104 protein-coding genes and 1 pseudogene (2 of these 105 cut by a window edge) are annotated in these 111,307 nt (G+C 64.3%); 52 read left to right on the top strand and 53 right to left on the bottom strand.

Annotation, left to right across the window (positions count from 1 at the left end; all coding sequences use genetic code 11):
• From recB to JKP78_RS14975, 5 genes are all read left to right on the top strand, one after another.
• Positions 1–3,526, top strand: the 3' portion of a protein-coding gene (recB, locus tag JKP78_RS14995; protein ID WP_200626893.1) for an exodeoxyribonuclease V subunit beta. 152 nt of this gene lie to the left of the window's left edge; only the last 3,526 of its 3,678 coding nucleotides appear in the window; the start codon falls outside the window, past its left edge; the stop codon is at positions 3,524–3,526.
• The gene (gene recD, locus JKP78_RS14990) at positions 3,523–5,598 is read left to right on the top strand and encodes an exodeoxyribonuclease V subunit alpha (RefSeq protein ID WP_200626892.1); all 2,076 of its coding nucleotides are present in this window, start codon (positions 3,523–3,525) and stop codon (positions 5,596–5,598) included. Before recB ends, recD begins: the two co-directional genes overlap by 4 nt.
• A gap of 195 nt (positions 5,599–5,793) precedes the next feature.
• Entirely contained in the window at positions 5,794–6,360 is a 567-nt protein-coding gene (locus JKP78_RS14985) for a YfiR family protein (protein WP_186685504.1), read from the top strand.
• Positions 6,357–7,622: a diguanylate cyclase domain-containing protein gene (locus JKP78_RS14980; RefSeq protein ID WP_200626891.1), complete on the top strand. Its 1,266-nt coding sequence runs from the start codon at positions 6,357–6,359 to the stop codon at positions 7,620–7,622. The genes JKP78_RS14985 and JKP78_RS14980 overlap by 4 nt, the downstream gene beginning before the upstream one ends.
• Positions 7,619–8,110, top strand: a complete 492-nt coding sequence (locus JKP78_RS14975; RefSeq protein WP_186685499.1) for an OmpA family protein — start codon at positions 7,619–7,621, stop codon at positions 8,108–8,110. Before JKP78_RS14980 ends, JKP78_RS14975 begins: the two co-directional genes overlap by 4 nt.
• Before the next feature lie 120 nt (positions 8,111–8,230).
• Here the strand turns inward: JKP78_RS14975 and JKP78_RS14970 are convergent, their stop codons facing one another.
• Entirely contained in the window at positions 8,231–9,181 is a 951-nt protein-coding gene (locus JKP78_RS14970) for a LysR family transcriptional regulator (RefSeq protein WP_200626890.1), read from the bottom strand.
• Positions 9,182–9,313: 132 nt separating this feature from the next.
• Here JKP78_RS14970 and JKP78_RS14965 point away from each other — a divergent pair, with 132 nt between their 5' ends.
• Both JKP78_RS14965 and mmsB read left to right on the top strand, forming a co-directional pair.
• On the top strand, positions 9,314–10,840 hold the full coding sequence (locus tag JKP78_RS14965; RefSeq protein ID WP_200626889.1) for a CoA-acylating methylmalonate-semialdehyde dehydrogenase: 1,527 nt from the start codon (positions 9,314–9,316) through the stop codon (positions 10,838–10,840).
• A gap of 10 nt (positions 10,841–10,850) precedes the next feature.
• Complete coding sequence (gene mmsB / locus JKP78_RS14960) at positions 10,851–11,738, top strand: 3-hydroxyisobutyrate dehydrogenase (protein ID WP_186685497.1); 888 nt, start codon at positions 10,851–10,853, stop codon at positions 11,736–11,738.
• Between the two features lie 144 nt (positions 11,739–11,882).
• Here mmsB and JKP78_RS14955 read toward each other — a convergent pair whose 3' ends face one another.
• Complete coding sequence (locus JKP78_RS14955) at positions 11,883–12,227, bottom strand: cupin domain-containing protein (RefSeq protein ID WP_003258412.1); 345 nt, start codon at positions 12,225–12,227, stop codon at positions 11,883–11,885.
• A gap of 96 nt (positions 12,228–12,323) precedes the next feature.
• The gene (gene dmeF, locus JKP78_RS14950; protein WP_186685496.1) at positions 12,324–13,271 is read right to left on the bottom strand and encodes a CDF family Co(II)/Ni(II) efflux transporter DmeF; all 948 of its coding nucleotides are present in this window, start codon (positions 13,269–13,271) and stop codon (positions 12,324–12,326) included.
• A gap of 70 nt (positions 13,272–13,341) precedes the next feature.
• On the opposite strand from dmeF, the gene JKP78_RS14945 reads away from it, so the two are divergent.
• Positions 13,342–13,617: a metal/formaldehyde-sensitive transcriptional repressor gene (locus tag JKP78_RS14945; RefSeq protein ID WP_170032665.1), complete on the top strand. Its 276-nt coding sequence runs from the start codon at positions 13,342–13,344 to the stop codon at positions 13,615–13,617.
• Between the two features lie 167 nt (positions 13,618–13,784).
• Here the strand turns inward: JKP78_RS14945 and JKP78_RS14940 are convergent, their stop codons facing one another.
• From JKP78_RS14940 to JKP78_RS14910, 7 genes are all read right to left on the bottom strand, one after another.
• Positions 13,785–14,717, bottom strand: a complete 933-nt coding sequence (locus JKP78_RS14940) for a phosphatidate cytidylyltransferase (RefSeq protein ID WP_170032663.1) — start codon at positions 14,715–14,717, stop codon at positions 13,785–13,787.
• A 1-nt stretch (position 14,718) separates the two neighbouring features.
• Complete coding sequence (locus tag JKP78_RS14935; RefSeq protein ID WP_170032661.1) at positions 14,719–15,342, bottom strand: lysophospholipid acyltransferase family protein; 624 nt, start codon at positions 15,340–15,342, stop codon at positions 14,719–14,721.
• A gap of 10 nt (positions 15,343–15,352) precedes the next feature.
• Positions 15,353–15,784 carry a hypothetical protein gene (locus JKP78_RS14930; protein ID WP_186685490.1) on the bottom strand — a complete coding sequence of 144 codons (432 nt, stop codon included), beginning with the start codon at positions 15,782–15,784 and terminating at the stop codon, positions 15,353–15,355.
• Complete coding sequence (locus JKP78_RS14925) at positions 15,781–17,229, bottom strand: phosphatase PAP2/dual specificity phosphatase family protein (RefSeq protein ID WP_200626888.1); 1,449 nt, start codon at positions 17,227–17,229, stop codon at positions 15,781–15,783. Before JKP78_RS14925 ends, JKP78_RS14930 begins: the two co-directional genes overlap by 4 nt.
• The gene (locus JKP78_RS14920) at positions 17,230–18,984 is read right to left on the bottom strand and encodes a bifunctional alpha/beta hydrolase/class I SAM-dependent methyltransferase (protein WP_200626887.1); all 1,755 of its coding nucleotides are present in this window, start codon (positions 18,982–18,984) and stop codon (positions 17,230–17,232) included.
• A gap of 30 nt (positions 18,985–19,014) precedes the next feature.
• On the bottom strand, positions 19,015–19,620 hold the full coding sequence (locus JKP78_RS14915; protein ID WP_186685521.1) for a CDP-alcohol phosphatidyltransferase family protein: 606 nt from the start codon (positions 19,618–19,620) through the stop codon (positions 19,015–19,017).
• Positions 19,621–19,962: 342 nt separating this feature from the next.
• Positions 19,963–20,844, bottom strand: a complete 882-nt coding sequence (locus JKP78_RS14910; protein WP_200626886.1) for a LysR family transcriptional regulator — start codon at positions 20,842–20,844, stop codon at positions 19,963–19,965.
• A 77-nt stretch (positions 20,845–20,921) separates the two neighbouring features.
• Between JKP78_RS14910 and JKP78_RS14905 the strand changes: the two genes are divergently transcribed.
• Positions 20,922–21,686 (top strand): sulfite exporter TauE/SafE family protein, encoded by a 765-nt coding sequence (locus tag JKP78_RS14905; RefSeq protein ID WP_200626885.1) that lies wholly within the window; start codon positions 20,922–20,924, stop codon positions 21,684–21,686.
• Here JKP78_RS14905 and JKP78_RS14900 read toward each other — a convergent pair.
• Positions 21,676–21,990, bottom strand: a complete 315-nt coding sequence (locus JKP78_RS14900) for a putative quinol monooxygenase (protein ID WP_170032652.1) — start codon at positions 21,988–21,990, stop codon at positions 21,676–21,678. The genes JKP78_RS14905 and JKP78_RS14900 overlap by 11 nt on opposite strands.
• A gap of 154 nt (positions 21,991–22,144) precedes the next feature.
• On the opposite strand from JKP78_RS14900, the gene JKP78_RS14895 reads away from it, so the two are divergent.
• The 3 genes from JKP78_RS14895 to ggt all read left to right on the top strand — a co-directional run bounded on the left by JKP78_RS14895 (position 22,145) and on the right by ggt (position 25,599).
• Complete coding sequence (locus JKP78_RS14895) at positions 22,145–22,735, top strand: NAD(P)H-dependent oxidoreductase (protein WP_200626884.1); 591 nt, start codon at positions 22,145–22,147, stop codon at positions 22,733–22,735.
• Between the two features lie 182 nt (positions 22,736–22,917).
• Positions 22,918–23,814, top strand: coding sequence for a LysR family transcriptional regulator (locus JKP78_RS14890; RefSeq protein ID WP_186685478.1), 897 nt, complete (start codon positions 22,918–22,920; stop codon positions 23,812–23,814).
• Between the two features lie 117 nt (positions 23,815–23,931).
• Positions 23,932–25,599 (top strand): gamma-glutamyltransferase, encoded by a 1,668-nt coding sequence (gene ggt / locus JKP78_RS14885; protein ID WP_200626883.1) that lies wholly within the window; start codon positions 23,932–23,934, stop codon positions 25,597–25,599.
• A 120-nt stretch (positions 25,600–25,719) separates the two neighbouring features.
• Here the strand turns inward: ggt and JKP78_RS25470 are convergent, their stop codons facing one another.
• From JKP78_RS25470 to ypfJ, 3 genes and pseudogenes are all read right to left on the bottom strand, one after another.
• On the bottom strand, positions 25,720–26,583 hold the full coding sequence (locus JKP78_RS25470; protein WP_420831062.1) for a methyl-accepting chemotaxis protein: 864 nt from the start codon (positions 26,581–26,583) through the stop codon (positions 25,720–25,722).
• Positions 26,575–27,504, bottom strand: a pseudogene (locus tag JKP78_RS25465) (methyl-accepting chemotaxis protein); the annotation flags it as partial. The pseudogene JKP78_RS25465 and the gene JKP78_RS25470, both read right to left, overlap by 9 nt.
• A 426-nt stretch (positions 27,505–27,930) precedes the next feature.
• Positions 27,931–28,821 (bottom strand): KPN_02809 family neutral zinc metallopeptidase, encoded by an 891-nt coding sequence (ypfJ, locus tag JKP78_RS14875; protein WP_186685472.1) that lies wholly within the window; start codon positions 28,819–28,821, stop codon positions 27,931–27,933.
• A gap of 201 nt (positions 28,822–29,022) precedes the next feature.
• Here ypfJ and pcaH point away from each other — a divergent pair, with 201 nt between their 5' ends.
• Positions 29,023–29,742 carry a protocatechuate 3,4-dioxygenase subunit beta gene (gene pcaH, locus JKP78_RS14870; protein ID WP_186685470.1) on the top strand — a complete coding sequence of 240 codons (720 nt, stop codon included), beginning with the start codon at positions 29,023–29,025 and terminating at the stop codon, positions 29,740–29,742.
• Positions 29,743–29,752: 10 nt separating this feature from the next.
• Entirely contained in the window at positions 29,753–30,358 is a 606-nt protein-coding gene (gene pcaG / locus JKP78_RS14865; RefSeq protein ID WP_170032638.1) for a protocatechuate 3,4-dioxygenase subunit alpha, read from the top strand.
• Between the two features lie 41 nt (positions 30,359–30,399).
• Here pcaG and trmA read toward each other — a convergent pair whose 3' ends face one another.
• The 3 genes from trmA to JKP78_RS14850 all read right to left on the bottom strand — a co-directional run bounded on the left by trmA (position 30,400) and on the right by JKP78_RS14850 (position 34,197).
• Positions 30,400–31,485 carry a tRNA (uridine(54)-C5)-methyltransferase TrmA gene (trmA, locus tag JKP78_RS14860; protein ID WP_200626882.1) on the bottom strand — a complete coding sequence of 362 codons (1,086 nt, stop codon included), beginning with the start codon at positions 31,483–31,485 and terminating at the stop codon, positions 30,400–30,402.
• The gene (locus JKP78_RS14855; RefSeq protein ID WP_200626881.1) at positions 31,482–32,777 is read right to left on the bottom strand and encodes an NCS2 family permease; all 1,296 of its coding nucleotides are present in this window, start codon (positions 32,775–32,777) and stop codon (positions 31,482–31,484) included. Before JKP78_RS14855 ends, trmA begins: the two co-directional genes overlap by 4 nt.
• A 199-nt stretch (positions 32,778–32,976) precedes the next feature.
• Positions 32,977–34,197: an MFS transporter gene (locus tag JKP78_RS14850; protein WP_186685465.1), complete on the bottom strand. Its 1,221-nt coding sequence runs from the start codon at positions 34,195–34,197 to the stop codon at positions 32,977–32,979.
• A gap of 356 nt (positions 34,198–34,553) precedes the next feature.
• On the opposite strand from JKP78_RS14850, the gene JKP78_RS14845 reads away from it, so the two are divergent.
• The 3 genes from JKP78_RS14845 to JKP78_RS14835 are packed head-to-tail and all read left to right on the top strand — an operon-like array spanning position 34,554 to position 37,166.
• Entirely contained in the window at positions 34,554–35,990 is a 1,437-nt protein-coding gene (locus tag JKP78_RS14845; RefSeq protein ID WP_186685463.1) for a cytochrome ubiquinol oxidase subunit I, read from the top strand.
• A gap of 3 nt (positions 35,991–35,993) precedes the next feature.
• Positions 35,994–37,001 (top strand): cytochrome d ubiquinol oxidase subunit II, encoded by a 1,008-nt coding sequence (gene cydB / locus JKP78_RS14840; protein WP_170032629.1) that lies wholly within the window; start codon positions 35,994–35,996, stop codon positions 36,999–37,001.
• 9 nt (positions 37,002–37,010) lie between these two features.
• On the top strand, positions 37,011–37,166 hold the full coding sequence (locus tag JKP78_RS14835; RefSeq protein WP_186685460.1) for a DUF2474 domain-containing protein: 156 nt from the start codon (positions 37,011–37,013) through the stop codon (positions 37,164–37,166).
• Between the two features lie 121 nt (positions 37,167–37,287).
• Here JKP78_RS14835 and JKP78_RS14830 read toward each other — a convergent pair whose 3' ends face one another.
• Positions 37,288–38,412 carry a methyltransferase gene (locus JKP78_RS14830; RefSeq protein ID WP_200626880.1) on the bottom strand — a complete coding sequence of 375 codons (1,125 nt, stop codon included), beginning with the start codon at positions 38,410–38,412 and terminating at the stop codon, positions 37,288–37,290.
• A gap of 95 nt (positions 38,413–38,507) precedes the next feature.
• Entirely contained in the window at positions 38,508–39,215 is a 708-nt protein-coding gene (locus JKP78_RS14825; protein ID WP_186685458.1) for an autoinducer binding domain-containing protein, read from the bottom strand.
• A gap of 216 nt (positions 39,216–39,431) precedes the next feature.
• Here JKP78_RS14825 and JKP78_RS14820 point away from each other — a divergent pair, with 216 nt between their 5' ends.
• Positions 39,432–40,208 (top strand): ferredoxin--NADP reductase, encoded by a 777-nt coding sequence (locus JKP78_RS14820; RefSeq protein ID WP_186675253.1) that lies wholly within the window; start codon positions 39,432–39,434, stop codon positions 40,206–40,208.
• A 34-nt stretch (positions 40,209–40,242) separates the two neighbouring features.
• Here the strand turns inward: JKP78_RS14820 and mscL are convergent, their stop codons facing one another.
• Entirely contained in the window at positions 40,243–40,662 is a 420-nt protein-coding gene (gene mscL / locus JKP78_RS14815) for a large-conductance mechanosensitive channel protein MscL (RefSeq protein WP_186675251.1), read from the bottom strand.
• Between the two features lie 176 nt (positions 40,663–40,838).
• On the opposite strand from mscL, the gene radA reads away from it, so the two are divergent.
• A complete protein-coding gene (gene radA / locus JKP78_RS14810) occupies positions 40,839–42,209 on the top strand; it encodes a DNA repair protein RadA (RefSeq protein ID WP_186675249.1) in 1,371 nt (456 codons plus the stop codon).
• A gap of 94 nt (positions 42,210–42,303) precedes the next feature.
• Here radA and JKP78_RS14805 read toward each other — a convergent pair whose 3' ends face one another.
• Together JKP78_RS14805 and JKP78_RS14800 are read right to left on the bottom strand one after the other, a co-directional pair.
• Positions 42,304–43,821: a nucleobase:cation symporter-2 family protein gene (locus JKP78_RS14805; protein WP_186685457.1), complete on the bottom strand. Its 1,518-nt coding sequence runs from the start codon at positions 43,819–43,821 to the stop codon at positions 42,304–42,306.
• Between the two features lie 263 nt (positions 43,822–44,084).
• A complete protein-coding gene (locus JKP78_RS14800) occupies positions 44,085–44,447 on the bottom strand; it encodes a PilZ domain-containing protein (protein WP_170032616.1) in 363 nt (120 codons plus the stop codon).
• Positions 44,448–44,612: 165 nt separating this feature from the next.
• Between JKP78_RS14800 and JKP78_RS14795 the strand changes: the two genes are divergently transcribed.
• The 3 genes from JKP78_RS14795 to yjiA all read left to right on the top strand — a co-directional run bounded on the left by JKP78_RS14795 (position 44,613) and on the right by yjiA (position 48,053).
• Positions 44,613–46,679, top strand: a complete 2,067-nt coding sequence (locus JKP78_RS14795) for a carbon starvation CstA family protein (protein ID WP_186685456.1) — start codon at positions 44,613–44,615, stop codon at positions 46,677–46,679.
• Positions 46,680–46,692: 13 nt separating this feature from the next.
• A complete protein-coding gene (locus JKP78_RS14790) occupies positions 46,693–46,890 on the top strand; it encodes a YbdD/YjiX family protein (RefSeq protein ID WP_029614786.1) in 198 nt (65 codons plus the stop codon).
• A 185-nt stretch (positions 46,891–47,075) separates the two neighbouring features.
• Positions 47,076–48,053, top strand: a complete 978-nt coding sequence (gene yjiA / locus JKP78_RS14785) for a GTPase (protein WP_200626879.1) — start codon at positions 47,076–47,078, stop codon at positions 48,051–48,053.
• Here yjiA and JKP78_RS14780 read toward each other — a convergent pair.
• Complete coding sequence (locus JKP78_RS14780; RefSeq protein WP_200626878.1) at positions 48,013–49,500, bottom strand: methylenetetrahydrofolate reductase C-terminal domain-containing protein; 1,488 nt, start codon at positions 49,498–49,500, stop codon at positions 48,013–48,015. The genes yjiA and JKP78_RS14780 overlap by 41 nt on opposite strands.
• 301 nt (positions 49,501–49,801) lie before the next feature.
• Between JKP78_RS14780 and metE the strand changes: the two genes are divergently transcribed.
• Positions 49,802–52,093, top strand: a complete 2,292-nt coding sequence (metE, locus tag JKP78_RS14775) for a 5-methyltetrahydropteroyltriglutamate--homocysteine S-methyltransferase (protein ID WP_186685453.1) — start codon at positions 49,802–49,804, stop codon at positions 52,091–52,093.
• Between the two features lie 309 nt (positions 52,094–52,402).
• Here the strand turns inward: metE and JKP78_RS14770 are convergent, their stop codons facing one another.
• Positions 52,403–53,581: an acetyl-CoA C-acetyltransferase gene (locus JKP78_RS14770; protein WP_200626877.1), complete on the bottom strand. Its 1,179-nt coding sequence runs from the start codon at positions 53,579–53,581 to the stop codon at positions 52,403–52,405.
• Between the two features lie 329 nt (positions 53,582–53,910).
• Between JKP78_RS14770 and fabV the strand changes: the two genes are divergently transcribed.
• A complete protein-coding gene (gene fabV, locus JKP78_RS14765) occupies positions 53,911–55,122 on the top strand; it encodes an enoyl-ACP reductase FabV (RefSeq protein WP_200626876.1) in 1,212 nt (403 codons plus the stop codon).
• 159 nt (positions 55,123–55,281) lie between these two features.
• Positions 55,282–56,190 carry an alpha/beta hydrolase family protein gene (locus JKP78_RS14760; RefSeq protein WP_200626875.1) on the top strand — a complete coding sequence of 303 codons (909 nt, stop codon included), beginning with the start codon at positions 55,282–55,284 and terminating at the stop codon, positions 56,188–56,190.
• Between the two features lie 128 nt (positions 56,191–56,318).
• Here the strand turns inward: JKP78_RS14760 and JKP78_RS14755 are convergent, their stop codons facing one another.
• The 4 genes from JKP78_RS14755 to JKP78_RS14740 form a co-directional block, all read right to left on the bottom strand.
• On the bottom strand, positions 56,319–56,660 hold the full coding sequence (locus tag JKP78_RS14755) for a HopJ type III effector protein (RefSeq protein ID WP_186685450.1): 342 nt from the start codon (positions 56,658–56,660) through the stop codon (positions 56,319–56,321).
• Positions 56,653–56,949: a DUF1244 domain-containing protein gene (locus tag JKP78_RS14750; protein ID WP_170032598.1), complete on the bottom strand. Its 297-nt coding sequence runs from the start codon at positions 56,947–56,949 to the stop codon at positions 56,653–56,655. The genes JKP78_RS14755 and JKP78_RS14750 overlap by 8 nt, the downstream gene beginning before the upstream one ends.
• Positions 56,950–56,958: 9 nt before the next feature.
• Entirely contained in the window at positions 56,959–57,651 is a 693-nt protein-coding gene (gene folM / locus JKP78_RS14745; RefSeq protein ID WP_170032596.1) for a dihydromonapterin reductase, read from the bottom strand.
• Between the two features lie 76 nt (positions 57,652–57,727).
• Positions 57,728–58,288 (bottom strand): antibiotic biosynthesis monooxygenase, encoded by a 561-nt coding sequence (locus JKP78_RS14740; protein ID WP_200626874.1) that lies wholly within the window; start codon positions 58,286–58,288, stop codon positions 57,728–57,730.
• 217 nt (positions 58,289–58,505) lie between these two features.
• Here JKP78_RS14740 and JKP78_RS14735 point away from each other — a divergent pair, with 217 nt between their 5' ends.
• Positions 58,506–59,441, top strand: coding sequence for a MerR family transcriptional regulator (locus JKP78_RS14735; protein ID WP_186685448.1), 936 nt, complete (start codon positions 58,506–58,508; stop codon positions 59,439–59,441).
• Here the strand turns inward: JKP78_RS14735 and JKP78_RS14730 are convergent.
• Both JKP78_RS14730 and JKP78_RS14725 read right to left on the bottom strand, forming a co-directional pair.
• Positions 59,426–60,043, bottom strand: coding sequence for a hypothetical protein (locus JKP78_RS14730; protein WP_170032590.1), 618 nt, complete (start codon positions 60,041–60,043; stop codon positions 59,426–59,428). The two genes, JKP78_RS14735 and JKP78_RS14730, sit on opposite strands and share 16 nt — an antisense overlap.
• A 59-nt stretch (positions 60,044–60,102) precedes the next feature.
• On the bottom strand, positions 60,103–60,531 hold the full coding sequence (locus tag JKP78_RS14725) for a PAS domain S-box protein (protein WP_186685447.1): 429 nt from the start codon (positions 60,529–60,531) through the stop codon (positions 60,103–60,105).
• 115 nt (positions 60,532–60,646) lie between these two features.
• Between JKP78_RS14725 and JKP78_RS14720 the strand changes: the two genes are divergently transcribed.
• On the top strand, positions 60,647–61,102 hold the full coding sequence (locus JKP78_RS14720) for a flavodoxin (protein ID WP_200626873.1): 456 nt from the start codon (positions 60,647–60,649) through the stop codon (positions 61,100–61,102).
• Positions 61,103–61,162: 60 nt separating this feature from the next.
• Here JKP78_RS14720 and JKP78_RS14715 read toward each other — a convergent pair whose 3' ends face one another.
• The gene (locus tag JKP78_RS14715) at positions 61,163–62,059 is read right to left on the bottom strand and encodes a LysR family transcriptional regulator (RefSeq protein ID WP_200626872.1); all 897 of its coding nucleotides are present in this window, start codon (positions 62,057–62,059) and stop codon (positions 61,163–61,165) included.
• A gap of 97 nt (positions 62,060–62,156) precedes the next feature.
• Here JKP78_RS14715 and JKP78_RS14710 point away from each other — a divergent pair, with 97 nt between their 5' ends.
• The 4 genes from JKP78_RS14710 to JKP78_RS14695 all read left to right on the top strand — a co-directional run bounded on the left by JKP78_RS14710 (position 62,157) and on the right by JKP78_RS14695 (position 65,336).
• Positions 62,157–62,543 carry a CidA/LrgA family protein gene (locus JKP78_RS14710; protein WP_186685445.1) on the top strand — a complete coding sequence of 129 codons (387 nt, stop codon included), beginning with the start codon at positions 62,157–62,159 and terminating at the stop codon, positions 62,541–62,543.
• Positions 62,533–63,219 (top strand): LrgB family protein, encoded by a 687-nt coding sequence (locus tag JKP78_RS14705; RefSeq protein ID WP_186685443.1) that lies wholly within the window; start codon positions 62,533–62,535, stop codon positions 63,217–63,219. The genes JKP78_RS14710 and JKP78_RS14705 overlap by 11 nt, the downstream gene beginning before the upstream one ends.
• Positions 63,220–63,395: 176 nt before the next feature.
• Positions 63,396–64,301, top strand: coding sequence for an alpha/beta fold hydrolase (locus tag JKP78_RS14700; protein WP_200626871.1), 906 nt, complete (start codon positions 63,396–63,398; stop codon positions 64,299–64,301).
• A gap of 120 nt (positions 64,302–64,421) precedes the next feature.
• Positions 64,422–65,336 (top strand): SDR family oxidoreductase, encoded by a 915-nt coding sequence (locus JKP78_RS14695; RefSeq protein WP_200626870.1) that lies wholly within the window; start codon positions 64,422–64,424, stop codon positions 65,334–65,336.
• Positions 65,337–65,577: 241 nt separating this feature from the next.
• Here the strand turns inward: JKP78_RS14695 and JKP78_RS14690 are convergent, their stop codons facing one another.
• Complete coding sequence (locus JKP78_RS14690; protein WP_200626869.1) at positions 65,578–66,375, bottom strand: IclR family transcriptional regulator; 798 nt, start codon at positions 66,373–66,375, stop codon at positions 65,578–65,580.
• A gap of 174 nt (positions 66,376–66,549) precedes the next feature.
• Here JKP78_RS14690 and hmgA point away from each other — a divergent pair, with 174 nt between their 5' ends.
• Genes hmgA through maiA form a run of 3 tightly spaced genes read left to right on the top strand, consistent with a single transcriptional unit; the run spans position 66,550 to position 69,791 of the window.
• Positions 66,550–67,851, top strand: coding sequence for a homogentisate 1,2-dioxygenase (gene hmgA, locus JKP78_RS14685; protein WP_186685435.1), 1,302 nt, complete (start codon positions 66,550–66,552; stop codon positions 67,849–67,851).
• 3 nt (positions 67,852–67,854) lie between these two features.
• Positions 67,855–69,147 carry a fumarylacetoacetase gene (fahA, locus tag JKP78_RS14680; RefSeq protein ID WP_186685433.1) on the top strand — a complete coding sequence of 431 codons (1,293 nt, stop codon included), beginning with the start codon at positions 67,855–67,857 and terminating at the stop codon, positions 69,145–69,147.
• 11 nt (positions 69,148–69,158) lie between these two features.
• Positions 69,159–69,791 (top strand): maleylacetoacetate isomerase, encoded by a 633-nt coding sequence (maiA, locus tag JKP78_RS14675; RefSeq protein WP_186685431.1) that lies wholly within the window; start codon positions 69,159–69,161, stop codon positions 69,789–69,791.
• On the opposite strand, the gene JKP78_RS14670 is transcribed toward maiA, so the two are convergent.
• Entirely contained in the window at positions 69,785–70,591 is an 807-nt protein-coding gene (locus JKP78_RS14670; RefSeq protein ID WP_186685429.1) for a SirB1 family protein, read from the bottom strand. The two genes, maiA and JKP78_RS14670, sit on opposite strands and share 7 nt — an antisense overlap.
• 124 nt (positions 70,592–70,715) lie before the next feature.
• Here JKP78_RS14670 and JKP78_RS14665 point away from each other — a divergent pair, with 124 nt between their 5' ends.
• Entirely contained in the window at positions 70,716–71,735 is a 1,020-nt protein-coding gene (locus JKP78_RS14665) for a Leu/Phe/Val dehydrogenase (protein ID WP_186685427.1), read from the top strand.
• A 27-nt stretch (positions 71,736–71,762) separates the two neighbouring features.
• On the opposite strand, the gene JKP78_RS14660 is transcribed toward JKP78_RS14665, so the two are convergent.
• Positions 71,763–72,029: a YebG family protein gene (locus JKP78_RS14660; protein ID WP_186685425.1), complete on the bottom strand. Its 267-nt coding sequence runs from the start codon at positions 72,027–72,029 to the stop codon at positions 71,763–71,765.
• A 223-nt stretch (positions 72,030–72,252) separates the two neighbouring features.
• On the opposite strand from JKP78_RS14660, the gene JKP78_RS14655 reads away from it, so the two are divergent.
• A complete protein-coding gene (locus tag JKP78_RS14655; RefSeq protein ID WP_170032560.1) occupies positions 72,253–72,723 on the top strand; it encodes a phosphate-starvation-inducible protein PsiE in 471 nt (156 codons plus the stop codon).
• 3 nt (positions 72,724–72,726) lie between these two features.
• On the opposite strand, the gene JKP78_RS14650 is transcribed toward JKP78_RS14655, so the two are convergent.
• Complete coding sequence (locus JKP78_RS14650; RefSeq protein ID WP_186685423.1) at positions 72,727–73,017, bottom strand: DUF3509 domain-containing protein; 291 nt, start codon at positions 73,015–73,017, stop codon at positions 72,727–72,729.
• A gap of 123 nt (positions 73,018–73,140) precedes the next feature.
• Entirely contained in the window at positions 73,141–73,488 is a 348-nt protein-coding gene (locus JKP78_RS14645) for an HPF/RaiA family ribosome-associated protein (RefSeq protein WP_170032556.1), read from the bottom strand.
• Positions 73,489–73,723: 235 nt separating this feature from the next.
• On the opposite strand from JKP78_RS14645, the gene JKP78_RS14640 reads away from it, so the two are divergent.
• The 6 genes from JKP78_RS14640 (at position 73,724) to JKP78_RS14615 (ending at position 79,990) form a co-directional block, all read left to right on the top strand.
• Entirely contained in the window at positions 73,724–74,029 is a 306-nt protein-coding gene (locus tag JKP78_RS14640) for a DUF3649 domain-containing protein (RefSeq protein WP_186685421.1), read from the top strand.
• A complete protein-coding gene (locus JKP78_RS14635; RefSeq protein WP_186685419.1) occupies positions 74,026–75,603 on the top strand; it encodes a PepSY-associated TM helix domain-containing protein in 1,578 nt (525 codons plus the stop codon). The genes JKP78_RS14640 and JKP78_RS14635 overlap by 4 nt, the downstream gene beginning before the upstream one ends.
• Positions 75,603–75,929 carry a DUF3325 domain-containing protein gene (locus tag JKP78_RS14630; RefSeq protein WP_200626868.1) on the top strand — a complete coding sequence of 109 codons (327 nt, stop codon included), beginning with the start codon at positions 75,603–75,605 and terminating at the stop codon, positions 75,927–75,929. Before JKP78_RS14635 ends, JKP78_RS14630 begins: the two co-directional genes overlap by 1 nt.
• Before the next feature lie 22 nt (positions 75,930–75,951).
• Complete coding sequence (locus JKP78_RS14625; protein ID WP_420831061.1) at positions 75,952–76,500, top strand: RNA polymerase sigma factor; 549 nt, start codon at positions 75,952–75,954, stop codon at positions 76,498–76,500.
• Entirely contained in the window at positions 76,497–77,480 is a 984-nt protein-coding gene (locus JKP78_RS14620; RefSeq protein WP_186685413.1) for a FecR family protein, read from the top strand. Before JKP78_RS14625 ends, JKP78_RS14620 begins: the two co-directional genes overlap by 4 nt.
• A 119-nt stretch (positions 77,481–77,599) precedes the next feature.
• Entirely contained in the window at positions 77,600–79,990 is a 2,391-nt protein-coding gene (locus JKP78_RS14615) for a TonB-dependent siderophore receptor (protein WP_200626867.1), read from the top strand.
• Between the two features lie 89 nt (positions 79,991–80,079).
• Here JKP78_RS14615 and JKP78_RS14610 read toward each other — a convergent pair whose 3' ends face one another.
• Positions 80,080–80,955 (bottom strand): helix-turn-helix transcriptional regulator, encoded by an 876-nt coding sequence (locus JKP78_RS14610; protein WP_200626866.1) that lies wholly within the window; start codon positions 80,953–80,955, stop codon positions 80,080–80,082.
• 202 nt (positions 80,956–81,157) lie between these two features.
• Between JKP78_RS14610 and JKP78_RS14605 the strand changes: the two genes are divergently transcribed.
• Positions 81,158–82,060 (top strand): DMT family transporter, encoded by a 903-nt coding sequence (locus JKP78_RS14605; RefSeq protein ID WP_200626865.1) that lies wholly within the window; start codon positions 81,158–81,160, stop codon positions 82,058–82,060.
• A gap of 131 nt (positions 82,061–82,191) precedes the next feature.
• Here the strand turns inward: JKP78_RS14605 and JKP78_RS14600 are convergent, their stop codons facing one another.
• Complete coding sequence (locus tag JKP78_RS14600; RefSeq protein ID WP_200626864.1) at positions 82,192–83,166, bottom strand: 2-hydroxyacid dehydrogenase; 975 nt, start codon at positions 83,164–83,166, stop codon at positions 82,192–82,194.
• A gap of 175 nt (positions 83,167–83,341) precedes the next feature.
• Complete coding sequence (locus JKP78_RS14595; RefSeq protein ID WP_170032535.1) at positions 83,342–84,289, bottom strand: LysR family transcriptional regulator; 948 nt, start codon at positions 84,287–84,289, stop codon at positions 83,342–83,344.
• Between the two features lie 191 nt (positions 84,290–84,480).
• On the opposite strand from JKP78_RS14595, the gene JKP78_RS14590 reads away from it, so the two are divergent.
• Genes JKP78_RS14590 through JKP78_RS14575 form a run of 4 tightly spaced genes read left to right on the top strand, consistent with a single transcriptional unit; the run spans position 84,481 to position 89,260 of the window.
• Positions 84,481–86,010 carry an efflux transporter outer membrane subunit gene (locus JKP78_RS14590; protein ID WP_200626863.1) on the top strand — a complete coding sequence of 510 codons (1,530 nt, stop codon included), beginning with the start codon at positions 84,481–84,483 and terminating at the stop codon, positions 86,008–86,010.
• Entirely contained in the window at positions 86,007–88,184 is a 2,178-nt protein-coding gene (locus tag JKP78_RS14585; protein ID WP_200626862.1) for an FUSC family protein, read from the top strand. Before JKP78_RS14590 ends, JKP78_RS14585 begins: the two co-directional genes overlap by 4 nt.
• 4 nt (positions 88,185–88,188) lie before the next feature.
• Positions 88,189–88,389: a DUF1656 domain-containing protein gene (locus JKP78_RS14580; RefSeq protein WP_008097766.1), complete on the top strand. Its 201-nt coding sequence runs from the start codon at positions 88,189–88,191 to the stop codon at positions 88,387–88,389.
• Between the two features lie 10 nt (positions 88,390–88,399).
• Complete coding sequence (locus JKP78_RS14575; protein WP_200626861.1) at positions 88,400–89,260, top strand: efflux RND transporter periplasmic adaptor subunit; 861 nt, start codon at positions 88,400–88,402, stop codon at positions 89,258–89,260.
• A 71-nt stretch (positions 89,261–89,331) separates the two neighbouring features.
• Here JKP78_RS14575 and JKP78_RS14570 read toward each other — a convergent pair whose 3' ends face one another.
• Positions 89,332–89,784: a universal stress protein gene (locus JKP78_RS14570; RefSeq protein ID WP_200626860.1), complete on the bottom strand. Its 453-nt coding sequence runs from the start codon at positions 89,782–89,784 to the stop codon at positions 89,332–89,334.
• Positions 89,785–89,943: 159 nt separating this feature from the next.
• Here JKP78_RS14570 and JKP78_RS14565 point away from each other — a divergent pair, with 159 nt between their 5' ends.
• The 5 genes from JKP78_RS14565 (at position 89,944) to JKP78_RS14545 (ending at position 96,018) form a co-directional block, all read left to right on the top strand.
• Positions 89,944–90,852, top strand: coding sequence for a LysR family transcriptional regulator (locus JKP78_RS14565; protein WP_200626859.1), 909 nt, complete (start codon positions 89,944–89,946; stop codon positions 90,850–90,852).
• Between the two features lie 155 nt (positions 90,853–91,007).
• Entirely contained in the window at positions 91,008–92,546 is a 1,539-nt protein-coding gene (locus tag JKP78_RS14560) for an MFS transporter (RefSeq protein WP_200626858.1), read from the top strand.
• Between the two features lie 28 nt (positions 92,547–92,574).
• The gene (locus JKP78_RS14555; RefSeq protein ID WP_170032521.1) at positions 92,575–93,636 is read left to right on the top strand and encodes an HlyD family secretion protein; all 1,062 of its coding nucleotides are present in this window, start codon (positions 92,575–92,577) and stop codon (positions 93,634–93,636) included.
• Complete coding sequence (locus tag JKP78_RS14550) at positions 93,633–95,084, top strand: efflux transporter outer membrane subunit (RefSeq protein ID WP_200626857.1); 1,452 nt, start codon at positions 93,633–93,635, stop codon at positions 95,082–95,084. The genes JKP78_RS14555 and JKP78_RS14550 overlap by 4 nt, the downstream gene beginning before the upstream one ends.
• Before the next feature lie 139 nt (positions 95,085–95,223).
• The gene (locus tag JKP78_RS14545) at positions 95,224–96,018 is read left to right on the top strand and encodes an SDR family NAD(P)-dependent oxidoreductase (RefSeq protein WP_186685389.1); all 795 of its coding nucleotides are present in this window, start codon (positions 95,224–95,226) and stop codon (positions 96,016–96,018) included.
• Positions 96,019–96,147: 129 nt separating this feature from the next.
• On the opposite strand, the gene JKP78_RS14540 is transcribed toward JKP78_RS14545, so the two are convergent.
• The 13 genes from JKP78_RS14540 to JKP78_RS14480 all read right to left on the bottom strand — a co-directional run.
• Positions 96,148–96,960, bottom strand: a complete 813-nt coding sequence (locus JKP78_RS14540) for an SDR family oxidoreductase (protein ID WP_200626856.1) — start codon at positions 96,958–96,960, stop codon at positions 96,148–96,150.
• Between the two features lie 151 nt (positions 96,961–97,111).
• On the bottom strand, positions 97,112–97,576 hold the full coding sequence (locus JKP78_RS14535; RefSeq protein ID WP_170032513.1) for a multidrug transporter: 465 nt from the start codon (positions 97,574–97,576) through the stop codon (positions 97,112–97,114).
• Between the two features lie 148 nt (positions 97,577–97,724).
• A complete protein-coding gene (locus tag JKP78_RS14530; protein ID WP_170034287.1) occupies positions 97,725–99,179 on the bottom strand; it encodes a mannose-1-phosphate guanylyltransferase/mannose-6-phosphate isomerase in 1,455 nt (484 codons plus the stop codon).
• Positions 99,180–99,214: 35 nt separating this feature from the next.
• Positions 99,215–99,862, bottom strand: a complete 648-nt coding sequence (locus JKP78_RS14525) for an alginate O-acetyltransferase AlgF (RefSeq protein WP_170032511.1) — start codon at positions 99,860–99,862, stop codon at positions 99,215–99,217.
• A gap of 17 nt (positions 99,863–99,879) precedes the next feature.
• A complete protein-coding gene (locus tag JKP78_RS14520) occupies positions 99,880–101,037 on the bottom strand; it encodes an alginate O-acetyltransferase (protein ID WP_170032509.1) in 1,158 nt (385 codons plus the stop codon).
• Between the two features lie 10 nt (positions 101,038–101,047).
• A complete protein-coding gene (locus JKP78_RS14515) occupies positions 101,048–102,505 on the bottom strand; it encodes an MBOAT family O-acyltransferase (RefSeq protein WP_186685385.1) in 1,458 nt (485 codons plus the stop codon).
• A gap of 182 nt (positions 102,506–102,687) precedes the next feature.
• The gene (locus tag JKP78_RS14510) at positions 102,688–103,791 is read right to left on the bottom strand and encodes a mannuronate-specific alginate lyase (RefSeq protein WP_170032505.1); all 1,104 of its coding nucleotides are present in this window, start codon (positions 103,789–103,791) and stop codon (positions 102,688–102,690) included.
• Between the two features lie 7 nt (positions 103,792–103,798).
• Positions 103,799–105,241 carry an alginate O-acetyltransferase gene (locus tag JKP78_RS14505; protein WP_170032503.1) on the bottom strand — a complete coding sequence of 481 codons (1,443 nt, stop codon included), beginning with the start codon at positions 105,239–105,241 and terminating at the stop codon, positions 103,799–103,801.
• A gap of 13 nt (positions 105,242–105,254) precedes the next feature.
• A complete protein-coding gene (algG, locus tag JKP78_RS14500; RefSeq protein ID WP_186685383.1) occupies positions 105,255–106,814 on the bottom strand; it encodes a mannuronan 5-epimerase AlgG in 1,560 nt (519 codons plus the stop codon).
• Positions 106,815–106,836: 22 nt separating this feature from the next.
• Positions 106,837–108,315: an alginate export family protein gene (locus JKP78_RS14495; protein ID WP_186675184.1), complete on the bottom strand. Its 1,479-nt coding sequence runs from the start codon at positions 108,313–108,315 to the stop codon at positions 106,837–106,839.
• Positions 108,312–109,739 carry an alginate biosynthesis TPR repeat lipoprotein AlgK gene (algK, locus tag JKP78_RS14490; protein WP_200626855.1) on the bottom strand — a complete coding sequence of 476 codons (1,428 nt, stop codon included), beginning with the start codon at positions 109,737–109,739 and terminating at the stop codon, positions 108,312–108,314. The genes JKP78_RS14495 and algK overlap by 4 nt, the downstream gene beginning before the upstream one ends.
• Before the next feature lie 12 nt (positions 109,740–109,751).
• Positions 109,752–110,918: an alginate biosynthesis protein Alg44 gene (locus JKP78_RS14485; RefSeq protein ID WP_170032496.1), complete on the bottom strand. Its 1,167-nt coding sequence runs from the start codon at positions 110,916–110,918 to the stop codon at positions 109,752–109,754.
• A gap of 36 nt (positions 110,919–110,954) precedes the next feature.
• Positions 110,955–111,307: the 3' portion of a glycosyltransferase family 2 protein gene (locus tag JKP78_RS14480; RefSeq protein WP_170032494.1), read on the bottom strand. It continues 1,129 nt past the right edge of the window; only the last 353 of its 1,482 coding nucleotides appear in the window; its start codon lies beyond the right edge, outside the window; the stop codon is at positions 110,955–110,957.

The following is a 111,307-nucleotide window of genomic DNA, read 5'->3' as shown; positions in this document are numbered from 1 at the left end:
GCTGCTGCCACCGCAAATCCTGGTGGTGACCTTCACTGACGCCGCGACCAAAGAGCTGCGCGAGCGCATCCGCGCCCGCCTGGCGGAAGCCGCGCGGTTCTTCCGCGGTGAACTGCAAGCCGCTGATCCGCTGTTGCATCAACTGCGTGGTGACTACCCGGAAGAGGCCTGGCCGCGCTGTGCCGGGCGCCTGGAAATCGCCGTGCAATGGATGGACGAGGCCGCCGTGTCGACCATCCACGGCTGGTGCCAACGCATGCTGCGCGAGCACGCCTTCGACAGCGGCAGCCTGTTCACCCAGACCCTGGAAACCGACCACAGCGACTTGTTGGCGCAAGTGGTGCGCGATTACTGGCGGCGCTTCTGCTATGGCATGCAGGGCGATGCGCTGGCCTGGGTGCGCAACCACTGGGGCAGCCCCGACGCCTTGCTGCCGCGCATCCGCCCGCTGTTCGGCCGGGTGCGCGCCCAGCAGGAAGGGCTGGAACCGGCGGCGCTGATCCAGGCGTCGCTGCAACAGCGTGGCGAGCAATTGGCCCGGCTCAAGGCGCCATGGGCGCAATGGGCGGAGGAGCTGCGGCAGATCTGCCATGCTGCGGTGGCCGCCAAGCAGGTCGATGGCCGCAAGATGCGCGCACAGTATTTTGATTCCTGGTGCGACAAGCTGTGCGCCTGGGCTGCTGACGAGCAGCTGGTCGAGCTGGAGCTGGGCAGCGGCTTCAGCCGCCTGACGCCGGCGGGCATGCTTGACGCGTGGAAGTCCGGTGAGCCACCCGTCCACCCGGCCCTCGATGCCATGCAGGCCCTGCAGCAGCAGTTGCAAGCCCTGGACAGCCCGGAGGCGCCCTTGCTCGAGCACGCCGCCAGCTGGGTATCGGCACGTTTCGAAGTGGAAAAACGGCGGCGTGCGGAAATGGGCTTCGACGATATGCTCCTACGCCTGCAACATGCCCTGGCCAGCGAGGCCGGCGAACGCCTGGCCGGGCTGATCCGCGAACAGTTCCCGGTCGCCCTGATCGACGAATTCCAGGACACCGACCCGGTGCAGTACGGCATCTTCGAGCGTATCTACCGGATCAGCGAGAACCGCGCGCAGACCGGGCTGTTCATGATCGGCGACCCCAAGCAGGCGATCTACGCCTTCCGTGGCGCCGACATCTACACCTACCTTGCTGCGCGCCGCGCCACCAGCGGCCGCCTGCACAGCCTGGATACCAACTACCGCTCCAGCAAGGCCATGGTCGCAGCGGTGAACCAGCTGTTCCTGCAGGCCGAGGCGCGTGAAGCCGGGCGCGGGGCGTTCCTGTTCCGCGAGGCCGATGACAACCCGCTGCCGTTCATCGAGGTTCGTGCCAAAGGCCGGGACGAGCAATTGCTGATCGACGGTGAACCCTGTGCCGCCCTGCAATGCTGGCAGCTGGAAAGCGAGGAGCCCGTTTCCGGCAGCGTCTACCGCCAGCAACTGGCCGCCAGTTGCGCCAGCCATATCGTTGCCTTGCTCAATGGTGGCCAGCAGGGCAGTGCAGGTTTCCGCACTGCCGAGGGCGAACTGCGCCCGTGCCTGCCCTCTGACATCGCCATCCTGGTGCGTGATGGGCACGAGGCGCAAATGGTTCGTGCCGAGCTGGCCGCGCGCGAAGTGCGCAGCGTCTACCTGTCCGACAAGGACTCGGTATTCGCCGCCCAGGAAGCGCACGACCTGCTGGCCTGGCTGAAGGCCTGTGCCGAACCCGACTCGGAGCGCCTGCTCAAGGCCGCCCTGGCCAGCCTGACCCTCAATCTGTCACTGGCGGCGCTGGACCGGCTGAACCAGGACGAGCGCGTCTGGGAAGACTGGGTCATGCGTTTTCGCCGTTACCGCGATATCTGGCAGCGCCAGGGCGTGCTGCCAATGCTGCGGCATCTGCTGCATGACTTCCAGCTGCCGCGCACGCTGATCCGCCGCAGTGATGGCGAGCGGGTGCTGACCAACCTGCTGCATCTGGCCGAGCTGTTGCAGCAGGCCGCTGGCGAACTGGACGGCGAACAAGCGCTGATTCGGCATCTGGCCGAGCACCTGGCCAGTTCCGGGCAGGCCGGCGAGGAGCAGATCCTGCGCCTGGAGAGCGACGAGCAACTGGTCAAGGTGGTGACCATTCACAAGTCCAAGGGCCTGGAATACCCGTTGGTCTACCTGCCGTTCATCTGTACCAGCAAACCGGTCGATGGCAGCCGTCTGCCGCTGGCCTGGCATGACAGCCTGGGTAACGCTCATCTCACCCTCACGCCCGACCCGGAACAGATCGCGCGCGCCGATGACGAGCGCCTGGCCGAGGACCTGCGCCTGCTCTACGTGGCCCTGACCCGGGCCCAGCATGCCTGCTGGCTGGGCGTTGCCGACCTCAAGCGCGGTAACCAGAGAAGCTCGCAGTTGCACCGTTCGGCGTTCGGCTACCTGCTTGGTGGCGGCCTCGCCTTGCCGAGCTCGGAGCAACTGGGGAGCTGGTTGCAGGCCCTGGCGGCAACCAGCCCGCACATCAGCTGCCCAGGCCTGCCGCAGGCGGATCAGCAGCTGTACCGCATGCCACATGCCGCGCGAGAGCTGCTGCCGGCCCGCAAGCCGCGCCGCGCGGCGGCCGAGCACTGGTGGATCGCCTCGTACAGCGCCCTGCGCATTGGCGAGCAAGCGCTCGGCGCCGACAGCTCGCAGGCACAGCAATTGTTCGACGACGAAAGGGCCGATGCGCAGATGTTGCGCGAGGTACCGGCCGACAGTGGCGATATCCACCGCTTCCCGCGTGGGCCCAACCCTGGCACGTTCCTCCACGGCTTGCTTGAGTGGGCGGGCCGTGAGGGCTTCAGCCAGGTGAGTGGCAACCCGCAGCTGATCCAGGAAACCGTCGGCCAGCGCTGCAACCGGCGTGACTGGACCGGCTGGATCACCACCCTAAGCCAATGGCTGCAACGCCTGCTGGGCGAGGCGTTGCCGTTGGCAGGCAAGGGCTTGAGCGTGACCCTTGGGCAGTTGCGCCACTATCAGGTCGAAATGGAGTTCTGGTTCGCCAGCCGTCAGGTCGATGCCGAACAGCTCGACCGCCTGGTGGCTCGCCATACCCACCCCGGCCGGGCGCGCCCCGCGGCGCAACCGACCTTGCTCAACGGCATGTTCAAAGGCTTCATCGACCTGGCATTCGAGCTGGACGGGCGCTACTACGTGGCCGATTACAAGTCCAACTGGCTGGGCCCGGACATCCAGGCCTACGATGGCCTGGCCATGGAAAAAGCCATTCTCGAACACCGTTACGACCTGCAGTACGTGTTGTATGTGCTGGCCCTGCATCGCCAGCTGCGCGCTCGCCTGCCCGATTATGACTACGACCGCCATGTCGGCGGCGCCCTGTTCATCTTCCTGCGCGGTGCCAGCAGCAGCGGCCACGGCGTGTATCACGCCAAGCCGCCGCGTGAGCTGATCGAAAGCCTCGATGCGCTGTTCCGCGGCGAGCACCCGCCCATGCAGCAGGACCTGTTTGCCGGAGCCATGATATGAGCCGCAGCCTCGTCGACCTGTTGCCAACCCCGCTGCAGGCTGAGCATTTGCTGGCCCTGAAGCCACGAGACGACAGCGCTGACCTGCTGCAACTGCTCGACCGTTGGGTGGAGCGCGGCTGGTTGCGGGCCCTGGACCGCGCGTTCGTGTCGTTCCTGGAAGAACGCGCCCCCGGCAGCGATCCCTTGCTGTTGCTGGCTGCCGCCCTGGCCAGCCACCAGCTGGGCCATGGCCATGTCTGCCTCGACCTGCAGCAAACCCTGGCAGAGCCTGACTTTGCGCTGTCGTTACCGCCCGAAGGCGATGCCTTGACCGGCCCCTTGCTGCTGCCCTCGCAATTGTTGGCCAACCTCGACCTGCACGCCTGGCGCCAACGGATTGCCGCCAGCGCGCTGGTGGCTGCCGGCGATACCCCAGGGCAGCAAGCGCGACCGCTGGTGCTCAGCGGCGAGCGCCTGTACCTGCGCCGCTACTGGAATTACGAGCGGCGCATCGACCATATCCTGCGCCAGCGCCTGACTCAGGCTGAAGCAGCACCGGCCGACCTGCCCGGCCGCCTGGCGCAACTGTTCGATGGGGGCGCGCCGGCAGGCCAGGTCGACTGGCAGAAACTCGCCTGCGCCCTGGCCACCCGCGCCGGCTTCAGCATCATCACCGGCGGCCCCGGTACCGGCAAGACGACCACCGTGGTACGCCTGTTGGCCTTGCTGCAGGCGCCAGCGGTGGAGCAGGGCAGGCCACTGCGCATTCGCCTGGCCGCGCCGACCGGCAAGGCGGCCGCGCGCCTGACCGAATCCATCGGCCAGCAAGTCGAGCGCCTGCAGGTCAGCGCCGAGGTGCGCGGGCAAATCCCTACCGAGGTCAGCACCGTGCACCGCCTGCTCGGCAGCCGACCAGGCTCGCGACACTTCCGTCACCATGCCGGCAACCCGTTGCCGTTGGACGTGCTGGTGGTCGACGAAGCCTCGATGATCGACCTGGAAATGATGGCCAACCTGCTCGATGCCCTGCCGCCACGGGCGCGCCTGGTGCTGCTGGGTGACAAGGACCAACTGGCCTCGGTCGAGGCCGGCGCGGTACTCGGCGACCTGTGCCGTGACGCCGAAGACGGCTGTTACTCGCCGGCGACCCAGGCATGGCTGGAGCAGGTCGGTGGCGAGTCGCTGGCCGGCAGCGGCCTCAAGAGCGGTGACGAGCAGCGCCATCCGCTGGCCCAGCAGGTGGTGATGTTGCGCTTCTCGCGGCGTTTCGGCGAGGGCAGCGGCATTGGCCAGCTGGCGCGGCTGGTAAACCGCCAGGAGGCGTACGCGGCGCGTAACCTGCTGGCCATGCCGCCACCCGACGTGCACAGCCTGGCCCTGAAACAAGAGCACGACCGCGTCTTCGATCGCCTGCTGCTCGACGGCCTCGACCGTGGCAGCGATGGCCCGCAAGGTTACCGCAGCTACCTGCGCACCCTCGGGCGCTACCGTCCGGCGCTGGATACCGCCTTCGATGACCCAGCATGGGAGCAATGGGCAGGCCGAGTGCTGCACAGCTTCGAGGACTTCCAGCTACTGTGCGCGGTACGCCGCGGGGCCTGGGGTGTCGAAGGCCTCAACGAGCGGGTGGCGCGGGTGCTGCACAATGCCGGGTTGATCGACAGCCAGCAGCCCTGGTACGAAGGGCGCCCGGTGCTGGTGACGCGCAACGATTACGGCCTGGGCCTGATGAACGGTGACATCGGTATTGCGCTGCGCCTGCCCGACGAGCGCGGCGAGCCCCTGCTGCGCGTGGCCTTCCCGCGTAACGACGGCAGTGGCGGGGTGCGCTTCGTCCTGCCCAGCCGGTTGAACGAGGTGGAAACGGTATTCGCCATGACCGTGCACAAGTCGCAGGGCTCGGAGTTCGGTCATACCGCCCTGGTGCTGCCGGATGCGCTGAACCCGGTGCTGACCAAGGAACTGGTATACACCGGTATCACCCGTGCCAAGCACTGCTTCAGCCTGGTCGAACCCCGCCAGGGCATTTTCGAACAAGCGGTGGCGCGCAAGGTACGGCGTATTTCCGGGTTGATGCTGGAACAGGTCTGAAACCTTACGCGTTCCCCTGTAGGAGCGGCCTCGTGTCGCGAAAGGGCCGCAAAGCGGCCCCCGCTTTCGGCAGCGCCACAGCTATCGCGGGGGCGGCTTTGCCGCCCTTTCGCGACACAAGGCCGCTCCTACACAGGATGCGGCCATATGCTATCGTTGCGCCGTATTCCGATAGGATCTTGAGAGATTTCCCGCATGAAGCTGGCCGCAAGGCGAGTGACAAGCTGTGTGCTTTCGCTATTGCTGGCCGCCCTGTTCCTTGCAGCAGGTCCTGCCCAGGCGGACACCGCCACAACCGTCGCCCAGGCGCAGCAACGCGCCAAAGCCGTCACCCAGGTCGTACTGGGTATCTTCAGCTATGCCCGCTGGCCCGTGGAGCCGTCACCCTTGCGGCTATGCCTGGTCGGCCCGACCGAGTACGCCGATGACCTGATCAAAGGCCACGTCCAGGAGTCCGGTCAGCCGCTGCAGGTACGGCGCCTGCTGGCGACGGACAGCCAGGTTGCCCAGGCCTGCGATGCCATCTATATCGGCAAGCTCGACCAGGGCCAGCGTGACCGGCTGTTCGAGCGCGTCAGTGGCCACCCGGTACTGAGCATCAGCGAAGCGGACGATCCGTGCACGGTCGGCAGCCTGTTCTGCCTGCGGGTCAGCGACCGACAAGTCGCCTTCGAGGTCAACCTCGACTCGGTGGCACGCTCCGGCGTGCGCATTCACCCCAGCGTGCTGCAGTTGTCGCAGCGCCGGGCGGTGCAGCCATGAAGCCGGCGCACAAGCGCGGCGCCCGCCCGACCCTGCGCTCGGTGCTCGGCCGTGGCCACCTGAGCGTCGCTTTGCTCGCCGTCGGCCTGGCTGGTGTTTCGCTGACCCTGCTGGGCGTGCTTGCCCTGCGTGTTTACGCCAACCATAACCTGCACCTGATCGCCCGTTCGATCAGCTACACCGTGGAAGCGGCCGTGGTGTTCGATGACAGCGCTGCGGCCAACGAAGCGCTGGCGCTGATCGCCAGCGCCGAGGAAGTGGCCGAAGCCAGGGTATTCGACAACGAAGGCCAGCAACTGGCGCATTGGCAGCGCAGTGACAGTGGCCTGCTTGCGCGGTTGGAAGGGCAGGTTGCCAGCGCCTTGCTGGATGAACCGGTCAACCTGCCGATCACCCACCAGCAGCGGCAGGTAGGGCGCATCGAACTGGTCGGCCAGGGGCGTAGCCTGTTGCTGTTCCTGCTCAGTGGGTTGGCCGGCATCCTGTTCTGTACGCTGCTCAGCGCCTTGGCTGCGCAACACCTGTCGCGGCGTTTGCTCGGTGATATCGTCCGCCCGCTGCGCGGCCTGGCCAGTGTCGCCCATGCCGCCCGCCGGGAGCGCAGCTTCGATCGGCGTGTACCGGAGGCAGCGATTGCCGAGCTCAATGAACTGGGCAATGACTTCAACGCCCTGCTCGACGAACTGGAGGTGTGGCACAGCCACCTGCAGAACGAAAACCAGACGCTGGCCCACCAGGCCAGCCATGACAGCTTGACCGGCCTGCCCAACCGCGCCTTTTTCGAGGGGCGCCTGACCCGCAGCCTGCGCAATGCCGAGCGGCAGCAGGAGCACCTGGCGCTGCTGTTTCTCGACAGTGATCACTTCAAGCAGATCAACGATACCCTCGGCCATGCCGTGGGCGATGAAGTGCTGATCAGCGTGGCCGACCGTGTGCGCGCCCAGCTGCGTGAGCACGACCTGGTGGCACGCCTGGGCGGCGACGAGTTCGCCGTGCTGCTGACGCCTTTGCATTCGCGCCAGGATGCCGAGCGCGTTGCCGAGAAGATCGTTGCCAGCATGAAACTGCCGGTGCAACTGGACAGTGGCCGCAGTATCGCCACCTCGTTGAGTGTCGGTATCGCCTATTACCCAGATGACGGCAGCGATCCCGCCAGCCTTCTGAATGCCGCTGACGCGGCGATGTACCAGGCCAAGCGCAATCGCCGCGGGCACTGGCAGGTTAGCACAGATGGAAACCAACAACAGGAGTTGAACCCGTGAAGCAGGCTTTGCGTTTCCCCCTATGGGCCTTGTTGCTGGCGCTGCTGGCCTTGGCTGGCTGCCAGAGCGCGCCGCCCAAAGGCCTGAGCGCCGAACAGGTCGCCGTGCTCAAGCGCGAAGGCTTCACCCCGACCGATGAAGGGTGGGCCTATGACTTGTCGGGCAAGGTGCTGTTCGGCAGCGACCTGGACAGCCTCAACAGCCAGAGCCAGGCGATTGTCGAACGTATCGGCAAGGCATTGCTCGGCGTTGGCATCCAGGGCGTGCGGGTGGACGGGCATGCCGACGCGTCGGGCAAGGCGGCATACAACCAGCAGTTGTCCGAGCGGCGTGCGCAAAGCGTGGCCCAAGCGTTGGTCGCGGTAGGCATGCCGGCGCAGAATATCCACAGTCGCGGCCTGGGCAGCAGCCAGCCGGTGGCGGACAACCGCACCAGCGCCGGGCGTACCGAGAACCGGCGGGTGTCTATCGTCGTGGCTTCCTACTGATTCCCGCCCTACGGTTACAGACCTACTTGCGAGAGCGGGCTACAGGGTGCCTGGCACCGGCTCCGCCGGTGTTTGCGGGCAAGCCCGCTCCCACACTATCGATGATGCGCCCAAGCATGCTCACTCCTGAGCAAAGCGCATCTCGCGCGTCTCGCCCATCAACAACGGCGCATTCGCCTCGGTCACCCCGCGGATGTAATCCCACAGCAGGGTAATCCGCTTCAACTTGCGCAAATCCTCCCGGCAGTACATCCAGAATTGCCGTGTCACCTCGATTTCTTCCGGCAGTACCGTCACCAGTCGTGGATCCTGCGCGGCCAGGAAGCAGGGCAATATCGCCAGCCCTCGCCCTTGCAGCGCCGCCGTGTACTGGGCAATCACGCTGGTACTGCGCAAATGCGCGCTGGCGCTGGGGATCAGGTTGGCCAGGTACAGCAGCTCCGAACTGAACGCCAGGTCGTCCACGTAGCTGATGAACGGGTGCATGGCCAGGTCCGCGATCTGGCGGATGGGGGCGTGGTTATCGAGGTATTCCCGGGTGGCGTACAGGCGCAAGCGGTAGTCGCACAGCTTGCAGCACACGTACGGCCCATGCTCCGGTCGCTCCAGGGCGATGACGATGTCCGCCTCGCGCTTGGACAGGCTGATGAAGTGCGGCAGCGGCAGTATGTCCACCGAGATTGCCGGGTAGGCATCGACGAAGTGGCTCAGCTGCGGGGTGACGAAGAAACTGCCGAAACCTTCGGTGCAGCCCATGCGCACATGCCCGGACAACGCCACGCCCGACCCGGATACCTGTTCGCAGGCCATGTGCAGCGTGCTCTCGATCGACTCGGCATAGCCCAGCAGGCGCTGGCCTTCGGCGGTGAGGACAAAGCCGTTGGTCCGCGACTTCTCGAACAGCAGGGTGCCGAGTGCCCCCTCCAGCGAGCTGATGCGCCGCGACACCGTGGTGTAGTCGACGCTCAGGCGCTTGGCGGCGCTACTGGCCTTGCGGGTACGGGCCACTTCGAGGAAGAACTTCAGGTCGTCCCAGTTGAGCGCGCTCAGGGATGTGAGGTCTTTTTGCATGATGATCCGGTTTTTTTGTGCGTTCTTGTTGGATGTTTGCACATCTATACTCGAAACAAGCCTCAGGACGCCACCTCGCGTTTGCTCGGCGCTGGCGATCTCGTCCCGACAATAATTCCAAGGAGAATGCAGATGAACGCACCGCAATCCCCTAACCAGACCAAAATCGACCGGGTCAAGCTGCTGATCGACGGCCAGTGGGTCGAGTCCAAGACCTCTGAATGGCGCGATATCGTCAACCCGGCCACCCAGGAAGTGTTGGCGCGCGTACCGTTCGCCACCGCCGAGGAAGTGGACGCCGCCGTGGCTGCTGCCCAGCGTGCCTTCAAGACCTGGCGCGATACCCCGATTGGCGCACGCATGCGCATCATGCTCAAGCTGCAGGCGCTGATCCGCGAACACACCAAGCGTATCGCCCAGGTGCTCAGTGCCGAACAAGGCAAGACCCTGGCCGATGCCGAAGGCGATATCTTCCGCGGCCTGGAAGTGGTCGAGCATGCCGCCTCGATCGGTACCCTGCAGATGGGCGAGTTCGCCGAAAACGTCGCCGCTGGCGTCGATACCTATACCTTGCGCCAGCCCATCGGTGTATGCGCCGGTATCACCCCGTTCAACTTCCCGGCCATGATCCCGCTGTGGATGTTCCCGATGGCCATCGTCTGCGGCAACACCTTTGTGCTCAAGCCGTCCGAGCAGGACCCGCTGTCGACCATGCTGCTGGTCGAGCTGGCGCTGGAAGCCGGCGTATCGGCTGGCGTGCTCAACGTGGTGCACGGTGGCAAGCAAGTGGTGGATGCCATCTGCACCCACCCGGACATCAAGGCGATTTCCTTCGTCGGCTCCACCGAAGTGGGCACCCACGTGTACAACCTGGGCAGCCAGCACGGCAAGCGTGTGCAGTCGATGATGGGCGCCAAGAACCACGCGGTGGTGCTGCCCGATGCCAACCGCACCCAAACCATCAACGCCCTGGTCGGTGCCGCCTTCGGCGCGGCGGGCCAGCGCTGCATGGCCACCTCGGTGGCGGTCCTGGTAGGCAAGGCGCGCGAATGGCTGCCGGACATCAAGGAAGCGGCCAGCAAGCTCAAGGTCAATGCCGGTTGCGAGCCAGGCACCGATGTCGGCCCGGTGGTTTCCAAACGTGCCAAGGAGCGTGTGCTGGGCCTGATCGAAAGCGGCATCAAGGAAGGCGCCAAGCTGGAACTCGATGGCCGTGACGTCAAGGTGCCGGGATATGAGCAAGGCAACTTCGTCGGCCCGACCCTGTTCTCGGGCGTGAAGACCGACATGCAGATCTACACCCAGGAAATCTTCGGCCCGGTACTGGTGACCCTGGAAGTCGACACCCTTGACGAGGCCATCGCCCTGGTCAACGCCAACCCATTCGGCAACGGCACTGGCCTGTTCACCCAGAGCGGCGCGGCAGCGCGCAAGTTCCAGAGCGAAATCGACATCGGCCAGGTAGGTATCAACATTCCGATCCCGGTACCGGTGCCGTTCTTCAGCTTCACCGGCTCCCGTGGCTCCAAGCTCGGCGACCTCGGCCCGTACGGCAAGCAAGTGGTGCAGTTCTACACTCAGACCAAGACCGTCACCGCCCGCTGGTTCGATGACGACAGCGTCAACGACGGTGTGAACACCACCATCAGCCTGCGTTAAGGAGAGCGTCATGCGTATCGCATTCATCGGCCTCGGCAACATGGGCGCACCCATGGCCCGCAACCTGATCAAGGCTGGCCACCAACTGAACCTGTTCGACCTGAACAAGGCCGTGCTGGCCGAGCTCGCCGAACTGGGCGGGCAGATCAGCCCTTCGCCCAAGGACGCGGCGGCCAATAGCGAGCTGGTGATCACCATGCTACCGGCCGCTGCCCATGTACGCAGCGTGTACCTGAACGAAGACGGCGTGCTGGCCGGTATTCGTCCTGGCACGCCAACCGTGGACTGCAGCACCATCGACCCGCAAACCGCGCGCGATGTCTCCAAGGCGGCCGCAGCCAAGGGCGTGGACATGGGTGATGCGCCGGTTTCCGGCGGCACCGGTGGTGCGGCGGCAGGTACCCTGACCTTCATGGTTGGTGCCAGCGCCGAGCTGTTCGCCACCCTCAAGCCGGTACTGGAACAGATGGGCCGCAACATCGTGCATTGCGGTGAAGTCGGCACCGGGCAGATCGCCAAGATCTGCAACAACCTGCTGCTGGGTATCTCGATGGTCGGTGTATCTGAGGCCATGGCCCTGGGCAATGCACTGGGCATCGATACCAAGGTGCTGGCCGGCATCATCAACAGTTCGACCGGGCGTTGCTGGAGTTCGGACACTTACAACCCATGGCCCGGCATCATCGAAACCGCACCGGCGTCGCGGGGCTATACCGGTGGCTTTGGCGCCGAGCTGATGCTCAAGGACCTGGGGCTGGCCACCGAAGCGGCGCGCCAGGCGCACCAACCAGTGATCCTCGGGGCCGTGGCCCAGCAGTTGTACCAGGCCATGAGCCTGCGCGGCGAAGGCGGCAAGGATTTCTCGGCCATCGTCGAGAGTTACCGCAAGAAAGATTGACCAGCGAGGTGGACTTCATCGCGGGCCAGGTGGCCTTCCCTCTGTAACTGCGCACCAGAGGGAAGGGCGCCTGATCCGCGATTTTTTTTGCCTGTCCCGGCCCAATCGCCGGCTTGCGGCGGTTGGGCCGGGACAGTTTACCAATCAGGCGAAGACGAAATACTTGCGCACGGTTTCGACCACTTCCCAGGTGCCTTTCATCCCCGGTTCGATCACGAACACGTCACCTGCCTTGAGGTGCTTCGGCTCTTCGCCTTCCGGGGTGATGATGCAGTAGCCGTCGAGGAAGTGGCAGAACTCCCACTTCTCGTAGTTGACCTCGAACTTGCCCGGGGTGCAGATCCAGGTACCCATGATCTTGCTGCCGTCGGCCGACAGGTAGGCGTTGAGGTTGACGGTGTGCGGATCGCCGCCGATGCGCTTCCACTTGGTGGCGTCCACGACCGGTGTCGGGCAGGTTTCGCGCAGGACGGTGATGAAATCGGACATGGCACAACTCCTGGTGACTGGCTGAATGACTCGTCACCATAGGGCCATCGGCCGAGCCGCAGTTGCCTGGGCTCGACGTCCAGCTGTCTGGTCGCGCTATGCCAGGCGGTTGACCTCGACGGTGACATGCGCCAGTTCCTCGTGCACGCCCAAGGCCTGGCGCACGCTGTCGGCGCTGAGTTCGCAAGCTGCGGCGAGGCCGAGGATGCAGGCGTACTGGTCCTTGCCGACCCGCCACACGTGCAGGTCGGTAATGCTGGCCGGCACCGGCAGCTGTGCCACCACTTCGCGTATTTCCGCCACCACCGGTGCGTCCATCTCCGCGTCCAGCAGTACCCGGCTGGTGTCGCGCAGCAACCCCCGGGCCCACAGCGCCACCAGCAACGCCCCCACCAGGCCCATGACCGGGTCGAGCCAGCCGGCGCCCCAGAACTTGCCGGCCAGCAGGGCGACGATGGCCAGCACCGAGGTGGCGGCATCGGCGACCACATGCAGGTAGGCCGAGCGCAGGTTCAGGTCGTGGTGATGATGACCGTGGTCGTGCTGATGATCGTGGCCATGGTGATGATCATGATGATGGTGGTGATCGTGATCGTCCCGCAGCAGCCAGGCGCAGATCAGGTTGACCGCCAGGCCCACGGCCGCGATGAAGATCGCCTGGTCATAGTGGATCGGCCCCGGTGCCAGCAGGCGCTCGACCGACTGGAAGGCCATCAGCCCCGCCACCCCGAGCAGCAGCAGGGCACTGGAGTAGCCGCCGAGAATCTCGATTTTCCAGGTGCCGAAGGCAAAGCGCCGATCGCCGGCATAGCGCCGGGCAGCGGCGTAGGCCAGCAGTGACAAGCCCAGGGCCAGCGCGTGGGAACTCATGTGCCAACCGTCGGCCAGCAGCGCCATGGAGTTGAAGAACCAGCCGCCGGCAATTTCCGCCACCATCATCACGGCGGTCAGCCACACCGCCAGGCGGGTCTTGCGCTCGGCACCGAGGTTACTGGTATGGAACTGGTGGCTGTGCTGCCAACGGTCTGAGGTTTGTGTCGCCATGGTTTATCATGCTTCCGGAATGTCGAGAAATATACTATACCCCAGTATACCTAGCATGGTGTGAAACCCTATGGCACATACCCTGAAGAGCAAGAAGCAACTGCTGACCCGGGTGCGCAAGATCAAAGGCCAGGCCGCCGCCCTGGAGACGGCGCTGGAGCAGGACAAGGACTGCCTGGCGATCCTGCAGCAGATCGCCGCCGTGCGCGGTGCGGTGAACGGGCTGATGGCCGAAGTGATGGAAGGGCATATCCGCGAACACCTGGTGGCGGACGGGCTGAGCACCGAGGCGCGGCAGGACGAGGCCGACAAGGTGGCGGCGTTGCTGCGTTCGTACCTGAAGTGACTACGCCGGCGTGGCACGACCCTTTGTAGGAGCGGCCTTGTGTCGCGATGGGGCGCGTAGCGGCCCCCGGTTTCAGCTTCGCCGCGAATATTACCGGGGCCGCTTTGCAGCCCTTTCGCGACACAAGGCCGCTCCTACAAGAATGCGTATACCCCTGGGGGGTATGGTCATGCCCACCAATAGCGCACAAAGTGGAAGAACACCGGCGCGGCAAAGCACACCGAGTCCATGCGGTCGAGCATGCCGCCGTGGCCTTCGATCATGTGCCCCCAGTCCTTCACCCCGCGATCACGCTTGATCGCCGACATCACCAGCCCGCCGAAGAAGCCCATGGCGTTCACTGCCAGCGCCATCAGCGCGGCCTGCCAGAAAGTGAACGGCGTGATCCAGCACAGCAGGGCGCCGGTCAGGGTGGCCAGCGCCACGCCACCGGCCAGGCCCTCGACAGTTTTCGACGGCGACAGGTTGGGCGCCACCTTGTGCTTGCCGAACAGCTTGCCGCACACGTACTGCAGCACGTCGCTGATTTGCACCACCAGGATCAGCCAGGCGATCAGCAGCAGGTTGCGGCCTTCGTAGCCGGGGATGTCGAGGGTCATCAGTGCCGGCACCGACGACACGCAGTAGACCGCGATCATCAGCCCCCACTGCACCTTCGAGGCACGCTCGAGAAAGCGTGTGGTGTCGCCACCGAAGCTGGCCAGGATCGGCAACAACAGGAACAGGTACACCGGGATGAAGATACTGAACAGCCCGTACCAGTCCATGGCGATCAGCACGTACTGCACCGGCAGCGCCACGTAGAACGCCGCCACCAGCGCCGGGTAGTCGCTGCGCCGGGTCGGGGTGAGGGTCATGAACTCACGCAGGGCATAGAACGACACGCCATAGAACAGCACGATCACCCCGTACTTGCCGAACAGGAAGGCGATGCCGATCACCAGCACCATGACCCACCAGGCATTGATGCGGGCGTTGAGGTTGTCGATCACCGCGTGTGGTGCCGGGCCGGCGCGCCATTTCAGCAGGCGGCCGATCACACTGGCGAGCAGCAGCAGGGCGCCGATGCCGGCGAACAGCGAAAGGGTGTTGTGGTCCATGTCAGGCATCCTTGGGGGCCAGGTTCAGCAGGGCCTTGCTGGCCCGTTCGAGGAACGCCTGTTTGCTTTCATCAGCCTCCAGGTGCAGCGGTTCGCCAAAGCTCAGCGTGCACAGCAACGGCAGAGGCAAGGCGCGGCCCTTGGGCATCACCCGGTTGAGGTTGGCGATCCATACCGGTACCAGCTCGACGTCGGGATTCGCCGCAGCCAGATGGTACAGCCCACTCCTGAACGGCATCAGCGGCTCATCGCCAAGGTTGCGCGTGCCCTCCGGGAAGAAGATCAGCGAGTCGCCCTGGGCCACGGCTTCGAGAATCGGCTGCAGTGGGCTGCCCTGGCCTTCACTGCGTTGCCGGTTGATCAGCACGCCATTGAACACCTTGCGAATGAGGAAGTCGCGGATACCTGGCCTGGCCCAGTAGTCGGCGCCGGCCACCGGGCGGGTGTGCTTGCGTAGCGGTGCTGGCAATGAGGCCCACAGCAACACGAAATCGCCATGGCTGCTGTGGTTGGCGAAATACAGGCGCTGCACCGGCAGCGGTGTGCAGCCCAGCCACAGGGCGCGGGCGCCAGTGATCAGGCGGGCGGCGGAGGTAATGAGGTAGGCGGTCAGGCTGGCGAGCATGGGGTTGTCGTTATCCCTTCAAAGGCAGTGTCAGCAGGGTAGTCAAGGCCAGTGCCAACTGCAGGCCCAGGCATACGGCCTGGCGGCGCAGCAGGGCCAGTGCAGCCTGGCTGCGGGCAGGCCAGGCGCGCGAGTCGGCGGCGTGCGGTTTGAGTTTCAGTTCGAACAAGGCGCGGTCCAGGGCCTGGGTGTCTGCCGGCAGGTCGGAGCTCTTGACAAGGTGGGCAAACAGGTCGGCATCTACCGCCACGCGGATGGCCCAGTACTTGTGAAGTACGCCCAGTACCAACAGCACGCTGCACAGCAGGCTGGCCAGTGGTGGCAACGGCGCATTCAGCAATGGCGCCAAGCCGTAGGCGAGCGCCAGCAAGGTGAGGCCGTCGGACAGCCGCTCCAGCTGTTTGCCACGGCCCAGCAGGCTGGCCACCAGCAGCAGGATCATGATTGTGCTCCCAGTTGTTGCAGGGCCTGGTGGTGTGCGCGACGCAAGACTATCCCTGGGCGAGCTTTGCCGATCAGCGCTTCGGCCTGCCGAGCGTCGCTGCAGCGGCCGCTGACCACCAGCCAGGCGGCTACGGCGCTGGCGCTGCGCGAGTAGCCCAGGGCACAACAGACCAGCACCGGGCCTTGGGCGCGCAGGCGTTCGATGGCGACGGCGGCCTGGTGCAGCAATGGGCTTTGCGGGGCGATCAGGTCCAGGGTAGGAAAACAGACGTAGTCAACGGCGGACGCGACCTTTGTAGGAGCGGCCTTGTGTCGCGAAAGGGCCGCGAAGCGGCCCCAGGTTTTCAGCTTCGCAGCAGATATTGCCGGGGCCGCTTCGCAGCCCTTTCGCGACACAAGGCCGCTCCTGCAAGAGGCCGCGCTGTCCTGAACATGACACGGTAGCTCCGCGCATAAATCGACCACCGCAGCGAACTGCGCGCCACGCCCGGGAATCCGCCCCAGATAAACCCCATCACACACTTCATCCGCCTGCGGATGTCGCCAGGTCCACAGGCGCGAATTGGCCCAGGCCCCCAGCAGATAAGGCGCCAGCAGCCAGCGGGCAGCATTCGACAAGCGCCCATCGGCACCTTTCTGAAACCCGCCAGCACCGAACAGGCCGTAATTCAACGCCACCAGCGCCAACGACACGGCCGGCCAGGCCAGCCACAGCCAGGCGCCCCCCAAATTCATGGCAAACACGGCGCACAACAGCGCACCCGCGGCATAGCTCAAGGCCAACCGCCAGCGCTTGGCATCCTGCGCAAGGTGGGCCTGCTGCCAGGGCAGCCGGCCCTGGTGTGGCCACAGCCAGACACACAAGAACCCCGCCAGCGCCCCGGTCGGTACGTCGATGAAGTGGTGCTGCCAGGTGGTCAGCACCGATACCCCGATCAGCGTCATCCAGCCATGCATCAGCCAACGCCAGGGCTGGCGCTGCACATGCCGGGCAAACATGGTCCAGATGATCACCAGCAGGGCGATATGCAGCGATGGCGCCTGGTTGAACGGCTTGTCGAACCCCATCAGCACATCGAACATCCAGCCGTACACGCCATCCAGTTCCGGCCGCGCGAAGGTGAAGCGCAGCGGCCAGAGCAGGAAGCAGCTGACGCTGATCACCTGTGCTGTCAGCAGGGCCAGGGCATGCCGGTCCATTTCCTGGCGCGTGCGCGGCAGCAGGAAGGACAGCCCGTAGAGCAGGTCGATCGACCAGTACGGGATGATCGTCCACGGCCACAACGGCATGCGGCTTTCCCAGCCGAACACCAGGCTGCCGACATCATTGCGCCCAACCGTGTGGCTGTTGGCCAGCCCATAGCTGAGGAAAAACAGCGGCCCCAGCAGCAATAGCCAGAATACGCCCCGGCGGACCAGCCCGGGCTCGCGCGATGGCTTCATTCAGCGCACCCGTTGGGCCAGGCTGACACTGAAAATACCCCATTCATCGATGCGCTGGGCCAGCTTGCGGAAGCCCGCTGCCTCGACCAACTGGTCCATTTCGGCCTGGCTGCGCCGGCGCATCACCCAGGCCTCGCCGCCGCGGTGGCTGGTGAGGGCGCGGGAGATCATCTCCAGTTGCGGGTGCCACGGTTGGCCGGTGTAGACCAGGTAGCCGCCATCCTCCACCGCGTCGGCCAGGCCGGCCAGCGAATTGCCCACCAGCTGGTTGCTGGTGAACAGTTCGTACAGGCCGGAGACCACGGCCAAGGTCGGCGGCTGTTCCAGCGTCGCCAGGCTCTGGCGGTCGAAGGCATCGCCCTGGACGAAGCGGGCGATGTCAGCCAGGCCTTTTTCCGCGATCAGCGCGCTGCCTTGCTGCACGTTCAGCTCGCTGTAATCGCGTAGCAGGATCGAGTCCGGCAGTTGCTCCAGCTCCTGCAGGGCTTCGAGGATGTAGCGGCCATGGCCGGCAGCGATATCGACGATGTGCACCGGCCGTTGCTGTTCGCGCAGGCGGGCGATGGCCAGGCGCAGCAACTCTTCGACGTGCAGCTTGCGTTGGCGGATGCCACGCCAGCCGATGGCATCGAGATAGTTGCGATCGACCAGACGGCCCAGCTTGCCCTTGCCGGTCGGCTGGTTGCGGTACACGTAGTCAAGGGTACTGCCCGAGTCGAAACCGGTGTCGAACCCTAGCTTCACGCCTTCCGAAAGCCCCTTGCCCAGGCGCAGCCCGGCGCGGGTGGCGCGCCAGTAGAGGTCGCGGGGCGAGTTGTGCGGTAATGGCGCGGCCAGGCTTTCGGCCTCGGCGCAACTGGCGCCGACCTTGTCGGCATCGAGCAGCGACGGCAGCGGCGCAGGGCTGGCGAAGCAGTGCTCGACGAACCGCTCGATGCGCCGCAGGGCATGGGCCCGGTCACGCTCGCCCAGGGTGTCGTGGAAGAACCCCGGCAGGATGTGCATTTCCTTGCGCGCACTGCCCAGGCGCTCGAAGAAGCGTTGCTGCGGCTGACGCTCGACCACGAAGTCGGCACCGGATACCAGCAGCTGGGTCGGCACCTGGATGGCTTGGGCATCCGCCACCACGCGGTCGGCGGCTTCGTACAGGCCTAGCAGCATGGTCACCGAAATCGGCCGGCTGATCAGCGGGTCGGCCACGTACGACATGACCCGTTCGGGGTCGTGGGTGAGCAGGCGTGGCTTGACGTAGCTGTTGACGAAGAAGTTGCCGCGCAAGGCCTTCAGCAGTTTCAGGCCGGGGCGGGCGAACGGTACATACAGCTTGACCTTGAACGCCGGCGACGCCAGCACCAGGCAGCGCACCTTGGGGGCATAGTCGTGGGCCCAGGTGGCGACCAGCACGGCACCGACACTCTGCGCCAGCACCACCAGGTCCGGCTCGGCGATACCGTGGCGGGCCTGGATATGCTCGATGAAAGTCTGCACATCGCGCACGCTGGTGGCGAACCCCGGGCTGTCGCCGCGTGCTCCCGGGGACTCGCCGTGGCCACGGGCATCCCAGGCGAAGAAGTCATAGCCCGGCATGTCCAGCTCATCGGCCAGGTGGGCCATGCGCCCGCCATGCTCATGGCCGCGGTGGAACATCACCACAGCCCGGCGGGGCTGGTGTTCGTTACGGGTGGCGGGCCAGTGACGGTAATGCAGCTCGACGCCGTCATGGGTACTGAAGTGCAGTGCTTGCGCTTGGCGCATGGTCAACATCCTTTTACGACGGCAGGAGGCTCAACGGGTTTCGGCCAGCCCCTGGCGGACCCGGTTGTAGAGGGTATAGAGCGAGAGTGCGAGGATCACCAGCAACAAGCCGTTGATCCAGGCCCCGGCCAACAGGCCGAAGGCCACGCCGGTGCCCAGTACGCCGAAGGCAAAGGCCCGGTCGCTCTTGCCCATGGGCCCGTCGTAGCGCCGCGAGGCACCGGCCAGCGGGCCCATGACCCCGGCGTACTCACTGAAGGTGGCGCCGAGCACCACGAGCACGACCAAGGCTGGCGATACCCCTGGCAGCAGGGCGAAGGGCAGGTACAGGGCGGCGTCGGCGATCACGTCGCAGAGTTCGTTGAGGTAGGCGCCGAGGGTGGATTGCTGGCCGAACTCCCGGGCAAGCATGCCGTCGATGGCGTTCAGGGCCATGCGCAGCAGCATCCATACCGGTAGGAGGATGAACAGCCAGGCGGAATGATGCCGGGTAACCAGCAGCAGGCCCAGCAGCACTGATACCAGGGCAGCTGCGAGCGTGACCTGGTTGGCGGTGACACCCCGCTCGTGAAGGCGCTGCACCGTGGGGCGGAGCAGGGCCTGGAAGCGCGGCTTGAGCTGGTAGATCGAGGCCACCGTGAAGTCCTTTTCGTTGGGCATTGGGGCGCTATTTTGTGTGAGTCTGCGTTGCGGGTAAAGCCGGAAGCCTGGTAGTCCGGTATTGCTCTGATGAAAATGTGGGAAGCCACTGATTCAGGGCTTTCGGCATCTATAGCTTTCCCCGGGTGGCAGGTTTTCAGCCCTCGCCATCGGGCCAGGCGCTCCAGGATGAGCGTCCGTCCTGGGGGAGGGGGCAGACAGGCTCTGCCGGCTTGGTGGCGCCGCTCTGCGCGATTCTGGCCGCGCGAGCGGGTGGGCTGGCAGGAGCGAAATCAGGACAATGGCTGGCGGATCTGGGGAAGTTTTGTTTGAGGCTTATTACCCTGCAATGGCAGCGAGCAAGCCCGCCGCATACCCCGGCAATGCCGCAAAATCCCGCGTGCACACCAGCAACCTCCGGTTGGCCCATGGCTCCGCCAGCGCCACCCAGTGCAAGGGCAACATACCCTGCCAGCGCCGCACCGCTGCCAGCGGCACCACCCCCACCCCAGCACCGCCGGCGACCATGCGAATCACCCCGTCGAACCCCTCGGCCCGCACGCGTACCTGCATCCGCCGCCCCTCGCGCAAGGCTTGCTCTTCAAGGTACAAGGCCAACGCACTGCCGGCCCCAAGGCCGACATAGCCGTGCGCCAGGCTATCGCTGAAGCTGGGCGCGAGCGCACTGGCCAGCGGGTGGCCCGGCGGCATCACCAGCACCAGCGGGTCGTCGCGAAAGGGGCGGGTTTGCAGGTGTTCGCAAGGGGCTGCGGTCGAAACGATGCCCAGGTCGGCCATGCCCTGGGTAATTGCCTGTACGATGCGCAGGCTCGGCAGTTCCTGCACATCGACGCTGATACCGGGGTTTTCAGCCAGGTAGCTGGCCAGCAGTTCCGGCAGGTATTCGGTGAGCGCCGCCGTGTTGCACAGCAGGCGCACCTGGCCTTGTTGCCCTTGCGCATACTGGCCGAGGTCGAACTGCAGGCGTTCGACCTGCTGCGCTATCAGCCGGGCATGCCGCAGCAGGGCCTGGCCGGCCGGTGTCGGCTGTACGCCACGGCGATTGCGCTCCAGCAAGGGGATGCCCAACGATGCCTCCATGGCGCGGATGCGCGCACTGGCTGCTGGCAGCGACAGGTGGCTGCGGCTGGCGCCGGCGGTGATGTTGCCGCACTCCAGGGTGTGCTGGAACAGCCTGAGGTCGATCAGGTCGAAATGCATCTGGCTATGTCCTGGCAAGAGTCTGCCTGAGTATATGACAGATTTTCAGCCAGGCCGGCGCGCGCCATCATCGGCTGATGGATACCTTGCTCGCGTTCTATCAGAACCTTGGCCCAGCCCTCGCATCGCTGGTGGTGATGACCTTTCTGCTGGCCGGCACGGTGAAAGGGGTGATTGGCCTCGGCTTGCCGACCATCGCCATGGGCCTGTTGGGCCTGGCTATGCCTCCGGCGCAGGCTGCCGCGTTGCTGATTGTGCCTTCGACCTTCACCAACCTTTGGCAGCTGGCGAGTGGCGGGCATCTGCGGGCGTTGCTGGTACGTCTGGGGCCGATGCTGGCAATGCTCTTCATCGGTACCTTGCTGGGCAGCGCCTGGTTGGGGATCGACAGCGGCCCGTGGGCCAAACATGCACTGGGCGCGGCCCTGCTGGCCTATGCGCTGTACGGGTTGGTCGGGGCTGGCCTGTGCCTGGCGCCGAGGCGCGAGCGTTGGCTGGGGCCGGCCTGCGGCTTGGTGACCGGCGTGGTCACCGCAGCGACAGGGGTATTCGTGATACCGGCGGTACCCTACCTGCAGAGCTTGGCCCTGAACCGTGAGCAGATGGTCCAGGCCCTGGGCCTGTCGTTCACGGTGTCGACGCTGGCCCTGGCCGTTGGCCTGGCCGGGCAGGATGCCCTGGGTGGCCAGGCCCTGGGGGCCTCGCTGCTGATGCTGGCGCCGGCCTTGCTCGGCATGCTGGCCGGGCAATGGCTGCGTCAGCGCATCAGCGCGCTGCTGTTCAAGCGCTGCTTCTTCTTCGGCCTGGCCGCACTTGGCGGCCATTTGCTCATCAGCGGCTAGCGGACGAGGCGCTGAGCATGTCGATCATCTGGATGTCGAAATCGCGCTCCAGGTAGTCCATGCGCTTGTCGAAGAACGCGGTCATGTGCGGCAGCGCCGAGTGCACATCCAGCGCGGCCTTGTCGGCCCAGACCTCGAAGAACACGAACAGGCTCGGGTCCTGCTTGTCGCGCAGCATGTGGTACTCGATGCAGCCCGGTTCCTGGCGGCTTGGCTCGACGTAGGCGCGGAACAGGGTTTCGAATGCCTCGGCCATTTCCGGACGGGTCTTGGCTTTGAGGATGAAGGCGTACTGCTCAGTCATGGGTCGCTACTCGTTGACGGGAGATGAGGCGATTCTACGGCAATAATGTGCCAGCCATTCGTGACTTGTGGTCAATTGTATTTTGCCCCTGCGCCACTGTATCCCCTGCCCGCGAGCCCCTAACCTGCCGACCTGAATTTTTCGCGAGGCTCACATGAAAAAGATCCTTCTGCTCAACGGCGGTAAACAGTTCGCTCACTCCGATGGCCGTCTCAACACCACCCTGCACGAAGCGGCCATGGCTCACCTGGATCGCGCCGGTTTCGATGTGCGCCAGACCTTCATCGATGGCGGCTATCACATTCAGGAAGAAGTGCAGAAATTCCTCTGGGCCGATGTAGTGATCTACCAGATGCCAGGCTGGTGGATGGGCGCGCCATGGACCGTGAAGAAATACATCGACGAGGTGTTCACCGCAGGCCATGGCAGCCTGTATGCCAACGATGGTCGTACCCGTTCGGACCACTCGCAGAAATATGGTAGCGGTGGCCTGGTACACGGCAAGCAGTACATGCTGTCGTTGACCTGGAATGCGCCGCAGCAGGCATTCGACGACCCCAGCGATTTCTTCGAGGGCAAGGGTGTGGATGCGGTGTATTTCCCGTTCCACAAGGCCAACCAGTTCCTCGGCATGACTGGCTTGCCGACCTTCCTGGCGGTGGATGTGATGAAGCGCCCGGATGTGCCGGCGGCGCTGGCGGCCTATACAGCACACCTGGACAAGGTGTTTGGCAAGGCGCAATAAGTGTTCGACCTGCCTGCCTCTTCGCGGGCTTGCCCGCTCCCACAGGTACTCCACAAGCTTTCAGGCCTGTCTGATCCCTGTGGGAGCGGGCGAGCCCGCGAAAGGGCCGGTACAGGCAGCGCTGGACTTGGCCGCGACAAGCGGCTATCTAGTCACAGCAGAGAGCAACCACAGGCCCCGATGTGAAAACCCGATCCGAAGAGCTCCAGGTATTCGTCACCGTCATCGACTGCGGCTCGATTTCCGCTGCTGCCGAGCAGATGGGCCAGACTCCGTCCGCCGTCAGCCGCACCCTGTCACGCCTGGAAGGCAAACTGGGCACCACCTTGGTCAACCGCACCACCCGACGCATGGACCTGACCGAAGAGGGCCGCTTTTTCCTCGAACGCTCGCGCCTGATCCTGGAGCAGATGGACGAGATGGAAGAGCGCCTGTCGATGAACCGCCAGACCCCTACCGGGCGTCTGCGCATCAACGCCGCTGCGCCGTTCATGCTGCATGCCATCCTGCCGTGGATCGGCGAGTTCCGCCGCCAATACCCCGGCATTGAACTGGAACTCAACACCGATGACCTGATCATCGACCTGCTCGAGCAGAGTACCGACGTGGCCATCCGCATCGGCGAACTGGCCGACTCCAGCCTGCACGCGCGCAGCCTGGGCTGCAGCCCGGTGCAGGTGCTGGCCAGCCCGGCGTACCTAGAACAGCATGGCACGCCGCTGCGGGTCGAGGACCTGGCCAACCACTGCCTGCTCGGCTTCAGCCAGCCCGAGTCGCTCAACCATTGGCCACTGCGCCATGCCCAGGGGGATCGCTGGAGCATCCGCCCGGCGCTGATCGCCTCCAGCGGCGAGACCTTGCGCCAGCTGGCGCTGGCGGGCGAGGGCATCGTCAGCCTGTCGCACTTCATGACCCACGAAGACATCCGCAGCGGGCGCCTGCAAGTGTTGCTCAGCGAAGCCAACAACGGCTATCGCCAGCCGATCCATGCGGTGTACTACCGCAATACCCAGCTGGCGCTGCGTATCCAGTGCTTCCTTGATTTCATCCAGCGCAAGCTGGCGATGTACGCCTGCTGAGTTGCCTGGACGCGACATGGCCTGCCCACAGGCGGCGAAACTTCCTGCTATTGATTGCGCAGTGGAAACGCTTCGGCCTTACTGACTGCTCAACAAAAACAACACCAAGGAAGTGTCATGCGTATGGTTCCGTTCCAGTACCTGGCTCTCGCAGCCGCGATCCTGAGCTGTTCCTCGGTTCATGCCGCCACCCTGGAAGGCGGCGCAGTGGCCGCGCCCGATCAATATGGTGCACAGGTGGCCGCCGATATCCTCAAGAAGGGCGGCAATGCGGTGGATGCGGCAGTGGCCACGGCGTTCACCCTGGCGGTTACTTACCCCGAGGCGGGCAACATCGGCGGCGGCGGGTTCATGACCCTGTTCGTCGACGGCAAACCCTATTTCCTCGACTACCGTGAAGTCGCGCCCAAGGCCGCTACGCGCAACATGTACCTGGACGACAAGGGCGAGGTCATCGAGAACCTAAGCCTGGTCGGGGCCCGTGCAGCTGGCGTACCGGGCACGGTAATGGGCTTGTGGGAGGCGCACCAGAAATTCGGCAAGCTGCCCTGGAGCGAGCTGCTGACTCCGGCCATCGGCTATGCGAAAAACGGTTTCAAGGTGGCAGAAAAGCAATACCAGTACCGCAACGATGCCCAGGGCATGTTCAAGACCGCGACCAATTTCAACGACTACTTCGGCAACATGAAAGTCGGTCAGCTGTTCAAGCAGCCAGAGATGGCGCAGACCCTGGAACGCATCGCCGACAAGGGCGTGAGCGAGTTCTACCAGGGCGAGACCGCCGACCTGCTGGTGGCGCAGATGCAGGCCGACAAGGGCCTGATCACCAAGCAGGACTTGCAGGACTACAAGGCGGTATGGCGTGAACCGATGGCTGTCAGCTGGCGTGGCAATGTGGTCTATACCGCGCCTCCGCCAAGCTCCGGCGGCGTCGCCCTGGCCCAGCTGCTGGGCATCAAGGAAGACCGCGCCGCGGACTTCAAGGGCGTGGCGCACAACTCGGCGCAGTATATCCACCTGCTGGCCGAGATCGAAAAGCGGGTGTTCGCCGACCGCGCCGACTACCTCGGCGACCCAGCCTTCACCCAGGTGCCAGTGGCGCAGCTGGTGGCCAAGGACTACCTGGCCAAGCGTGCCGCGCAGGTCAACCCGAAGGCCATTTCCGCGACCGACAAGGTCAAGCCGGGCCTGGAACCGCACCAGACCACGCACTTCTCGATCGTCGACAAGCAGGGCAATGCGGTCAGCAATACCTACACCCTGAACCTTGATTACGGCAGTGGCGTGGTGGTGAAAGGTGCCGGCTTCCTGTTGAACGACGAAATGGATGACTTCAGTGCCAAGCCGGGGGCGGCCAACGCGTTCGGCGTGGTAGGCGGGGATGCCAATGCCATCGCACCGGGCAAGCGCATGCTGTCGTCGATGAGCCCCAGCCTGATGACCCGCGATGGCAAGGTCGAGCTGGTCATTGGTACGCCAGGCGGCTCGCGGATCTTCACCTCGATCTTCCAGGTCATGAACAACCTGTACGACTATGGCATGCCGCTGGACAAGGCGGTGGCGGCGCAGCGTGTGCACCATCAGTTGCTGCCCAAGGACACCATCTACTTTGACAGCTACGCGCCGTTGACCGGGCCGGTGGCTGACGAGCTGAAGAAGATGGGTTATGTGCTGGAGGATCAGGGCTGGGAGATGGGCGACATCCAGGCGATCCGGGTGAACGGTGCGAAGCTGGAGACTGCTTCGGACCCACGTGGGCGTGGGGTCGGGATGATCGTCGAGTAATACCTGTTCCATCGCCGGGAGGGCTTTGCCCTCCATCGCGACACAAGGCCGTTCCTTACAGGAGATTGCAGGAGCGGCCTTGTGTCGCGACGGGCCGCAAAGCGGCCCCGAATTCCAGGGTCAGACGCGGAACTGGCTGACCAACGTCTGCAATTGCCCGCCCAACCGCGCCAGCTCCACGCTGGACGCTGCCGTCTCGTCACTGGCCGCCGCCGTCTGCTCGGACACATCGCGCACATTGAGGATGCTGCGGCTGATCTCCTCCGCCACCGCACTCTGCTGCTCCGCTGCCGCGGCAATCTGCTGGTTCATCGACTGGATGCTCGACACCGTGCTGGTGATGCTTTCCAGCGAGGCCCCGGCCTTGCGTGCCAGCTCGACGCTGCTGTCGGTCAGGGTACGGCTACCGTGCATGGCCGCGGCCACTTGCTGGGTACCGTGCTGCAGGCTGGCGATCAGTTCCTCGATCTCTTCGGTGGATTTCTGCGTGCGCTGGGCCAGCCCGCGCACTTCGTCGGCAACCACGGCAAAGCCACGCCCGGCCTCGCCGGCACGCGCTGCTTCGATCGCAGCGTTCAGCGCCAGCAGGTTGGTCTGTTCGGCCACCGACTTGATCACGTCCATCACGCTGCCGATCTTCTGGCTTTCCTGCTGCAGCAGGTTCATGGCCTCGGTGGAGCGGTGCATGTCTTCGGCCAGACGCTCGATCTGGCCAATCGCCTCGCCTACCACGCGGTCGCCGGCACGGGCTTCGTCATCGGCACCCGTGGCGGCATGCGATGCCTGTTCGGCGTTGCGCGCCACTTCCTGAACGGTGGCTGCCATTTCGTGCATGGCGGTGGCCACCTGGTCGGTCTCGACCTTCTGGCTGTTGGCGCCGGCGCTGGTCTGTTCGGTCACCGCCGACAGCTCCTCGGCGGCGCTGGCGATCTGGGTGACACCGTCGCGGATGCCGCTGATCAGCTCACGCAGGGTGCTGCCCATGCGCGCGATGCCCTGCTGCAGTACGCCCAGTTCGTCGCGGCGAGTAACCCGCAGTTGCTGGGTGAGGTCGCCGCTGGCGATTTTTTCCACCGCTGTCAGGGTGTCACGCAATGGGCGGGTGATCTGCCGCGTGATCAGCACTGCCGCCAGCACGCCGACCAGCAGCGCCAGCAGGGTGGCGATAGCCTGCAGGCTACGGGCCTGGCTGCTCTCGATGTCGCGGCGTTCCAGCTGGATCTGGTACAGCGCGTCGCTGCGCTTGACGATGTCGGCACCTTGCACGGTCATTTCGGCGCGTGCAGTGGTGATGTTGGCGACGGCGTCGCGGAACTGGCGCACAGCGTCACGGTAGGCCAGCACCGAGCCTTCGAACTGTTGCAGGCGCGAGTCTTCGCCGGGCAACTGGCGCTTGAGGCTGTCGATGCCGGCCAGGGCAGCATCCAGCTGGCGCAGGGCGGCCTGTTCGTTGGTAGCGCTGTTGTCGGCGATGTAGCCGCGGACGTCGATGCGTACCTGCAGCAGTTGCTGACGCGCCTTGCTGATCAACTGGTACTGGGCCAGGCGCACGCTGTCGGCTTCAGCGCGGGCGGTGACTTCCTGGCTGAGTGCGTCCATGGCCTGGTCGGCCTTGCTGGCCGAGCTTTCCATGGCCGCGCGCGCGGTGCGGGTGGCGTCGTAGCCCTGGCGCATCTTGTTCAGCGAGACCTTGTAGGCACTGATGGTTTCGCCCAGCTCATTCAGCAACTTGACGTTCTCGGGGCTCTTGAACGTGCTGGCCAGGTACGCCTGCTGCTTGCTGAAGGCGTCCAGCTTGGCCTGGGTGTTGGCGGCGGCGGCATCATCACCGTTGGCGATCATGTACTGCAGGCGCGCAATGCGCAGGTCGGTCAGGTCCTTGTTCAGCTGGCCGATATCGCCCATCCAGTTGCTGCGGTCGATCAGGCTGCCCAGGCTGGTCCAGCCAGTCAGGGCCAGCAGGCCGGTGAGAATCAGTACCAGACCGAAGCCCAGGCCCAGTTTGAGGTTGACGCTGATGTTGGCGAACCAGCTGTTCATGCACGCTCTCCAGAAGTTGTTTTCGCTCGATTTGTCTTCGATCGCCAGGCGTTGTTGTTCTGGATGCCTGCTGATTCGTGCAGGGGTTATCGGCCATGATGGGCGAAGCTGAAACGCTTTTTCAGCAAAAAGATGTACAAGCGCTTTTGGGGTAGGAGCGGCCTTGTGTCGCGAAAGGTTCACAAAGCGGCCCCTGCAATAGTCGCGTCAACGCTGAAATCCTGGGGCCGCTTGGCCCTTTCGCGACACAAGGCCGCTCCTACAGCGCTTGCGCCGGCCTGGCGAGAGGTGTCAGAGGTTACGGGCGCTGAAGGTATCGCAACTGTTCACTTCACCCTCGGCGAACCCGGCCTTGAACCAGCGTACCCGCTGTGCCGAAGTGCCGTGGGTGAACGAGTCCGGCACTACCCGCCCGCGGCCCTGCTGCTGCAAGCGGTCATCGCCAATCGCATTGGCGGCGTTCAGAGCTTCCTCGACGTCACCCGGCTCCAGCCAGTTCAGGCGCTTTTGCGCCTGGTAGGCCCACACCCCGGCCAGGCAGTCGGCCTGCAGCTCCTGGCGCACCAGCAAGCCGTTGTCACCTTCCAGGCGTTGGCCGCTGCGGCGTGCGGCGTCGACCTTGGCCGACACACCCAACAGGGTTTGCACGTGGTGGCCGATTTCATGAGCGATCACGTAGGCCTGGGCAAAGTCGCCGGCGGCCGCGAAGCGGGTTTCCATCTCGCGGAAGAACGACATGTCCAGGTACACCCGCTGGTCGGCGGGGCAGTAGAACGGCCCTACTGCCGCAGAAGCAAAGCCACAGGCCGAATTGACCTGGCCGCTGAACAGCACCAGCTTGGGGTCGCGGTATTGCTTGCCAGCCTCGGCGAACAGGGCTTTCCAGGTGTCTTCGGTGTCACCCAGGATCGAGGCGACGAACTCGGCCTGCTGGTCGTTGGCCGGCGGCGCCTTGCCGCCCACGCTGCTGGGCGCCTGCCGTTGCTGCTGCTCCATCTGGCCAGTGAGCTGGCCAAGAATCTGCAATGGGTCCTGCCCGGTGAGCCAGCCGATACCGACAATCAGCAGTACCGCGCCAAGCCCCAGCCCCTTGCCGCCGCCGAACCGCATGCCGCCGCCACCGCCACCTTCGCCTCGGGCATCGACCACATTGTCGCTGCGTCGGCCTTTTCGCCATTCCATGAAATGCTCTCCGGAGCGTGAAACAAGAAGACAAAGATTAGTTCACCACTGCGGCCGGTGTCAGGCCAACGTGTTCACTCATAACCATCTGGTTATGTCTTAGGCGGCTGATTTCAATATTCACCGTGCGCAGCTTGTCCGAAACTGCAAGTCCGCCTGCCACGCCCAGGCGTTCACATAATTCCAAGAGAGGAAACCGGCATGCCCGCCCAGGACACCAGCCGCTTCGTGATCCGTGATCGCAACTGGCACCCGAAAGCCCTTACGCCTGACTACAAGACGTCCATTGCCCGTTCGCCGCGCCAGGCACTGGTCAGCATTCCGCAGTCGATCAGCGAAACCACCGGCCCGGACTTTTCCCACCTGGGCTTCGGTGCCCACGACCATGACCTGCTGCTGAATTTCAACAACGGTGGCCTGCCGATCGGTGAGCGCATCATCGTCGCCGGGCGCGTCGTCGACCAGTACGGCAAGCCTGTGCCGAATACCCTGGTGGAAATGTGGCAGGCCAATGCCGGCGGCCGCTACCGGCACAAGAACGACCGTTACCTGGCACCGCTGGACCCGAACTTCGGGGGTGTCGGTCGCTGCCTGACCGACCGTGACGGCTACTACAGCTTCCGCACCATCAAGCCGGGCCCGTACCCTTGGCGCAACGGGCCGAACGACTGGCGTCCGGCGCACATCCACTTCGCCATCAGCGGCCCTTCGATCGCCACCAAGCTGATCACCCAGTTGTATTTCGAGGGTGATCCGCTGATTCCGATGTGCCCGATCGTCAAGTCGATCGCCAACCCGCAAGCGGTGCAGCAACTGATCGCCAAGCTCGACATGAGCAACGCCAACCCGATGGATTGCCTGGCCTACCGCTTCGACATCGTGCTGCGCGGCCAGCGCAAGACCCACTTCGAAAACTGCTGAGGACCCCGCCATGCCAATCGAACTGCTGCCGGAAACCCCTTCGCAGACTGCCGGCCCCTACGTGCACATCGGCCTGGCCCTGGAAGCGGCCGGCAACCCGACCCGCGACCAGGAGATCTGGAACCGCCTGGCCAAGCCTGATGCGCCTGGCGAGCATATCCTGCTGCTCGGCCATGTGTATGACGGCAATGGCCACCTGGTGCGGGACTCGTTCCTGGAACTGTGGCAAGCCGATGCCAATGGTGAATACCAGGATGCCTACAACCTGGAAAACGCCTTCAACAGCTTTGGCCGCACGGCTACCACCTTCGACGCTGGCGAGTGGACGGCACATACGGTGAAGCCAGGCGTGGTGAAAAACGCTGCCGGTGTGCCAATGGCACCGCACATCAACATCAGCCTGTTTGCCCGGGGGATCAACATCCACCTGCACACGCGCCTGTATTTCGATGATGAAGCGCAGGCCAATGCCAAGTGCCCGGTGCTCAACCTGATCGAGCAGCCGCAGCGGCGCGAGACCCTGGTGGCCAAGCGCTGCGAGGTGGACGGGAAAACGGCGTATCGCTTCGATATCCGCATTCAGGGGGAAGGGGAGACGGTGTTCTTCGACTTCTGAGTGAGGCCTGGGGCTGCAAAGCAGCCCCGGCTATCTGCACGTCAGCGCCGAACCAGCAGAACCCCACTCTCCATGTGGTGGGTATACGGGAACTGATCAAACAACGCACAACGCTCGATGCGGTGGGTGTCGTGCAACTGGGCAATGTTCGCCGCCAGCGTCTCCGGGTTGCAGGAGATGTACAGGATCCGATCGAAACGCCGGGTCAGCTCGCAGGTGTCCGGGTCCATCCCCGCGCGCGGCGGGTCGACGAACACCGTGCCGAAGTCATAGCTCTTCAGGTCGATGCCTTCCAGCCGGCGGAACGGCCGCACGTCATTCAGTGCCTGGGTCAGTTCTTCCGCCGACAGGCGCACCAGCCGCACGTTATCCACAGCGTTCTCGTCGAGGTTGCTCAGGGCGGCATTGACCGAGGTCTTGCTGATTTCGGTGGCCAGCACCTGGCGCACGCGGGTGGCCAGCGGCAGGGTGAAGTTGCCGTTGCCGCAATACAGTTCCAGCAGGTCGTCTTCGCGCTCGCCGAGCGCCTCGAAGGCCCAGCTCAGCATTTTCTGGTTCACCGCGCCGTTCGGTTGGGTGAATGCGCCTTCCGGCTGGCGATAGCTGAACACGCGGCCTGCCACGTCGAGTTTTTCCACCGCGTAGTCGCGGCCGATCACCAGGCGTTTGCCCTTGGAACGGCCGATCACGCTGACGCCCAGTTCGCCCGCCAGCTGCCGTGCAGCCACCTCCCAGGCCTCGTCCAGCGGGCGGTGATAGCACATCGTGACCATGGCATCGCCCGCCAGGGTAGTGAGAAACTCTACCTGGAACAGCCGGTTGCCGAGTTCTTCGCTGGCCTGCCAGGCCGCCTTCAAGCGCGGCATCAGGGCGTTGATACGCTGGCTGGCGATGGGGAAGTCGTCGATCAGGATCGCCTTGTGCTTCTCGCCCGGGGCGAACATGGCGTAGTGACGCTGGCCATCTTCACGCCACAGGCGGAATTCGGCGCGCAGGCGGTAGTGCTCGCGCGGCGAGTCGAAGACAGCCGGCTCCGGCGCAGCGAACGGCGCCAGCAGCTCGCGCAGCCGGGCCACCTTGGCGTCCAGCTGGGTGGCATAGGAGGAGGGGTCGAAAACAGCACTCATGCGTTGAACCAGCCCAGCTTGATGACGAACAGGATGGAAAGGATCACCAGGGCCGGGTTCATGTCGCGGTGGCGACCGGAAATCAGCTTGACGGCGGTCCAGGCGATGAAGCCGAAGGCGATGCCGTTGGCGATGGAGTAGGTCAGCGGCATTGCCAGGGCGGTCACCACCACCGGTGCGGCCTCGGTGACGTCGTCCCAGTTTATTTCCGCCAGGCCCGAAGCCATCAGCACCGCGACGAACAGCAGCGCCGGGGCGGTGGCGAAAGCCGGCACGCTACCGGCCAGCGGAGCGAAGAACAGCGCCAGCAGGAACAGCACGGCGACCACGATGGCGGTCAGGCCGGTGCGGCCACCGGCGCTCACGCCTGCGGCGGATTCGATGTAGCTGGTGGTGGTCGAGGTGCCCAGCAACGACCCGGCCATGGCTGCGGTACTGTCGGCGATCAGCGCACGGCCCATCTTCGGCATGTGCCCGTCCTTGCCCATCAGCCCGGCACGCTTGGCCACGCCGATCAGGGTGCCGGAGTTGTCGAACAGGTCGACGAACAGGAAGGCGAAGATCACGCTGACCAGGCCCACGTCCAGCGCACCGGCGATGTCCAGCTGGAGGAAGGTCGGGGCCAGCGACGGCGGCATGGAAACGATGCCACCGAAGGGCGTCACGCCCATCACGATCGAGGCGATGGTCACGGCAAGAATGCCGATCAGCACCGCGCCGCGCACTTTCAGCGATTCCAGGCCGACAATCAGGAAGAAGCCCAGGGTGGCGAGGATCGGTGCCGGCTGCTTGAGGTCGCCCAGGCCCACCAGGGTGGCCGGGTTATCGACGACGATGCCGGCGTTATGCAGGGCGATCAGCGCCAGGAACAGGCCGATACCCGCGGCGATGGCCGAACGCAGTGGCAGCGGGATGCTGTTCACGATCCATTCGCGGATGCGGAAGATCGACAACAGGAAGAACATCACCGCCGACAGGAACACCGCGCCCAGTGCCACCTGCCAGGTGTGGCCCATGTGCAGCACCACGGTGTAGGTGAAGAATGCGTTCAGGCCCATGCCCGGTGCCAGGGCGATCGGGTAGTTGGCGATCAGGCCCATGGTCACCGAACCGATGGCCGCGGCCAGGCAGGTGGCGACGAAGACCGCGCCCTTGTCCATGCCGGTCTCGCCGAGGATGCTCGGGTTGACGAACAGGATGTAGGCCATGGCCAGGAAGGTGGTGACGCCCGCGAGAATCTCGGTGCGCACATTGGTGTTGTGTGCTCTTAGTTGAAACAGCCTTTCCAGCATGCCCGCTCCCCGAGGCGCCCCAGGCGCCATCAATCTATCGACCCCAACAGCAAAGCACAGACCGTACCGGTTGCCGTGGTTTTGTGCGGGGCGGAAAAAAGCCGCGCATCATACCAGCATGCTCGGCGGGGGCCTATGGCTGTTGGGGAATGGGTGCTGTATAGCCTGTACCGGCGCCTTCGCGGGCACAGGCTGTGTCTCAACCGTTATGCAACCGATCCCGCTTGGCCAGTGTCGGGAACAGTCTTATCCACACCCCGGTCACCACCAGGGTGCCAATACCACCCATCACCACCGCCGGCACTGTGCCAAACCAGTGCGCCGTCACCCCCGATTCGAACTCGCCGAGCTGGTTCGAGGCACCAATGAACAGGCCATTCACCGCGCTGACCCGGCCGCGCATTTCATCCGGTGTTTCCAGCTGCACGAAGGCGCCGCGGATGACCATGCTGATCATGTCCGCTGCACCCAGCACCACCAGTACCGCGAGCGAGAACCAGAACGAGGTCGACAGGCCAAAGGCAATGGTCGCCACGCCGAATACACCCACTGCCGTGAACATCGTTCGCCCCACGTTGCGCTCGAACGGGAAACGCGCCAGCCACAGCGACATCAGCAACGCCCCCACCGCCGGCGCCGAGCGCAGCAGGCCCAGGCCCAGTGGCCCGGTCAGCAGGATGTCCTTGGCGAACACCGGCAGCAGCGCGGTGGCCCCACCGAGCAATACGGCAAACAGGTCGAGCGAGATGGCGCCGAGGATGTCCGGCCGGCTGCGGATGAAGCGGATGCCGGCCAGCAGCGATTCGATGCTGGCACGCCCTCGCTGGGCTACCTGGCCGCGTGCCTCCAGGCTCAGGGTCAATATGCAGGCGATGGCATACAGGGCCACGGTCGGGCCGTACACCCAGAGGCTGCCGAATGCATACAGGAAACCACCCAGGGCGGGCGCCACGATGGTGGCCGACTGGGTAGCCGATGCCGATGCCGCCACCGCGCGTGGAAACAGCCCGGCTGGCACCACATTGGGCAGCAACGCCTGGGTCGCCGGCATCTCGAAGGAGCGCGTGGCGCCGAGCAGGAAGGCCAGGGCGAAGATCAGTTCGCGGGTGACGTTGTCGGTGGCGCTGCCCACTGCCAGTGCCAGGGCGATCAGGCCCTGCAGGCTCTGGCACAGGGCGGCGACCTTGCGCCGGTCGTAGCGATCGGCGACATGCCCGGTGTGCAACATGAACAGCACACGCGGGGCGAACTCGACCAGGCCGACCAGGCCCAGGTCCAGTACGTTGCCAGTCAACTGGTAGAGGTGCCAGCCAATGGCCACGGTGAGCATCTGGAAACCGCTGGCGGTGAACACGCGGGCCAGCCAGAAGGCCAGGAAAGGTCGGTGGTGACGCAGTAACTGCGGAGCGGAATCGGGCATCGGAAACCTGGGGCCTCGGCGCGGTAGAGGGGCTCGCAGCGTATCATCTGTTTGTAACAAATGGTTGCTGTTTGCCCGGAGCGGCACTTTTCCGGGCCTTTTTGAAGAGGGTGGGGCAACCGGTCACGCGGCAATCAACCGCACGGCCCGGCGCGCCATTCAGGACTATGCTTCCTAGCATTCGTTGATCTGGATCAATCGTTGCTTTTGCAACGGCTGGCCGACGATGTGGCCCTACGGGCCGGAATCCCTGCGATCGAACAGAACAATTCCAACACGCCGCACTCGATAACCGTGGGGGCAGTGGGCGACGGGGCCAGCAGCCCGGACGCCGGATTATCTGAAGAGGAAGCACCATGTTCGGAATAGAGGCCCTAGAGCTCGCCCGAATGCAGTTTGCCTTTACCGTTTCGTTCCACATCCTGTTCCCGGCCATCACCATTGGCCTGGCCAGCTACCTGGCCGTCCTCGAAGGCCTCTGGTTGCGGACCGACAACCAGGTCTACCGTGACCTTTATCATTTCTGGTCGAAGATCTTTGCCGTCAACTTCGGCATGGGCGTGGTCTCCGGCCTGGTCATGGCCTACCAGTTCGGCACCAACTGGAGCCGCTTCTCCGACTTTGCCGGCGCCATCACCGGCCCCTTGCTCACCTACGAGGTGCTGACCGCGTTCTTCCTCGAAGCAGGCTTCCTCGGCGTCATGCTGTTCGGCTGGAACCGCGTCGGCCGCGGCCTGCATTTCTTCTCCACGGTGATGGTAGCGCTCGGCACGCTGGTCTCGACCTTCTGGATCCTCGCCTCCAACAGCTGGATGCAAACCCCGCAAGGCCACGAGATCATCGATGGGCGGGTGGTGCCGGTGGACTGGCTGGCGGTGGTGTTCAACCCTTCGTTCCCCTACCGCCTGATGCACATGGCCACCGCCGCGTTCGTTGCCACGGCGTTCTTCGTCGGTGCCTCGGCGGCCTGGCACCTGCTGCGCGGGCGCGATAACCCGGCGGTGCGCAAGATGCTGTCGATGGCCATGTGGATGGCCCTGATCGTGGCGCCGATCCAGGCGGTGATCGGTGATTTCCACGGCCTCAACACGCTCAAGCACCAGCCGGTGAAGATCGCCGCGATCGAAGGCCACTGGGAGAACGTGCCCGGCGAGCCGACCCCGCTGATCCTGTTCGGCATTCCTGACATGCAGGCCGAGACCACCCGCTTCAAGCTTGAAATCCCGGCGCTCGGCAGCCTGATCCTGACTCACAGCCTGGACAAGCAGGTGCCGGCGATGAAGGAGTTCCCGCCGGAGGACCGGCCCAACTCGACCATCGTCTTCTGGTCGTTCCGGATCATGGTCGGGTTGGGCCTGTTGATGATCTTCGTCGGCCTGTGGAGCCTCTGGCTGCGCAAGCGCGGCACGCTCTATACCTCGCGCCCGTTCCTGCACCTGGCCTTGTGGATGGGGCCGTCCGGGTTGATCGCCTTGCTGGCCGGCTGGTTCACCACCGAAATTGGCCGCCAGCCGTGGGTGGTGTACGGCCTGATGCGGACGGCGGACGGTGTGTCCAACCACAGCTACGCCCAGCTCGGCTTCACCCTGGTGGCCTTCGTGGTGGTGTATTTCGCCCTGTTCGGTACCGGCCTCGGCTACATGATGCGCCTGGTGCGCAAAGGCCCGCAGACCGGCGAAGGCGACGAGCACAGCAGCGGTGGCCCCGGCACCAAACGCACGCCGGCGCGGCCGCTGTCCGCCGCCGATGATGGCCGTGAGGCCAACTCCGCCAGCCTGAGCAAGGAAAACTGAGCCATGGGTATCGACCTTTCGCTGATCTGGGCCGTGATCATCATCTTCGGCGTGATGATGTACGTGGTGATGGATGGTTTCGACCTCGGAATCGGCATGCTCTTCCCGTTCGTCAAGGGCGAGCGTGACCGCGATGTGATGATGAACACCGTCGCCCCCGTCTGGGACGGTAACGAAACCTGGCTGGTACTGGGAGGTGCCGGGCTGTTCGGCGCGTTCCCGATGGCCTACTCGGTGGTGCTGGAGGCGCTGTACCTGCCGTTGATCCTGATGCTGATCGGCCTGATCTTCCGCGGCGTGGCCTTCGAGTTCCGCTTCAAGGCCAAGGACGACAAGCGCCATATCTGGGACAAGGCGTTCATCTGGGGCTCGCTGGTGGCCACCTTCTTCCAGGGCGTGGCCCTGGGCGCGTTCCTGGAGGGCTTCAAGGTAGTCGACCGGCATTTCGCCGGTGGTACGCTCGATTGGCTCACCCCGTTCAGCCTGTTCTGCGGCCTGGGGCTGATCGTTGCCTATACCCTGTTGGGCTGCACCTGGCTGATCATGAAGACCGAAGGGGCGCTGCAGCAGAAGATGCACGACATTGCCCGCCCTCTGGCGCTGGTGTTGTTGGCGGTGATCGGCATTGTCAGCCTGTGGACACCAATCGCCTACCCGCAGATCGCCGACCGCTGGTTCAGCATGCCTAACCTGGTCTGGTTCATGCCGGTGCCGATCCTGGTGCTGGTGACCTTCTACGGCTTGCTCAAGGCGGTGGCGCGCAATGCGCACTACACGCCGTTCCTGCTCACCCTGGTGCTGATCTTCCTTGGTTACAGCGGCCTGGGCATCAGCCTGTGGCCGAACATCATCCCACCGTCGATCTCGATCTGGGATGCCGCGGCGCCACCGCAGAGCCAGGGTTTCATGCTGGTCGGTACGCTGTTCATCCTGCCGTTCATCCTGATGTACACCTTCTGGAGCTACTACGTGTTCCGCGGCAAGGTTACCCACGAAGACGGCTATCACTAGGGAGGCCGCATGATGGCTGGCAAGCATGGCTTGGAGGAGAAAAAGCCCCTGTGGCAGCGGCTGGGCTGGCTGCTGCTGATCTGGGCGATGAGCGTGGCAGCGCTGGGTGTTGCGGCCTGGGTGATGCGCCTGTTCATGGGGGCAGCGGGGTTGACCACCCATTGAACCAAGGGGGCGCTTTGCGCCCCTTTTGCAACACAAGGCCGGATCGCGATCATTCAGTCAGTCGCGTCTCCCTGTAGGAGCGGCCTTGTGTCGCGATGGGCTGCAAAGCAGCCCCAACGGCCTATTTACGAGCCTTCAGGATGACGAACTTGGGCGTAGCCGCCACCTGCTCCACGCCACGGAACAACCGCGCCAGCTTGCTGTGATAACCCAGGTGCCGGTTACCCACGATATACAGCGCCCCGCCCACCACCAATGCCTCACGCGCCTGCTGGAACATGCGCCAGGCAAGGAAATCGCCCACCACCTGCTGCTGGTGGAACGGCGGGTTGCACAGCACCACCTCCAGCGACTGTTTTTCTACCCCGGCCAACCCATCGGCTGCCTCGAACACCGCCGGGCGCTCGCCCAGTGCGGCCTGCCAGTTTTCCCGCGCCGATTGCACCGCCATGTACGACTCATCGACCAAGGTGTAATGCGCATCCGGGTTGGCCAGGGCGCTGGCAATCGCCAGCACACCGTTGCCGCAACCCAAGTCCGCCACCCGGGCACGGCCCAGGTCGCGTGGCAGGTGCGGCAGAAAGGCGCGGGTGCCGATGTCCAGGCCTTCACGGCAGAACACGTTGGCGTGGTTGACCAGCTCCAGGGCCGGCGCGTCGAGGCGATAGCGGCTGGGGTAGGGCGACCGGGCGAGCGGCCGCGTGGCCAGCGTCGCCGTCAGCAAGCGGGCCTTTTTCTGCGCCAGCGAGGCCTGCACCGGGCCGATGTATTTCTCCATCAGGTCACCGGCAGCCCGGGGCAGGTGCTTGATCATCGCCCCGGCAATCACCTGTGCACCCGGCGCCAGGTGGCCTTGCAGGCGGATCAGTTGCTCTTCGAGCAAGGCCAGGGTCTTGGGCACCCGCAGCAGCACTCGATCGAACGAGCCTTGCCAGGTTTCGCTGGCCGGGACGAAGGGCACGCTGTCGAACGGCAGGCCATTTCGCGACAGGTTTTTTTCCAGGGCCAGGTGCGCCAGGTGCGAATCGCCACTACTGACCACGTGCAGCTTGCCCGCCAGGCTGGCAGCCAGGGCGCCGAAGCTGTCATTGAGCACCAGCACCCGGCAATCGGCCGCCGGGGCCTGTGCGTGCATCTGCGCAAGCAGGTATTCGTCGGCTGCATCGAAAGCCTGCAAGGGGTCGTTGGCCTGATCCGGCTGGCGGATCAGGTCGAGTTCGGCGTAGGGAGTGGTCAACAGGGGCATGGCGTCTGGCTCGGGAACGATCTGCCCGTTGCGGTTCGCCCCGGGCTTTGCCGGGCGATTCTACAGGGCTTTGCCCGGGGTCGCAGGTTTGCTGGTCAGATCCAGCCGCGCAGGGCGGCAATGGCGACGGCGCCGGCCTTGTTGGCAGCGCTGGTCTTGGTGATAACGCTGCGGATATGGAAATTCACCGTGCTTTGCGACAGTGACAGGATGCAGGCCACGTCGGCAGCGGTCTTGCCGGCGGCTGACCATTTCAATACTTCCAGTTCCCGTTTGCTCATCTTGGGCTGCGGGGGGCACAGTGCATTCAGGTGGTATTCACCAAGCACCGCATGCAGGGTATGGCACAGCCACTGCACACTGCCAGCCTTGTCGTAGAGTTCGGTAATGCCGATGGTGCCGGTGGGCCTGGCCACGCTGATCTGGCTTTCATTGTGCTGCAAGTCGTGCAATGACTGTGTCCAGCCATGGCACAGGCCATACTGGCAGGCTGCTTGACGAAACTTCGGGGCTTCACGATACAGGTCGTCATTCCAGAGCACGGGCATGGTCGAGCTGTGGCTCGCATTGGCGGCGGCGTCCTGCTTGTAGAACTCATCGCGCTGGTAACGCTCGATCCATTCTTTCGGGTAATTGCTGTAGAGGTACAACCGTGGCGTTTGCGTCGCGATCTGGATGCGAACGTTCAGTCCCAGGTAAACCATGTCCAGGTTCTGGGCCAGGTGCACTGCGATATCAAACAGTCTTTGGGGTCTACGCTCACTGACGAACGCATGAAGATATTCGGGTTTCCAGTGACGCATCTGACACTCCTTGCTGACGCAGTAGCAGTCCAATCCGTTTGGGGACCCGATTGATTGTAGGAAAAGACCTACCAAGGCGTTGGGATTTTTTTGTTACAGCGAGCAGGATTATCCGCGACCTAGGCAGGTTCACCGTTGGTGAGGCCCTACAAAGCAGTGGTTTTTATCCGCGCCACTTTGCGCGACACTGTGCGCATGCCAAACCTGGAGCCCGATATGACCGCTAGCGCCGAAAAGTTCACCCGCCAGTCCCTGCTCGATGTTCAGCCGCTGACGCCGAACCTCTTCAGTCTGCGGGTCACGCGCGATGCGGGGTTTCGCTTCCGTTCCGGCCAGTTCGCCCGCCTGGGCGTGACCAAGGCTGATGGCAGTGTGGTATGGCGCGCCTATTCGATGGTCAGCGCCCCCCATGACGAGCATCTCGATTTCTTCTCCATCGTGGTACCAGGGGGCGAATTCACCAGCGAGCTGAGCCGGCTGGAGGTGGGCGATACCTTGCTGATCGACCGCCAGGCCTTCGGCTTCCTGACCCTGGACCGCTTCGTCGGTGGCCGCGATTTATGGTTGCTCGCAACCGGTACCGGCATTGCGCCGTTCATGTCGATTCTGCAGGACTTCGAGGCCTGGGAGCGTTTCGACAATATCAAGCTGGTGTACTCGGTGCGTGAAGCGAAAGAGCTGGCTTATGTGGATGAAATCGCCGGGTTGGAGCAGCGCGATTACCTGGCCGAATTTGCCGGCAAGTTGCAGTTCATTCCGGTGGTCACCCGCGAGCAGCATGCCGGGGCCTTGAGTGCGCGCATTACCACGCTGATCGAGAATGGCGAGTTGGAGAAGGCTGCGGGGCTGGAGCTGTCACCGGAACATTCGCGGGTGATGCTGTGTGGTAACCCGGAAATGGTCGACGAGACACGCAAGGTACTCAAGGCGCGGGACTTGCAGCTGAGCCTGAGCAAGCGGCCGGGGCAGGTGGCGGTGGAAGCCTACTGGTAAGGCGATTGGGGCTGCAAGGCAGCCCCTGGTGCTCTCAAGGCAGGCGGTTCTGGTTCTGCGCCTTGAGCAAATCGCGAATTTCGGTCAACAGGGTCTCTTCGGCACTCGGCACGGGTGGTGCAGTCGGCGCCACGGCCTCTTCACGCTTGAGCCGGTTGATTGCCTTCACCCCCATGAAGATGGCAAACGCCACAATCAGGAAGTCGATCACGGTCTGGATGAACTTGCCATAGGCCAGTACCACAGCCGGTGCATCACCTTCGGCGGCCTTCAGGGTAACGGCCAGGTCGCTGAAGTCGACACCACCGATCAACAGGCCCAGTGGCGGCATGACCACGTCACCAACGAAGGACGAGACGATCTTGCCGAAGGCTGCGCCGATGATGATACCGACCGCCATGTCGACGACATTGCCTTTGACCGCGAAGGCCTTGAACTCACTGATCATGCCCATGTTTGGTTCCTTGTAACAAAAGGTAAGGTTTACGCAGTGTAAGCCACTTAAACGCTTCATGCGTTATGTTCAGGGCTTCCGACTGCGGTTAGAACGAATAGTTTTGTCGCACCTCGAGGCGTTCGAGACACGTCCAGCTCGGCTATCATGGCGGTTTTTCCCAGGAGACCCCAGCCATGGCCAAGGCCAAGCGCTTGTATGGCTGCACCGAATGCGGTGCCACCTTTCCCAAATGGGCCGGCCAGTGTGGCGAATGCGGGGCCTGGAACACCCTGGTCGAAACCATGATCGAAAGCGGCGCTGCCGCCGCGCCCGGCAACGGCCGCACCGGCTGGGCCGGGCAGCAGGCGCAGATCAAGACCCTGGCCGAAGTCAGCGTCGAGGAAATCCCGCGTTTCACCACCAGCAGCACTGAACTGGACCGCGTGCTGGGCGGGGGCCTGGTGGATGGCTCGGTGGTGCTGATCGGTGGTGACCCCGGTATCGGCAAGTCGACCATCCTGCTGCAGACCTTGTGCAACATTGCCGTCGGCATGCCGGCACTCTACGTTACCGGTGAGGAATCGCAGCAGCAGGTAGCCATGCGCTCGCGACGCCTGGGCCTGCCGCAGGACCAGCTCAAGGTGATGACCGAAACCTGTATCGAAACCATCATCGCCACGGCGCGCCAGGAAAAGCCGCGGGTGATGGTGATCGACTCGATCCAGACCATTTTCACCGAGCAGCTGCAATCGGCACCTGGCGGCGTGGCCCAGGTGCGCGAGAGTACTGCGTTGCTGGTGCGTTATGCCAAGCAGAGCGGCACGGCGATCTTCCTGGTGGGCCACGTGACCAAGGAAGGCTCGCTGGCCGGCCCACGCGTTCTCGAGCACATGGTCGACACCGTGCTGTATTTCGAAGGCGAATCCGATGGCCGCCTGCGCCTGTTGCGGGCTGTGAAGAACCGCTTCGGTGCTGTCAACGAACTGGGCGTGTTCGGCATGACCGACCGCGGCCTGAAGGAAGTATCCAACCCGTCGGCGATTTTCCTCAACCGCGCTCAGGAAGAAGTACCTGGTAGCGTGGTGATGGCGACTTGGGAGGGCACCCGGCCGATGCTGGTGGAGGTGCAGGCACTGGTCGACGACAGCCACCTGGCCAACCCGCGCCGGGTGACCCTGGGCCTGGACCAGAACCGCCTGGCCATGCTGCTGGCGGTGTTGCACCGGCATGGTGGCATTCCAACCCATGACCAGGACGTGTTCCTCAACGTGGTAGGCGGGGTGAAGGTACTGGAAACCGCATCCGACCTGGCGTTGCTGGCGGCGGTGATGTCGAGCCTGCGCAACCGGCCACTGGCCCATGGCTTGCTGGTGTTTGGCGAGATCGGCCTGTCGGGCGAGGTACGGCCGGTGCCCAGTGGCCAGGAGCGCTTGAAGGAAGCGGCCAAGCATGGCTTCAAGCGGGCCATCGTGCCCAAGGGCAACGCGCCGAAAGAGGCCCCGGCGGGGCTGCAGGTGATTGCCGTTACCCGGCTGGAGCAGGCACTGGATGCACTGTTCGAGTAACTCGTAGCCTGGACCGGCCTTATCGCCGGTTCAGACAAACAAAAAAGGGGCCGACGATGCGCATCGGCCCCCCACCTCACCGCTCAGTCAGTGGTCAATGTTCGGCGACCGGCGTGCGCCTGACCGTCTCATTGCCATGTTCATCCAGCTCCAGCATCGGCACTTCATTACCTTCGGCATCGAACAGCTTGCCATCCTTGAAGTAATCGCCATCACGCAGCGCTGAAATGTCCGAGTACTGGATGGTGCGCTCGTAGGCTGCAGCGAACACCGACTGGTTTTCCGAGTTGCCAGCGGTGAAGTGGTTGAAGATCAGGTTCAGCAGGATGGCCATGATTGCCGCCGAGCTGATGCCCGAGTGGAAGATGGTCTCGAACCAGTTCGGGAAGTGATGGTAGAAGGTCGGCGCGGCAATCGGGATCATGCCAAAGCCCAGCGAGGCGGCGACGATGATCAGGTTGACGTTGTTCTTGTAGTTGACCTTGGACAGGGTGCGGATACCGCTGGCTGCCACGGTGCCGAACAGCACGATGCCGGCGCCCCCCAGTACCGGCGTCGGCACGGCAGCAATCACCCGGCCCATGATCGGCAGCAGGCCGAGTACCACCAGGATTACGCCACCGGTGGCCACCACGTAGCGGCTCTTGACCCCGGTCACCGCCACTAGGCCCACGTTCTGGGCGAACGCGCTCTGGGTGAACGAGCCGAAGATCGGCGCCAGGATGCTCGACGCCATGTCGGCGCGCAGGCCGTTGCCCAGGCGCTTGGAGTCGACTTTGGTGTCGATGATCTCACCCACGGCGAGGATGTCGGCCGAGGTTTCCACCAGGGTCACCATGATCACGATGCACATCGACAGGATCGCGGCGATGTGGAACTCCGGCATGCCGAAGTGGAACGGCGCGGGGAAGGCGAATATCGGGCCTTCGGTGACCTTGCTGAAGTCGGTCATGCCCAGCGCCCAGGCGATCAGGGTGCCGACCACCATCGCCAGCAGGATCGACAGGCGCGAGATGGTCGCACTGCCGAGCTTGCTCAGCAGCAGCACGATGGCGAAGGTCAGCGCCGCCAGGCCGATGTTGGCCACGCTGCCGAACTCTGGCGAGGCGCTATTGCCGCCCATCACCCAGCGGGCGGCCACCGGCATCAGGGTCAGGCCGATGGTGGTGATGACGATACCGGTTACCAGCGGCGGAAAGAACTTGGTAATGCGCGAGAACACCGGGGTAATGAGAAAGCCGATCAGCGACGCGGCCATGACTGCGCCCAGTACGCCTGGCAGGCCACCGCCGCCTTCGCTGCTGAGGATCGCCCCCATGGTCGCCACGCCAGCGAACGACACGCCCTGCACCAGCGGTAGCTGGCAACCGAAGAATGGCAGGCCCAGTGTCTGCAGCAGGGTGGCCAAGCCACCGGCAAACAGCGAAGCGGCGATCAGCATGCCGATTTCGGCGCCGTTCAGGCCCGCGGCCTGCCCCAGGATCAGGGGTACCGCGACGATCCCCCCATACATGGTCAGCACATGCTGCAGACCATAGGCCAGGTTGGCCCCAAGGCCGAGGTTTTCGTCCTCGGGGCGCTTGGCGGGAGACGTGCTAGGGGACGTAGTCATGGAGCAGGCTCTCTGTTTATTGTTGTGTCGCTACTGTAGACATTTCCGACAAATGAATGCCACAAAAATTGTATACAATTTTTTGATCCGAGCGCGCACATGGGCGCTGGCGCTGGGCACCAGAACCCAATGCAGGAGGCGTACCATGTTGGAAAAGGCTGGATTAGAGAGGTGTGTACAATACGTCGCGACCCAGGCTTAAAGCTGTCTGGGTAGACAGGAAACACAAGATGCGGATTTTCTTAGCTAGCTAAGAGATCCCATTATTCGATCAGTTCACGCAGTTCGCGCATCATTTCGGTGCTGTCGGCCAGGTTCAGTTCCACAAGACGGTGCAAGTGGGACATCGACTCGACATCGATGTACAGGCAGATGAAGCCCAGGCGGGTGGGCTCCTCATGGCGCAGTTCCACCTGCATCTGCACGCGCACATCGCGGTCCAGGTGGATGACTGCATCGAAGTCCTGGGTAAGGTCGGCATCCCACGGCTCGGGGCGCTTGACCAGCAGGCCCTTCAGCGACACATCCAGCAGTTTTACCGGCCAGCGGCGGTCGCCCTGGCGCAGTTCGGTGGGGGCATCGAAGTCGATGCGGCGGAAGCGCCGACGCTCGTCGTGATCGCTCATGGGAAGGCCCTCGGATGACATCCTGACTATAGTTAGTTTGACCTGTGCATCAGGTACCGCAATCTGGCCGCAGAGGCTCTAGGCCAAAGCAAGTGTGGCAATGCGCGATGACACGCCCTAGACTCGATGGGCGGTCTTTTCCAATCCACCAGCTGGAAGCAAACCATGAACAACAATAATAGCCTGCTACGCCACATTCCGTGGCTGGCGCTGGCAGTCATAGGAGCCTGCGCGCTGGGTGTGGTCGCCCTGCGTCGCGGCGAGGCGATCAATGCCTTGTGGATCGTGGTCGCGGCAGTGGCCATCTACCTGGTCGCCTATCGTTACTACAGCCTGTTCATCGCCACCAAGGTGATGCAACTCGACCCGCGCCGTGCCACCCCGGCGGTGCTCAACAACGACGGCCTGGACTACGTTCCGACCAACAAACACATTCTTTTCGGTCACCACTTCGCCGCCATCGCCGGTGCAGGCCCATTGGTTGGCCCGGTACTCGCCGCGCAGATGGGCTACCTGCCCGGCACGCTGTGGCTGATCGCCGGCGTGGTGCTGGCCGGTGCGGTGCAGGACTTCATGGTCCTGTTCCTGTCCACCCGCCGCAACGGCCGCTCGCTGGGCGACATGGTGCGCGAGGAGATGGGCCGCATCCCCGGCACCATCGCCCTGTTCGGCTGTTTCCTGATCATGATCATCATCCTCGCGGTGCTGGCGCTGATCGTGGTCAAGGCCCTGGCCGAAAGCCCGTGGGGCATGTTCACGGTGATGGCGACCATCCCGATCGCGATGTTCATGGGCGTCTACATGCGCTACATCCGCCCGGGCCGCATCGGCGAGATCTCGGTGGTCGGCGTGGTCCTGCTGCTGGCCTCGATCTGGCTTGGGGGCCAGATTGCCGCAGATCCGGTGTGGGGCCCGGCGTTCACCTTCACTGGCGTGCAGATCACCTGGATGCTGGTGGGCTACGGCTTCGTCGCCGCCGTGCTGCCGGTATGGCTGGTGCTGGCGCCGCGTGACTACCTGTCGACCTTCCTCAAAATCGGCACCATCGTCGGCCTGGCCATCGGTATCCTGATCATCGCGCCCGAGCTGAAAATGCCGGCGCTGACCCAGTTCACCGACGGTACCGGGCCGGTGTGGAAGGGCACCCTGTTCCCGTTCCTGTTCATCACCATTGCCTGTGGTGCGGTGTCCGGCTTCCACGCGCTGATCTCTTCGGGGACCACGCCCAAGCTGCTCGACAACGAAACCAACGCCCGCTACATCGGCTACGGCGGCATGCTGATGGAATCGTTCGTCGCCATCATGGCCATGGTCGCCGCCTCGGTGATCGAGCCTGGCGTGTACTTCGCCATGAACAGCCCGGCCGCCGTGGTCGGTGCCGACGTGGCATCGGTGGCGCAAACGGTCAGCAGCTGGGGCTTCCTGATTACCCCGGAACAGCTCGAGGCCACGGCCCGCGACATCGGCGAGCATACCGTCCTGGCGCGTGCCGGTGGTGCACCGACCCTGGCGGTGGGGATCGCGCAGATCCTTCACCAGGTGCTGCCGGGTGAGAACACCATGGCCTTCTGGTACCACTTCGCGATCCTGTTCGAGGCGCTGTTCATCCTTACCGCGGTCGACGCCGGTACCCGTGCCGGGCGCTTCATGCTGCAGGACCTGCTGGGTAGCTTCGTGCCGGCGCTCAAGCGCACCGAGTCGTGGACTGCCAACCTGATCGGCACCGCCGGCTGCGTGGCGCTGTGGGGCTACCTGCTGTACCAGGGGGTGATCGACCCGCTGGGTGGCATCAACACGCTGTGGCCGCTGTTTGGTATCTCCAACCAGATGCTGGCCGGTATCGCCCTGATGCTCGGCACCGTGGTGCTGATCAAGATGAAGCGCCAGCGCTATGTCTGGGTCACGCTGCTGCCGGCCGTGTGGCTGCTGATCTGCACCACCACCGCAGGCCTGATCAAGCTGTTCGACCCGAACCCGGCGGTGGGCTTCCTGGCCCTGGCCAAGAAGTACAGCACCGCGCTGGAAGCCGGCCAGGTATTGGCCCCGGCCAAGGATATCGGGCAGATGCAGCACGTGATCTTCAACGCCTACACCAACGCCGGCCTGACCGTGCTGTTCCTGGCGGTGGTGTTCAGTGTGCTGTTCTTTGCCGTCAAGGTCGGTTTCGCCGCCCTCGGCCGCAAGGAGCGTACCGACAAGGAAACCCCGTTCCAGGCCCTGCCTGACGCTTGAGAGGACTGCTGCGATGTTCAACGACCTGGGTCGACTGGGTAAATACCTGGGGCAGGCAGCCCGCCTGATGGTCGGCATGCCCGACTATGACAACTATGTCGAGCACATGCAGAAGACGCACCCGGACCAGCCGGTGATGAGCTACGAGGCGTTCTTCCGTGAACGCCAGGAAGCGCGTTATGGTGGCAAGTCCGGGCCCAAGTGCTGCTAAGTCCAGGCTAGCGCAGTACTGCGTAGGAGCGGCCTAGTGCCGCGATCGGGCCGCAACGCGGCCCCGGCAATTTTGGCTGCGAAGCTGAAAATCCGGGGCCGCGTTGCGGCCCGATCGCGACACTAGGGCGCTCCTGCAGGGATCGCGCTCCCCCCGTCCATTCCACTGCACAGGAGATGTTCTGCGTGCAGACGCCTATTCCCGTAACCGTACTCACCGGCTTCCTCGGCGCTGGCAAGACCACTCTGCTCAAGTACATGCTCAAGGCCGAGCATGGCCTGAAGATCGCCGTGATCGAGAACGAATTCAGCGAGGCTGGCATCGACAGCCAGCTGCTCGGCGACGAGCCGGTGCAGGTGATGACGCTGGCCAACGGCTGCGTGTGCTGCAGCATCCATGGCGACCTGACCCGTGCCCTGTACCTGCTGCTGGAACGCCTGGATGCAGGCGAGATCGCCTTCGACCGCCTGGTGATCGAATGCACCGGCCTGGCCGACCCGGCGCCGGTGGCGCAAACCTTCTTCATCGATGAAGAGCTGCGTGAGCGCTATATCCTCGACGGCATCATCACCCTGGTCGATGCCGCGCATGCCGAGCTGCACCTGACCCAGGCCATCGCCCAGGCCCAGGTCGGCTTTGCCGATCGCCTGCTGCTGAGCAAGACCGACCTGGTCGAGCCGGCTGTGGTCGACGCCCTCGGCGAGCGCCTGGCCCGCATCAATGGCCGTGCGGCGATCCGCGTGGTCGAGCATGGCCGCATCGACCTGGCGGAACTGCTGGATGTGCGTGGGTTCAACCTCAACCCCGACCTGGGCGCGAACCTGAAGCCAGCGCTGCGCCCGCTGTTCAAGCCCGCTACCCCGGACCGCATCGCCACCTTGGTGCTGCGCACGCAAACCGCTTTGGACATCGACCGCCTCAGCGACTTCATGAACGAGCTGCTGGAAACCCACGGCAAGCAGCTGTTGCGCTACAAGGGCGTGCTGAACATTGCCGGCGAGGCGCGCAAGCTGGTGTTCCAGGGCGTGCTCAAGCTCTACGGCTTCGATTGGGATGTCGAATGGGCCGAAGGTGAAACCCGCGAAAGCGTGCTGGTGTTCATCGCCGACGAACTGCCCGAAGCTACGATTCGGGCTGGGTTCGAGGCGCTGGCTGCGGGCTGAGCTGGCGCGGCGTCTGCGCCTGAAACCACTGCGGCCACGAGCTGCGGTGGCGGGTCTCGACCTCGATGCACGGGATCAGGCGCTCGCTCAGCACCGCCGTCTGCCGTACCGCTTTGGCCGTGCGGTACTTGACGCTGTGAATGCACTCGCGATCGCCAAACTCGCAACGGTTCAGCGCAGTACCGCCGCAAGGGCCGTTGGCCAGGCCCTTGGGGCAGGTTTCCGGGCAGATGTACAGGGTGTCTTCCAGGCGGCAACGGCCGCAGGTATCACAGCCTACCAGCGGCTGCTTCACCGCGCGTTCCACCGTGTGCAGTACCTGCGCGCCAAGGCGCGTGGCCCACAACGGCTGGCGCACCGCCCAGCCAAATGCCTTGCTCAGGGCATTGCGGCGGCTGAACAGCAGCGCATGCATGCCATGCATCAGGTGATAGTGCGCCTTCTCCGCAAATGAGGCAGCGACCCGTGATTCGCCCTGGCGCCAACCAGCCTGTGGCGGGTGGAAACTGACCGCCGGCAGGCCAGGCATCTGCCAACTGGCGTGCCAGGCCGGCGCCCAGTGTTCCAGCGTTTCGATTTGCGCTTGCCAATGCTCGAGGCGTGCTTCCAGCGCCAACAATTCCTTGAGTTCATGAATCCCTGACAGGTGCACACCGGCATAGCCCATCAGCTTGACGCCGATGATCTGCAGCGCCAGGCGGTCGACGCTACGTGCCTGGGCAAAGGCCTTGGACTGGGCCGCTTCAGCTTCGAGCAGGTCGCGCATGGACGGCGTGACGGTCACCCCGGCGACCTGGTCGAGCATCGCCGCGCGGCCATGGGTAAGGCTCATGAGGCAGGCCAGCATCGGCCTGGGCGTGGCCTGGCGGCTCATCCAGTGCATGGCTTCCTGATGCTTGTCGGCATCGAAGCCCAGTTGCAGGGTGAAAAAATCGGCGCCTGCCGCCAGCTTTTTCTCGGCCTTGAAGTACTGGGCGCCGCCTTCTTCCTCACAGTACTTGAACGGGTTGAGGGCCGCGCCGAGCAGCCAGTGCGGGCAGGCCTGGCGGGCAATCTGCAGGGCAGCGACCGACTCCAGGTAGCGCACCGGGCGTTGGCCAGGCTGGTGGCCGGGCAGGCGGTCGCCGGTCAGTAGCAGCAACTGGTCGAGGCCGGCCGCATCCATGCGTTGCAGTTGGGCGAGCAAGTGATGGCGTTCGCGGTCCTTGCCGGAGAAGTGCGGCAGGGCCGGTACCGGGTTGCTGAACGAGGCGAGAGCATCCAGGGGTGACATGTCCAGCGGGCTGCCGACGCGGTCGCCGATGGCCACCGTCATTGGCCAGCCGCACAGATGCGCGCGGGCCAGGATTGCCTCCATGGCAGCGAAACGTTCTGCCGAGGGCTTTGGGACGAATTCCATGACGCAGACGAAGGTGTTTTCGCGCAGCGCGGTTTTCAGCAGGCTCATGGGGCCGGGCACCTGGTGTGGTCAGGGTGGCATTGTGCGGCAGAAGGCGGGTGGGGTCATGCTCTGAATGAGACATGTGTGTGCCTGTGCCGGCCTCTTCGCGGGCGCGCCCGCTCCCACAGGTATTGCATGAACCTGGACGCATGTGGGAGCGGGCATGCCCGCGATGGGGCCAGTACAGACAGCACAAATTCTCGATCATGAGAAAATCTTGAGTTCATCTCAAATTTAATGAGTTTGTCTCAAGATTCCAGCACCCGGAAAATCCCCTCATTCATTTCTGCATGCTGAGGGACAAGACATGGCACTGGCACACAACCTGGGCTTTCCACGTATCGGCCGCGACCGCGAGCTGAAAAAGGCCCAGGAAGCCTACTGGAAGGGTGAACTCGACGAAGCCGGCCTGCGCGCCGTCGGCCGCGAGCTGCGTGCCCGCCACTGGCAAGTGCAGAAAGACGCCGGAATCGAACTGCTGCCGGTCGGCGATTTCGCCTGGTACGATCAGGTGCTGACCCACTCGCTGACCTTCGGCGTGATCCCGCAGCGCTTTCGCAGCCGTGACGGCGCCAGGCCAACCCTGCAAACCCTGTTCGCCATGGCCCGTGGTGCCGTCGGAGACAGCTGCTGTGGCGGCGCCCACGCCCAGGAAATGACCAAGTGGTTCGACACCAACTACCACTATCTGGTCCCCGAATTCACCGCCGACCAACAGTTCGTCCTCAGCTGGGAACAGCTGTTCGAAGAAGTGGACGAAGCCCAGGCCCTGGGCCATACGGTCAAGCCAGTGGTGATCGGCCCGCTGACCTATTTGTGGCTGGGCAAGGCCAAGGGCGGCGATTTCGACAAGCTGGAGCTGCTCGACCGTCTGTTGCCGTTGTATGACCAGATCCTCAACCGCCTGGCTGCCCAAGGCGTGGAGTGGGTGCAGCTGGACGAGCCGATCCTGGCCCTGGACCTGCCCCAGGACTGGAAGAACGCCTACGAGCGCGTCTACAACATCATCCAGCGTGCGCCGCTGAAGAAGCTGATCGCCACCTACTTCGGCGGCCTGGAGGACAACCTTGGCCTGGCTGCCAACCTGCCGGTCGATGGCCTGCACATCGACCTGGTGCGGGCACCCGAGCAGTACCCGACCATCCTCGACCGCCTGCCGGCCTACAAGGTGCTGTCGCTGGGCCTGGTCAACGGCCGCAATGTCTGGCGCTGCGACCTGGAGCAGGCGCTGGAGGTACTGCGCCATGCCCATGAACGCCTCGGCGACCGGCTGTGGGTAGCACCGTCCTGCTCGCTGCTGCACAGCCCGGTGGATCTGGACCGTGAAGACCAGCTGGATGCCGAGCTGCAAAGCTGGCTGGCCTTTGCCGTGCAGAAGTGCCAGGAGGTGGCGCTACTGGCCAAGGCCATCGATGACCCGCAGGCCGCGGAGGTTACCGCTGCCCTGGCGCAGAGCCAGGCCGTACAGGCCAGCCGCGCGGCTTCTCCGCGCATTCACAAACCCGCCGTGCAAGCCCGCCTGGCCGCCATCAAGCCCGCCGACAGCCAGCGCCAGTCGGCGTTTGCCCAGCGTATCGGCAAGCAGCGTGCGCGGCTCGGCCTGCCCGCGTTCCCGACCACAACCATTGGTTCGTTCCCGCAGACGTCGGCGATTCGCCTGGCACGCCAGGCCTACCGGCAAGGCAAGCTGAGCGAGGCCGATTATGTCGAGGCCATGCACAGCGAGATCCGCCACGCGGTGAAAATCCAGGAAGACCTGGGCCTGGATGTGCTGGTACACGGCGAGGCCGAGCGCAACGACATGGTCGAGTACTTCGCCGAGCAGCTCGATGGCTATGCCTTTACCCGCTTCGGCTGGGTACAGAGCTATGGCTCGCGCTGCGTGAAGCCGGCGGTGATCGTTGGCGACCTGAGCCGGCCGAAGGCCATGACCGTGGAATGGATCACCTATGCCCAGGGCCTGACCGGTAAGGTGATGAAGGGCATGCTGACCGGCCCGGTGACCATGCTGATGTGGTCGTTCCCACGCGAGGATGTCAGCCGCGAGGTGCAGGCGCGTCAGCTGGCACTGGCGATCCGCGACGAAGTACTCGACCTGGAAGCGGCGGGGATCCGGATCGTACAGATCGACGAAGCAGCCTTCCGCGAAGGCTTGCCGCTGCGCCACGGCGCCTGGGCCCATTACCTGGAGTGGGCTACCGAGGCGTTCCGCCTGTGTGCTTCGGGCGTGCGTGACGAAACCCAGATTCACACTCACATGTGCTATAGCGAGTTCAATGACGTGATCGAGTCGATCGCGGCAATGGATGCCGACGTGATCACCATCGAGACTTCGCGTTCGGACATGGAATTGCTGGCGGCATTCGAGCGGTTTGCCTACCCCAACGAGATCGGCCCGGGGGTGTATGACATTCACTCGCCGCGGGTGCCGAGCCGCGAGGAAATGGTCAAGCTGTTGCGCAAGGCGGCCCGGCGTATCCCCGCCGAGCGCTTGTGGGTCAACCCGGATTGCGGGCTGAAGACCCGTGGCTGGCCCGAGACCGAGGCGGCGCTGATCAATATGGTTGCTGCTGCCCGCGAGCTGCGTACCTTGGCCTAGGTAGGTGATTTGAGGGGGCAGCGAGGTGTTTGCCGTGATAACTGCAGCGCCTGTGAGACCGAGCGCCGCCCGCGCGGCGCATCGCGAGCTGCGCTCGCTCCTACGTCTGTTTCGGGCCAGTAACGCCTATGACAGTCGCGCGCGACCGCCTGGTTCATATGACGCGATCATTCCGTCATGCGCCAAAACGTTCGCGCGCAAATGCCCCAGAAATAATTGGCCCGAAACAGACGTAGGAGCGAGCGCAGCTCGCGATGCGCCGCGCGGGCGGCGCTCGGTCTCACAGGCGCTGCAGATACGGCGGCGTAATCAGCGCTCGATCGCCAACGCCACGCCTTGCCCACCACCGATGCACAGGGTAGCCAGGCCTTTTTTGGCATCGCGCTTGATCATTTCGTGCAGCAGGGTCACCAGCACCCGGCACCCGGACGCCCCGATCGGATGGCCGAGGGCAATTGCCCCGCCATTCACGTTGACCCGCGCAGCATCCCACCCCAGCGCCTTGCCCACTGCCAACGCCTGCGCGGCGAAGGCCTCGTTGGCTTCGATCAGGTCCAGTTCGGCCAGCTGCCAACCGGCTTTATCCAGGCAACGCTGGGTCGCCGAAACCGGGCCGATACCCATGATCGCCGGGTCTACGCCAGCGCTGGCATAGGCTGCGATCCTGGCCAGCACCGGCAAGCCCAGGGCCTTGGCCTTGGCGGCGCTCATCAACATCACGGCGGCGGCGCCATCGTTCAGGCTGGAAGCATTGCCGGCGGTGACGCTGCCATCCTTCTTGAACGCAGGGCGCAGTTTGCCCAGGGATTCGACGCTGGTGTCCTGGCGTGGTTGTTCGTCTCGCGCGAAGACCTTGGGCTCGCCCTTCTTCTGCGGCAGCACGATCGGCGTGATCTCGGCATCGAAGCGGCCCGCCTCGATCGCCGCCACCGCCTTGCGCTGCGACTCGGCGGCAAACGCGTCCTGCTGTTCACGGCTGAGGCCGTACTTGTCCACCAGGTTTTCCGCCGTGATACCCATGTGGTAGTCGTTGAAAGCATCCCACAGGCCGTCGCTGATCATGCTGTCGACCAGCTGGCCGTGGCCCATGCGCTGGCCGGTACGGGCCGAGGGCATCACATAGGGGGCGAGGCTCATGTTCTCCTGGCCCCCGGCGATGACCACCTCGGCATCACCGCAACGGATGGCCTGGGCTGCCAGGTGTAGGGCCTTCAGGCCCGAACCGCAGACCTTGTTCAGGGTCAGCGCCGGTACGCTGTAGGGCAGGCCGGCCTTGATCGCAGCCTGGCGTGCGGGGTTCTGCCCGGCACCGGCGGTAAGCACCTGGCCGAGGATCACTTCATCGACCTGCGCCGGCTCCAGCCCGGTCTGCTCCAGCAGGCGCTTGATCACGGCGGCACCGAGGTCTACCGCAGACACTGTGGCGAGGGCGCCCTGGAAACTGCCGATGGCGGTACGGGTTGCAGCGACGATAACCACGTCGTTCATGTTGTTGTTCTCCGTGCGATGGGCGTAGTGCTTCAAGCATCGGTGGCTTGGGCTCATTTGTTAAGTTTGTTTTTCTTTGCGATTGATGTGGAAAACCAATGAATAGGCGCACAGCCGACGCGCATCGGCCCCGCGACCAAGTGCACCGGCTGTTGCGCGCCGAACCGTTGCGAAAGGGCCGGTACCGGCGAAGCTCCGTTTTGCATCCCCCTGATCAGCCCGTAATATGTGTCGGATAACCAGCGAGGGTAGTCTCACCCTCTGATCAATTCATTCGGAAACGCCCGATGGTGGCGCTTCCCCGGCATAAACCTGACGAGGTACAGACATTGGCCATCATTCATCCTAAGGTTCGCGGTTTCATCTGCACCACGACTCACCCGAAGGGCTGCGAGCTCAACGTCCGTGACCAGATCGAAGCCACCCGCAAGCTGGGCGTGCGCGAGGATGGCCCGAAGAAGGTCCTGGTCATCGGCGCTTCCAGCGGCTACGGCCTGGCAGCCCGTATCACCGCGGCGTTCGGCTTCAAGGCCGACACCCTGGGTGTGTTCTTCGAAAAACCAGGCACCGAGACCAAGGCCGGCACCGCTGGCTGGTACAACGCTGCCGCCTTCGACAAGTTTGCCAAGGCCGAAGGCCTGTACAGCAAGTCGATCAACGGTGATGCCTTCTCCGACGAAGCGCGCGCCAAGGTCATCGAGCTGATCAAGAACGAAATGGGTGGCAAGGTCGACCTGGTCATCTACTCGCTGGCCTCGCCGGTGCGCAAGCTGCCGCAGACGGGTGAAGTGGTGCGTTCGGCGCTGAAACCGATCGGCCAGCCATACAAGTCGACCGCCATCGACACCAACAAGGACACCATCATCGAGGCCAGCATCGAGCCGGCCACCGAGCAGGAAATCCAAGACACCGTTACCGTCATGGGCGGCCAGGACTGGCAGCTGTGGATCGATGCCCTGGCGGGCGCCAACGTGCTGGCCGAAGGCGCCCGCACCGTGGCCTTCAGCTACATCGGCACCGAAATCACCTGGCCGATCTACTGGCACGGTGCGCTGGGCCAGGCCAAGCAGGACCTGGACGAAACCGCCCTGCGCCTGGACCAGAAACTGGCCGCTGATATCAACGGCGGTGCCAACGTGGCGGTGCTGAAGTCGGTGGTTACCCAGGCCAGTTCGGCCATCCCGGTGATGCCGCTGTACCTGTCGATGGTGTTCAAGATCATGCAGGAAAAGGGTGTTCACGAAGGTACCCAGGACCAGCTGGACCGCATGTTCCGCGACCGCATGTACCGCGCCGACGGTGCGCCGGCCGAGGTCGACGAAAAGGGCCGCCTGCGCCTGGACGACTGGGAACTGCGTGACGACGTGCAGGATGCCTGCAAGGCCATGTGGCCACAGGTGACCACCGAGAACCTGTTCGAGCTGACCGACTATGCCGGTTACAAGAAGCAGTTCCTCAACCTGTTCGGCTTCGAGCGTGCTGACGTCAACTACGACGAAGACGTGGCTACCGATGTGAAGTTCGACTGCGTCGAGCTGTAAGCTGAAACTGCGCTGGCCTCATCGCCGGCCAGCTCCCACCGAGTGTCCCCAGGCCTTTGGGCTTGTGCAATAGTTGTGGGAGCCGGCTTGCCGGCGATAAGGCCAGCACAGGCTGACGATTTTTTGCTAGCTTTGGCGCACCAGAACAGGGAATGTGCCATGAGCAGCCTTGCCCAACCTGCCACCGCCTTTCGCCATACCGCAGCCGACGGCTACAGCCTCGGCGGCTTCCGCTGGCGCCACGCCCAACCTGACAGCCAGCGGCCGCTGGTGATCATCAATGCTGCCACTTCGGTACGCTGCCGCTATTACTCGCGCTTTGCCGACTACCTGTTCGCCCAGGGCTGCGATGTGCTGACCTACGACTACCGTGGTATCGGCGAATCCCGCCCACCATCGCTGCGCGGCTTCCAGGCCTCCTGGAGCGATTGGGGCCGGCTGGATTTCGAAGCCATGCTGGTGCATGCCGCAGAACATTTCCCCGGCCAGCCGGTGGACGTGGTGGGGCACAGTTTTGGCGGCTGTGCAGTGGGGCTGGCACCTTCGGCGAGCAAGGTTCGCCGGGTGGTGATGGTTGGTGCGCAATTCGCCTATTGGCGCGATTACGCGGCTGACCAGCGTTGGCAGCTGTTCGGCAAGTGGCATGTGGTAATGCCGCTGCTCACCCGGGTGTTCGGTTACTTTCCCGGCAAGCGCCTGGGTTGGCTGGAGGACACGCCATCCGGCGTGGTGCACGACTGGACCACCCGTACCCCACGCTATGAGCACCGACCCAGCGGGCGTGCACTGGAGGCACTACCGTTCGCCCAGGTGCGGGCGGCGACGTTGGCCATCAGCCTGACCGACGACCCCTTTGGTACCGTGGCGGCGACCGAGCGTTTGCTGGGTTATCTGCAGGGCGCCAAGCGCCAGCACCTGCGCATTGCGCCTGTGGATATCTCGGTCGATGAAATTGGCCACTTCGCGTTCTTCCGTGACCGCTTTCGCGAAAGTTTGTGGCCGGTGGCCTTGCAGTGGTTGCAGCAGGGTGGGTTGCCGGGTGAGGTGCTGGGAACCATCATCCACTGAGGTTGGTTTCGAGATTTTGGGGCCGCTCTGCGGCCCTATCGCGACACAAGGCCGCTCCTACAAGCGAACGCGGTCTTCTGTAGGAGCGGCCTTGTGTCGCGACGGGCTGCAAAGCAGCCCCGGCTATCTCAAGCCTTGCGCGAAAGCGGCTGCCCGGCAAACTTCACACCTGCCAGGCCATGCTTGATCAGCGCGCGGATGTTGCCATGGTCGCTGCCCTCGGGCGTGGCCAGCACGTCACGGTAGTGCTCGCCAAAGGCCAGCAGCGCTTCCTGGTCGCTCAGCCCTTCCAGCAGCGCCAGGCCCAGGGTCTTGCACGAGCCTTCGTTCTGCCCGGCGGCATTCGCCACGCCGCCGTTGTCGAAGGCTTGTGGCTGGTAGCTGTAATGGTCGGCAATGAACGCCAGGGTGTCGGCAAATAGGTGTTTGCCGCTGGCCAGGCTGGCGCGCAGGGTGTCGAGGTCAGTCACGAGGTTTTCCTTTTTCGAACGCCGCTTGCTGCTCGGCGCTGGCTTCTTTCTGGTATTGGGCTTTCCACTCGGCATAAGGCATGCCGTACACCGCTTCGCGGGCATCATCCAGGCTCACCTCGAGCTGGCGCTCGTCAGCCGCCGCCTTGTACCACTTGGACAGGCAGTTGCGGCAAAAGCCGGACAGGTTCATCAGGTCGATGTTCTGCACGTCGCTGCGTTTTTGCAGGTGTTCGACCAGGCGCCGGAACGCGGCGGCCTCGAGTTCGAGCTGTTGCTGTGGGGTCATGGGCTTCTCTCAGGTCATGCGGTTCTTCAGGTGGCGGCCACCGTTGATGACCACCTGGCTGCCGGTGCTGTACTGGCTGGCGAGCAGGTACTTGACCGTCTCGATCAGCGGGCCGGCGCCTGGTTCGAACTCCAGCAAGGCCTTCTTCAGGGTTTGCTGGCGGTAGGCTTCGTCACCTCCTTCCTTGAGGATCAGCAGCCCGGGAAGAATACCGTTCACACGCACCTTGGGCGCATATTTTTCGGCGAACGACAGCACCATGTTCTGCAACGCCGCCTTGGTTGCGGCATAACCGATATGGCTTTTGCTGCCGCGCGAAGAGGTTTCGTCGCAAATGTGGATGATGTCGGCCTTTTCCTCCCTGGCCAGCAGGTCGCCCAGTGCCAGGTTGAGGTGGTAGGGTGCTTCGACATGCAGGCGGAACATGGTTTCGAGGTTGTCGAGGCCATCGTCCAGCCACAGCGAGGCGTTATGGATGATTGCGCGCAGGCCGTCGTAATGGCTGTGCAGGTAGTCGATCAGGGCCTGGCGGTCGGCCGCCTGGCACAGGTCGGCCTGGAACTGCACGATGTTCGGGTGGGTCGCCCCTGGCTGGGCGCTACGGCTGGCACTGACCACCGTGTGGCCGGCCTGGGCCAGTTCAAGGGCCAGGGCCAGCCCGACACGCTGGCTGGCTCCGGTTACGAGAATTGGGCTGTTCATGTTCGGGCGGTCAACTTGTCTGGTCTGTCGTTGCCGCCCAGCATACCTCAAGAAATTTCCTCTTGTACCGCTGCGCTCAGCGGCTGCGCAGTACTGCTCCACCGCGCGGCGCGGCCTGTAGCCAGCCGGCCAGCAGGCGGGTGGACAGCGGGATGAACAGGTAGACCATCACAGGCGTCAGGGCCAGGGTGCTGAGCAGTACCCGAGGCACCAGGTCCAGCGCTGCCAGCCAGTGGCCGAACACCAGGTTGAATACCAGCGACACCGGGAAAAACGCCAGCCAGATGGCCACGGCCTGCTTCCAGCGCGGTGGTTTTTGCACCATGTTGGTGCCAAACCAGTCATCAATGCCGCTTACGCGCGCTTCTCTGGGGCGTTCAAACAGGCCGTTGCCACGTTGCAACCAGGCCCGGCGCGACGCGGAGTGCTCCCAGGCATGCAGTGTGGGTTCGTCACTGAAGCGGAAGATGATCTGGAACTCATCGCCATCGCTGGGTGGGGCGAGGATGCCGGAGCCGAGGTAGCCGGGAAAGTCGGTAGCCAACTGCTCGCCTTCATGCAGCCAGGCCAGCAGGTCCTGGTAGCGGCCATGGGCGGCGCGGCGCGACACCATCAGGGTGACGGGTGGGGTAGACATCGTGTATCTCCTGGCAACAGGGCTGGCGGGTAGCTGGCCCTTCTGGCTGAAGCGCCCGGGGTGGTGGGCGACACAGGCGTGCATGCAAGAATCGGGCGCGGATTATCGCGTATCGGCGTGCATCGGCAACTGTCAGCCGGCAAACGGTCGATCCCTGTGGCCGTCGACGTCGTAGTAGACTACTGCTCGACTTCCGCCCACAGGGTACTCCGTGAAGATGAACGAACAGGGACGTAATCCAATGATTGATGCGGGCCTGATGCAGCAGGACCTGTTTCCGATCCGTGAGGTTTCCCGCCTGACCGGCGTCAATGCCGTAACCTTGCGCGCCTGGGAACGCCGCTATGGCCTGATCCAGCCAACCCGCACCGACAGTGGCCATCGCCTGTATTCGCAGGCCGACATCGATGACGTGCGGCGCATCCTTGGCTGGCTGGAGCGCGGCGTGGCGGTGAGCAAGGTCGCCAGCATTCTCGCGCGCGACCATGCCCTGGCCGGGCCGACAGGCGGGGTGACGGACGCCTGGGCGCGTTGGCAACAGCAGATTCGCCAGGCGCTGCAACGGTTTGACGCGGCGGGCCTGGACCGCTTGTTCAACGAGGTCTTCGCGGCAACTACCCTGGACCAGGTATTCAGCGAAGTGTTCATGCCGGTGTGGCATGACCTTGCGGTTGGGCAGGGCAGTTACGGGCAGGCCAGCGAGTGGCTGTTCCTTGACCAGTTCCTGCGTGGGCGGGTGTTCGCCCGCTTGCAGCTTGCCCAGGCACCGCGCCGGCGCACGGTGCTGCTGGCGCCGCTTCCGGGGCAATGTCACGAGCTGGAATTGCTGGTGACCAGCCTGATGCTGGGCAGCGACGAAGTGGGAGTTACCCTGCTGCCCAGCGGCCAACCGCTGGCGGAGCTGGCGCTGGTCTGCGAGCGCCTGAAACCGGATGCCCTGGTGTTGTTCTCCCACCAGTCGCTTACCACAGAACTCGGTCGCCGCCTGGCGCGCCTGGTGGCTGGGCTGGAGTGCCCGTTGCTACTGGCTGGTGAAGCGGCGGAGCTGGCTCAGGACAGCCTGGCAGGCAGCCCGATAGCCTGCCTGGGTGCGCAGGGCAGTGTGATGCGCCAGCGATTGCGGCAATTTCTGGCCGGTCAGCTCGATACTTGAGTGTGCAGCTCGGGGTGAGCCCGGCGGTGGGCTTGCAGAATGTAGTCGCGCAGGCGTTCGATCTCTTCTGCCGAGCTTTGGCTGAGGTCGTAGGCAGCCAGGTCCGGGCCGATGCGCCGGCTCAACACACCCAGCAGTTCGATGGGGTTGATACCTTCGGGGGCGAAGCGTAGTTCGAAACGGGCGGGCGCGGCAGGCAGGCCACGGATTTCCAGCAGCGTACCTTTGAACGAGATGTCACGAACCCACAGGCCGCTGTCCTGGCCTTGGGCATCGAGCAACGCGCTCGGCTGCTCCATCGACAGGCGCCACGGGCGCAAGCTGGGGCCGTCTTCGTAGATTTCCGGCGAGCCCAGTTGCAGGTGCAGGGCGTGGAACTCGTCCTCCACCAGTTGCAGCGGGAAGCTGATCTGCTGGTTGTTGAACTGGGCCTGCAAGGTGACTTGTTCGTTGGCTACCAGACGGGTGAGCAAACTCTGGATTCGGCGGTCGCCATTGACCAGCAGGCTCGACATGGGGTCGGCCAGGTTCAGTTGCGGCGAATGCTGCATGCTCTGTATGAAGTCCAGCTCGTCCTGAGTCAGGAGCGCTTCTGCTTGCATGATCGAACTCGAGGGTGACAATTTCTTCAACGGGATTGACCGCGAGCGTCGCGCTTGGTTCAGCTGCGTTCGTCGGGTTTCGGACGAGCGCGCATTTCGGCCAGCTCGCGTTCCAGTTCGACCTGGCGGCTGACTTCTTTCTGGATACCGATGAAGTAGGTGCGCTGTTCGGCGTCGTGCCTGACCGGGGTGATCGACAGTTCATTCCAGAAGGCGCTGCCATCCTTGCGGTAGTTGCGCAGCACTTCGCGGCACGGGCGGCCTTCGGCCAGCGCCTTGCGAATGCGGGCGCGGCCAAGCTGGTCGCGGTCATCGGCCTGCAGGAAGCGACAGTCCTGATAAAGGATCTCGTCACGGCTATAGCCGGTCAGGCGTTCGAAGGCGGCATTCACGTAGATCAGGATGGTGTCGTCGCCTTCCTGTTCGGCGACCACAATCCCGTCATTGGATGCATCGACCATGGATTGCAGTAGTTGCGCGTTGATCATGTTCGGGCCATTGGCGAAGAAGGGCTGAAGATGGCGACTAGAGTAGAGGCAGCCTTTTGCCAGCACTGAATGCTAGTATCCTACGTTTTCACTCAGTTTCGGAATCCTCTACTTGATGAAAGTCGCCATTATTTCCGGATCGGTCTACGGCACCGCCGAAGAAGTCGCCCGTCACGCAGAAGCACTGCTCAAGGCCGCGGGCCTGGAGGCCTGGCATGCGGCGCGCGCCACTTTGCAGGACCTCGAAGGTTTTACCCCTGATGCCCTACTGGCTGTCACCTCGACCACCGGCATGGGCGAACTGCCGGACAGCCTCATGCCGTTGTACTCCAGCATCCGCGATACGCTGCCAGCGGCCTGGCGCGGCCTGCCGGGTGCGGTGATCGCGCTGGGCGATTCCAGTTATGGCGATACCTATTGCGGTGGCGGTGAGCAAATGCGCGAGCTGTTCGCCGAGCTGGGCGTGCGGGAAGTACAGCCAATGCTGCGCCTGGACGCCAGTGAGACGGTAACCCCCGAAGCGGATGCCGAGCCCTGGCTGGCTGAGTTGGCTGTTGCATTGAAAGCCTGACGGTTTCTGTCGCCTGTACCGACCTTTTCGCAGGCCCGCGAACAGGCCAGCAAGGGCGTCTCATTCCTTGTTCTCGAGCACTGGCCGCTCGTTCACCAACGCCAACCACGCCTGCGCTGCCCGTGACAGGTACGCCCCGCGCCGCCAGATGAAGGCGATGTCCCAACGCAGATCCTTTGGTGAGCGCAGCGGCAAACGCACTACCCCGGGGCGTTGCAGTGCTTTTGCCACCACACGGGGCAGCAAGACCACGCCCTGGCCCGCCGCCACCAGCGCGGCAAGGAAGTCTGCCTGGCCACTGCGCCCGCCTTCCTTGGGGGTAAAGCCTTGTTGCTGGCAAGCCTTCAGCAACCGGTCGTTGAGCACGAAGCTGCGCTGGTACAACAGAAACGGAGTGTCGGCCAATTGCCACAGGTCTACCTCGTCCTGGTCCGCCAGCTCGTGGCCGACCGGTAGCAGGGCATCCAGTGGCTCGTTGCAGAAAGGCTGGTAGTCGAACGCCTCGTCAGCAGGTGTCAGGCTGCCGCCCAGCTCCAGCTCGCCACTTCTGACTGCCTGCTCGACACTGCGGCTACCGCCCTCGAGCAGTTGGATGGCGATGTTCGGGTGGCGACGCCGATACTCGGCGAACAACCCGGCAAACAGCGCGTCGCTGCCCAGCATCGGCAAGCCCAGGCGCAGTTCGCCGCGGCCCATCTGGCTGAGGTCGTCCAGTTCGCCCAGCAGTGCCTGGCGTTGGCGCAGCAAGGCTTCGCCACGCTCGAGCACGATGCGCCCGGCCGCCGTCAGGTGCAGTTGTGAAGCCTGGCGCTCCAGTAATGGCTGGCCCAGATCTTGCTCCAGCTGGGCAACTTGCTTGCTCACGGCCGACTGGCTGATGTGCAGGGTTTGCGCCGCCTGGGTGAAACCACCGCGATGGACGACTTCGATAAAGCTGCGCAGCTGTTTGAATTCCATGGTCGCAATTCCATTCTGGAATGGCTTGTAGTCTAACAATTCGCTTCTGGCCTAGGCAGCCGAATCTTAAAATGAGGGCCTGTCGAGGACTCCCCCCATGAAACCCGCGTTATTGAAAAAAGCCCTGCGCCTGCTAATCGAGCTGGCGATCCTTTGTTCCCTGTTCCTGTTCGGCGGCCAGCTTGCCGCCTGGCTGGGCTGGCCGATACCGGGCGGTGTGATGGGCCTGGCATTGCTGCTGTTGCTGTTCGCTTCAGGTGTGCTCAAGCCGGCCATGCTGCAATTGGGAGCAGGCTGGCTGATGGCCGAAATGCTGCTGTTTTTCATTCCGGCGTTGATGAGCCTGCTCGATTACGGCGCCCTGATCCGTGACGAAGGCTGGCGCATCTTGTTGGTGATTGCCGTGAGCACTTTGATGGTGATGGTGGTGACCGCATTGACCGTGGAGCTGGTGTGCCGCTGGAGGTTGCGCCATGAGCCTTGAACCCATGCCGCTGTTCTGGCTCGCCCTGACCCTGCTGGCCTATCTGGGCAGCCGCTGGTTGTACCGGCGCAGTGGCCGCTACCTGCTGTCGCCGCTGATCCTGGTGCCGGTCCTGCTGCTGGCGGTGGCGGTGCCGCTGCACACCGCCTATGCCGAATATGCCCGCAATACCCATTGGCTGATGAGTGTGCTCGGCCCGGTGACCGTGGCCTTCGCGGTGCCGATCTGGCAGCAGCGGGCCATGCTCGCGCGCCACTGGCCGGCACTGATGGTGGGCATGGTTGCCGGCAGCAGTGCCTCGATCGCCAGTTCCTGGGGGCTGGCTCATCTGCTCGCGCTGGACAGTGCGACCAGCCTGTCGTTGGTGCCGCGCTCGATCACAACGCCTTTTGCCATGCCGCTGGCGCATGACCTCGGTGGCGTACCGGAGCTGACTGCGGTATTCGTGATGTTCACCGGCGTGCTCGGGGCCATGTTCGGCGGCGTTCTGCTGCGCTGGTTGCCGTTGCGTACGCCGCTGGCACGTGGGGCGCTGTTTGGTGTCGGTGCTCATGGTGCAGGGGTCAGCCGTGCGCACGAGGTGGGTCGCGAGGAGGGTTCGGTGGCGGGCCTGGTAATGGTCCTGACCGGCCTGCTGAACCTGTTCGCGGCGCCGCTGCTGGCCATGCTGCTCTGACCGTTCGTGCCACTGACTCGCTCAGTCATCAAGCTGGCTGGCAATGCAAGTTCAAGGCCCTGGGCTGCTGGCTAGACTCAGCCTCGACTCAGAGAGCACATGTAAGTGCCGAGGTGACATGCTATGAGCACAGCCTTGCCTTGTTCAGCCAACACCACTTCACCGGGACCTTTCTGATGCCCATGGCCGAAATTCCATTGTGCGTCTGGCGTACCCGGGGACAGGGTTTCACCTTCCGGGGCCAGAGCATCCGCTACTGGACCGCAGGGCAAGGAGAGCCCCTGCTGCTGTTGCACGGTTTCCCCACCGCCAGCTGGGATTGGCATTACTTGTGGGGGCCTTTGGCCCAACGCTTCCGGGTAATCGCCTGCGACATGCTCGGCTTTGGCGATTCGGCCAAACCGGTCGATCATGTCTACAGCCTGATCGAGCAGGCCGACCTGCAGCAGGCCTTGCTCGCCGAACTGCAGGTCGACCAGCCGGTGCACCTGCTGGCCCACGACTACGGTGGCAGCGTGGCCCAGGAACTGCTGGCGCGGCATTACGAACAGCGCGCCCGCATCGCCAGCTGCGTGTTCCTCAACAGCGGGCTGTTTCCGGAAAGTTGCCGCATGCTGCTGATCCAGAAACTGCTGCTCAGCCGTGTGGGCTGGCTGGTAGGGCGCTCGTTCGGGCGCGACGACCTGGTGCGCAACCTTATCCAGGTCTATGGCCCTTGCACCCATCCCAGTGAAAGTGTACTGGATGATTTCTGGAGCCTGATCACCGCCAACCATGGCACGCGCGTGCTGCACAAACTGGTTGGTTACATGCCGGAGCGCAGGTTGTACCGCGACCGCTGGGTTGGCGCGATGCAACGCGAAGGCGTGCCGCTGCGCTTGATCACTGGCATGGTCGACCCGCTGTCCGGCGCGCATATGGTCGAGCGCTATCGGCAACTGGTACCAGCGCCGGACACCGTTCAGTTGCAAGGCATCGGCCACTATCCGCATACCGAGGCGCCGGTCCAGGTGCTACGCCATTACCTCGTGTTTCGCGAACGACCGCTGCGCAATTACCCGCAGAAGATGGCCTGGTCCTGACCAGGCCTTTCGACCATCGCGTTGCGTTATTGTCAGGCATTCAGCCGGCAGGCGCTTGATTGTCCGTTCGCCTTCGGCGGCGGACACTCGGCGGACCTGAACCTGCCTGGAGCCATGAGCATGAGCGAGCCTGTCCGTCTGCAAGATCGCGTGGTGATCGTCACCGGAGCCGGCGGCGGCCTGGGCCGTGCCCATGCGTTGCTGTTCGCTGCGCGTGGCGCCCGGGTGGTAGTCAACGACCTTGGTGGTTCCACCCATGGTGAAGGTGCCAGCGCCTGCGCCGCTGACCGGGTTGTCGAGGAGATCCGCGCCGCTGGCGGTAGCGCCATTGCCAGCCATGACTCGGTCAGCGATGGCGCACTTATCGTCGAGCAGGCCCTGGACAGCTTCGGCAGGGTCGATGTGCTGGTGAACAACGCAGGTATCCTGCGTGACAAGACCTTTCACAAGATGGAAGACAGCGACTGGGAGCAGGTCTACCAGGTGCATGTCGAAGGGGCCTACAAGGTCACCCGCGCCGCCTGGCCGCACCTGCGCGAGCAGAACTGGGGGCGAGTGATCTTCACCGCGTCCACGTCCGGTATCTACGGCAACTTTGGCCAGGCCAACTATGGCATGGCCAAGCTGGGCCTGTACGGATTGACCCGCACCCTGGCGATCGAGGGGCGCAAGCACGGCATCCTGGTCAACGCCATCGCACCTACCGGTGGCACGCGCATGACCGAGGGGCTGATTCCGCCCCAGGTGTTCGAGCGGCTCAAGCCCGAACTGGTCAGCCCGCTGGTGGTGTACCTGGGCAGCGAGCAGTGCCAGGGCAGCGGGGACCTGTTCGAAGTGGGCGGCGGCTGGGTGGGCAAGGTGCGGTGGGAGCGTAGCCTGGGCGTGGGTTTCGATCCGCGTGAAGGCTTTACCCCGGAGCAGGTGGCGGAGAACTGGGCACGCATCGGCGACTTCGAAGGGGCGGTGCACCCGCAGGACAGCTTGCAGGCCTTGCAGCAGATGATGGCCAACCTGCAGAAATACTCGTTGGGCTGAAACCTTCGCTGGCTGTGCCGGCCTCTTCGCGGGCACAGGTGAAGATTATTTTCAGGGCAGATAAAAAAGGCCGCTGCAAGCCGCAGCGGCCAATCGAGACGTCAGATCAAGGAGCTTCAAAATCTACGTCGGTGAACCTCGCAGGCCTGAAAGGCGGGGGGGAGAGCCCTTCATGCCGGCCAGTGAGTTAAGAATAAGCGCTTGATCCTGTAGGAAAAATAGCGGCTTATGACATTCACCTTTACGCATCGGGCAATAGTGCCGCAGGCGTATAGCCCATGCGCCAGCTGGTTTCCCGTGCTGCCGCCAGCAGCCGTTGCGCCGCCGGGCCGTGCTCGTCGGCATGGAAGATCGAGGTTGGCCCGACCACGGTCATCACCGCGGCGATCCGCCCCATGGCATTGAACACTGGGGCCGACAGCGCATCCACGCCCGGCATCAGCAGCCCGTGCACATGATGCAGGCCACGTGCGCGGATGCCGGCCAGGACTGCCTGGTAATCGGCGGCACTGTGCTGCAGCGCAGCCAGTTCCTGGTCCCGCAATTCAACGGTTTCGCGCTCGGGCAGGTAGGCGGCGAACACCAGCCCGGTGGATGAGCTGAGCAGCGGCAGTACCGAACCGATCTGGGTGACCACGGTAACCGCGCGTACTGCCGGCTCGATGCTGACCACGGTCGCGCCCTGGTTGCCCCATACGGCAATGAAGCAGCTCTCGTTCAGTTCATCGCGCAGTTGCGACAGCGGCAGCGCGGCAACCTTGAGCACATCAATGCTGCCCAGCGCCGCCAGCCCCACCCGCAGGGCCTCGCGCCCCAAGGCGTAATGGTTGGTGGCTGCATCCTGCTCGGCAAAGCCGCTGGCAATCAGGGCCTGCAGGTAACGGTGCACCTTGCTCGCCGGCATCTGCACATGCTCTGCCAGGCGCGACAGCGAGGTGGAGGGGGAGAGTTCCGCAAGGGCCTTGAGAATGTCGGTACCAACCTCTGCCGAGCGGACTTTCTGCTTGCCGTTGTCGGCGGGGGAACTGGCTTTGGCCATGGACATCTGTTTCCGGATTCTTCGCGTCGCGCCTTTATAGCTTGACGCCTTGTTCGTAGCAAATTACGTTATTCGTAATCTGATTACGATAAAAACAATGCAGACGTGCTGCCAACCCGATCGGGACCGGCGGCCAGCTGCCAGCAACGGCTCGGCCAGAGCCCGGAGGCATCGATGAATCGCGATACGTTACCCGACCTTCACTACCTCAGCGGCTTTGGCAACGAGTTTGCCAGCGAAGCCCTGCCAGGTGCCCTGCCGGTCGGGCAGAACTCGCCGCAAAAGGCCCCTTACGGGCTGTATGCCGAGCTGCTCTCGGGCACGGCGTTCACCATGGCCCGCAGCGAGCTGCGCCGCACCTGGCTATACCGCATTCGCCCGTCTGCGCTACATCCGCGTTTCGAGCGCCTGGCGCGCCAGCCGCTGAGCGGCCCGCTGGGGGCCATCACCCCTAACCGCCTGCGCTGGAACCCCCAGTCGATCCCCAGCGAACCGACCGACTTCATCGACGGCTGGCTACCCATGGTGGCCAACTCGGCAGCAGACAAACCGGCCGGCGTCAGCATCTACATCTACCGCGCCAACCGCTCGATGGAACGGGTGTTCTTCAACGCCGACGGTGAGCTGCTGCTGGTGCCGGAACAGGGCCGCCTGCGCATCGCCACCGAACTGGGGGTCATGCAGGTCGAACCGCTGGAAATCGCGGTGATCCCGCGCGGCATGAAGTTCCGCGTCGAGCTGCTCGACGCCCAGGCGCGTGGCTACATTGCCGAAAACCACGGCGCACCGCTGCGTATTCCGGACCTGGGCCCGATCGGCAGCAACGGCCTGGCCAACCCGCGCGACTTCCTCACCCCGGTGGCGCATTACGAAGAGGCCGCAGGCCCGGTGCAGCTGGTGCAGAAGTTCCTGGGCGAGCACTGGGCCTGCGAACTGCAGCACTCGCCGCTGGACGTGGTCGCCTGGCACGGCAGCAACGTGCCATACAAGTACGACCTGCGGCGCTTCAACACCATCGGCACGGTCAGCTTCGACCACCCGGACCCGTCGATCTTCACTGTGTTGACTTCGCCGACCAGCGTGCACGGCATGGCCAACATGGACTTCGTGATCTTCCCGCCACGCTGGATGGTGGCCGAGAACACCTTCCGTCCACCATGGTTCCACCGCAACCTGATGAACGAGTTCATGGGCTTGATCAACGGTGCCTACGACGCCAAGGCCGAAGGTTTCCTGCCGGGCGGTGCCTCGCTGCACGGGGTGATGAGCGCCCACGGTCCCGATGCCGAAACCTGTGAAAAGGCCATTGCCGCCGACCTGGCGCCGCACAAGATCGACAACACCATGGCCTTCATGTTCGAGACCAGCCAAGTGCTGCGCCCGAGCGTGCAGGCCCTCGAATGCCCGCAATTGCAGGCCGACTACGATAGTTGCTGGGCCACCCTGCCGAGCACCTTCAACCCGAACCGGAGATAACCGATGAACCAGACCGCCATTGCCCGTAGCTGGGTGGAGCACGCCAACGGGCACAGCGACTTCCCGCTGCAGAACCTGCCGTTGGGCATTTTCAGCCGGCCCGGTGAAGCCAGGCGCTGTGGCGTGGCCATTGGCGATGCGATCCTCGACCTTGAGGCGGTGCTGGCTGCCGGCCTGTTCGACGGCGCCGCCAAGGCCGCTGTCGAGGCCACCCGCGGTGGCGCTCTGAACGCATTCTTCGCCCTCGGCCGCGGCGCGCGCGTGGCCCTGCGCGAGCGCCTGCTGGTGCTGCTGGGCGAGCACAGCGAGCACCAGGCGGCGCTGCAGCCTGCGTTGTATCCGGCCGGCGCCTGCCAATTGCATGTCCCGGCGCAGATCGGTGACTACACCGACTTCTACGTGGGCATCGAACACGCCAAGAACGTCGGCAAGCTGTTCCGCCCCGACAATCCGCTGCTGCCCAACTACAAGTACGTGCCGATCGGTTATCACGGCCGCGCCTCGACCATTCGCCCGTCCGGCACCGACGTGCGCCGCCCCAAGGGCCAGACCCTGCCGGCCGGGCACAGCGAACCGAGCTTCGGCCCCTGTGCGCGCCTGGACTACGAGCTGGAACTGGGCATCTGGATCGGCCAGGGCAATGACATGGGCCAGGCGATCCCGATTGGCGATGCCGCCGAGCACGTGGCCGGCCTGTGCCTGCTCAACGACTGGTCGGCGCGGGATATCCAGGCCTGGGAATACCAGCCGCTGGGCCCGTTCCTGTCGAAAAGTTTCGTTACCAGCATCTCACCGTGGGTAGTCACTGCCGAAGCGCTGGAACCCTTCCGTTGCGCCCAGCCGCCACGCCCACAAGGCGACCCGCAGCCACTGTCGTACCTGCTGGACAAGCGCGACCAGGCCGCCGGTGCATTCGATATCGAACTCGAAGTGCTGCTGCTGACCGAGCGCATGCGCGAGCAGGGCATGGCCCCGCATCGCCTGACCCTGAGCAATACCCGCAGCATGTACTGGACCGTGGCGCAGCTGGTGGCGCACCACAGCGTCAATGGCTGCCAGCTGCAGCCGGGCGACCTGTTCGGTTCGGGCACGCTGTCGGGCGCCACGCCCGGTTCGTTCGGCAGCCTGCTGGAGATCACCGAAGGCGGCAAACATCCGGTGGAACTGGCCAGTGGCGAGGTACGCAAGTTCCTCGAGGACGGCGACGAAATCATCCTGCGTGGCCGTTGCGTGCGTGATGGCGTGGCCAGCATCGGCTTCGGCGAGTGCCGCGGCACGGTCGTCGCGGCCAACTGAGGAGGCAGGGCATGGAGCTGTACACCTATTACCGTTCCACCTCGTCCTATCGGGTACGCATTGCCCTGGCGTTGAAGGGGCTGGCCTACCAGTCCCTGCCGGTCAACCTGCTGCAGGGTGAGCAACGCGGTGCTGCCTATGTCGCCGTCAACCCGCAGGGCCGTGTGCCAGCCTTGCGCACTGACGGCGGTGAGCTGCTGGTGCAGTCACCGGCGATCATCGAGTACCTGGAAGAGGTTTATCCACAGCCCGCGCTGCTGCCTGCCACGCCGCAGGCGCGCGCCAAGGTGCGTGGTGTGGCAGCGATCATCGGCTGCGACATCCATCCGTTGCACAATGTCAGCGTGCTCAACCGGCTGCGCCAGGCCGGGCACGACGAGACCCAGGTCAACCAGTGGATTGGCCACTGGATCAGCCAAGGGCTGGCAGCGGTGGAACAACTGATCGGCGACCACGGCTTCTGTTTCGGCGATGAGCCAGGCCTGGCGGATGTCTACCTGATCCCGCAGTTGTATGCGGCCGAACGGTTCAACATCGAGCTCGACGGCTTCCCGCGCATCCTGCGGGTTGCCGCCCTGGCCGCCGGCCACCCGGCGTTCGCCAAGGCACACCCTTCCCGGCAGCCGGACTGCCCGGCTCAGTGAATGGACCGGTTCGCCGCCGGAAGCTTGCCGATACGTTCGGACAGCTTCAGGCGCTGGACCGGGTCTTCCGTCAGTAGCAAGGCATGTTCCAGGTCGAAGCGCTCGGCCTGCGGGCAATCCAGATGCTGGTAGAGCGAGGCACGAGTCACATAGTCGCCGACTTGCGCCGGCCCCAGTTGCATGACCCGTTCGGCATCGATCAGTGCCGCCAGGTGGTCGTCATTGCTGATATGCAACTGGCGCAGGTTGCGTGACAGGCGCTGCAATATCTGCGCGGGGCTGGCACTGCGCATGTGCTCGGCAGTCAGTGCTACCTGCGCGCCGAACTGACGTGCCAGCAGTTCGCGGCAATCGTTGGGGTAGAGGCGTCGGCCGCCGCAGGGATCGAGGAGGTGGTCGGCTCCCGGCACGCGCAGCAGGAAGTGGCCGGGGAAGCCCACGCCCTCAAGCGGGATGGACAGGCGCCGGGCCAGTTCCAGGGCGAGGATGGCCAGGGCCAGTGGTTGGCCGCGACGGCGCTGCAGCACCTTGTCCATCAGCGCGGCATGTGGGCGCAGGGGGTGATACTCATCTTGCTGGAAGCCCAGGGCATTGAGCTGGCGCAGGAGTGGCTGGGCCAGCTCGCACAGCGGCAGCATCGGCAGGTTGGCACTGATCGCGCGTTGCAAGTCATGCAGTAAGGCAAGGCTGGCCGCAGGCTCGACGCTGCGGTCATGCTCGGCGGCAATCCACAATGCGGCTTCCAGCAGGGCGACGGGCTCGCGTTCCAGGCAGGCCAGGCAGGCTTGACGTGGCTTCATGGGGCTTCTCCACACACGCTTGAGTATTAGCCGCGGCGGGTGGTTTCGTCCAGTGGTCCGGCGGCGGCGTCGGCTCAAGGGCCAAGCCTATACTGGAATGAGCACCTCTCAGGGGAGCCAGTCGATGTTCGCACTGATGCAAAGCACCCGTACCCAGTCGCTGCACCTGTTCACCGACCCGCCCACCGGCCTCAAGGCCGTGGTGGCGATCCACAGTGAACAATTGGGGCCGGCCATGGGCGGCTGCCGCTACCTGCCGTATGCCGACGACGAAAGCGCCATGACCGACGCCATTCGCCTGGCCCAGGGCATGAGTTACAAGGCTGCGCTGGCCGGCCTGCCGCTGGGCGGCGGCAAGGCGGTGATCATGCGCAACCCGCATGTGGAAAACCGCGCGGCACTGTTCGAGGCCTTTGGCCGCTTCGTCGATACGTTGCAAGGGCGCTTCATCATTGCCGTGGACAGCGGCACCTCGACCCTGGACATGGACTGCATTGCCCAGAGTACTCCCCATGTGACCAGCACCACGGCCTGCGGCGATCCATCCCCGCATGCGGCGATGGGGGTGTTCGCTGGTATTCGGGCGACCACGTCGTTTCGGCTTGGCAGTGATGACCTGCAAGGGTTACGGGTTGCGGTGCAAGGGTTGGGCAATGTCGGTTATGCGCTGGCCGAGCAACTGCATGCGGCGGGGGCCGACTTGCTGGTGAGCGACCTGGACCCAGGGCGGGTGCGGCTGGCGGTCGAGCAATTCGATGCCAAGCCGGTCACCAACGACGCATTGATCAGCACCCCTTGCGACATCTTCGCGCCCTGCGGCGTGGGGCCGGTGCTGAACGGACAGAGCGTGATGCAACTGCGTTGCGCGGCGGTGGCGGGGGCGGCGAACAACCAGTTGACCACCTTGCAGGTGGCCGACCAGCTGGAATCGCGCGGGATTTTGTATGCGCCTGACTATGTGATCAACGCCGGTGGGTTGATCTATGTGGCGCTTACCCATCGTGGCGAGAACCTGGGTACCATCACCGCGCACCTGGCGCGCATCCCCACGCGGCTGACCGAAGTGTTTGGCCATGCGCAGGCGGAGAAACGCTCGCCGGCGCGGGTGGCGCAGATGCTGGCGGAACGGCTGCTCTACGGCTGACGGCCGCTCCTACAAAGGCCAGCGCAGCTATTGCTCGGCTGCTGGCGCCTCGAGCAATTCGGCCAACGCATCCGGCTGGCTCTTGAACGCCCGGGCGAACACATCGCGGTTTCTGGCCATGTAGATGCCGGCTTCCTCGACCTGCTGCTCGGTCAGCGAGGGCACGGCCTTGTGCAGCACTTCGGCCAGGCGCTCGGCCAGTTCGAGCATCTTGTCGTGACGGTCTGCTTCGGCCTTATCCATGAACAAGCGCTCCGGGTCGCGGCTGCTGCGGTATACCACTTCGACGGCCATTCATCACCTCTGTGCCTTTTTGCTGGTTACGTTACGATCTACTGTATCCATATACAGTAATGGCATTTGCCACTACCGTGCAAGCCGATTCTTCTGCCCGTGCGCGCGTGCCTTGCGGCAATCGGTCGCCTTCCAAGGCAAGGGCCTGGCCCTTTAACTGCATGGCACAAGCGTCACACCGGTGGCGCATCATCCTTCAAGACGTATCGGGGAATGGAACATCGTGAACATCAAATGGGCAGAAAAGCTGCGCAAGGGCCTGCACGGCTCGGCCGACTCGCTGGGCAACCTGTGCGTCGAGGCATTCCATTACCTGGCGCTGTTCGGCATTGGCGCGATTACCGCCTATGCGGCGGTGATGACGTTCCTGGACATGCTCGGCAAGGGCGGGGTCAGCGTCGATGACATCCTGCTGCTGTTCATCTACCTGGAGCTGGGGGCGATGGTCGGGATCTACTTCAAGACCAACCACATGCCGATCCGCTTCCTGCTGTACGTAGCCATCACTGCGCTGACTCGCCTGCTGATCGGCGATGTCTCGCACCACAAGGCGCCGGACGCAGGGCTGCTGTACCTGTGCGGTGGCATCCTGTTGCTGGCGTTCTCGATCCTGGTGGTGCGCTATGCCTCGTACCGCTACCCCTCGACCAAGGCGCTGGACGCCAATGGCAAGGAAGTGGAGGAGGGCAAGTAGCCCTCAGTTGGCCATGAAATGCCGCGGCTCCCGCTGAGCGTCACGGGTCAGCGCGGCCAGCACCTGCAAGGGGTTCTGCTGGTGTTCGATGGCCAAGCCCAGGCGGATACTGTCGATCACCCGTTGCAGGCGCACCGGGTCATTGCGCTGGGCCTGGGTGATGAGGCGCTTGGCGACCACGCCGCTGTCGTCGGACAGGGTCAGCATGATGCTGCCGTCAAGGTTGGCGATGCTCAGGTTGACCCGGTATTCGTGGGCGAATGCAGCACTGATTCGTTCGAATGGGTTGTTCATGGTCGTGCTTCTGCAATGAATGACTGCAGGGGTTGACCGACGCCTTCGGCAGTTGGTTCAGTGCCATTGATCGACACCAATGAAAACGCCCGGCACGAGGCCGGGCGTAGCTTGCATTACCGATCAGGCGTCCGGGTCATTCAGTTCCAGGGCGCCGCGCTTGCTGCGCAGCTTGCCGTAGAAGTGTTCCAGCGCGTGGTTCAGTTTGGTGGCGGCACCATCGACTGCCTGGTCCAGCGAAGTGGCAGTGTGGGTCACGGAAATCGGTTGATGGCCTTTGGGGCGAGCCTCCATCTGGCAGCGTTTGTCATGCGGACCGGGCTTGGCGCCGTTCTCGTCGCGCAGGTGGACCTCGATGCGGGTGAGGTCGTCTTCGTAACGTTCCAGCGAGTTCTGCAGAGTGCTGCGGACCCACTGATCGAGCCGGGCGTTGCCTTCGAAATGGTTGCTGCTGTTGACCTGGATTTGCATGATTCAATCCTTATTCAGCTTGCTCGCATGGAGACGCGCCTAGGCCCTTGAGACCCTTGGAATTTCTGCGCCTCTTGACTCTAAGGTCAGGCAACGGCGAAACGAATTCAAGCCCTTTTTGAAAATAAATTTTTTGTTGCATACAGGGCCACAGCTGACCACACGGTGCTCAGCCTTTGCTTATGAGAATTGAAATCATTATTATTGAATGCCCGATAACGCCCGACCGTTCGCCATGACGCGTAAAATCGCCAGCCTCCCGCTCAGCTATCGCCTGGCCGTGACTTCACGCAGCCTGGCCGCCTTGCTGGGCGGCTACCTGCTGGCGTCAATGGCCAGTGTCTGCATTGCTCTGGTAGTGCCATTGCCGCAGGTCGATGCCACACTCACAGGCCTGTTGCTGTCATTCGTCTTCTACCTGTTGGCGTTCATCTGGTGCTTCGCCTGCCGCAGTGCTCTGCGTGCCTGGTTGGGTGTGCTGGCGCCCACTGTGCTGCTGGGCGTGATCAGCGGCTTGGCTTACTGGATGACAAGCGCATGAAAGAAGGCTTTCGTCAGGCCATGGCCTGGCTGCACACCTGGACCGGCCTGATCTTCGGCTGGCTGTTGTTCGCCATCTTCCTCACCGGCACGCTGTCGTACTTCAAGGAAGAGATCACCCACTGGTCCAGGCCGGAAGTGCGAAGTCAGGCACTGGACCCGACCCATGCTCTGGAGGTGGCCCAGCGTTACCTGCTGGACAACGCAGGTCATTCGGGAACCTGGTTCATCCGCATGCCCAACGCACGTGAGGCGGGCTTGAATGTGGGCTATCGCGACACCAATGGCGGGCCACGTGGCTTTGTCAGCCAGACCCTCGATACCCAGACCGGCGAGCCGCTGCAGGCACGCGACAGCCGCGGTGGCGAATTCTTCTACCGCTTCCATTTCCAGCTGCAGATGCCGCATCCCTATGGCCGCTGGCTGTCGACGTTCTGTGCATTCATCATGTTGCTGGGGCTGGTGACCGGCATCATCACCCACAAGAAATTCTTCAAGGAATTCTTTACCTTCCGCCCCGGCAAGGGCCAGCGCTCCTGGCTGGATGGGCACAACGCCATCGGCGTGTTGGTGCTGCCGTTCCACCTGATGATCAGCTACAGCAGCCTGGTGCTGTTCATGTACATGGTCATGCCGGCGGGCATCATGGCCAGCTACGGCAAGGACAGCGGCAAGTACTTCAACGACCTGTTCGGCCGCAACGATGCGCCTCCGGCAGCCCATGTCGCCGCGCCGCTGGTGCCGTTGGCAGGCCTGTACGCCAGGGTACAGGAGCTGCAACCGGGCGCGCATATTGGCGATATCCAGGTGCAAAGCCCGGGCGACCGCAATGCCCGCGTAACCTTCACCCAATCGTCGGCCGACCACGTCGCCTATCGGCGCAGCGCCAACTGGACATTCGATGGCGCCACGGGTGCGCTGCTGAGCCAGGGCAAGCCGGAGAGTGGGGTGATGATGACCGCGTTCAGCTTTGCCGGCCTGCACATGGGCAATTTCGCTGGGCCCTGGCTGCGCTGGCTGTATTTCTTCTTTGGCATGGCGGGTACCGCGGTGATCGGCACCGGGCTGGTGATGTGGCTGGGCAAGCGTCAGCTCAAGCATGCTGGGAACGAACGCCTGCCGGGCGAGCTGCGCCTGGTCGAGGTACTCAACATCGCCAGCATGAGCGGACTGCTGCTGGCCGTTGCCGGTTTCTTCTGGGCCAACCGTCTGATCCCGCTAGGGGTGCAAGGCCGGGCCGACTGGGAGGTCAACGTATTCTTCATCGCCTGGGGGCTGGCACTGGTGCACGCCATGCTGCGCAGAGGGCGCCGGGCATGGGCCGAGCAACTGGCCTTGGGCACGCTGGCCTTTGCCCTGCTGCCGCTGCTCAATGCCCTGACCACCGGCCAGGGGTTGAACCATTCGTTGCCAGCAGGGGACTGGGCTATGGCCGGCTTCGACCTGACGGCGCTGGCGACCGGCCTGTTCCTCGCCTGGCTTGCCGGCAAGCTGTCGCGTAAGCCCAGGGCGGCTGCCAGAAACGCCCGGCGAGCAACCAGAATGCCACCTGTCGAAACGGCGGGGGCAAGCTGATGGCGGGTATCGCACTGATCACATTCGCAGGCTTGGTTGCCTTGTGTCTGGCCATGCAGAAACACTTCACCGACTTGCTCGAGCGCAAGCCGCGCCCAGGCCAGCTGCGTCTGTTGCGTAGCACCGGCTGGTTGCTGCTGCTGGCTTCGCTTGTACTCAGCGTGCACCTGCTTGGCTGGGCTCATGGCCTGGTGCAATGGGTCGCGGTACTGATGGCCGGGGCGACCGTGTGGGTATTCGGCCTGCCATACCTGCCCCGGCTGCTGCTGGGCCTGGCCGCCGCCAGCGTGGTGCTGGGGCCGTTGCTTGTGGTGTACGCCGGGTGACCCGATGAGCGAACAGGGCAACATGTTCGAGCCGGACACCGACAACGGCGGCGGGCGTGCGCGTTTTGTCGAAGTGTTCCAGGCCCAGCGGGCGCGCATGGAGGCATTGGTCAGCCGTCGGGTCGGTTGCCGGGCCACGGCATCGGACCTGGTCCAGGAGCTGTTCCTGCGTTTCTGGCGCCGCCCCGAGGTCAAGGTCGAGGCGTTGGATACCTACCTGCTGCGCTGCGCTGGCAACCTGGCGATCGACCACTTGCGCAGTGAAGGCAGCCGCGAACGTGTGGTCGAAGCGGCGTTGTCGGCAGATGAAGCCCAGGCGCCGGAGCACGCCGTGCAGGTCGACCACGACCTGCAGCGCATCGAAGCTGCCCTGCGCGCCTTGCCCGAGCGTACCCGGCAGATCTTCCTGCTCAATCGCATTCACGGCTGCAAGTACGGCGAGATCGCCACGGCCATGCAACTGTCCCGGAGTGCTGTGGAAAAGCATATGATGCGCGCCCTCGAGGCGTGCAAGGCGAGTGTGGCCGAGCCCGCGTCCATTCCACGCCGGCCAGGGAGTGCCCGCCGATGAGCCGTCTACCGCAGATTACCGAGGCGCAGTCCCAGGCTGCACTGCAATGGCTCAGCCGCATCAACGAGCAGCCCGCGCAAGCCGAGGGCGCCGCGTTCAAGCGCTGGCTGCTGAGCGACCCCGCGCACCGCGCAGCCTACGCCCAGGCGCAGGCGCTGTGGCAGGCCAGCGGCAGCGCTGCAGCGCGCCTGGCTGGCGAAGAACAGCAAGGCTTGCAGCGTTATCTTGACGCCATGGCCCAGCCAGCGGCCCGGTCCCCGTGGCGGCAGCGGTTCGCGGCACTGGCGCTGGCGGCCTGCCTGGTACTGGCCGTGGGCATCGCCGGGGGGTGGCAACCCGGCCTGTGGTTGCAGGACCTGCAGGCCGACTACAGCAGCGCCGGGCAGGTGCGCCAGGTGATTCTGGCCGACCAGACGCAAGTGACGCTGGATGTGCAGAGCGCGATTGCAGTCGATTTTGTCCGAGGCGAGCGCCGCGTGCGGTTACTGCATGGCGCGGCGTTCTTCCAGGTCACGCATACCGGCGAACCGTTCCTGGTCGAAGCAGCAGGTGGCGAGGTGCGGGTGCTCGGCACGCAGTTCGAAGTACGTGAGCAGGGCGAAGGCGCCCAGGTCACGGTGCGTAGCGGGCGGGTAGCAGTAAGCCCGGCACCAGGCGCTGCAAGGCGCGAACTGACGGCCAACCAGCAGGTGGCCTACGTTGCAGGCCGGCTGGGCGACCTTGGGACGGTGGACAGCGACAACCGCCTGGCCTGGCGCCAGGGTTGGCTGAACTACTACCAGGTCCCGCTGGCGCAGGTACTTGAAGACCTGGGGCGCTATTACCCGGGGCGCATCCTGTTGCTCGACGAGCAACTGGGGCAGCGCAAGGTCAGTGGCAGTTTCCCTGTGGCAGAGCCGTTGCTGGCGCTGGATTCGCTGGGCAAGGTGATGGGCTTTTCGCAGCAGACCGTACTAGGGCGGTTGACGGTCATCCGATAGTCGCCGGCATAGGAAAAAAATATTTTCAGCTAGCGGGTGAGGTAACAGGACGTGACATCCGTGTAATGAGTGGAAGTGCGATTCATTCGCAGTCATAACCCTCTCACAGGTCAGCGTCCATGAAGTTCACCCCGCGTTGCGTCCCTCTCTTGCTCGGCCTGTCCGCGCTGCCGGCCCTCGTTTTCGCTCCACTGGCTGGCGCCGTCGAACAACAGCAAGCGTACGCCTTCGCCCAGCCGGCGCAACCGCTGGCCCAGGCGCTCAACGCCTTCAGTCGCACCACTGGCCAGGGCGTGGTCTACACCCAGGAGCTGGCAGGCGTGCAGGCCCCGGCGCTGAACGGCCGGTACAGCGCCGAGCAGGCCCTGCAGCAACTGCTGGGCAGCAGCGGGTTGGCCTGGCGTCGCGTCGACGCACGCACCTTCACCCTGGAAGCGCTGGACACTTCCGGCGCCCTCAACCTGCAGGCGACCACGATAAGCTCGGAACTGGACGACTACAGCTACCAGCCCCCCGCCAGCGCCTCGATCATGCGCGGGCAAGGCCCGAGCCAGGACATTCCCCAGGCGATCAACGTGGTGCCGGCCCAGGTCATTCGCGACCAGGCCCCGCGCAACCTCGACGACGCCCTGGCCAACGTCAGCGGCATCACCCAAGGCAACAACTTCGGCGGCACCGCCGACACGGTGATGAAGCGTGGTTTCGGTGATAACCGCGATGGTTCGATCATGCGCGACGGCATGCCGGTGGTACAGGGCCGCAACCTCAATGCCAGCACCGAGCGGGTCGAAGTGCTCAAGGGCCCGGCGTCGCTGCTATATGGCATCCAGGACCCGGGCGGGGTGATCAATGTGGTCAGCAAGCGGCCGCAGCTGCAGCAGTACAACGCCCTGAACGTGCGCGGCTCGACCTACGGCAGTGGCAAGAATGGCAGCGGCGGCGGCTTTGACAGCACCGGCGCGCTGGGCGACAGCAATTTCGCCTACCGTTTGATCGTCGACCACGAGGACGAGGACTACTGGCGCAACTACGGTGTGCGCCGCGAATCGCTGGTGGCGCCGTCGCTGGCCTGGCTGGGTGAGGACACCCAGGTGGTACTGGCCTATGAGCATCGCGAGTTTCTCTCGCCGTTCGATCGGGGCACGGCGTTCGGCAACAATGGCCACCCGCTGGACATCCCGGCCACGCGGCGCCTGGATGAGCCATTCAACGACATGGAAGGACGTTCCGACCTGTACCGCCTGGAACTCGATCACCAGCTGGCCGATGACTGGAAGCTGCACTTTGGCTACAGCTTCAACCGTGAAACCTACGATGCCAGCCAGGTGCGGGTGACCAAGGTCATTGAGAAAAGCGGCACGCTGTCGCGCAGCATCGACGGCACGCACGACGCCATGAGCCGGGACCAGTTCGCCACCCTGAGCCTGGCCGGCACTGTGCAACTGGCCGGGCTGCAGAACGACCTGCTGTTCGGCGTCGACCATGAGGACCGCAAGATCTTCCGCGGTGACCTGATCCGGCAGAAAGCCCGATCGACCTTCAGCTATGTCAACCCGGTCTATGGTCAGGAAGTGGAAGGCACCACGGTCGGTGCCAAGGAAAGCGACCAGACCGACAAGCTGCGCACCGATGCGCTGTTCGCACAGGACGCGCTGCACCTGGATGAGCACTGGATCCTGGTGGCCGGTGCGCGCTTCCAGCAATACGACCAGTACGCTGGCCGCGGGCGCCCGTTCCAGGTCAACACCGACAGCAACGGCCAGACCTGGGTACCGCATGCGGGCGTGGTGTACAAGCTCGATGAGCAGCTGTCGTTCTATGCCAGCTACAGCGAATCGTTCAAGCCCAACTCGACCATTGCGCCGCTGGTCGGCAACGTGGTGCTGGACGGTTCGGTGGCGCCGGAGGAGGGCAAGTCGTGGGAACTGGGGGCCAAGCTCGATATGCCGGGGCGCCTCACCGGTACCCTGGCGCTGTTCGACATCACCAAGCGCAACGTGCTGGTTTCCAGCCTCGACCAGCGCACGGGCGAGACGCTGTACAGCAATGCCGGTGAAGTCGGTTCGCGGGGTGTCGAACTGGACCTGACCGGGCAGCTGAGCGAGCGCTGGAGCCTGATCGGCAGCTACGCGTTCACCGATGCTGAAGTGACCAAGGACCCGGAACTCAAGGGCAACCGCCTGCAGAACGTGGCCCGGCACAGCGGTTCGCTGTCGGCGGTGTACGATTACGGCAGCCTGTTTGGCGGCGACCGCTTGCGCATGGGGGCCGGGGCGCGGTACGTGGGCGAGCGGGCGGGTGACTCGACCAACAGCTTCGACCTGCCTTCCTATACCGTGGCCGATGCCTTCGCCAGCTATGAAACCCGGCTCGACGAGCACAAGGTGCTGTTGCAGCTGAACGTCAAGAACTTGTTCGACAAGGTCTATTACAGCTCGGCGGTGAATCAGTATTTCGTGGCTATCGGCGATCCGCGGCAAGTGAGCTTGTCCAGCACCTTCGAGTTCTAGGCCAGCCTGTGCCGGCCTCTTCGCGGCTGAAGCCGCTCCCACAGGTACTGCGCAGCCCTTTAGGGTAATGCGGTCCCTGTGGAACGGCTTTAGCCGCCAATGGCCGAACGGTATTCGCCCGGTGTCGCACCGATCGCCTGGCGGAAGCGGTTGCTGAAATGGCTGGCGCTGGCAAACCCGCAGTGCAGGGCAATCTCCCCCAGCGGCATTCCCCCCAGCCGCAGCAACTGGCAGGCCCGGTGCAGGCGCCGGGCTAGCAGGTACTGGTGCGGCGGTAGGCCGAAGCTGGCGCGGAACATGCGCGCGAAATGGTATTCGGACAGGTTGCAGCGCAAGGCCAGTTCACCCAGGGTGATGGGTTGGTCAAGGTGTGCTTCGATGTATTCGACCATTTGCCGGCGCAGGTTCGGTGCCAGCCCGCCTTTCAGACGCAGGCCCTGGCGCAGGCCGACCTGGTTGAGCAATGCATGGTCGACGATTTCGTGCGCCAGGCTGCTGGCCAGCAAGCGCTCGCCGGGTTCGTCCCAGTCCAGGGTGATCAGCTGGCGAAAGCGCGCGGCCTGCTGCGGGTCGTCGAGAAAGGTCGCTTCCTGCAGTTGCAGCTCACGCGGTTCGCGGTCGAGCAGGCGCACGCAGCCCAGGGCGAACTGCGCCTCGCTTATGTACAGGTGCGCCAGGCGGATCGCGCCATTGATCACCCAGTTCGATTCCTGCCCGGCCGGCATCACGCACAGCTTGTTTGGCGCACCCTTGTCGGCCGGGCGCTGGCGGCGGAAGGTGCCGGTGCCGTCGGCGATGTAGCACGACAGGGTGTGGTGGCTGGGTGCCTGGTAGTCGCGGGCATCGTCGCGGTTGTTCCACAACGCCGCCGCCAGCCCGTCACCCAGCTGTGCGCTCAGCTCCAGCCGGGCGTGGGGCGAGGCATGCATGGCATTGAACACTTGCAGTTGGCTGAATGGCGTCATGGGCGGTTCCTCTTGCCTGCCATCCTACTGCGCCTTGCGCAGGCTTACAGCTACCCACGGGACAAATGCGCAAGTTTGTGCAAGCGCGCGGTTGTCCGGGCGGAGAACACTGGGATGCCTCGGCGAGGGCTGTGCCCTTGATTCGCGGCTAAAGCCGCGAAGCGCCGGGCACCGATCTTGAAAGGCCCAAGGAACCGCCACCATGAACTTGTCACTCTATCTACTTACCGTGCTGATCTGGGGTACTACCTGGATCGCCCTCAAACTCCAGCTGGGCGTGGTCGCCATTCCGGTCTCGATCGTCTACCGCTTCGCCCTGGCCGGTCTGATCCTGTTCGCCTTCCTGCTGCTTACCCGCCGCCTGCAGCCGATGAACCGCCGTGGTCACCAGATCTGCCTGGCCCAGGGCCTGTGCCTGTTCTGCGTCAACTTCATCTGCTTCCTCAGCGCCAGCCAGTGGATCGCCAGCGGCCTGATTGCCGTGGTGTTTTCCACCGCCACCTTGTGGAACGCGCTCAACGCACGGATATTCTTTGGCCAGAAGATCGCCGGCAATGTGCTCGGTGGCGGCGCCCTGGGCTTGCTCGGCCTGGGCCTGTTGTTCTGGCCGGAGCTGTCGCACCACACGGCCAGCCGCGAGACCCTGTATGGCCTTGGCCTGGCTTTGCTCGGCACCTTGTGTTTCTCGGCGGGCAACATGCTCTCGAGCATGCAGCAGAAGGCCGGGCTCAAGCCCATGACCACCAATGCCTGGGGCATGGTCTACGGCGCAGCGATGCTGGCGCTGTTCTGTGTGGTCAGTGGCGTGCCGTTCAGCATGGAGTGGAATGCGCGCTATATCGGCTCGTTGCTGTACCTGGTCATCCCGGGGTCGGTGATCGCCTTCACTGCCTACCTGACCCTGGTCGGGCGCATGGGGCCGGAGCGGGCCGCGTACTGCACGGTGCTGTTCCCGTTGGTGGCGTTGAACGTGTCGGCGGTGGCCGAGGGCTATCAATGGACGGCGCCGGCCTTGTTGGGGCTGGTGGCGGTGATGGCGGGGAATGTGCTGGTGTTTCGCAAGCCCAAGCCCAAGTTGGCAACCGGGCTGTCGCGACCTGTGTAGGAGCGGCCTTGTGTCGCGATGGGGCGCGTAGCGGCCCCGATTCAGCTTCTTCGCTGATATTGCCGGGCCGCCTTGCGGCCCATCGCGACACAAGGCCGCTCCTACAGGAGCCGCGCCGGGTCAGGCAAGCATCAGCCCTTCCACGCCTGCGGGTTCACCAGGTCTCGCGGCCGCTCACCCAGCAGCGCCGCGCGCAGGTTGTCGATTGCCCGGTTGGCCATGGCCTCGCGGGTTTCGGCAGTGGCCGAACCGATGTGCGGCAAGGTCAGCGCGTTGGGCAGCCTGAACAACGGCGAATCACCCAGCGGCTCTTTCTCGTACACGTCCAGGCCCGCACCGCGAATGGTGCCGTTCTGCAGCGCCTCGACCAGCGCTGCCTCGTCCACCACCGGCCCGCGGGCGATGTTGATCAGGAACGCGCTCGGCTTCATCAGTTGCAGCTCGCGGGTGCTGATCAGCTTGCGCGTGGCATCGGACAGCGGCACCACGATGCACACGAAGTCTGCCTCGGCCAGCAGTTGCTCCAGGCTGCGGAATTGTGCGCCCAGTTCTTGCTCCAGCGCGGCCTTGCGGCTGTTGCCGCTGTACAGGATCGGCATGTTGAAACCGAAGTGGCCCCGGCGCGCCACGGCTGCGCCGATGTTGCCCAGGCCAACGATGCCCAGGGTCTTGCCATGCACGTCACTGCCGAAGTGGGCCGGGCCCACGGTGGCCTGCCAGTTGCCGGCCTTGGTCCAGGCATCCAGTTCGGCGGTGCGGCGGGCGCAGCCCATGATCAGCGAGAAGCCCAGGTCGGCGGTGCTTTCGGTCAGTACATCCGGGGTGTTGGTCAGGGCGATGCCACGTTCATTGAGGTAGTCCAGGTCGTAGTTGTCGTAGCCGACCGAAACGCTGGACACCACTTCCAGCCTGGCCGCGCCTTCGAGCTGTGCCCGGCCCAGCTTGCGGCCGACGCCGATCAGGCCGTGGGCCTCGGGCAGGGCTTCGTTGAACTGGGCATTGATGTCGCCCAGCTTGGGGTTGGGCAGGATCACGTTGAAATCTTGCTGCAGGCGCTCGGCCATGGCCGGGGTAATGCGGCTGAAGGCCAGGACGGTCTTTTTCATCGGGCTACTTCTCTGCAAGGCGAGGGGCGGTGGGGCGCATTCGCGAGCAGGCCCGCTGCCACAGGTCCCGCACAGATTGCAGACCTGTGCATTTCCTGCAGGAACGGGCGTGCCCGCGAAGGGCCGACATTGGTTAGCAACCTACCATTGTCCGCCCCCGCAATGCAGCAGCTTTTTAATTGGCGATCAGCACCTGATGGGTTTTCAGGTCGGCCTCGTGCGCCGCGAGGATTTCTGGCAGCGAATTGCGCAGGTACTCGACCCAGGTCTTGATCTTGGCGTCCAGGTACTGCCGCGACGGGTAGATCGCATACAGGTTCAGCTCCTGCAGGCGGTACTCGGGCAGCACCCGTACCAGGCTGCCGTCACGCAGGCCGTCGATGGCCGAATAGATCGGCAGCACGCCCACCCCCATGCCGCTGCGAATCGCGGTCTTCATGGCGTCGGCGGTGTTCACCATGAACGGCGAGCTGGTGATGTTGACCATCTCCTGGCCTTCCGGGCCGTCGAACAGCCACTTTTCCAGCGGAATCACCGGGCTGACCATGCGCAGGCAGGCGTGCTTGAGCAGGTCGGCGGGCTTGTGCGGCACGCCGTGGCGGGCAATGTAGGCGGGCGAGGCGCAGACGATGCTGTAGGTGATGCCCAGGCGCTGGGACACGAACCCCGAGTCGGGCAGTTCGGTGGCCAGCACGATGGACACGTCATAACCCTCGTCGAGCAGGTCGGGCACGCGGTTGGCCATGGTCAGGTCGAAGGTCACGTCCGGGTGCGATTCGCGGTAGCGGGCGATGGCATCGACCACGAAGTGCTGGCCGACCCCGGTCATCGAATGCACCTTCAATTGCCCGGCGGGGCGCGCATGTGCGTCGCTGGCCTCGGCCTCGGCTTCTTCCACGTAGGTAAGAATCTGTTCGCAACGCATCAGGTAGCGCTTGCCGGCTTCGGTCAGCGCGATGCGGCGGGTCGTGCGGTTGAGCAGCCTTGTTTGCAGATGGGCTTCCAGGTTGGAGACTGCCCGCGACACGTTCGCGGTGGTCGTATCCAGCTGCCCGGCGGCAGCGGTGAAGCTGCCCAGTTGGGCTACGCAACTGAAAGCACGCATGTTTTGCAGGGTGTCCATGGGTCACTCTCGATGTAGAGGACAAAATTGTGTCACGAAGTAACGAAAAAAAGATGAAAAGTTGCCTTCGACCAAAGGCGGATTATCGCTGTTTTGGTAACAAAGATTCGCAGGAATCCACGCTTATCGCCAGTGCTGGCGCCCCCTAGAATTGCCCGGCCCTATCACCTCTTCCTCGGGAAATCGCAGCTGTGCCGCGTCGCATCATCAGAACGCTCAATGCGTTCAGTGCCTGTGCCCTTGCCCTCACCTTGAGCGGCTGTATCGGAACCTGGGGCATAGCCCCGCAAAGCAAGACGCTGCAAGTCAATACCCTGACCACCGACGCGGCCATACGCGAAGCCGCCAGCGACGCCCACTGGCCTGACCAGCAGTGGTGGCATGCCTACGGCGACCCCCAGCTGGACCGCTGGGTTGCCCTGGCCGTGGCCGGCAGCCCGAGCCTGGCCATGGCGGCGGCGCGGGTGCGCGAAGCCAAGGCCATGGCTGGTGTGGTCGAGTCGGCAGAGAAGCTCCAGGCCAACGGCCAGGCCACGCTCAAGCGCCACAACTGGCCTGAGGACCAGTTCTACGGCCCAGGCGCGCTGTCTGGGGCCAACACCTGGGACAACAACGCCGCCATCGGCTTCAGCTACGCCCTCGACCTCTGGGGCCGCGAACGCAATGCCAGCGAGCAGGCCGTGGATCAGGCGCACATGAGTGTGGCCGAAGCCCGCCAGGCACAGCTGGAGCTGCAGAACAACGTAGTGCGCGCCTACATCCAGCTGAGCCTGCACTTCGCCCAGCAGGATATCGTCAAGGCCGAACTGCAACAGCAGGAGCAGATCCTGGCCCTGGCCAAGCGCCGCCTGGATGCCGGCATCGGCACCCACTTCGAAGTCAGCCAGGCCGAAGCGCCGCTGCCGGAAACCCATCGCCAGCTGGACAGCCTCAGTGAACAAATTGCCCTGACCCGCAACCAGCTGGCCGCCCTGGCCGGCAAGGGGCCGGGCGAGGGTGCGCAATTGCAGCGCCCGACCCTGGCCTTGGCCGCGCCGCTGAAACTGCCGTCGAACCTGCCGGCCGAGCTGGTCGGTCAGCGCCCCGACGTGGTCGCCAGCCGGTGGCAGGTGGCCGCCCAGGCGCGTGGCATCGATGTCGCCCACGCCGGCTTCTTCCCCAATGTCGACCTGGTCGGCAGCCTGGGCTTCATGGCCACTGGCGGTGGCCCACTGGAGTTCCTGACCGGGCGCAAGTTCAACTACAACGTCGGCCCGGCCATCAGCCTGCCGATCTTCGACGGTGGCCGCCTGCGTTCGCAGTTGGGCGTGGCTTCGGCGGGCTACGATGTGGCCGTGGCGCGCTACAACCAGACCGTGGTGGGTGCGCTGAAGAACATCTCCGACCAGCTGATTAGACGCCAGTCGATGCAGGAGCAGTCGCACTTCGCCGCCGAGTCGGTCGCTGCCGCGCAAAAAACCTACGACATCGCCATGGTCGCCTTCCAGCGCGGGCTCACCGACTACCTCAACGTGCTCAACGCACAGACCCTGCTGTTCCGCCAGCAGCAGGTGCAGCAGCAGGTGCTGGCCGCCCGCCTGATCGCTCATGCCGAGTTGGTCACCGCCCTGGGTGGTGGCTTGCAGGCTGGCCAGGACGTGCCGCAGGAAGATCGCCAGGCGGCACCGAAAACCCCGGCCACCCTGGCCATTTTCGAGCAGCAGCCGGATAACGCCGAATGAGCACTTCGAGTTTGCCCGTGCGCTGGCTGCAGAGCCTGGAATGGCGCCGGGGCTTCTTTGCCTGGGCGCGCACCGACGGTGTGACCTGGGTGTACATCTTCAAGGTGCTGACCGCTGCGTTCATTACCTTGTGGCTGGCCATGCGCCTGGAACTGCCGCAACCGCGCACGGCGATGATCACCGTGTTCATCGTGATGCAGCCGCAAAGCGGGCATGTATTCGCCAAGAGCTTCTACCGGGTGCTGGGCACTTTGGCCGGTTCGGCGATGATGGTGGCGCTGATCGCCATCTTTCCGCAGAACACCGAGCTGTTCCTGCCCAGTCTGGCCCTGTGGGTAGGCCTGTGCTCGGCCGGTGCGATGCGCTATCGCACCTTCCGCGCCTATGGTTTCGTGCTGGCCGGCTACACCGCAGCGATGATCGGCCTGCCGGTGCTGCAACACCCTGACCAGGCATTCATGGCAGCGGTATGGCGGGTACTGGAAATCGCCCTGGGCATCCTGGTGTCGACCTTCGTCAGCGCGGCGATCCTGCCGCAGTCGGCCAGTGCCGCCATGCGCAACGCCCTGTACCAGCGCTTTGGCGTATTTGCCGGGGTAGTGGTCGAGGCCTTGCGCGGCGACAGCCAGCGCGACCGCTTCGAGACCAGCAACGTGCGTTTCGTCGCCGAGGCAGTGGGCCTTGAGAGCCTGCGCAACGTCACCGCATTCGAAGACCCGCACATGCGCCGACGCTCTGGCCGGCTGGTGCGCATGAACAGCGAGTTCATGGCCATCACCACCCGCTTCAATGCCCTGCACCGGTTGCTGGAGCGCCTGCGTGCGCGTGGCCCGCTGCAGATCGTCAGCGCCATCGAGCCAGGCCTGAACACCTTGGTGGAGTTGCTGCAACCTTACGTCGGCCGGGCGCTGACCGATGCCGACGCGTTGCGCCTGACCCTGGAGCTGGCGGCTTACAAGGAAGGCCTGCAGGCGCAGGTGCGCAGCCTGCGCGCCGAGTACCTGACGACCGAGCCGAGCGAGGCCGACCTGCTGGATTTCCACACGGCCTTCGAGTTGCTCTACCGCTTCGTCGACGAGATGTACAGCTATGCCGAGACGCACGCCTCGCTGGCCGCGCACCGGCACGAGCGCGAACAATGGGACGAGCCCTATGTGGCGCAGACCAGCTGGCTGGTGTCGCTGGCCGCCGGCCTGCGCGCCTCGGCGGTGCTGTTGCTGCTGGGCAGTTACTGGCTGCTCAGCGACTGGCCCAGCGGGGCGATGATGACCCTGATCGCCACGGTCACCGTCGGCCTGTCGGCAGCTTCGCCCAACCCCAAGCGCATGTCGTTCCAGATGGCCTGCGGTACCGCCATCGGCGCCTTCGTCGGCTTCTTCGAAACCTTCTTCGTGTTCCCCTGGATCGACGGTTTCCCGCTGTTGTGCATGGTGCTGGCGCCGGTATTCGTGTTCGGCGCCTTCCTCTCGTCACGCCCGGCCTACGCCGGCTATGGCATCGGCCTGCTGGTGTTCTTCGCCATCGGCTCGGTGCCGAACAACCTGACCGTGTATGACCCGTACAGCTTCATCAACGACTACATCGGCATGGTCATCGGCATGTTCGTCTGCGCTGCGGCCGGGGCGATCATCCTGCCGCCCAACAGCCGCTGGCTGTGGAGCCGCCTGGAGCAGGAACTGCGCGAGCAGGTGCTGTTCGCCATCAGTGGTCGCCTGCGCGGCCTGGGCTCGGCCTTCGAAAGCCGCACTCGCGACCTGCTGCACCAGGCGTATGGCCTGGCTGCCGGCAAGCCGCAGGTACAAAGCCAGTTGATGGGCTGGATGTTCACCGTGCTGGAAATCGGCCATGCGGTCATCGAGCTGCGCAAGGAGCAGGCCCGCGCGCCGGTGCACCCGGCCTACGCCGAGTCGCAACCCTGGCGCCAGGCTATCCGGGTCATGGGCCGCGCGCTGGCACGGTTGTTCCTGCAGCCCAGCGCCAGCAACCACGAACGCGCCCTGGTGGCGGTGGACCATGCCATTGCCCGCGTACAGGCCACCGACGAGCCGTTCGCCCGGCACTTCGACACCTCGGTACTGCGTCGCGCGCAAAGCTACCTGCACTTCATCCGTTCTTCCCTGCTCGACCCACAGTCGCCACTGGCACCGGCGAAAGGACTGCACCGTGCTCCGTGAAATCATGCCCCGCGAAATCGCCTTCCATGGCGTGTACATGCCCACCATGACCTTGATGTTCCTGTTCGCCCTGGGCCTGGCCTGGGGCCTGGACCGGTTCATTGCCAGCCATGATGGCTACCGCTTCTTCTGGCACCCGGCGCTGCTGCGCCTGAGCCTGTTCGTCTGCCTGTTCGGCGCCCTGGCGCTGTCGCTCTACTGGTGAGAAACCTTCGATGAAAAAGTTCTTCAGCCTGATCGCCACCCTGCTGGTGCTGACCGCTGCCGTGGTGATCGGCCGCCAGTTGTGGCTGCATTACATGACCACGCCATGGACCCGTGACGGCCGCGTGCGCGCCGACATCATCAACGTCGCCGCCGACGTGCCCGGCTATGTGGTGGACGTGCCGGTCAAGGACAACCAGCGGGTCAAGAAGGGCGACCTGCTGATCCAGATCGACCCCGAGCACTACCAGCTGGCAGTCGACCAGGCCAAGGCCCTGGTCGCTTCGCGCAAGGCCACCTGGGAAATGCGCAAGGTCAACGCCAAGCGCCGCGCCGACATGGACAACCTGGTGATCTCCAAGGAAAACCGCGACGACGCCAGCAACATCGCCAACGCGGCCCAGGCCGATTACCAGCAAGCCCTTGCCGAGCTGGCAGCAGCCGAGCTGAACCTGAAGCGCACGCAGATCGTGGCCACGGTGGACGGCTATGTGACCAACCTGAATATCCACAAGGGTGACTATGCGCGCACCGGCGAAGCGGTGATGGCGGTGGTCGACGAGCACTCGTTCTGGGTGTATGGGTTCTTCGAAGAGACCAAGCTGCCGCATGTGCGGGTGGGTGACCAGGCCGAGCTGCAGATGATGAGCGGCGAGCGCATCAAGGGCCATGTGGAGAGCATCGCCCGTGGCATCTACGACCGCGACAACCCGCAAAGCCGCGAGCTGATTGCCGATGTTAACCCGACCTTCAACTGGGTGCGCCTGGCGCAGCGGGTGCCGGTGCGTATTCACATCGATGAGGTGCCGGAAGGGTTCCTGCTGGCGGCGGGCACGACCTGTACGGTGGTGGTGAAGCCGGGTTCGCCTTGAGTGGTGTGGCGCCTGTGAGATCGAGCGCCGCGCGGGCGGCGCTCGATCTCACAGGCGATAAACCTCTCAAGTCATCCACCCGCAGCCCCCACCAACACCGGCATCTCAACCCGGTCAATCACCTTCGCGCTGATCGACGGATCCAGCAACCGCCCCAGCCGCGACAGGTGGCGGTGGCCCATGATGATCAGCTCGCAGTTCAGCTCCTGTGCCTTGCTGACAATTGCCTCGACCGGCTGCCCGGCAACCATGCAGCCCTGGCTGTCGAAGCCGGCCTGTTGCAATAACGCCACCGCTTCGGCCACGGCGCGGTCACCCAGGCGTTGTTCCTCGCAGGCGGCGGGGTATTCCTCCAGTTCCTCGGTGGTGTAAGGCGCGGGTTGGTCGTGCACGGCGAAAGTCGAGTCGATGGCCAGCAGCACGTGCAATTCATGATCGCCAGGGTTGCAATAGCGGCGGGCGAGGGTGAGCAGGACGGTGGAAGCGGGGGAGGCGTCGATGGCGATCAGGACGGGGCTGGGCATGCGGGATCCTTGGCTGAGGCTGGCTGATGTGCCAATGCCTCATTTATGGCCGAACACAGCCAGCTAATAAATGCCCCGCCACGCACGAGCGCATTGCGTCTGGTGCAATCCGCCAACCTGCTACCATCGCCATTCCCACAGCTGTCACGGAAAACGGCCATGCAACTCCCGGACATGAACCTGCTCGTCGCCCTCGATGCCCTGCTCGATGAAGGCAGCGTGGTCGGCGCGGCGCAGCGCATGAACCTGAGCCCGGCGGCGATGAGCCGAACCCTCGGGCGTATCCGTGATGCCCTGGGCGACCCGATCCTGGTGCGTGCCGGCCGTGGCCTGGTGCCGACGCCGCGGGCACTGGCCCTGCGTGAGCAGGTGGCAACCCTGGTGGAGCAGGCCGGCGAGGTGTTCCGCAGTGCCGACGAAGTCGACCTGCCCAGGCTCGACCGGGCCTTCAACATCCGCACCAACGACCTGTTCATTGCCCTGTACGGCGCCCAGCTGCTACGGCGCATGCACGAACAGGCGCCGCGCACGGTGCTGCGCTTCGTGCCGGAAAGCCCCGGCGGTGATGATGACAGCGTGCTGCGCGACGGGCGTACCGACCTGATCATCAGTTCGACCATGGAGCTGGGCCCGGAGATCAAGGTGCAGAGCCTGTTTCAGACTTACTATGTGGGCCTGGCCAGGCGCGATCACCCGATTTTCCAGCAGCCGATCACGCCCACCAGTTTCGCCAGTTATCCACAGATCAGCGTGTCTCGCCGTGGTCGTGCCAACGGCCCGATCGATGTCGAGCTGGCCAACTGCAAGGTGCAGCGGCGGGTGGCGTTGATTACCCCGAGCTTTCACTCGGCGCTGTTTTCCCTACCGGATTCCGACCTGATCCTGCCGATGCCGGCGAATATTCTCAACAGCGTGCACAAGCTTGGGCTACCGCTGCGTTCATTCGAGATCCCGGTGCCGTTGGAGCGGGTGACCGTGCTGCAGGCATGGCATCCCCGCTTCCACAATGACCCGGCGCATCTCTGGTTGCGGCAGATCTTGAAGGCTTGCTGCAGTGTCGACCCTTGATCGCGGGTTGGCTGCTTCGTCGGCATACCCGGGAAGCAGTGCTGATGTGGATTGCGCCTGACGCAACTTAAACCTACCGAGAAGTCAGTTTTCGTCAGCATTCGACCTTCTTAGACTTGCTCCAGTCGCAAATTTGTTGCCGGAGATGTCTGCCCATGAGTTCCCTGTCCGCCCCATCTGCCGCGCTCGCCGCGCCTGCGCCGGCAGCCCCTGCGCAGGCCGCGTTCGGCCTGCAGGTAGTGGTCGGGCTGTTCGGGGTATTGCTGGCCGTGTTGTGCGCAGGGCTCAACGAATCGGTGACCAAGATCTCCCTGGCCGATATCCGCGGCGCCATGGGTATCGGTGCCGACGAAGGCGCCTGGCTGCTGGCGGTGTACAGCGCTGCCTCGGTGTCGGCCATGGCCTTCGCGCCCTGGCTGGCCACCACCTTCTCGTTACGGCGTTTCACCCTGTGCGCCATTGGCTTGTTCGCGTTGCTCGGCCTGCTGCAACCGTTCGCCCCCAACCTGCACAGCCTGATGCTGCTGCGTGTGCTCCAGGGCTTCGCCTCGGGCGCGCTGCCGCCAATGCTGATGAGCGTGGCCCTGCGCTTCCTGCCGCCGGGCATCAAGGTCTATGGCCTGGCCTGCTACGCGCTCACCGCCACCTTTGGGCCCAACCTCGGCACGCCGCTGGCGGGGCTGTGGACCGAATACGTCGGCTGGCGCTGGGCGTTCTGGCAGATCATCCTGCCCTCGGCACTGGCGATGGCCTGTGTCGGCTGGGGCCTGCCGCAGGACCCGCTTCGCCTGGAGCGCTTCAAGCAGTTCGACTGGCGTGGTGTGCTGCTCGGCCTGCCTGCCATCAGTTGCATCGTGCTGGGCTTGTCGTTGGGCGACCGCTGGGGCTGGTTCGATTCGCCGCTGATCTGCTGGCTGCTCGGCGGTGGCCTGCTGTTGCTGGTGCTGTTCATGTACAACGAGTGGTCCGAGCCGCTGCCGTTCTTCCAGTTGCGCATGCTGTCGCGGCGCAACCTGAGTTTCGCCCTGGTCACCCTGGCCGGGGTGCTGATCGTGCTCTCCGGTGTGGGCAGCATCCCTTCGGCCTACCTCGCGCAGCTGCAGGGCTATCGCCCGGCGCAGACCAGCCCGTTGATGCTGCTGGTGGCGATGCCGCAACTGGTAGCCCTGCCACTGACGGCGGCGCTGTGCAACATCCGCGCAGTGGACTGCCGCTGGGTGCTGGGCGTCGGCCTGGCGTTGCTGGCGGTGTCCTGCCTTGGCAGCAGCCTGCTGACCGCCGAGTGGATCCGTGGCGACTTCTATCCGTTCTACCTGCTGCAGGTGTTTGGCCAATCGATGGCCGTGCTGCCGCTGCTGATGCTGTCCACCAATGGCATGTCCCCGCAGGAAGGCCCCTTCGCTTCCAGCTGGTTCAACACCGTGAAGGGGCTGGCAGCGGTGGTTGCCGGTGGCCTGCTGGACGCCCTGGGCACCGTACGTCGGCACTTTCATTCCAACCACCTGGTGGACAGCCTGGGCAACGCCCCGTTGGTCGACGACAACGCCGTGGGCCTGGCCAAGCGTATCCACGAACAGGCGTTGGTGCTGACGTCGGCCGACCTCTACCTGGTCATGGCTGGCATTGCCACGGCCTTGATCTGCCTGATTCCTTTCGTGCCTACCCGGGTCTACCCACCGCGTGCGGTGGCTTGAACCCGGGGTGAATTCGAGAACTGCTGAAATGACCAACAACCGTAAGACCCTGATCATCGGCTCGGTGCTTGCCGTGGCCGTCCTGGCCGGCATCGTCGGCCCCTGGCTGTTCGGCAGCGACCACCGCCAGAGCACCAATGATGCCTATGTGGTCGCCGACTACACCGTGGTCGCGCCGAAGGTCGCCGGCTTCATCAAGGAGGTGCTGGTGGAGGACAACCAGCAGGTCAAGGCCGGCCAGCTACTGGCGACCATCGATGCCCGCGACTACCAGGCTGCGCTGGATGCCGCGCAGGCGCAGCTGTTGGTGGCCAAGGCGCAGAGCGCCGACGCCAGGGCCACTTTGGAGCGCCAGGCCGCACTGATTGCCCAGGCCGAGGCCGAGGTTAAAGCCGCCCAGGCCGAAGCCGCATTCGCCGACCATGAAGTGAACCGCTACAGCCGCCTGGCCGAGCAGGGCGCCGGTACCGTGCAGAATGCCCAGCAGGCGCGCAGCAGGGTCGACCAGGCGCGTGCACGCCTGGCCAATGCCCAGGCGGCGTTGCTGGCAGCGCGCAAACAGGTGGATATCCTCGGTGCCCAGGTGGCCAGTGCCGATGGCCAGCTCAAGCGTGCCGAGGCGGGGCTGGAAAAGGCCCAGCTCGACTTGTCCTACACCCGCATCACGGCGCCGGTGGACGGCATGGTCGGTGAGCGCGCCCTGCGCGTCGGCGCCTACGTCAACCCGGGCGCCCGCCTGCTGTCGGTGGTGCCGTTGCAGCAGGCCTACGTGGTCGGCAACTTCCAGGAAACCCAGCTGACCCATGTGCAGCCTGGCCAGGCGGTGAGCATCAGTGTCGACACCTTCGCTGGCGAGCGGCTGCACGGCCATGTGGAAAGCATCGCCCCGGCCACCGGGGTGACCTTCGCCGCGGTCAAGCCGGACAACGCCACTGGCAACTTCACCAAGGTGGTGCAGCGCATTCCGGTGAAGATCGTCTTCGATGACGGTCAGCCGCTGTTAACCCGCCTGCGCGTGGGCATGTCGGTGGAAGCGACCATCGATACCCGTGGCGACACGCTGCATGGCAAAGAGGTGAGCACGCGATGAAACCGGCATTACGCTTGAGCCCGTTGCTGCTGGCCGTGTGGCTGGCCGGCTGCACCTTGGGCCCGGATTTCCAGCGCCCCGACAGCCAGGCACCGCAACAGTGGGCGCCGCTGCAAGGCGAGGCGGCGGCCAGCCAGGCGCAGGCCGAACCGCTGGAACTGCGCTGGTGGGAGAGCTTTCATGACTCCCGCCTGAGTGCCTTGATCCAGCGCGTTGCCGAGCGCAACCTGGACCTGCAGATGGCCAGCGCCCGGCTGCTGCAAAGCCGGACCCTGCGCAGCAGTGTCGCTGCCGATGAGGTACCGTCGGTGGAGGTGAACGCCGGCTATAGCCGCGCGCGCAACAGTGCCGATGGCCTGAGCGACCCGTCCGGCAAGGCGGGCAAGGCAGCCTTCAACCTCTGGCAGGGCGACCTGCTGGCCGGCTGGGAGCTGGACCTGTGGGGCCGCGTGCGGCGCCAGGTCGAAGCAGCCGATGCTACTGTCGAAGTGGCCGAAAACGACCGTCGCGGCGTGCTCCTGGCACTGCTTGCGGAAACCGCCGGCAACTACATCCAGCTGCGCGCCGTGCAGCACACCATCGATGTCACCCAGGACAACCTCAAGGTCGCCCGGCACAGCCTGAAGCTCTCCGAGGCCCGCCAGGCCGAAGGCGTCGCCACCCGGCTTGACGTGGCCCAGGCCAGTGCCCAGGTGGCTTCGATCGAATCGCGCCTGCCAAGCCTCGAGGCCCGCCGCGACGACCTGGTCAACGCCCTCAGCCTGCTCGCCGCCGAACCGCCGCGCAGCTTGCAGGCTGAACTGCTCAAGGGCGGCGAACTGCCTATGCCGCAGCAGAACTTTGCCATCGGCCTGCCGTCCGAACTGGCCGAGCGCCGTCCGGACATTCGCCAGGCCGAGGCTCGCCTGCATGCTGCGACTGCCAGCATTGGCGTGGCCAAGGCCGATTTCTACCCGAGTATCCGGCTGTCGGGCAGCGTCGGTTTGCAGGCCATGCAGCTGTCCGATCTGGGTGGCTGGGACTCACGACGCTTCGCCTTCGGCCCTCAACTGTCGTTGCCGATCTTCGAGGGTGGCCGGCTCAAGGGCACCTTGGAACTGCGCGAGGCACAGCAGCAGGAAGCGGCGCTGAACTATCGCAAGGTGGTGCTCGGCGCCTGGCATGAAATCGACGATGTGCTACGCCTGTACAACGCCAGCCAGTTGCGCCGTGACCACCTGGCAGAGGCGGTGCGGCAGAACCGCATCGCCCTGGAAACTGCCCAGCGCCAGTATGTGGAAGGGGCGGTGGACTTTCTCAATGTGCTGACGGTGCAGGGCGCATTGCTGGCCAGTGAGGAGCAGTGGATCGACAGCTCGGCGGCGGTGTCACAGGCGCTGGTGGGGCTGTACAAGGCTTTGGGTGGTGGCTGGCAGGCATTCGATCAGCCGCTGGCCAACAAGGCGTGAGTTTCGGGGGCCGCTTGGCGGCCCATCGCGACGCAAGGCCGCTCCTACCGGCGGACACGAATCCCTGTAGGAGCGGCCTTGCGTCGCGATGGGCTGCAAGGCAGCCCCGGCAATTGTCCTGATTACCGAGGAGGCACAAATGCACATTACCCTGAACGGCAAGCGCGCCATCGTCAGCGGCTCCACCGCCGGCATTGGCCTGGCCATCGCCATCGGCCTGGCCGAGGCGGGCGCCGAAGTGGTCCTCAACGGTCGCACCCAGGCCCGGGTCGACGAAGCCCTGAGAGGCGTGCGCGAGCGCCTGCCACAAGCCCGCATCATCGGCATCGCCGCCGACCTCGGCACCCAGGCCGGTGCGCAGACATTGTTCGACCAGGTGCCGCACACCGATATCCTGGTCAACAATCTCGGCATCTTCGAGCCCAAGCCGTTCTTCGAGATTGACGATGCCGACTGGCAGCGCTTCTTCGACGTCAACGTGCTCAGCGCCGTGCGCCTGTCGCGCCATTACGCCCAGGGCATGGCGGAGCGCAAGTGGGGGCGGGTGATCTTCCTGTCCAGTGAATCGGCACTGCAGATCCCGACCGAGATGATCCACTACGGTATGACCAAGACCGCGTTGCTGGCGGTGTCGCGTGGGTTGGCCGAGACCCTGGCCGGGACTGGCGTGACGGTGAATTCGGTGTTGCCAGGGCCCACGCGTTCGGAGGGAGTGGGGGACTTCTTCGCCAAGCTGGCCGCGGAGCAAGGGGTGTCGACTGAAACGCTGGAGGCGAACTTCCTCGCCGAACACCGACCGACCTCGCTGATCAAGCGGCTGGCGACGGTGGAGGAGGTGGCGAACATGGTGGTGTACCTGGCATCGATGCAGGCCAGTGCTACTAACGGGGCTGCCTTGCGGGTGGATGGCGGGGTGCTGCGTTCCATTGCCTGATCTGTTTTGCCTGTACCGGCCTCTTCGCGGGTAAACCCGCTCCCACAGGGAGAGTGTGATTCCGAAGATTGCACTGTACCTGTGGGAGTGGGTTTACCGGCGAAGAGGCCAGCACAGGCAACCCATCAATCAGAGCGGGCGCAGTAAGCCAAAGCGCTTGCGCAGCGCCCAATCCAGCAACCGCCGCGGCAGCAGCCGGGCCATCAGTGGCAACGCTGTGCTGCCATTGCCCAACCGCACCAGCGCCGGCACCGGCGACTTCCCGACCGCCGCCAGCACGCCCTGGGCAAACACCGCCGCTGAAGTAGGTTTGTCCTGCGAAGCCCCCGCCCGAGCCTGCACCTGCTCGCGCAACGGCCACCACGCCGAATCCGCCGCCAGCACCTGTTCGGCCTGGCGCTGGGCATTGCTGGCGAACTGCGAGGCAATCGCTCCTGGCTGCACTTCCATGACCTGCACACCAAACGGCGCCAGTTCCAGGCGCAAGGCATCGCTCAGGGCGTGCACGGCTGCTTTCGAGGCGCAGTAGGCGCCGGCGAACGGGGTGACCAGCACGCCTGATACGCTGCCGATGTTCACCACCAGGCCCCGTGAGCGGCGTAGCTGTGGGAACAATGCGCGGGTAATGCCAACCACGGCGAAGACGTTTGTTTCGAACTGCTGGCGCAGGGCATCCACACCGCCATCGAGCAGCGGGCCCATGGCGCCGTAGCCGGCGTTGTTGATCAGGATATCGAGGTTTTCCAGTTCCTCGGCCAGGCGGGCCAGCGCCTCGCTGTCGTTTACATCAAGTTGCCGGGCGGTGTAACCAGCGGCACTCAGCTGTGCGACATCCTCTGGTTTGCGGGCGGTGGCCCAGACTTGGTGGCCGGCGTCGCGGAAGGCGTCGGCCAGGGCGCGGCCGATGCCGCTGGAACAACCGGTGATCAGGACGGTGGGCATGGTTGGGGCCTGTTGTCAGGGAGGATTGGTTTTTCCTGTGCGGGCCTCTTCGCGGGTAAACCCGCTCCCACAGGTACACCACAGAATTTGAGACCTGTGTAGTCCCTGTGGGAGCGGGTTTACCCGCGAAGAGGCCCGCACAGGCGATACATTAGTTGGCAAACGTACCTTGCAGGTGCTCTGCCCGGAACTCCAGAGTCTGCGGCCGGTACCCGGAACGCAGGGGTGGCAGCGGCAGGCAGTCTTTCCATTCTGCCCCCGGTTGCAGCTCGCCCGGCCCACGGTAGCGCGGGGCGTTGTAGGTGTTCTCGGCCAGGTTCACGGTATCGCCCGGCGCATAGGCCGCCACCCGCCAGCGCAGTTCGGTCAACGGGACGTCGTTGCCATTCTTCATGTGTACCTGCAGGGCACGGTCGGCGGGGCAGTGTTCGGGGGCGTAGGTCAGGCGCAGGTCCAGGCGGGCCAACCGCGAGGTTTCGCGGGCATCCTGCCAGACGACGAACAGGGCAACCAGGCCCAGGCCGCACACGGCCGCCAGCGAGATCGGCAGGGCCTTGGCCGGATAGCGCAACAGCAGCACCAGCCAGGTAAGAATGAGGAAGGCACCGATGATCATGATGGGCTGATTCCGACCGGGGACTCAGACATCTTGGAGCGCCAAGCGCCAAGCGGCAAGCTGCAAGCCACAAGAAAAAAGCGGGGCGGTGGTGAACCCGCGCTCGCAGATTCACCTCCGTCCCGCTTTTTTCTTGCAGCTTGCAGTTTTACTGCGCGATGGTCTTCACCGAAACGCCACGCTCGATCGGCGTGGAAGTGCGCCCATACACGTCTTCGAAGCGCTCGATGTCGTCCTCGCCCAGGTAGCTGCCGGATTGTACCTCGATGATCTCCAGCGGGATCTTGCCCGGGTTGCGCAGGCGGTGCACCGAGGCGATCGGGATGTAGGTCGACTGGTTCTCGGTCAGCAGGAACACGTTCTCGTCACAGGTTACCTCGGCAGTGCCGGACACCACGATCCAGTGCTCGGCGCGGTGGTGGTGCATCTGCAGCGACAGGCTGGCGCCCGGCTTGACGGTAATGTGCTTGACCTGGAAGCGGCCGCCCATGTCCACCGAGTCGTACGAGCCCCACGGGCGGTACACTTCCAGGTGGTTCTGGGTTTCGCTGCGGCCCTGCTCGTCGAGGGTCTTGACCATCTGCTTGACGCCCTGGACCTTGTCCTTGTGGGCAATCATCATGGCGTCCTTGGTCTCTACCACCACGATGTTTTCCAGGCCGATCACCGATACCAGCTTGCCGTTGCCGTGGATCATGCAGTTGTGGCTGTCCTGTACCACCACGTCGCCCTTGGTGACGTTGCCGTTGTCGTCCTTCTCGTGTACTTCCCACAGCGACGACCAGCAGCCCACGTCGCTCCAGCCGGCCGACATCGGCACCACGCAGGCGCGCTGGGTCTTTTCCATCACCGCGTAGTCGATGGAGTTGTCCGGGCAGCAGGCGAAGGTGGCTTCGTCGATGGTCAGCACATCGCCGTCTTCACGGCTGCGTTCCAGGGCCAGCACGCAGGTGTCGTAGATGTCGCCGTCGTGCTTCTTCAGCTCTTCGAGGAAGCGGCTGGCACGGAACAGGAACATGCCGCTGTTCCAGAAGTAGCCACCGGCCTGGACGAATTCGGCAGCGCGTTTCTCGTCGGGCTTCTCGACGAACTGGGCAACGCGGGCCACGCCTTCGGGCAGCAGGGCATCCTGGCTGGAGCGGATGTAGCCATAGCCGGTTTCCGGCTTGGTCGCCGGTACGCCGAACAGCACCATCTCGCCACGCTCGGCGGCCACGGTGGCCAGGGCCAGGGCACGTTGCAGGGCCTTCTGGTCATCGATCACATGGTCGGCGGGCAGCACCAGCATCAGCTCATCGCGGCCTTCGTTGACCAGTTTCATCGCCGCCATGGCCACCGCCGGGGCAGTGTTGCGGCCGAACGGCTCCATCAGGATGCCTTGGGTCTCCAGCTTCAACGCGGCCAGTTGCTCCTGGACGATGAACTTGTGGTCCTTGTTGCAGACCACGATCGGGGTATCCATGCCTTCGAACACCAGGCGTTCCAGGGTTTGCTGGAACAGGGTGTGCTCACCGGTCAGGGCCAGGAACTGCTTGGGGAACTGCTTGCGCGACAGAGGCCACAGACGGGAACCGCTACCACCAGAAAGAATTACCGGGATCATCATGTTTCTCCAATAGTCGTTTAGAGGCAGGGAAATCAGTTGTTAGCCACGGGGCGAGTTACCCACACCGGCGACAAGGCGTTGCCGGAACCCGTTACATACAGCACTGCGGCTTCGCCGCGCTCCAGGGCGACGGGTTTGACGTCACCCACTTTCTTGTCTCCTTGGTACAGCGCCAGGTTGACCTTGACCGGGTTGATCTCACGCTCGCCGCGGCCGTTGGCGGCCACTGGCTTGACCACTTCGGTCTTGCCGTCGGCAGTCTTCAGGGTCAGTTGCTGGTCGCTCAGGTTCTGCACGCGAACCAGGGCTTTCTGCTTGTTCTTGAACGGCGGCTCTTCGATCAGCTTCGGGCTGCCGTTGGCGCTGTTGACCAGGGTGTAGTACTTGTCCGAGGCCAGCTTGACCGGCACGCTCTTGCCGCCGACCTGGGCGGTGTAGTCACCGCCTGGCAGGAAGCTGAAGTCGCTGCTGGCCTGGGCGCCAACCTGCTTGATCTGGGTATTGCCGACCGAGGCAGCGGTCGGGGTGCTGGAAGCGTTGTACAGGCGCACGAAGGTCGAACCTTTTGGTGCAGTCGGGCCGTACAGCGCGGCGTCGGCACCGGCGAATGCCTGCATCGAGGCCAGGGACAGGCCGGCCGCGAGGGTGAGGGCTTTGGCAATGGAAGTCTTGGTAGTCATTGGCGTGTTCCTCTCTATCAGTGGTTCGTCCGGGTGGACGACAAGGCCAGGTTTTCTTCGGATTTACGGGAGTTCTTCAGCTGCGCGATCCACTGTGGGTCGAAGCTGCTGAGGTCGTTCTTCATTGGCAGATAACGTTCGGGGAATTCCCACACCACCACTTGCGGTGCGGCGTTCTTGAAGGCATCGCTTTGCAGGTACTTGAGCATTGGCAGCAGCGGGCCGTGGCCGTCTTCGGCGTAGTTGGCCACGTCGCTGCGCAGCGCCTGCTGCAGCGCACCGAGGAAGTTCCAGTGCGGGTTGGCGCTGTAGCTGGTGCCTACCAGGGCTACCGGGATCTGCTTGTCGGCGAACAGTGCATCACCGCCTTCACCCTCGGCCTCGACCGGGCGGGTGGTGCGTTTCTGCAGGTTGTCCGGGGCTGGCAGCAGGTTGCTGAACAGCGGGTCCAGTGGCAGGAAATTGGTCAGGTCGCCCTTGTACGGTGCGGTGCTGCCGGCTTCGGTGATGAACGCTTGTGGCTCACCGTTGAGCAGGCTTTGCCGGCCGACGGCTTCGGCCAGTGCCTGGGCCGCCACCTCGGCGCCCATCGGTGTCCAGTGGGTATCGGTGCGCAGGAACACCTGGCCGCGGGCCTTGGCCTGCTCCAGCGGTGCCATCAGGTCCGGGGCGAACACGTTGGCCTGGCGTGCCTGGGCATGGAACTGGTTGTACAGGTCGTCATGCAGGCTGGTCGGCAGTTCCTTGCCCAGGTATTCGGCGTACACCCGCGCCTTGGCCGGCACGATCGCCAGCACCAGCTGGCTGCCGTGCTGCTGCAGGGTGTCGCGTACACCACGGATCAGCGCCAGGTTCTCCGCCATCAGTTGCTCAGCCCCGGCGGTTGGCTTGAATTCTTCGTCGCTGAACAGCCACTGGTCGCGGCCCAGTACCACGCCGGGGCGGCCTTCATTGAACAGCTTGAAATCCATCGCCGCCCACAGGTTGGTGCCCAACCGCTTGATCGGGAAGTGCTCGTCGTAGTGGGTCTCGGCGGCCTTGGCCAGCTTGCCGTTGAGCAGGGTCATCTGCTCGGTGCGCTGGAAGCTTTGCAGGCCACCGGTCGACCACACGCCCATGCCTACCAGCAGGCCGAGGAACGACAGTGAATAGGTGATGCGTAAGGTGCGGGTCATGTCATCCACCTCAGAACTGGAAGTAGAGGAACGGCGAGTAGCTCTGCGCCGAAAGCTTGAGGATCGAGGCCACGAACAGCAGCAGCACCAGGGCGCGGGTCATCACCCGGGTCCAGTCCAGGCCGATCGAACCGTCGGCGTTGACCGCCACCGGGGTGGCCTTGGGCGTCGGCTTGGCATTGCGATAGAAGTCACGCAGGCCGAAGAACGCCAGGGTGATGTAGGCAACCACCAGGGTGGCGACCTGCAGGCCGGTGAGCTGGGCGCGGTTGAGTTCCGACAGCTGCCAGTCGCCGAAGCTGAACATGGCGCCGTACATGCGGCCGGCCACTTCCAGGTTTTCGGCGCGGAAGATCACCCAGCCGACCACCACCAGCAGGAAGGTGAAGGCCCACTTCACCGGGTTGAAGCGCTGCGGGTTGGTGTCGATGCCCAGTGCGCGCTCGATGGCCAGCCACATGCCATGCCACGCGCCCCAGATGATGTAGGTGAAGTTGGCGCCGTGCCACAGGCCGCCCAGCAGCATGGTCAGGAACAGGTTGCGGTAGGTGTTGAAGGTGCCTTTGCGGTTACCGCCCAGGGTGATGTACAGGTAGTCGCGCAGCCAGGTCGACAGGCTGATGTGCCAGCGCCGCCAGAACTCGGTGATCGACTGGCTGATGTACGGCTGCTTGAAGTTCTCCATGAAGCGGAAGCCCATCATCAAGCCCAGGCCGATGGCCATGTCGCTGTAGCCGCTGAAGTCGAAGTACAGCTGCGCGGTATAGGCCAGGGCACCGAGCCAGGCATCGCCGGTGGTCGGGTGTTGCAGGGCGAAGCAGTGGTCGGCCACCACTGCCAGGGTGTCGGCGATGAACACTTTCTTGATGAAGCCCTGCATGAAGCGGGTGCAGCCTTCGGAGAACTTGTCCAGGGTGTGGGTGCGGTTGTTGAACTGGTCGACCAGGTCCTTGAAGCGCAGCACAGGGCCGGCGATCAGGTGCGGGAAGATCGCCACGAACGCGGCAAAGTCGATCAGGTTGCGGGTGGCCGGGGTGTCGCCGCGATACACGTCGATGATGTAGCTGATCGACTCGAAGATGTAGAACGAGATACCGATCGGCAGCAGCACGTGGGTGAGGATGAACGGCTCCAGGCCGAACGAGGTGATGATCGCGTTCAGGCTGTCGACGCCGAAATTGGCGTACTTGAAGTAGCCGAGGATCGCCAGGTCGACACCCACGCCGAGCAGCAGCCAGCGCTGGGCGGGCTTGGTGCGGACCCCGGCGGCGCCGACTTTCAGGCCGATCCAGTAGTTCCACAGGGTGACCCCGGCGAACAACGCCAGGAAGTCCACTCGCCACCAGGCGTAGAAGATGTAGCTGGCGACCAGCAGCAACAGGTTGCGATAACGTTGCCCGCTCAAGTAGTACAAGCCGAGGAAGATCGGCAAGAACAGGAACAGGAACACGTTGGACGAGAAGACCATCCCGGTTCTCCTTTTTGTTCACAGCATCCGGGGCAAAGCGCCCCCCAAACCCCCCACATGTTCGTGGCGGGCTACCTAGATTCCTGTGGGAGCGGGTTTACCCGCGAAGAGGCCGGCACAGGCACCGCACATGGCAGGTCTGGCCTTTTCGCGGGTAAACCCGCTCCCACAGGGGTTTTGCGTTACTTTTTCGATTCCGCGCTCGGGTCGTAGACCCGGGTCAGGTCGCCGCCCAGCCGGAAGCTGTTGAACGGCTGCATGCCGCGCTTGCGTTGCAGGGTGTCGCCGTTGCACGCATACAGGCTGCAGTAGGGCTCCATCCACGAGTACTTGCTGTCGATCTTCAGGTCTTGCATGTCCTGCTTCTCGCCATTGCGGGCTTTGAACACGCTGGGGTCCTTCACGCCGGCCAGCACCCGCTGCGCCAGGCGCTGCAGGGCGTTGTCGTTCTCGCTGCGCACATCCACGCCGTTGACCTGGGCAAAACTGGCGATCATCGCCAGCGGCGGCAGGGCGTAGTTGTGGTAGGCCAGGGCGCGTTGCTTGCGCTTCAGCTCGTTGGGCAGGAAGCCCTGCGCATCGACCTGGTTGGCACCGATCCGGTATTCCTTCACGGCCCAGTCGAACAGGTCGCGACGGTCGGTGGCCACGGCGGTGGCCATCACCGCCCAGGCTGCCCAGTAGCTGTGGTTGTTGATCTTCTCCAGGGGCAGGTCGCTCCAGTCGCGCACGGTCTGCTCGGCGAGGCGGGCGAACCATTTCTCGATCAGCTCGGCCTCGGCCTGGTGCGCGGCCAGCGGCTGCGAGTTGGAGAACTTCAGGCGCAGCCACGAACCGCTCATGCTGCCCAGCGCCCATTTGCGCATCGACTTGCCGGTGTGGTTGTAGTCGGTGGACATCAACGCATCGGCACGTGCCCAGCTGCCCAGCCAGGCCAGGGCGCATTCGAGCTGCGCCGGGCGGCCGTCACGCATGTACTGGCCGATCATCTTGCTCACGCCTTTTTCAAGGGTGGTGATGTCTTCGGTGGACTTGCGAAAGGCCTTTTCCGAATTGACGTTGAGGGTGGCCCGCGCCTTGTCCGAACCTTCGTACTTGCTGCGGAACTGCAAGGCGCCGGTGTACGGCTTGGGCACGGCTTCGCAGCGGAAGTTACCGTCGTTGGTCTTGAGCTTCTCGATCCCTTCGTAGTACCCCTGTGGCGGTACCAGCGCGGCATGCGCGGCACCACCGAACAAGGCCAGGGCGAGCAGGGCAGGGCGGAAAATTCGCTTGAACGCAGTCATGGTCGCCTCACTGGCCGGCCTGCGCGGTCTGCGCGGGCACGGCGAAGTTGTTGCGTTTGCAGAGCTTGGCCTCGACTTTCTGGGTGCCGCTTTCCGGGCCCTGTACCTCGAAGGCCAGCAGGCTCTGGCTGGCCCAGTCCTCGTCTTCGCGCATCTGGAAGACGAAACGGCCATCGGTATCGGCGGTTTCCGGTTTTTCCAGCTTGATGTCCTCGTGGCGGCCGTTGAGGTACCACAGGGTGGCCTGCAGGACTTTCACCGACGGGTCCTCGAACTTCACGTCCATCTGGATGTTGCGGTTGACCAGGTCTTTGATCACGCCGCCCTTGCCGTTCACCATCAACTCGTTCTTGCCCGGCTTGAGGGTGGTGCTGGCGCTCATCAGCGCCGGGCGGTTATCGCAGCCGTCATCGAGCAGGCCAAGGATCTGCCGCCAGATGGTTTCCTGGTCCAGGCGGTACAGCGGGGAGAATTCCCAGATCAGGATCTTCGGCGGGTTCTTCTTGAATTCCTCGCTGCCCAGGTACTGGATCATCGAGCCTTCCAGGCCGCCACCGGGGAAGGCGACGTTGAGCACGTCGGCACCGATGTACTGTTGCAGGAAGCCGGCGAAGTTGTAGTTCTTGCCGCTGTGGCTGGTGCCGACCAGGGTGATCTGGGCGTTGCCGGCGTCACCGAACAGGTCGTCACCGCCACCGTCGGAGCCCTTCGGCTCGGTGGTGAACTGGTCCATGTACTGGACGGCATAGCTGGTGCCGCAAAGCTGGCCGGCAACGTTGTGCAGGGTGCCGGTCTTGCCCATGCGGCCAGACTTCTTCGTCTCGAATTCCTTGCGCGGGATGCCTTCGAAAGCCGGCATCTTGTGCACGGTTTCGGCCACGATCTTCGCCGCGCGCTCGGCGCCGTAAGGCGTCCAATGCTGGTCGCCACGGAAGTAGAAGTCCTTGCCCTGGTCGGCGGCAGCCAGCTGTTCGTTGGTCAGCGGCGACAGGTCGGGCACGTTGTAGCCCATGCTGGCGAAGCGCTTGAGCATCGCCTGGTAGTTGCCCAATGCCTTCTGGTAGTCGAAGGCAGCTTTTTCTGCCGGGTTGAGCATGTTGCGGTTCACCAGGCCACGGGTCGGCTGGTACACCACTACCAGTTCCACGCCGCGCTTCTTGAACGCGTCGTGCACCTGCTGCAGGCGCTTGTAGCCGGCCGGGGTGGTGGTGAACTCGGTGCGCAGGTCTTCGCGGGTACGGAACAGCCAGTCACCCTGGGCCTGCACCAGCGTGGTGAAGTTCTGCTGGTAACGGGTGGTGTAGCGGCTGGGGTCGTGCGCTTCCGGGCACAGCTGGCAGCAAGGCTCGGCGGTGAAGGTCGGGGCCTTCACTTCGTCGGCGCTCACGCCCTGGCTGATGGCCAGGAGGGCAGTGGACAGGCCCAGCAGTTTCATCAGGTGTGGAGTCATGGTCTGGGCTTCCTTATTCGATCATTTCGGTCTGGCGTTCGACCGGGTCGATCAGCACAGCCTTTTTCTGGCGGACCAGCAGGTCGAGGATTTCGTCCTGGCGTTCACCCAGGATGCCGTTGAGGCTGATGCCGCTGGCCTTGCGCGGGGCGAGCATGGACACCTTGTACAGCTCGACCGACAGCGGCGAGTCGATCGACAGCGGGCCGGAGCCGTTGGCGGCGAGTTCGCCACCGACCAGGATCAGCGACACCTTGGTGTCGAACGGGTCGAGGGCGATGTCGCGGTCGGTGTCGGACAGGTCCTTGATGTGGCCGTACACGCCCACCAGGCCGTTGGCCATGGCGACGTTCTCGTACAGGCGGATGTTCACGCTGTTACGCACACGGATGCCGTGGCGGCGGTTGTTGATCAGCTTGTTGCCCCAGATCAGGTTGTCGCCGCTTTCGTACAAGGTGATGCCGTCGGTGTGGTTGCGGTAGATCTCGTTGTAGGCAATCAGGTTGTTGACGCTGTTACGGTCGATCACCACCCCGGAGAGCTTGTTGTCGTAGCTCTTGTTGTTGATGATCCAGCTGTCGTTGACCTCACGCGAAATGATGATGCCGTGCTTCTTCTTGGTGCCGTACACGGTGTTGCCGGCGATGATCAGGCGGTGCGAGCGGTCGTGCGGGTCGATGCCGTAGACGATGTTGTCGCGGTAGGTGCTGTCCTTGACCACGAAGTCCTGGGTCTCGTAGCAGTAGAAGCCGTACCACATGTCGCTGAATTCCGAGCCGATGATCCAGCCGGTGGGTTCCGGGCGGCCCATGCGCTTGGCCATGTTCGGCGTGTACTGCGAGATGCTCACGCCGTACGACTTGGACTTGGCATAGCCGAAGCTGGCCATCTTGCTGTTGACGATGTAGGTCTCGGTGCCGCCCCACGACAGCAGGAACGGGCGGAATTCCTTGGGCGAACGGAAGGTCGCCGGGCCGTTGTCCTTTTCGCGCCAGCCGGTCACCTGGGTATCGGTGACGAACAGCTTGCCGTCGTTGACCAGGAACGAACCGCCCTCCTGGGACAGGCGCAGCTGCTTGACCTTGCCGTCGATCTCGAGGATGCCCTTCTGCCCGACCACGATCGGCAGGCGCGCCAGGTACACGCCCGGCTCGACTTCGCTGAGGTACTGCCTGGGTACCTTCTTGCTCAGCTCGACCAGGTCGACATGCCCGTCATCGACGAAGATCGCCTGCGGAATGCCATGCTGGCGCTGGACCCACTCGGCCGCCTTGTTGTCGCCACCGACGAACTCCTTGAGGGTGTCTTCCTGGAACATGCGGCGCAGGCTGACCTTGCCCTTGTGACGGCGGTCGATCTTCTTCTGTACCGCCTCGGCGGTGTAGCCGGTCAGGTCGGGCAGCTTTGGCGGGTCCATGTGCAGTGGTTCGACCGGGGCACTGGAGACCGTGTAGGTCTTGGCCTGCTGCAAGCCCTTGGCCGTGGTGGTGGGCTCTGCGGCGGCGGCCAGGCCTGCGGCCAGCAGCAAGGCGCTGGCCAGCAGGCTGTGACGTAGGTGCGGGTGAAGGTTCATAACGGTAAGTCCCCTACCGGCCTCAGAAGCGCCAGATCACGTCGACGAAGGCACGGTGCATGTACGAGTCCGCTTCCTTGCCGTAGGCGTCGCCCGGCTTGAACACGCCGGCACGCAGGCGCACCAGGGCGGATGGCTCGTCGATGGCCTGGCTCATCGAAGCCGGCAGCAGGCCTTGCTTGAAGTACTTGGTCACGACCACGTCCATTTCCTGGCCAAGGTCTTTCTCGCCATCGACCAGCGGGCGGTTCACGCCGTTGTCGTTGACCACCGCGTTGATGCCGCTGGAGCCGATGTTCTGGTTGCCGTCGACACGCCAGAACTTGTGGTAGATGAAGCTGGCGTCGTAGTCGTCGCGCAGCTGCCAGGAAGCGAACAGGGTTGCCGCCTGCAGGTTGCCCAGCTCGCCGCGGAAGGCTTCACCGAAGCGGTGCACGCGCGAACGGGTACCGGTGTAGTTGGAGCGGTTGCTCTCAAGGCCGGTTTGCTCGTAGTTGCTCGAACCGTCGTCGCCGCCACCGCCGCTGCCACGGGCGTAGGCCGCACCGACCTGCCATTGCGGGTCGAGGCGCACGCGAATGCCGAGGTCGGTGGCCCAGGCGTTGACGTCGCCGCTCTGCTTGCCGGTGGCTACGGTCTGGTCGCCCACTACCTGGCTGCTGAGGGTGTCGCGGTCACCGGTCAGCCAGGTGACACTGCCCCAGTAGTTGACGGTGTGGTCGTTGCGCCAGTTATAGGCATCGCTGTTGGCTTCCAGGCCCAGCCAGGTCAGGTCGCCGGTGCGGGTCTTGTCCAGTGCGTCGACGGTTTCGCCCGGGTTCTTCAGGCTGCCGCCGTCATGGGTGTGGTGGGCGCGTACGCCGACCCAGTGGCCAGGAGTCCACTGCGTGGCGACGTTGCCGTAGACGTGCGTGCGGTCCTTGTCTTCCGGGGCCAGCTCGGTGAGGTCGGTGCGGTATTCGCTGAAGCGCTGGGCTACGCCCAGGTCGGCCTTGAGCAGGGTGGTGTCGAAGGTCCAGTTCAGCGCCTCGATGTTGGTGTCACGCCACATGCCATCGTCGCTGCGCAGGCGCTGGCGACCGAAACGCAGCTGCTCGCCGGGGTAGGCGGTGAGGCCGCTGTAGCCGACCCAGAATTCGCGCATGGCCAGGTAGCTCTTGTCCTGCTCGCGGCCGTCGGCGGCGGTGTCGGTGGTGGTGCCGTCGTCGTTCTGGCGCAGGGTGTCGGTTTCGATGGTGTCGGTAGCAGTGACGGCCTGGCCCATGGCATAGGCGCTCCAGTTGCCGCGCTCGCCATATACCCAAGGGCGCAGGTCGAGGCCCAGGCCGCTGACGTCGCCGCCGGAGCGGGTACCGAGGTCACGGTCGTCTTCCGACTGGCCGGTGATTTTCACATCCAGGCCGAAGTTCTTTTCAGCGGTCATTTCCGCCAGGGTCGGGCAGGACCAAAGCAGGGCGAAGCTCAGGCCGATGCCGGCTTTCACGAAGGGATTGAGCGTCATAGCGAGTCCTCACCGGTTACTTCTTTTTCGTCGTCTTGCAGGGCTTCGATGGCCAGGGTGCTGTTGGCGCCCTGGCTCATGCTGCCGCGTGCCTGCTTCTCTTGCGCCAGCAGGGTCTGTGCCTGGCTGCGCTGGTCAGGCGTGAGTTGCTGGTCGAGTTGCTGCAGCAGTTCAGTGGACTGCGGCGTCGGGTTGACCTGGGCCAGCTGGGCGAATACCCAGGCATTACCCGGTTGCGGGCGAATGCCATGGCCTTCGCTGAACAGCTGGGCCAGGGCATAGTCGGCGCTGTTCTGTCCGCCACGGGCGGCGGCCAGCAGGTGGTCGACGGCTTTCTGTGGCTCGACGTTGCCCAGGTAGCCACGGCGGTACAGCTGCCCCAGGTAGTAATGGGCGCTGACTTCGCCAGCATCGGCGGCAGCCTGCAGGTGTTGCTCGGCTTTTACCGCATCCGCAGGCAGGGTCTTGCCTTCGTAGTACAGGCGGCCGAGCAACAGTTCGGCGCGTGGCTGTTCGGCTTCGCGGCCTTTGTCGATGTAGGCCATCAGCTGGTCGGTATCGCCCAGCTCGGGGAAGTCGTAGACCAGCTGCGCCAGGCTGACCCAGGACGCCGGGTTGGCCGGCGCCACCTGCTCGAGCAGGTCCTTGGCGGTTTTTTCGTCGGTCTGGCCGAGGCTGCGGTCGGCCAGGACACGGGCGACGCTGTCGACCCGGGTGGCCGGTACCGCGCCGCGGGCATAGGCCGCCTTGAGCTGGCCGAGCAGGGCAGCCTGCTGGTCAGCCTGGCCACGCTTCTGGTACACGGTGGCCAGCTCGACGTAACAGATATCGGTGGCCGCGAGCGCGGCCTTGCAGATTTTTTCCACATCGCCCAGGTGCTGGTCATAGGTGCCCTGGGTGCGGTACAGCAGAATCTGGGCCAGGCCCGCTTCCGGGTTACCGGCGGCACGCCACTGGTCGATCTGCTGCTGTGCATTGACCTTGGGGAAGCTCTGCGGGTAGCTCAGGTAGAGCATCGCCAGCGGTATCAGGGTGTTGCCTTCGCCTTGTGCGGCGGCTTGCTTGAGCAGCTTCTCGGCTTCTTCGCGTTCGGCCTGGGTGCTGTCGGGCTTGGCCACCAGCAGGCGGCCAAGGCGCGCCTGGGCGCGCGGCGAAGTGGCAGCCGCGGCGCGGTAGGTGGCCTCGGCTTCCTTGATTTTCGCCGGGTCGCGGGTGGCGACCTTGATGTCGGCCAGGCCCACTTGCGCTTCGCTGTAGCCCAGGTCGGCCAGGGCCTTGTAGTTGCGCTCGGCCAGTGCCGTGTCACCGCGCTTCATGGCTTCGTTGGCCAGGCGCTGGTCGGGCAGGCCGGCACAGCCGGCCAGGGTGATGGCTGCAGCCAGGGCACACAGGCCCAGGCTGGCGCTTTTCTTGTGGGGAATCATACGGCGATCCTCTTACAGCCCACGGGCCATGGCTTTGTCGATCAGCCAGTTCAACGAAGGGCCACGGTCGCTGTTGACCGACGCCGGGCGCCCGGCCAGTTCGGCAGGCATGGCGCCGTCGGGCTTGATCTGCACGCGGATGTCGGAGGCCAGGTCATCGCTGTTGAGGCTGGCGCTGCTGACGATCTGGCCGGTGCGCACTTCATCTTCGCCGGCGACCTGGAAGTTGACCCGGGTACCTGGCTTGACCTCGTCGAACTGGCGATAGCTGAAACGCGCCTCGACCATCGGGTTGGTGGTGCGCGGGATCAGCTGGAAGATCGGCTGGCCCTTGGCCGCGTACTGGCCGTTGTCCACCAGCTGGCGGGCGACCACGCAATCACAGGGGCTGGTAAGGGTGCCGGACAGCTGCTTGCCGAACAGTTCCTCGATCTTGGCCGGCTCCAGCTGTGCGTCTTCCAGGTTGCCCTTGAGCATGTCCAGCATGCTGGTGGTGAAGGTGGCCAGTGGCGCACCTTTGCCGATCATCCCGCCGCTGTCGACCAGGCTGCTCACGGTGCCGTCGCGCGGCATGGTGATGGTGGTGGTCGGCACTGCCACCACGCCGGCTTCGGCGTGGCTGACGAAGTACATGCCGTACAGCGATTTGGCGACGAAGCCGAAGGCGGCGACACCAACCACGAACACGCCAAGGGTGACGGTGACCGCCTTGAGGCGGCCGAATGCGCTCAGGCCACTGCCGCCGTCCTTCTGCTTGCGTGCCTTGGTGAAGTTGTCGCGCTGCAGGGTGCTGAGTACGTCGCCGACACTGATCAGCTCACCCGACAGGTGGGTGGTGATGATGTGGCGCAGGGTGGCGATGTCGCGTGGCTCGAGGTTCTGGAACTGCGCGCCGGTACGGCCGCTGTCCGGGTGGTAGGAGCGCACCTGGAACTCGATGTCCATCGACAGGCCGAGGTTGTCGACCGTGAACTGCAGCCGTCCGCGCAGCACATCGCCAACCGACAGGGGTTGCTTGGTGTGGAAGCTCAGGCCACCGGCGGAGAGGTCGTCGACCTTCACATCGTGGGCCTGGCGCTGAGGGTCGAGGAACCGCAGCTTGGCGGGGATGCGTACCCGGGCATGCTGGCGCTGGGCTTCGGACTCATGCACGACGTTGACGTTCACGGCGGTATTCATGTGGTTTGTTCCTGTTAGTTCCGATCCGGGTTGGGCTCACACGACCATGAACAGCACAGCGACGAAGATGCTGGCAGCCGAGAAGGTCATGGTCCGCGAGGACCAGGTGTTGAACCATTGTTGAAAACTGGCGAGGTCACGCTTGAGGGCAGTGGGCTGACGCGTCCAGGACTGTTTGTCGAGGCGGAAGAACACATAGATCTTCATCAGCGCGCCGATGATCTGGTTGTAATAGAGAATCAGCGGGTAGGCCGGGCCGACGTTGTGGCCGGAGCACAGCAGCATGATGGTGAGGATCAGGCGGGTGATGCCGATCCACAGCAGGTACACCAGCAGGTAGCCCATGCCGAACTTGAGGCTGGCGATCACCGCCACGGTCAGGCCCAGCA

Origin of the sequence: Pseudomonas sp. LAM2023 (genome assembly GCF_016620375.1) — a bacterium.
GTDB classification, from domain to species: Bacteria; Pseudomonadota; Gammaproteobacteria; order Pseudomonadales; family Pseudomonadaceae; genus Aquipseudomonas; species Aquipseudomonas anuradhapurensis.
Note: the sequence above shows the minus strand (reverse complement) of the source record. Positions and strands in the feature narration are given on the sequence as shown.

What these genes read in the sequence shown, in the direction of transcription:
- recD (WP_200626892.1), top strand. Translation starts at nt 3,523, where the DNA reads ATGAGCCGCAGCCTCGTCGACCTGTTGCCAACCCCGCTGCAGGCTGAG.
- JKP78_RS14985 (WP_186685504.1), top strand. Translation starts at nt 5,794, where the DNA reads ATGAAGCTGGCCGCAAGGCGAGTGACAAGCTGTGTGCTTTCGCTATTG.
- JKP78_RS14980 (WP_200626891.1), top strand. Translation starts at nt 6,357, where the DNA reads ATGAAGCCGGCGCACAAGCGCGGCGCCCGCCCGACCCTGCGCTCGGTG.
- JKP78_RS14970 (WP_200626890.1), bottom strand. Translation starts at nt 9,181, where the DNA reads ATGCAAAAAGACCTCACATCCCTGAGCGCGCTCAACTGGGACGACCTG.
- JKP78_RS14965 (WP_200626889.1), top strand. Translation starts at nt 9,314, where the DNA reads ATGAACGCACCGCAATCCCCTAACCAGACCAAAATCGACCGGGTCAAG.
- mmsB (WP_186685497.1), top strand. Translation starts at nt 10,851, where the DNA reads ATGCGTATCGCATTCATCGGCCTCGGCAACATGGGCGCACCCATGGCC.
- JKP78_RS14955 (WP_003258412.1), bottom strand. Translation starts at nt 12,227, where the DNA reads ATGTCCGATTTCATCACCGTCCTGCGCGAAACCTGCCCGACACCGGTC.
- dmeF (WP_186685496.1), bottom strand. Translation starts at nt 13,271, where the DNA reads ATGGCGACACAAACCTCAGACCGTTGGCAGCACAGCCACCAGTTCCAT.
- JKP78_RS14945 (WP_170032665.1), top strand. Translation starts at nt 13,342, where the DNA reads ATGGCACATACCCTGAAGAGCAAGAAGCAACTGCTGACCCGGGTGCGC.
- JKP78_RS14940 (WP_170032663.1), bottom strand. Translation starts at nt 14,717, where the DNA reads ATGGACCACAACACCCTTTCGCTGTTCGCCGGCATCGGCGCCCTGCTG.
- JKP78_RS14935 (WP_170032661.1), bottom strand. Translation starts at nt 15,342, where the DNA reads ATGCTCGCCAGCCTGACCGCCTACCTCATTACCTCCGCCGCCCGCCTG.
- JKP78_RS14930 (WP_186685490.1), bottom strand. Translation starts at nt 15,784, where the DNA reads ATGATCCTGCTGCTGGTGGCCAGCCTGCTGGGCCGTGGCAAACAGCTG.
- JKP78_RS14925 (WP_200626888.1), bottom strand. Translation starts at nt 17,229, where the DNA reads ATGAAGCCATCGCGCGAGCCCGGGCTGGTCCGCCGGGGCGTATTCTGG.
- JKP78_RS14920 (WP_200626887.1), bottom strand. Translation starts at nt 18,984, where the DNA reads ATGCGCCAAGCGCAAGCACTGCACTTCAGTACCCATGACGGCGTCGAG.
- JKP78_RS14910 (WP_200626886.1), bottom strand. Translation starts at nt 20,844, where the DNA reads ATGCATTTCGACCTGATCGACCTCAGGCTGTTCCAGCACACCCTGGAG.
- JKP78_RS14905 (WP_200626885.1), top strand. Translation starts at nt 20,922, where the DNA reads ATGGATACCTTGCTCGCGTTCTATCAGAACCTTGGCCCAGCCCTCGCA.
- JKP78_RS14900 (WP_170032652.1), bottom strand. Translation starts at nt 21,990, where the DNA reads ATGACTGAGCAGTACGCCTTCATCCTCAAAGCCAAGACCCGTCCGGAA.
- JKP78_RS14895 (WP_200626884.1), top strand. Translation starts at nt 22,145, where the DNA reads ATGAAAAAGATCCTTCTGCTCAACGGCGGTAAACAGTTCGCTCACTCC.
- ggt (WP_200626883.1), top strand. Translation starts at nt 23,932, where the DNA reads ATGCGTATGGTTCCGTTCCAGTACCTGGCTCTCGCAGCCGCGATCCTG.
- JKP78_RS25470 (WP_420831062.1), bottom strand. Translation starts at nt 26,583, where the DNA reads ATGGGCAGCACCCTGCGTGAGCTGATCAGCGGCATCCGCGACGGTGTC.
- ypfJ (WP_186685472.1), bottom strand. Translation starts at nt 28,821, where the DNA reads ATGGAATGGCGAAAAGGCCGACGCAGCGACAATGTGGTCGATGCCCGA.
- pcaH (WP_186685470.1), top strand. Translation starts at nt 29,023, where the DNA reads ATGCCCGCCCAGGACACCAGCCGCTTCGTGATCCGTGATCGCAACTGG.
- pcaG (WP_170032638.1), top strand. Translation starts at nt 29,753, where the DNA reads ATGCCAATCGAACTGCTGCCGGAAACCCCTTCGCAGACTGCCGGCCCC.
- trmA (WP_200626882.1), bottom strand. Translation starts at nt 31,485, where the DNA reads ATGAGTGCTGTTTTCGACCCCTCCTCCTATGCCACCCAGCTGGACGCC.
- JKP78_RS14855 (WP_200626881.1), bottom strand. Translation starts at nt 32,777, where the DNA reads ATGCTGGAAAGGCTGTTTCAACTAAGAGCACACAACACCAATGTGCGC.
- JKP78_RS14850 (WP_186685465.1), bottom strand. Translation starts at nt 34,197, where the DNA reads ATGCCCGATTCCGCTCCGCAGTTACTGCGTCACCACCGACCTTTCCTG.
- JKP78_RS14845 (WP_186685463.1), top strand. Translation starts at nt 34,554, where the DNA reads ATGTTCGGAATAGAGGCCCTAGAGCTCGCCCGAATGCAGTTTGCCTTT.
- cydB (WP_170032629.1), top strand. Translation starts at nt 35,994, where the DNA reads ATGGGTATCGACCTTTCGCTGATCTGGGCCGTGATCATCATCTTCGGC.
- JKP78_RS14835 (WP_186685460.1), top strand. Translation starts at nt 37,011, where the DNA reads ATGATGGCTGGCAAGCATGGCTTGGAGGAGAAAAAGCCCCTGTGGCAG.
- JKP78_RS14830 (WP_200626880.1), bottom strand. Translation starts at nt 38,412, where the DNA reads ATGCCCCTGTTGACCACTCCCTACGCCGAACTCGACCTGATCCGCCAG.
- JKP78_RS14825 (WP_186685458.1), bottom strand. Translation starts at nt 39,215, where the DNA reads ATGCGTCACTGGAAACCCGAATATCTTCATGCGTTCGTCAGTGAGCGT.
- JKP78_RS14820 (WP_186675253.1), top strand. Translation starts at nt 39,432, where the DNA reads ATGACCGCTAGCGCCGAAAAGTTCACCCGCCAGTCCCTGCTCGATGTT.
- mscL (WP_186675251.1), bottom strand. Translation starts at nt 40,662, where the DNA reads ATGGGCATGATCAGTGAGTTCAAGGCCTTCGCGGTCAAAGGCAATGTC.
- radA (WP_186675249.1), top strand. Translation starts at nt 40,839, where the DNA reads ATGGCCAAGGCCAAGCGCTTGTATGGCTGCACCGAATGCGGTGCCACC.
- JKP78_RS14805 (WP_186685457.1), bottom strand. Translation starts at nt 43,821, where the DNA reads ATGACTACGTCCCCTAGCACGTCTCCCGCCAAGCGCCCCGAGGACGAA.
- JKP78_RS14800 (WP_170032616.1), bottom strand. Translation starts at nt 44,447, where the DNA reads ATGAGCGATCACGACGAGCGTCGGCGCTTCCGCCGCATCGACTTCGAT.
- JKP78_RS14795 (WP_186685456.1), top strand. Translation starts at nt 44,613, where the DNA reads ATGAACAACAATAATAGCCTGCTACGCCACATTCCGTGGCTGGCGCTG.
- JKP78_RS14790 (WP_029614786.1), top strand. Translation starts at nt 46,693, where the DNA reads ATGTTCAACGACCTGGGTCGACTGGGTAAATACCTGGGGCAGGCAGCC.
- JKP78_RS14780 (WP_200626878.1), bottom strand. Translation starts at nt 49,500, where the DNA reads ATGAGCCTGCTGAAAACCGCGCTGCGCGAAAACACCTTCGTCTGCGTC.
- metE (WP_186685453.1), top strand. Translation starts at nt 49,802, where the DNA reads ATGGCACTGGCACACAACCTGGGCTTTCCACGTATCGGCCGCGACCGC.
- JKP78_RS14770 (WP_200626877.1), bottom strand. Translation starts at nt 53,581, where the DNA reads ATGAACGACGTGGTTATCGTCGCTGCAACCCGTACCGCCATCGGCAGT.
- JKP78_RS14760 (WP_200626875.1), top strand. Translation starts at nt 55,282, where the DNA reads ATGAGCAGCCTTGCCCAACCTGCCACCGCCTTTCGCCATACCGCAGCC.
- JKP78_RS14750 (WP_170032598.1), bottom strand. Translation starts at nt 56,949, where the DNA reads ATGACCCCACAGCAACAGCTCGAACTCGAGGCCGCCGCGTTCCGGCGC.
- folM (WP_170032596.1), bottom strand. Translation starts at nt 57,651, where the DNA reads ATGAACAGCCCAATTCTCGTAACCGGAGCCAGCCAGCGTGTCGGGCTG.
- JKP78_RS14740 (WP_200626874.1), bottom strand. Translation starts at nt 58,288, where the DNA reads ATGTCTACCCCACCCGTCACCCTGATGGTGTCGCGCCGCGCCGCCCAT.
- JKP78_RS14735 (WP_186685448.1), top strand. Translation starts at nt 58,506, where the DNA reads ATGAACGAACAGGGACGTAATCCAATGATTGATGCGGGCCTGATGCAG.
- JKP78_RS14730 (WP_170032590.1), bottom strand. Translation starts at nt 60,043, where the DNA reads ATGCAAGCAGAAGCGCTCCTGACTCAGGACGAGCTGGACTTCATACAG.
- JKP78_RS14725 (WP_186685447.1), bottom strand. Translation starts at nt 60,531, where the DNA reads ATGATCAACGCGCAACTACTGCAATCCATGGTCGATGCATCCAATGAC.
- JKP78_RS14720 (WP_200626873.1), top strand. Translation starts at nt 60,647, where the DNA reads ATGAAAGTCGCCATTATTTCCGGATCGGTCTACGGCACCGCCGAAGAA.
- JKP78_RS14715 (WP_200626872.1), bottom strand. Translation starts at nt 62,059, where the DNA reads ATGGAATTCAAACAGCTGCGCAGCTTTATCGAAGTCGTCCATCGCGGT.
- JKP78_RS14710 (WP_186685445.1), top strand. Translation starts at nt 62,157, where the DNA reads ATGAAACCCGCGTTATTGAAAAAAGCCCTGCGCCTGCTAATCGAGCTG.
- JKP78_RS14705 (WP_186685443.1), top strand. Translation starts at nt 62,533, where the DNA reads ATGAGCCTTGAACCCATGCCGCTGTTCTGGCTCGCCCTGACCCTGCTG.
- JKP78_RS14700 (WP_200626871.1), top strand. Translation starts at nt 63,396, where the DNA reads ATGCCCATGGCCGAAATTCCATTGTGCGTCTGGCGTACCCGGGGACAG.
- JKP78_RS14695 (WP_200626870.1), top strand. Translation starts at nt 64,422, where the DNA reads ATGAGCGAGCCTGTCCGTCTGCAAGATCGCGTGGTGATCGTCACCGGA.
- JKP78_RS14690 (WP_200626869.1), bottom strand. Translation starts at nt 66,375, where the DNA reads ATGGCCAAAGCCAGTTCCCCCGCCGACAACGGCAAGCAGAAAGTCCGC.
- hmgA (WP_186685435.1), top strand. Translation starts at nt 66,550, where the DNA reads ATGAATCGCGATACGTTACCCGACCTTCACTACCTCAGCGGCTTTGGC.
- fahA (WP_186685433.1), top strand. Translation starts at nt 67,855, where the DNA reads ATGAACCAGACCGCCATTGCCCGTAGCTGGGTGGAGCACGCCAACGGG.
- maiA (WP_186685431.1), top strand. Translation starts at nt 69,159, where the DNA reads ATGGAGCTGTACACCTATTACCGTTCCACCTCGTCCTATCGGGTACGC.
- JKP78_RS14670 (WP_186685429.1), bottom strand. Translation starts at nt 70,591, where the DNA reads ATGAAGCCACGTCAAGCCTGCCTGGCCTGCCTGGAACGCGAGCCCGTC.
- JKP78_RS14665 (WP_186685427.1), top strand. Translation starts at nt 70,716, where the DNA reads ATGTTCGCACTGATGCAAAGCACCCGTACCCAGTCGCTGCACCTGTTC.
- JKP78_RS14660 (WP_186685425.1), bottom strand. Translation starts at nt 72,029, where the DNA reads ATGGCCGTCGAAGTGGTATACCGCAGCAGCCGCGACCCGGAGCGCTTG.
- JKP78_RS14650 (WP_186685423.1), bottom strand. Translation starts at nt 73,017, where the DNA reads ATGAACAACCCATTCGAACGAATCAGTGCTGCATTCGCCCACGAATAC.
- JKP78_RS14645 (WP_170032556.1), bottom strand. Translation starts at nt 73,488, where the DNA reads ATGCAAATCCAGGTCAACAGCAGCAACCATTTCGAAGGCAACGCCCGG.
- JKP78_RS14640 (WP_186685421.1), top strand. Translation starts at nt 73,724, where the DNA reads ATGACGCGTAAAATCGCCAGCCTCCCGCTCAGCTATCGCCTGGCCGTG.
- JKP78_RS14635 (WP_186685419.1), top strand. Translation starts at nt 74,026, where the DNA reads ATGAAAGAAGGCTTTCGTCAGGCCATGGCCTGGCTGCACACCTGGACC.
- JKP78_RS14630 (WP_200626868.1), top strand. Translation starts at nt 75,603, where the DNA reads ATGGCGGGTATCGCACTGATCACATTCGCAGGCTTGGTTGCCTTGTGT.
- JKP78_RS14625 (WP_420831061.1), top strand. Translation starts at nt 75,952, where the DNA reads ATGTTCGAGCCGGACACCGACAACGGCGGCGGGCGTGCGCGTTTTGTC.
- JKP78_RS14620 (WP_186685413.1), top strand. Translation starts at nt 76,497, where the DNA reads ATGAGCCGTCTACCGCAGATTACCGAGGCGCAGTCCCAGGCTGCACTG.
- JKP78_RS14615 (WP_200626867.1), top strand. Translation starts at nt 77,600, where the DNA reads ATGAAGTTCACCCCGCGTTGCGTCCCTCTCTTGCTCGGCCTGTCCGCG.
- JKP78_RS14610 (WP_200626866.1), bottom strand. Translation starts at nt 80,955, where the DNA reads ATGACGCCATTCAGCCAACTGCAAGTGTTCAATGCCATGCATGCCTCG.
- JKP78_RS14605 (WP_200626865.1), top strand. Translation starts at nt 81,158, where the DNA reads ATGAACTTGTCACTCTATCTACTTACCGTGCTGATCTGGGGTACTACC.
- JKP78_RS14600 (WP_200626864.1), bottom strand. Translation starts at nt 83,166, where the DNA reads ATGAAAAAGACCGTCCTGGCCTTCAGCCGCATTACCCCGGCCATGGCC.
- JKP78_RS14595 (WP_170032535.1), bottom strand. Translation starts at nt 84,289, where the DNA reads ATGGACACCCTGCAAAACATGCGTGCTTTCAGTTGCGTAGCCCAACTG.
- JKP78_RS14585 (WP_200626862.1), top strand. Translation starts at nt 86,007, where the DNA reads ATGAGCACTTCGAGTTTGCCCGTGCGCTGGCTGCAGAGCCTGGAATGG.
- JKP78_RS14580 (WP_008097766.1), top strand. Translation starts at nt 88,189, where the DNA reads ATGCCCCGCGAAATCGCCTTCCATGGCGTGTACATGCCCACCATGACC.
- JKP78_RS14575 (WP_200626861.1), top strand. Translation starts at nt 88,400, where the DNA reads ATGAAAAAGTTCTTCAGCCTGATCGCCACCCTGCTGGTGCTGACCGCT.
- JKP78_RS14570 (WP_200626860.1), bottom strand. Translation starts at nt 89,784, where the DNA reads ATGCCCAGCCCCGTCCTGATCGCCATCGACGCCTCCCCCGCTTCCACC.
- JKP78_RS14565 (WP_200626859.1), top strand. Translation starts at nt 89,944, where the DNA reads ATGCAACTCCCGGACATGAACCTGCTCGTCGCCCTCGATGCCCTGCTC.
- JKP78_RS14560 (WP_200626858.1), top strand. Translation starts at nt 91,008, where the DNA reads ATGAGTTCCCTGTCCGCCCCATCTGCCGCGCTCGCCGCGCCTGCGCCG.
- JKP78_RS14555 (WP_170032521.1), top strand. Translation starts at nt 92,575, where the DNA reads ATGACCAACAACCGTAAGACCCTGATCATCGGCTCGGTGCTTGCCGTG.
- JKP78_RS14550 (WP_200626857.1), top strand. Translation starts at nt 93,633, where the DNA reads ATGAAACCGGCATTACGCTTGAGCCCGTTGCTGCTGGCCGTGTGGCTG.
- JKP78_RS14545 (WP_186685389.1), top strand. Translation starts at nt 95,224, where the DNA reads ATGCACATTACCCTGAACGGCAAGCGCGCCATCGTCAGCGGCTCCACC.
- JKP78_RS14540 (WP_200626856.1), bottom strand. Translation starts at nt 96,960, where the DNA reads ATGCCCACCGTCCTGATCACCGGTTGTTCCAGCGGCATCGGCCGCGCC.
- JKP78_RS14535 (WP_170032513.1), bottom strand. Translation starts at nt 97,576, where the DNA reads ATGATCATCGGTGCCTTCCTCATTCTTACCTGGCTGGTGCTGCTGTTG.
- JKP78_RS14530 (WP_170034287.1), bottom strand. Translation starts at nt 99,179, where the DNA reads ATGATCCCGGTAATTCTTTCTGGTGGTAGCGGTTCCCGTCTGTGGCCT.
- JKP78_RS14525 (WP_170032511.1), bottom strand. Translation starts at nt 99,862, where the DNA reads ATGACTACCAAGACTTCCATTGCCAAAGCCCTCACCCTCGCGGCCGGC.
- JKP78_RS14520 (WP_170032509.1), bottom strand. Translation starts at nt 101,037, where the DNA reads ATGACCCGCACCTTACGCATCACCTATTCACTGTCGTTCCTCGGCCTG.
- JKP78_RS14515 (WP_186685385.1), bottom strand. Translation starts at nt 102,505, where the DNA reads ATGGTCTTCTCGTCCAACGTGTTCCTGTTCCTGTTCTTGCCGATCTTC.
- JKP78_RS14510 (WP_170032505.1), bottom strand. Translation starts at nt 103,791, where the DNA reads ATGACTGCGTTCAAGCGAATTTTCCGCCCTGCCCTGCTCGCCCTGGCC.
- JKP78_RS14505 (WP_170032503.1), bottom strand. Translation starts at nt 105,241, where the DNA reads ATGACTCCACACCTGATGAAACTGCTGGGCCTGTCCACTGCCCTCCTG.
- algG (WP_186685383.1), bottom strand. Translation starts at nt 106,814, where the DNA reads ATGAACCTTCACCCGCACCTACGTCACAGCCTGCTGGCCAGCGCCTTG.
- JKP78_RS14495 (WP_186675184.1), bottom strand. Translation starts at nt 108,315, where the DNA reads ATGACGCTCAATCCCTTCGTGAAAGCCGGCATCGGCCTGAGCTTCGCC.
- algK (WP_200626855.1), bottom strand. Translation starts at nt 109,739, where the DNA reads ATGATTCCCCACAAGAAAAGCGCCAGCCTGGGCCTGTGTGCCCTGGCT.
- JKP78_RS14485 (WP_170032496.1), bottom strand. Translation starts at nt 110,918, where the DNA reads ATGAATACCGCCGTGAACGTCAACGTCGTGCATGAGTCCGAAGCCCAG.